This is a genomic window from Marinobacter sp. S0848L (assembly GCF_023016065.1).
Lineage (GTDB): Bacteria > Pseudomonadota > Gammaproteobacteria > Pseudomonadales > Oleiphilaceae > Marinobacter.
This window is the reverse complement of sequence record NZ_JALKAQ010000005.1, coordinates 1-114948: the sequence shown is the minus strand read 5'-3', so window position 1 is coordinate 114948 and position 114948 is coordinate 1. Positions and strand designations below refer to the sequence as shown.

At 53.7% G+C, this 114948-nt stretch carries 103 protein-coding genes, 6 tRNA genes, 1 pseudogene and 1 riboswitch; of the genes and pseudogenes, 75 read left to right on the top strand and 35 right to left on the bottom strand.

The annotated features are described in order from the left end of the window. Positions 1 to 68: 68 nt before the first annotated feature. Positions 69 to 1082, bottom strand: coding sequence for a Fe(3+) ABC transporter substrate-binding protein (locus tag MWU64_RS08405; protein ID WP_247063442.1), 1014 nt, complete (start codon positions 1080 to 1082; stop codon positions 69 to 71). A gap of 187 nt (positions 1083 to 1269) precedes the next feature. Between MWU64_RS08405 and MWU64_RS08400 the strand changes: the two genes are divergently transcribed. The 3 genes from MWU64_RS08400 (at position 1270) to MWU64_RS08390 (ending at position 3681) form a co-directional block, all read left to right on the top strand. Continuing rightward, positions 1270 to 1548 carry a PilZ domain-containing protein gene (locus MWU64_RS08400; protein WP_247063441.1) on the top strand — a complete coding sequence of 93 codons (279 nt, stop codon included), beginning with the start codon at positions 1270 to 1272 and terminating at the stop codon, positions 1546 to 1548. Between the two features lie 60 nt (positions 1549 to 1608). Then, positions 1609 to 2202: a hypothetical protein gene (locus MWU64_RS08395; protein ID WP_247063440.1), complete on the top strand. Its 594-nt coding sequence runs from the start codon at positions 1609 to 1611 to the stop codon at positions 2200 to 2202. A gap of 174 nt (positions 2203 to 2376) precedes the next feature. Beyond that, positions 2377 to 3681 (top strand): HD domain-containing phosphohydrolase, encoded by a 1305-nt coding sequence (locus tag MWU64_RS08390; RefSeq protein ID WP_348645552.1) that lies wholly within the window; start codon positions 2377 to 2379, stop codon positions 3679 to 3681. Here MWU64_RS08390 and MWU64_RS08385 read toward each other — a convergent pair. Next, the gene (locus tag MWU64_RS08385; RefSeq protein ID WP_247063437.1) at positions 3671 to 4795 is read right to left on the bottom strand and encodes an organic solvent ABC transporter permease; all 1125 of its coding nucleotides are present in this window, start codon (positions 4793 to 4795) and stop codon (positions 3671 to 3673) included. The genes MWU64_RS08390 and MWU64_RS08385 overlap by 11 nt on opposite strands. A gap of 247 nt (positions 4796 to 5042) precedes the next feature. Here MWU64_RS08385 and MWU64_RS08380 point away from each other — a divergent pair, with 247 nt between their 5' ends. The 3 genes from MWU64_RS08380 to queF are packed head-to-tail and all read left to right on the top strand — an operon-like array spanning position 5043 to position 7601. Next, a complete protein-coding gene (locus MWU64_RS08380; protein ID WP_247063435.1) occupies positions 5043 to 5993 on the top strand; it encodes an ABC transporter ATP-binding protein in 951 nt (316 codons plus the stop codon). Further along, positions 5990 to 6763 carry an ABC transporter permease gene (locus MWU64_RS08375; protein ID WP_247063433.1) on the top strand — a complete coding sequence of 258 codons (774 nt, stop codon included), beginning with the start codon at positions 5990 to 5992 and terminating at the stop codon, positions 6761 to 6763. The genes MWU64_RS08380 and MWU64_RS08375 overlap by 4 nt, the downstream gene beginning before the upstream one ends. Before the next feature lie 19 nt (positions 6764 to 6782). Next, positions 6783 to 7601, top strand: coding sequence for an NADPH-dependent 7-cyano-7-deazaguanine reductase QueF (queF, locus tag MWU64_RS08370; RefSeq protein WP_247063431.1), 819 nt, complete (start codon positions 6783 to 6785; stop codon positions 7599 to 7601). Positions 7602 to 7609: 8 nt separating this feature from the next. Here the strand turns inward: queF and MWU64_RS08365 are convergent, their stop codons facing one another. Next, positions 7610 to 9049: an adenylate/guanylate cyclase domain-containing protein gene (locus MWU64_RS08365; RefSeq protein ID WP_247063427.1), complete on the bottom strand. Its 1440-nt coding sequence runs from the start codon at positions 9047 to 9049 to the stop codon at positions 7610 to 7612. A 212-nt stretch (positions 9050 to 9261) separates the two neighbouring features. Between MWU64_RS08365 and MWU64_RS08360 the strand changes: the two genes are divergently transcribed. From MWU64_RS08360 to secF, 18 genes are all read left to right on the top strand, one after another. Continuing rightward, the gene (locus MWU64_RS08360; protein ID WP_247063426.1) at positions 9262 to 9843 is read left to right on the top strand and encodes a nitroreductase; all 582 of its coding nucleotides are present in this window, start codon (positions 9262 to 9264) and stop codon (positions 9841 to 9843) included. A 220-nt stretch (positions 9844 to 10063) separates the two neighbouring features. Continuing rightward, entirely contained in the window at positions 10064 to 10465 is a 402-nt protein-coding gene (gene flgB / locus MWU64_RS08355) for a flagellar basal body rod protein FlgB (protein WP_247063425.1), read from the top strand. A 32-nt stretch (positions 10466 to 10497) separates the two neighbouring features. Beyond that, the gene (gene flgC, locus MWU64_RS08350) at positions 10498 to 10947 is read left to right on the top strand and encodes a flagellar basal body rod protein FlgC (RefSeq protein ID WP_247063423.1); all 450 of its coding nucleotides are present in this window, start codon (positions 10498 to 10500) and stop codon (positions 10945 to 10947) included. Between the two features lie 18 nt (positions 10948 to 10965). Continuing rightward, positions 10966 to 11643: a flagellar hook assembly protein FlgD gene (locus tag MWU64_RS08345; protein ID WP_247063421.1), complete on the top strand. Its 678-nt coding sequence runs from the start codon at positions 10966 to 10968 to the stop codon at positions 11641 to 11643. A gap of 28 nt (positions 11644 to 11671) precedes the next feature. Further along, positions 11672 to 13681 (top strand): flagellar hook-basal body complex protein, encoded by a 2010-nt coding sequence (locus MWU64_RS08340; protein ID WP_247063419.1) that lies wholly within the window; start codon positions 11672 to 11674, stop codon positions 13679 to 13681. A gap of 73 nt (positions 13682 to 13754) precedes the next feature. Then, the gene (locus tag MWU64_RS08335) at positions 13755 to 14507 is read left to right on the top strand and encodes a flagellar basal body rod protein FlgF (protein WP_114335604.1); all 753 of its coding nucleotides are present in this window, start codon (positions 13755 to 13757) and stop codon (positions 14505 to 14507) included. 83 nt (positions 14508 to 14590) lie between these two features. Continuing rightward, a complete protein-coding gene (gene flgG, locus MWU64_RS08330; RefSeq protein WP_199007328.1) occupies positions 14591 to 15379 on the top strand; it encodes a flagellar basal-body rod protein FlgG in 789 nt (262 codons plus the stop codon). Between the two features lie 3 nt (positions 15380 to 15382). Further along, a complete protein-coding gene (flgH, locus tag MWU64_RS08325) occupies positions 15383 to 16084 on the top strand; it encodes a flagellar basal body L-ring protein FlgH (protein ID WP_247063417.1) in 702 nt (233 codons plus the stop codon). Next, positions 16081 to 17175, top strand: coding sequence for a flagellar basal body P-ring protein FlgI (locus MWU64_RS08320; RefSeq protein ID WP_247063415.1), 1095 nt, complete (start codon positions 16081 to 16083; stop codon positions 17173 to 17175). The genes flgH and MWU64_RS08320 overlap by 4 nt, the downstream gene beginning before the upstream one ends. Positions 17176 to 17183: 8 nt before the next feature. Further along, positions 17184 to 18176 carry a flagellar assembly peptidoglycan hydrolase FlgJ gene (gene flgJ, locus MWU64_RS08315; protein ID WP_247063413.1) on the top strand — a complete coding sequence of 331 codons (993 nt, stop codon included), beginning with the start codon at positions 17184 to 17186 and terminating at the stop codon, positions 18174 to 18176. 6 nt (positions 18177 to 18182) lie between these two features. After that, positions 18183 to 20261, top strand: coding sequence for a flagellar hook-associated protein FlgK (gene flgK / locus MWU64_RS08310; protein ID WP_247063411.1), 2079 nt, complete (start codon positions 18183 to 18185; stop codon positions 20259 to 20261). 16 nt (positions 20262 to 20277) lie between these two features. Then, positions 20278 to 21510 (top strand): flagellar hook-associated protein FlgL, encoded by a 1233-nt coding sequence (flgL, locus tag MWU64_RS08305; RefSeq protein WP_247063409.1) that lies wholly within the window; start codon positions 20278 to 20280, stop codon positions 21508 to 21510. Positions 21511 to 21592: 82 nt separating this feature from the next. After that, positions 21593 to 21679, top strand: a tRNA-Leu gene (locus MWU64_RS08300). A gap of 40 nt (positions 21680 to 21719) precedes the next feature. Further along, positions 21720 to 22820: a tRNA preQ1(34) S-adenosylmethionine ribosyltransferase-isomerase QueA gene (gene queA, locus MWU64_RS08295; RefSeq protein WP_247063408.1), complete on the top strand. Its 1101-nt coding sequence runs from the start codon at positions 21720 to 21722 to the stop codon at positions 22818 to 22820. 14 nt (positions 22821 to 22834) lie between these two features. Then, positions 22835 to 23956, top strand: a complete 1122-nt coding sequence (tgt, locus tag MWU64_RS08290) for a tRNA guanosine(34) transglycosylase Tgt (RefSeq protein WP_247063677.1) — start codon at positions 22835 to 22837, stop codon at positions 23954 to 23956. 99 nt (positions 23957 to 24055) lie between these two features. Further along, positions 24056 to 24361, top strand: coding sequence for a preprotein translocase subunit YajC (yajC, locus tag MWU64_RS08285; protein WP_227537705.1), 306 nt, complete (start codon positions 24056 to 24058; stop codon positions 24359 to 24361). 87 nt (positions 24362 to 24448) lie between these two features. Continuing rightward, positions 24449 to 26323: a protein translocase subunit SecD gene (secD, locus tag MWU64_RS08280; protein ID WP_247063406.1), complete on the top strand. Its 1875-nt coding sequence runs from the start codon at positions 24449 to 24451 to the stop codon at positions 26321 to 26323. Continuing rightward, entirely contained in the window at positions 26316 to 27269 is a 954-nt protein-coding gene (gene secF / locus MWU64_RS08275; protein WP_247063404.1) for a protein translocase subunit SecF, read from the top strand. The genes secD and secF overlap by 8 nt, the downstream gene beginning before the upstream one ends. 84 nt (positions 27270 to 27353) lie before the next feature. Here the strand turns inward: secF and MWU64_RS08270 are convergent, their stop codons facing one another. After that, positions 27354 to 28154 (bottom strand): inositol monophosphatase family protein, encoded by an 801-nt coding sequence (locus MWU64_RS08270; protein WP_247063402.1) that lies wholly within the window; start codon positions 28152 to 28154, stop codon positions 27354 to 27356. 193 nt (positions 28155 to 28347) lie between these two features. On the opposite strand from MWU64_RS08270, the gene trmJ reads away from it, so the two are divergent. The 13 genes from trmJ (at position 28348) to der (ending at position 41025) form a co-directional block, all read left to right on the top strand. Continuing rightward, on the top strand, positions 28348 to 29208 hold the full coding sequence (trmJ, locus tag MWU64_RS08265) for a tRNA (cytosine(32)/uridine(32)-2'-O)-methyltransferase TrmJ (RefSeq protein WP_247063400.1): 861 nt from the start codon (positions 28348 to 28350) through the stop codon (positions 29206 to 29208). Between the two features lie 4 nt (positions 29209 to 29212). Next, positions 29213 to 29998 (top strand): serine O-acetyltransferase, encoded by a 786-nt coding sequence (gene cysE / locus MWU64_RS08260; protein WP_247063398.1) that lies wholly within the window; start codon positions 29213 to 29215, stop codon positions 29996 to 29998. Positions 29999 to 30076: 78 nt separating this feature from the next. Next, complete coding sequence (gene iscR / locus MWU64_RS08255; protein ID WP_247063396.1) at positions 30077 to 30574, top strand: Fe-S cluster assembly transcriptional regulator IscR; 498 nt, start codon at positions 30077 to 30079, stop codon at positions 30572 to 30574. A 23-nt stretch (positions 30575 to 30597) separates the two neighbouring features. Beyond that, on the top strand, positions 30598 to 31746 hold the full coding sequence (locus MWU64_RS08250) for an IscS subfamily cysteine desulfurase (RefSeq protein ID WP_247063393.1): 1149 nt from the start codon (positions 30598 to 30600) through the stop codon (positions 31744 to 31746). A gap of 69 nt (positions 31747 to 31815) precedes the next feature. Beyond that, positions 31816 to 32244, top strand: coding sequence for a nucleoside-diphosphate kinase (gene ndk / locus MWU64_RS08245; RefSeq protein WP_247063391.1), 429 nt, complete (start codon positions 31816 to 31818; stop codon positions 32242 to 32244). Between the two features lie 65 nt (positions 32245 to 32309). Next, the gene (gene rlmN, locus MWU64_RS08240) at positions 32310 to 33419 is read left to right on the top strand and encodes a 23S rRNA (adenine(2503)-C(2))-methyltransferase RlmN (RefSeq protein ID WP_247063389.1); all 1110 of its coding nucleotides are present in this window, start codon (positions 32310 to 32312) and stop codon (positions 33417 to 33419) included. Positions 33420 to 33457: 38 nt separating this feature from the next. Beyond that, positions 33458 to 34261, top strand: a complete 804-nt coding sequence (gene pilW, locus MWU64_RS08235) for a type IV pilus biogenesis/stability protein PilW (protein ID WP_247063386.1) — start codon at positions 33458 to 33460, stop codon at positions 34259 to 34261. Further along, positions 34251 to 35204, top strand: a complete 954-nt coding sequence (locus MWU64_RS08230) for a RodZ domain-containing protein (RefSeq protein WP_247063383.1) — start codon at positions 34251 to 34253, stop codon at positions 35202 to 35204. Before pilW ends, MWU64_RS08230 begins: the two co-directional genes overlap by 11 nt. A gap of 28 nt (positions 35205 to 35232) precedes the next feature. After that, positions 35233 to 36357 carry a flavodoxin-dependent (E)-4-hydroxy-3-methylbut-2-enyl-diphosphate synthase gene (gene ispG / locus MWU64_RS08225; protein ID WP_247063674.1) on the top strand — a complete coding sequence of 375 codons (1125 nt, stop codon included), beginning with the start codon at positions 35233 to 35235 and terminating at the stop codon, positions 36355 to 36357. A 39-nt stretch (positions 36358 to 36396) separates the two neighbouring features. Continuing rightward, on the top strand, positions 36397 to 37671 hold the full coding sequence (hisS, locus tag MWU64_RS08220; protein ID WP_247063373.1) for a histidine--tRNA ligase: 1275 nt from the start codon (positions 36397 to 36399) through the stop codon (positions 37669 to 37671). Between the two features lie 49 nt (positions 37672 to 37720). Next, entirely contained in the window at positions 37721 to 38374 is a 654-nt protein-coding gene (locus MWU64_RS08215) for a tetratricopeptide repeat protein (protein ID WP_247063372.1), read from the top strand. After that, on the top strand, positions 38374 to 39543 hold the full coding sequence (bamB, locus tag MWU64_RS08210) for an outer membrane protein assembly factor BamB (RefSeq protein ID WP_247063371.1): 1170 nt from the start codon (positions 38374 to 38376) through the stop codon (positions 39541 to 39543). Before MWU64_RS08215 ends, bamB begins: the two co-directional genes overlap by 1 nt. A gap of 60 nt (positions 39544 to 39603) precedes the next feature. Then, positions 39604 to 41025, top strand: a complete 1422-nt coding sequence (gene der / locus MWU64_RS08205) for a ribosome biogenesis GTPase Der (RefSeq protein WP_247063369.1) — start codon at positions 39604 to 39606, stop codon at positions 41023 to 41025. 33 nt (positions 41026 to 41058) lie between these two features. On the opposite strand, the gene pta is transcribed toward der, so the two are convergent. Genes pta through MWU64_RS08190 form a run of 3 tightly spaced genes read right to left on the bottom strand, consistent with a single transcriptional unit; the run spans position 41059 to position 46863 of the window. Next, entirely contained in the window at positions 41059 to 43212 is a 2154-nt protein-coding gene (gene pta, locus MWU64_RS08200) for a phosphate acetyltransferase (RefSeq protein WP_247063364.1), read from the bottom strand. Positions 43213 to 43240: 28 nt separating this feature from the next. Continuing rightward, positions 43241 to 44425, bottom strand: coding sequence for an acetate kinase (locus MWU64_RS08195; RefSeq protein WP_247063363.1), 1185 nt, complete (start codon positions 44423 to 44425; stop codon positions 43241 to 43243). Between the two features lie 20 nt (positions 44426 to 44445). Further along, entirely contained in the window at positions 44446 to 46863 is a 2418-nt protein-coding gene (locus tag MWU64_RS08190) for an EAL domain-containing protein (protein ID WP_247063673.1), read from the bottom strand. A 287-nt stretch (positions 46864 to 47150) separates the two neighbouring features. On the opposite strand from MWU64_RS08190, the gene ccoM reads away from it, so the two are divergent. Beyond that, the gene (gene ccoM, locus MWU64_RS08185) at positions 47151 to 47306 is read left to right on the top strand and encodes a cytochrome c oxidase subunit CcoM (RefSeq protein WP_247063362.1); all 156 of its coding nucleotides are present in this window, start codon (positions 47151 to 47153) and stop codon (positions 47304 to 47306) included. 8 nt (positions 47307 to 47314) lie between these two features. On the opposite strand, the gene MWU64_RS08180 is transcribed toward ccoM, so the two are convergent. From MWU64_RS08180 to MWU64_RS08170, 3 genes are all read right to left on the bottom strand, one after another. Continuing rightward, positions 47315 to 47390: transfer RNA gene (locus tag MWU64_RS08180), tRNA-Glu, on the bottom strand. A 75-nt stretch (positions 47391 to 47465) separates the two neighbouring features. Continuing rightward, a complete protein-coding gene (locus MWU64_RS08175; RefSeq protein WP_247063361.1) occupies positions 47466 to 48380 on the bottom strand; it encodes a TIGR01777 family oxidoreductase in 915 nt (304 codons plus the stop codon). A 35-nt stretch (positions 48381 to 48415) separates the two neighbouring features. Further along, entirely contained in the window at positions 48416 to 48793 is a 378-nt protein-coding gene (locus tag MWU64_RS08170; protein WP_247063359.1) for a CbiX/SirB N-terminal domain-containing protein, read from the bottom strand. Between the two features lie 54 nt (positions 48794 to 48847). Between MWU64_RS08170 and MWU64_RS08165 the strand changes: the two genes are divergently transcribed. The 4 genes from MWU64_RS08165 to MWU64_RS08150 all read left to right on the top strand — a co-directional run bounded on the left by MWU64_RS08165 (position 48848) and on the right by MWU64_RS08150 (position 52513). Next, positions 48848 to 49450: a DUF924 family protein gene (locus MWU64_RS08165; RefSeq protein ID WP_247063351.1), complete on the top strand. Its 603-nt coding sequence runs from the start codon at positions 48848 to 48850 to the stop codon at positions 49448 to 49450. Between the two features lie 114 nt (positions 49451 to 49564). After that, positions 49565 to 49640 (top strand) — tRNA-Gly (locus MWU64_RS08160). A 138-nt stretch (positions 49641 to 49778) separates the two neighbouring features. After that, on the top strand, positions 49779 to 50576 hold the full coding sequence (locus MWU64_RS08155) for an MOSC N-terminal beta barrel domain-containing protein (RefSeq protein WP_247063349.1): 798 nt from the start codon (positions 49779 to 49781) through the stop codon (positions 50574 to 50576). A gap of 5 nt (positions 50577 to 50581) precedes the next feature. After that, positions 50582 to 52513 (top strand): ATP-binding cassette domain-containing protein, encoded by a 1932-nt coding sequence (locus MWU64_RS08150; protein WP_247063347.1) that lies wholly within the window; start codon positions 50582 to 50584, stop codon positions 52511 to 52513. A 34-nt stretch (positions 52514 to 52547) separates the two neighbouring features. Here MWU64_RS08150 and MWU64_RS08145 read toward each other — a convergent pair whose 3' ends face one another. Further along, positions 52548 to 52979, bottom strand: coding sequence for a universal stress protein (locus MWU64_RS08145; RefSeq protein ID WP_247063344.1), 432 nt, complete (start codon positions 52977 to 52979; stop codon positions 52548 to 52550). Positions 52980 to 53093: 114 nt separating this feature from the next. Beyond that, positions 53094 to 53912, bottom strand: coding sequence for a hypothetical protein (locus MWU64_RS08140; RefSeq protein WP_247063343.1), 819 nt, complete (start codon positions 53910 to 53912; stop codon positions 53094 to 53096). A 342-nt stretch (positions 53913 to 54254) separates the two neighbouring features. Here MWU64_RS08140 and fadB point away from each other — a divergent pair, with 342 nt between their 5' ends. The 3 genes from fadB (at position 54255) to topA (ending at position 60518) form a co-directional block, all read left to right on the top strand. After that, positions 54255 to 56402 (top strand): fatty acid oxidation complex subunit alpha FadB, encoded by a 2148-nt coding sequence (gene fadB, locus MWU64_RS08135; RefSeq protein WP_247063671.1) that lies wholly within the window; start codon positions 54255 to 54257, stop codon positions 56400 to 56402. Positions 56403 to 56435: 33 nt separating this feature from the next. After that, complete coding sequence (gene fadA / locus MWU64_RS08130) at positions 56436 to 57611, top strand: acetyl-CoA C-acyltransferase FadA (RefSeq protein ID WP_247063342.1); 1176 nt, start codon at positions 56436 to 56438, stop codon at positions 57609 to 57611. Positions 57612 to 57875: 264 nt separating this feature from the next. Continuing rightward, on the top strand, positions 57876 to 60518 hold the full coding sequence (topA, locus tag MWU64_RS08125) for a type I DNA topoisomerase (RefSeq protein ID WP_247063337.1): 2643 nt from the start codon (positions 57876 to 57878) through the stop codon (positions 60516 to 60518). A 77-nt stretch (positions 60519 to 60595) separates the two neighbouring features. Here topA and MWU64_RS08120 read toward each other — a convergent pair whose 3' ends face one another. Then, positions 60596 to 61468: an NAD(P)-dependent oxidoreductase gene (locus MWU64_RS08120; RefSeq protein ID WP_247063335.1), complete on the bottom strand. Its 873-nt coding sequence runs from the start codon at positions 61466 to 61468 to the stop codon at positions 60596 to 60598. An 81-nt stretch (positions 61469 to 61549) separates the two neighbouring features. Then, on the bottom strand, positions 61550 to 62824 hold the full coding sequence (gene gltA / locus MWU64_RS08115) for a citrate synthase (RefSeq protein ID WP_247063333.1): 1275 nt from the start codon (positions 62822 to 62824) through the stop codon (positions 61550 to 61552). 476 nt (positions 62825 to 63300) lie between these two features. Between gltA and sdhC the strand changes: the two genes are divergently transcribed. The 13 genes from sdhC to rluB all read left to right on the top strand — a co-directional run bounded on the left by sdhC (position 63301) and on the right by rluB (position 78585). Continuing rightward, positions 63301 to 63678, top strand: coding sequence for a succinate dehydrogenase, cytochrome b556 subunit (gene sdhC / locus MWU64_RS08110; RefSeq protein ID WP_114335565.1), 378 nt, complete (start codon positions 63301 to 63303; stop codon positions 63676 to 63678). Next, positions 63669 to 64016, top strand: coding sequence for a succinate dehydrogenase, hydrophobic membrane anchor protein (sdhD, locus tag MWU64_RS08105; RefSeq protein ID WP_247063331.1), 348 nt, complete (start codon positions 63669 to 63671; stop codon positions 64014 to 64016). The genes sdhC and sdhD overlap by 10 nt, the downstream gene beginning before the upstream one ends. Positions 64017 to 64019: 3 nt before the next feature. Next, positions 64020 to 65792 (top strand): succinate dehydrogenase flavoprotein subunit, encoded by a 1773-nt coding sequence (sdhA, locus tag MWU64_RS08100; RefSeq protein WP_247063329.1) that lies wholly within the window; start codon positions 64020 to 64022, stop codon positions 65790 to 65792. A gap of 15 nt (positions 65793 to 65807) precedes the next feature. Continuing rightward, positions 65808 to 66512: a succinate dehydrogenase iron-sulfur subunit gene (locus tag MWU64_RS08095; RefSeq protein WP_247063327.1), complete on the top strand. Its 705-nt coding sequence runs from the start codon at positions 65808 to 65810 to the stop codon at positions 66510 to 66512. A 316-nt stretch (positions 66513 to 66828) separates the two neighbouring features. Continuing rightward, positions 66829 to 69666 carry a 2-oxoglutarate dehydrogenase E1 component gene (locus tag MWU64_RS08090; protein WP_247063325.1) on the top strand — a complete coding sequence of 946 codons (2838 nt, stop codon included), beginning with the start codon at positions 66829 to 66831 and terminating at the stop codon, positions 69664 to 69666. A 25-nt stretch (positions 69667 to 69691) separates the two neighbouring features. Beyond that, complete coding sequence (gene odhB / locus MWU64_RS08085) at positions 69692 to 70924, top strand: 2-oxoglutarate dehydrogenase complex dihydrolipoyllysine-residue succinyltransferase (RefSeq protein WP_247063324.1); 1233 nt, start codon at positions 69692 to 69694, stop codon at positions 70922 to 70924. Between the two features lie 35 nt (positions 70925 to 70959). Then, positions 70960 to 72402: a dihydrolipoyl dehydrogenase gene (lpdA, locus tag MWU64_RS08080; RefSeq protein ID WP_247063323.1), complete on the top strand. Its 1443-nt coding sequence runs from the start codon at positions 70960 to 70962 to the stop codon at positions 72400 to 72402. A 196-nt stretch (positions 72403 to 72598) separates the two neighbouring features. Then, the gene (gene sucC / locus MWU64_RS08075) at positions 72599 to 73765 is read left to right on the top strand and encodes an ADP-forming succinate--CoA ligase subunit beta (RefSeq protein WP_247063321.1); all 1167 of its coding nucleotides are present in this window, start codon (positions 72599 to 72601) and stop codon (positions 73763 to 73765) included. After that, positions 73765 to 74637, top strand: a complete 873-nt coding sequence (sucD, locus tag MWU64_RS08070; protein ID WP_247063319.1) for a succinate--CoA ligase subunit alpha — start codon at positions 73765 to 73767, stop codon at positions 74635 to 74637. The genes sucC and sucD overlap by 1 nt, the downstream gene beginning before the upstream one ends. A 195-nt stretch (positions 74638 to 74832) precedes the next feature. Beyond that, positions 74833 to 76047: a tryptophan--tRNA ligase gene (locus MWU64_RS08065; protein ID WP_281496305.1), complete on the top strand. Its 1215-nt coding sequence runs from the start codon at positions 74833 to 74835 to the stop codon at positions 76045 to 76047. Between the two features lie 41 nt (positions 76048 to 76088). Further along, positions 76089 to 76916, top strand: coding sequence for a ScpA family protein (locus tag MWU64_RS08060; protein ID WP_247063317.1), 828 nt, complete (start codon positions 76089 to 76091; stop codon positions 76914 to 76916). A 16-nt stretch (positions 76917 to 76932) separates the two neighbouring features. After that, positions 76933 to 77538, top strand: a complete 606-nt coding sequence (gene scpB, locus MWU64_RS08055) for an SMC-Scp complex subunit ScpB (protein WP_247063315.1) — start codon at positions 76933 to 76935, stop codon at positions 77536 to 77538. 39 nt (positions 77539 to 77577) lie between these two features. After that, the gene (gene rluB / locus MWU64_RS08050; protein ID WP_247063312.1) at positions 77578 to 78585 is read left to right on the top strand and encodes a 23S rRNA pseudouridine(2605) synthase RluB; all 1008 of its coding nucleotides are present in this window, start codon (positions 77578 to 77580) and stop codon (positions 78583 to 78585) included. A gap of 11 nt (positions 78586 to 78596) precedes the next feature. Here rluB and MWU64_RS08045 read toward each other — a convergent pair whose 3' ends face one another. Next, a complete protein-coding gene (locus tag MWU64_RS08045; protein WP_247063666.1) occupies positions 78597 to 79523 on the bottom strand; it encodes a GGDEF domain-containing protein in 927 nt (308 codons plus the stop codon). Between the two features lie 264 nt (positions 79524 to 79787). Here MWU64_RS08045 and MWU64_RS08040 point away from each other — a divergent pair, with 264 nt between their 5' ends. The 5 genes from MWU64_RS08040 (at position 79788) to MWU64_RS08020 (ending at position 89943) form a co-directional block, all read left to right on the top strand. Then, positions 79788 to 80465 (top strand): GntR family transcriptional regulator, encoded by a 678-nt coding sequence (locus tag MWU64_RS08040; protein WP_247063308.1) that lies wholly within the window; start codon positions 79788 to 79790, stop codon positions 80463 to 80465. 1 nt (position 80466) lies between these two features. Continuing rightward, positions 80467 to 83961, top strand: coding sequence for a chromosome segregation protein SMC (gene smc, locus MWU64_RS08035; protein WP_247063306.1), 3495 nt, complete (start codon positions 80467 to 80469; stop codon positions 83959 to 83961). 120 nt (positions 83962 to 84081) lie between these two features. Beyond that, entirely contained in the window at positions 84082 to 85059 is a 978-nt protein-coding gene (gene zipA / locus MWU64_RS08030) for a cell division protein ZipA (RefSeq protein ID WP_247063304.1), read from the top strand. A gap of 23 nt (positions 85060 to 85082) precedes the next feature. Beyond that, the gene (gene ligA / locus MWU64_RS08025; protein ID WP_247063303.1) at positions 85083 to 87119 is read left to right on the top strand and encodes an NAD-dependent DNA ligase LigA; all 2037 of its coding nucleotides are present in this window, start codon (positions 85083 to 85085) and stop codon (positions 87117 to 87119) included. A 154-nt stretch (positions 87120 to 87273) separates the two neighbouring features. Further along, positions 87274 to 89943 (top strand): hypothetical protein, encoded by a 2670-nt coding sequence (locus MWU64_RS08020; RefSeq protein WP_247063302.1) that lies wholly within the window; start codon positions 87274 to 87276, stop codon positions 89941 to 89943. A gap of 19 nt (positions 89944 to 89962) precedes the next feature. Here MWU64_RS08020 and MWU64_RS08015 read toward each other — a convergent pair whose 3' ends face one another. From MWU64_RS08015 to MWU64_RS08005, 3 genes are all read right to left on the bottom strand, one after another. After that, positions 89963 to 90598, bottom strand: a complete 636-nt coding sequence (locus MWU64_RS08015; RefSeq protein WP_247063300.1) for a CBS domain-containing protein — start codon at positions 90596 to 90598, stop codon at positions 89963 to 89965. Between the two features lie 104 nt (positions 90599 to 90702). Continuing rightward, the gene (gene mnmC / locus MWU64_RS08010; protein WP_247063285.1) at positions 90703 to 92589 is read right to left on the bottom strand and encodes a bifunctional tRNA (5-methylaminomethyl-2-thiouridine)(34)-methyltransferase MnmD/FAD-dependent 5-carboxymethylaminomethyl-2-thiouridine(34) oxidoreductase MnmC; all 1887 of its coding nucleotides are present in this window, start codon (positions 92587 to 92589) and stop codon (positions 90703 to 90705) included. A gap of 5 nt (positions 92590 to 92594) precedes the next feature. Further along, positions 92595 to 93200, bottom strand: coding sequence for a peptidylprolyl isomerase (locus MWU64_RS08005; RefSeq protein WP_247063283.1), 606 nt, complete (start codon positions 93198 to 93200; stop codon positions 92595 to 92597). A 214-nt stretch (positions 93201 to 93414) separates the two neighbouring features. Here MWU64_RS08005 and MWU64_RS08000 point away from each other — a divergent pair, with 214 nt between their 5' ends. Then, the gene (locus MWU64_RS08000; protein ID WP_247063282.1) at positions 93415 to 94167 is read left to right on the top strand and encodes a pilus assembly protein PilB; all 753 of its coding nucleotides are present in this window, start codon (positions 93415 to 93417) and stop codon (positions 94165 to 94167) included. A 66-nt stretch (positions 94168 to 94233) separates the two neighbouring features. On the opposite strand, the gene MWU64_RS07995 is transcribed toward MWU64_RS08000, so the two are convergent. The 3 genes from MWU64_RS07995 to flgA form a co-directional block, all read right to left on the bottom strand. After that, the gene (locus MWU64_RS07995; RefSeq protein WP_247063281.1) at positions 94234 to 94704 is read right to left on the bottom strand and encodes a flagellar protein FlgN; all 471 of its coding nucleotides are present in this window, start codon (positions 94702 to 94704) and stop codon (positions 94234 to 94236) included. 7 nt (positions 94705 to 94711) lie between these two features. After that, complete coding sequence (gene flgM / locus MWU64_RS07990) at positions 94712 to 95032, bottom strand: flagellar biosynthesis anti-sigma factor FlgM (protein ID WP_247063280.1); 321 nt, start codon at positions 95030 to 95032, stop codon at positions 94712 to 94714. Between the two features lie 127 nt (positions 95033 to 95159). Then, entirely contained in the window at positions 95160 to 95864 is a 705-nt protein-coding gene (gene flgA / locus MWU64_RS07985) for a flagellar basal body P-ring formation chaperone FlgA (RefSeq protein ID WP_247063274.1), read from the bottom strand. A gap of 153 nt (positions 95865 to 96017) precedes the next feature. Here flgA and MWU64_RS07980 point away from each other — a divergent pair, with 153 nt between their 5' ends. Beyond that, positions 96018 to 96947, top strand: a complete 930-nt coding sequence (locus MWU64_RS07980) for a chemotaxis protein CheV (protein ID WP_247063272.1) — start codon at positions 96018 to 96020, stop codon at positions 96945 to 96947. 37 nt (positions 96948 to 96984) lie between these two features. After that, positions 96985 to 97812, top strand: a complete 828-nt coding sequence (locus MWU64_RS07975) for a protein-glutamate O-methyltransferase CheR (protein WP_247063270.1) — start codon at positions 96985 to 96987, stop codon at positions 97810 to 97812. A 30-nt stretch (positions 97813 to 97842) separates the two neighbouring features. On the opposite strand, the pseudogene MWU64_RS15470 reads toward MWU64_RS07975, so the two are convergent. Both MWU64_RS15470 and MWU64_RS07970 read right to left on the bottom strand, forming a co-directional pair. Next, positions 97843 to 97947: pseudogene (locus tag MWU64_RS15470) on the bottom strand (cupin); the annotation flags it as partial. A gap of 18 nt (positions 97948 to 97965) precedes the next feature. Then, positions 97966 to 98496, bottom strand: a complete 531-nt coding sequence (locus tag MWU64_RS07970; protein ID WP_247063268.1) for an isochorismatase family protein — start codon at positions 98494 to 98496, stop codon at positions 97966 to 97968. 190 nt (positions 98497 to 98686) lie between these two features. On the opposite strand from MWU64_RS07970, the gene MWU64_RS07965 reads away from it, so the two are divergent. After that, positions 98687 to 98777, top strand: a tRNA-Ser gene (locus MWU64_RS07965). 59 nt (positions 98778 to 98836) lie between these two features. Here the strand turns inward: MWU64_RS07965 and MWU64_RS07960 are convergent. Continuing rightward, positions 98837 to 99787, bottom strand: a complete 951-nt coding sequence (locus tag MWU64_RS07960) for an AEC family transporter (protein ID WP_281496303.1) — start codon at positions 99785 to 99787, stop codon at positions 98837 to 98839. An 86-nt stretch (positions 99788 to 99873) separates the two neighbouring features. On the opposite strand from MWU64_RS07960, the gene MWU64_RS07955 reads away from it, so the two are divergent. Further along, a complete protein-coding gene (locus MWU64_RS07955) occupies positions 99874 to 100272 on the top strand; it encodes a DUF1330 domain-containing protein (protein ID WP_114335537.1) in 399 nt (132 codons plus the stop codon). Here MWU64_RS07955 and MWU64_RS07950 read toward each other — a convergent pair whose 3' ends face one another. Together MWU64_RS07950 and MWU64_RS07945 are read right to left on the bottom strand one after the other, a co-directional pair. Next, the gene (locus MWU64_RS07950; protein WP_247063266.1) at positions 100273 to 100617 is read right to left on the bottom strand and encodes an AzlD domain-containing protein; all 345 of its coding nucleotides are present in this window, start codon (positions 100615 to 100617) and stop codon (positions 100273 to 100275) included. It abuts the gene before it with no gap. Beyond that, positions 100610 to 101314, bottom strand: coding sequence for an AzlC family ABC transporter permease (locus MWU64_RS07945; protein ID WP_247063265.1), 705 nt, complete (start codon positions 101312 to 101314; stop codon positions 100610 to 100612). The genes MWU64_RS07950 and MWU64_RS07945 overlap by 8 nt, the downstream gene beginning before the upstream one ends. 77 nt (positions 101315 to 101391) lie before the next feature. Between MWU64_RS07945 and MWU64_RS07940 the strand changes: the two genes are divergently transcribed. The 4 genes from MWU64_RS07940 to pgsA all read left to right on the top strand — a co-directional run bounded on the left by MWU64_RS07940 (position 101392) and on the right by pgsA (position 104860). Further along, positions 101392 to 101640: a hypothetical protein gene (locus MWU64_RS07940; RefSeq protein ID WP_247063264.1), complete on the top strand. Its 249-nt coding sequence runs from the start codon at positions 101392 to 101394 to the stop codon at positions 101638 to 101640. A 125-nt stretch (positions 101641 to 101765) separates the two neighbouring features. After that, positions 101766 to 102428, top strand: a complete 663-nt coding sequence (gene uvrY / locus MWU64_RS07935; protein ID WP_133005379.1) for a UvrY/SirA/GacA family response regulator transcription factor — start codon at positions 101766 to 101768, stop codon at positions 102426 to 102428. Continuing rightward, a complete protein-coding gene (uvrC, locus tag MWU64_RS07930) occupies positions 102412 to 104271 on the top strand; it encodes an excinuclease ABC subunit UvrC (RefSeq protein ID WP_247063263.1) in 1860 nt (619 codons plus the stop codon). The genes uvrY and uvrC overlap by 17 nt, the downstream gene beginning before the upstream one ends. Positions 104272 to 104278: 7 nt before the next feature. Then, positions 104279 to 104860, top strand: a complete 582-nt coding sequence (pgsA, locus tag MWU64_RS07925; RefSeq protein WP_247063262.1) for a CDP-diacylglycerol--glycerol-3-phosphate 3-phosphatidyltransferase — start codon at positions 104279 to 104281, stop codon at positions 104858 to 104860. A gap of 32 nt (positions 104861 to 104892) precedes the next feature. Here pgsA and MWU64_RS07920 read toward each other — a convergent pair whose 3' ends face one another. The 7 genes from MWU64_RS07920 to thiB all read right to left on the bottom strand — a co-directional run bounded on the left by MWU64_RS07920 (position 104893) and on the right by thiB (position 111738). Then, entirely contained in the window at positions 104893 to 105504 is a 612-nt protein-coding gene (locus tag MWU64_RS07920) for an ABC-type transport auxiliary lipoprotein family protein (protein WP_247063261.1), read from the bottom strand. Then, complete coding sequence (locus tag MWU64_RS07915) at positions 105501 to 106439, bottom strand: MlaD family protein (RefSeq protein ID WP_247063260.1); 939 nt, start codon at positions 106437 to 106439, stop codon at positions 105501 to 105503. Before MWU64_RS07915 ends, MWU64_RS07920 begins: the two co-directional genes overlap by 4 nt. Beyond that, complete coding sequence (locus tag MWU64_RS07910) at positions 106439 to 107260, bottom strand: ATP-binding cassette domain-containing protein (RefSeq protein WP_247063258.1); 822 nt, start codon at positions 107258 to 107260, stop codon at positions 106439 to 106441. Before MWU64_RS07910 ends, MWU64_RS07915 begins: the two co-directional genes overlap by 1 nt. Positions 107261 to 107263: 3 nt before the next feature. Continuing rightward, positions 107264 to 108346, bottom strand: coding sequence for an MlaE family lipid ABC transporter permease subunit (locus MWU64_RS07905; protein ID WP_247063662.1), 1083 nt, complete (start codon positions 108344 to 108346; stop codon positions 107264 to 107266). A gap of 105 nt (positions 108347 to 108451) precedes the next feature. Further along, on the bottom strand, positions 108452 to 109066 hold the full coding sequence (locus MWU64_RS07900) for an ATP-binding cassette domain-containing protein (RefSeq protein WP_247063255.1): 615 nt from the start codon (positions 109064 to 109066) through the stop codon (positions 108452 to 108454). Further along, the gene (thiP, locus tag MWU64_RS07895; RefSeq protein WP_247063251.1) at positions 109059 to 110729 is read right to left on the bottom strand and encodes a thiamine/thiamine pyrophosphate ABC transporter permease; all 1671 of its coding nucleotides are present in this window, start codon (positions 110727 to 110729) and stop codon (positions 109059 to 109061) included. Before thiP ends, MWU64_RS07900 begins: the two co-directional genes overlap by 8 nt. A gap of 4 nt (positions 110730 to 110733) precedes the next feature. After that, positions 110734 to 111738 carry a thiamine ABC transporter substrate binding subunit gene (gene thiB, locus MWU64_RS07890; protein ID WP_247063249.1) on the bottom strand — a complete coding sequence of 335 codons (1005 nt, stop codon included), beginning with the start codon at positions 111736 to 111738 and terminating at the stop codon, positions 110734 to 110736. 57 nt (positions 111739 to 111795) lie between these two features. Beyond that, positions 111796 to 111891: riboswitch (TPP riboswitch) on the bottom strand. A gap of 159 nt (positions 111892 to 112050) precedes the next feature. On the opposite strand from thiB, the gene MWU64_RS07885 reads away from it, so the two are divergent. Continuing rightward, positions 112051 to 112782, top strand: a complete 732-nt coding sequence (locus MWU64_RS07885) for a murein L,D-transpeptidase catalytic domain family protein (protein ID WP_247063247.1) — start codon at positions 112051 to 112053, stop codon at positions 112780 to 112782. Between the two features lie 14 nt (positions 112783 to 112796). Here the strand turns inward: MWU64_RS07885 and MWU64_RS07880 are convergent, their stop codons facing one another. Then, positions 112797 to 113501, bottom strand: coding sequence for an START domain-containing protein (locus MWU64_RS07880; RefSeq protein WP_247063245.1), 705 nt, complete (start codon positions 113499 to 113501; stop codon positions 112797 to 112799). Positions 113502 to 113740: 239 nt separating this feature from the next. Here MWU64_RS07880 and MWU64_RS07875 point away from each other — a divergent pair. Further along, positions 113741 to 113816, top strand: a tRNA-Gly gene (locus MWU64_RS07875). 50 nt (positions 113817 to 113866) lie between these two features. Then, positions 113867 to 113940 (top strand) — tRNA-Cys (locus MWU64_RS07870). 224 nt (positions 113941 to 114164) lie between these two features. On the opposite strand, the gene MWU64_RS07865 is transcribed toward MWU64_RS07870, so the two are convergent. Further along, positions 114165 to 114948 (bottom strand): IS3 family transposase (locus MWU64_RS07865; RefSeq protein WP_247063244.1); only part of this gene is annotated, 784 nt, incomplete at its 5' end.

The following is a 114948-nucleotide window of genomic DNA, read 5'->3' as shown; positions in this document are numbered from 1 at the left end:
GGTCAGTAACGCAAAAAAGGGTGCACTGGACGTGCACCCTTTTACATCATCTGAATGGACGACAATGTTTAGCTGTCGTAATCCACTCGATCGACCAGTTTTACCGCGGCGTTGCGGTGATCTGCAATTTCCTGCAGTGAAAGGTCGTCCGGGTTAATGTCGCCCCATTCTGCAACTATGCCTGTTGGCTTAACCTCCGGGTTGGCCGGGTATTCGGTGTTGGCTTCCGCGTAAATGCGCTGTGCTTCCGGTGATGACAAGAACTCCATCAGTTTGATGGCGTTTTCCTTGTTCGGCGCGCTCTTGGTCAGCGAGATGCCACTGATGTTCACGTGGGTGCCTCGGTCTTCTGCGTTCGGGAAGATCAGGTTGACTTGTTGGGCGATCGGGCGCTGGTTCTCATCTTTCAGCATGTTGCCGTAGTAGTAGCTGTTGCCGATGGACAGGTCACACTCGCCCTCTGCAATAGCTTTGATCTGATCGCGGTCGCCGCCCTGCGGTTTGCGAGCCAGATTGTTCTTAACGCCTTTCAGCCACTCTTCGGTTTCAGCTTCGCCGTGATGGGCGATCATGGAGGAAATCAAGGCGATGTTGTACGGGTGCTTGCCGCTGCGGGTACAGATGCGATCTTCCCACTTCGGATCAGCCAGCTCTTCGTAAGTCGTGATCTCACCGTCTTCTACGCGCTCTTTAGAGGCAAAGATCAGGCGGCCACGAGTGGTAAGCGCGTACCATTTGCCTTCGGGGTGACGCAGGTTCTCTGGGATGTTGTGAGACAGAGTGTCGGTTTCAACGCCGGCGACCAGATCACGCTCGACCAGCTCGTTAATACGGGAAATATCAACGGTCATGACCACGTCAGCCGGGCTGTTGCGTCCCTCACGTTCAAGGCGCTCTGCTAAGCCTTGCTTGGCAAATACAACGTTGGCTTCGATGCCGGTTTCGTCTGTAAACGCATTCAATAAAGGTTCTAACAGGTATGCTTGGCGATAGGAGTAGATGTTAACTTCGCCATCGGCTGAGGCGCTGAGAGGCATGGCTGCGAGTGCCATAGCGGCGGTTGCGGCTAATTTCATACGCATAGGTGCTTTCCTTTGATTTCGATGCTAGTGAATGCGTTCCGTGATTGGGTATCAACGGCATTTCAAAACGACAACCATTCTCATTCATGGGTGAGCCTGAGTCAATAACTCTCTTGGCATATTCATATAAAAATGATGGTATGCTTCTTAACACTATAAAAAGATGTAACTTCTTAGGAATCCCCGAATGTCCACAAGTGATCGCAGGGAACACAGTCGCACGGCCATGAATGCCCGAGTCAAGGTTATTCATGAGAAGCTGGGCGAGTATGTTTTTCCGACCCGTGATATTTCCGATGGCGGAATTTTCATTGCGCTGGAAGGGGTCTCGTTTGAGCCAACGTTAGGCGATCGGGTCGTCGTGCAAGTTCAGGGTTTGCCGGTACCCGCGCCGGTATTGAACATGGTTGTCGTGCGCAAAACCGATGAAGGGTATGGGCTTCAATTCGCGCTGGATGCTGACTAGCGCGTCAGCCCTTTGAAAGGTTGGTTATGGATTCATATATGCTTGGGAAGGCCCGCTTTTATGTTGTTGATTAACACCTGTCGCACAAAACTGGTCGGCCTCACTCTGCTTGTACTCGCTCTACCGGGGTGTGCCAGCTATTACACGCACTATGCGATGTTTCCCGGGGAAAATTCATCGGGTGACCCCCGCCAAATACGCGTTTCGTGGCAATCAGCTGACTATCCGGGCTGGTCTTTTATTCGCGATAAATCGACTACGATGAAAGTAGAAACCCAATGCAGTGACAGGGTTTGGCGGCTTTCAGACGACAGCCACAATCAAGCCGGTGATTGCGGGGCAGGGGTAAGAGCCTGTGGCCAGAAAAAACTGGACGAGAGTGTTTATAAAAGTGGTCCGGTCAATGAGGTTGCATGCTTGCAAGTGGTTGGCCCTGAATCCGTGGAGCGTATCGCTGACATCGGAGCAAAATTCCAGCTGTCGGTCGCTTGTCGGCCCTTGGCTCCGGAGGTTTCAAAAGGGGACGAGGTGGTGAGCATGGATTACCTTCGGGCATCAGCCGTTGCTTATACGGTCTATGCACGCAGAGTGCCACGAGGCTCGCTTGGCGCGCGCTTACCCGCGTTTGATGAATCGGTGTGCAAGGCAGATTGATCGGGGGGCTTCGAGGTGTGAACGGGTTTGCATCCGTACATTTGGTATCGAATTGATAAGGAGCGTTACTTTAGAGCCTGTTTTAGTGACGCTTCTCTACAAAACGGTAATGGCAGCTAGGCGCGGGCATGTCACACTTAGTACCCTGAGACTTTTATATCTGAGGGGAATGCGGTGGGGGTTCAGCAACGAAAGCTAGCGGTACATGATCTGGAGATCGGCATGTTTGTGTCGGATCTGGATCGACCGTGGCACCAGACCCCGTTCCCCATTCAAGGGTTCTACATTCGCTCGCAGAACGACGTTCGTGCGCTGGTATCTCACTGTAAATGGGTCATGGTTGATGAGCCGGAAACACGTGAGTCGGCCAGCGTTGAGTCCAATAGTGTGGTGGGCTTTCGCGCGCGTTCCAAGCAAAGAGCGAATGGTCGTGCAGAGGTGGCGCTTCCGCCTCTGAGCATTCGTGAGCCGGTTCATCACAAAGTTACCACCACCCTAAAGAAAGAAGTCAAAACCTCAAAGCGGTTGTTGGGCGATGCCGAGGTTGCGCTTGAGCGAATATTCGACTCAGTGCATTCGGAAGCAGGCCTGGATACCCGGTTGGTGGCGGGCGTCACGAAAAAGATGGTGAAAAGCGTCTGCCGGCAACCCAGCGCACTTTTGTGGTTGAGCAGAACCCGCCAATATGACGATTTCGTGTATCGCCATGCGTTGAATACGTCTGTCTGGGCACTGGTGGTTGGCCGCCAACTCGGCTTGAACGAAGGGCTTTTGAATCATCTTGGCGCTGGCTGCCTGTTGTCTCAAGTGGGGAAAACCACTCTGCCGGCGGAAATCGTTCAGCACGAACAGCAGTTGTCCGTCGAAGAGTTCGACATTTTCAGAACTTATGTTCAGCGTGGCGTTGAAATTCTTCAGCCATCTGGTATTTCCAAAGCGGTCCTGAGTGTTGTGCAGGGACATAGAGAGCGTCACAACGGGTCTGGCTTTCCGTCTGGCGTTGGTGGCGAGAGGATTCCCTTGTTGGCGAAAGTGGCGGGCATTGCGGAGTTTTTCGAATCTCTGATTGCGCCGCGTGAGGGGCACGAGCCGATGACACCGGCCAAAGCGGTGGGCTTGCTCTATGAAATGAGAAATATCGAGTTTCAAAAGGATTTGGTAGAGGCATTCATTCAGGCGGTTGGTGTTTATCCTGCGGGAACCTTGGTTGAGTTGTCCGACGGTTGTCGCGGTGTGGTGGTTTCGCACAGCCCGGAACGCCGGCTGTTCCCAAGCGTTATGATCATGCAGACGAGTGAGCGCAGCTCGCTAAAGAGCGGTAAAGTGGTTGATTTGGCTCGCTACAATGAGGGCAAAGCGCAGGGGGCAGTCCTTGCGGTTCGGGAGTGCTTGCCGCACGGTACCGATGGCCTCGATTTAAAGTCACTGGATGCAACCAACGAGCCGCGTTGGTCGCTCGGTAAGATTTTTACTCGGTAATCACTACTCGAAGTGATTTTCGAATCCAGCGGTAGTCATTTTCAGGTTTTAAATTGATCAGAATCTCAGCCTCTCCGCCGGCTTCCCCGCCCACGAAATAGTCAACATCGGCTTCTTGCCAGCTCCAGCTATGAACCGTAATGTCTTGGGGGCGAGTGCTGACGGCCTCAATGCCGTTCTTGGTTAAGGCTATATCTCCACCCACCTTTCTAATCGCGATGGTTTTTAAAGCGGTATCGCTTGCCGGATGTGAGGCGACATGGTCAGAAAGATAATATTGCCTACCGATGGCATTGGTGATGCCGGCCAGTTCTTTTATCAGGTATTCTTTGGCGCCTTGGGCATCGATGTCCTCCAGGCTTCGAACGGCCTGCAGGATGCGTTCTCTTAACGATTTAAGGTCTTGCTTGTAAGTTTCGTCCGGGTCGATGTCATCGTCGTTTTCGGGGCGCTCCGGTGCATTCTCGATTTCCTCCGGCGTTGGGGGCTCCCCGCACAGCTGGTCCCCTTTTTCATGGAAACAAATACTGGCCAGTAACTGGTTGGCGGCCGAGTCTTCGGCTTCGAACTCGGCGGAGGGTATTGAGAAATCGACGCTTACGGGAAGGGCAGGATCGTCGAGCGCGGCATTGAGTTGTTCAATCACTCGGGGGCGAATATCAATGCCCTCATCGTCTTGGATAACTTCGGTCCAATTAAGGGCCATGATGAATCGGGTGCGATTGAGCAGTTCTTGGTTATTCAACAGTGTGGATTCGGTCAACGCGTGGTCTTTGAGATTTTGGCTATCGACTTTTGAGGTTTCCAGAGCTTCGCGCAGTTCCGGTTGGAAGTCGAGAAAACTCACAAACTCTTTAGCCGGGACGCCGTCGGCTATCGGCAGGGTGCCGACTTTAAACGTTAACGTTTCACCGGGGTAATATCGGAACTTGCCCTGTGCATCCGTTGTGCTTTCGCGGGAATTGGTTCTGTAGGTTAGCCCACTTACGCCTTGGCTTTGGATTTGCCCGGTCAGAGTGTCGTCGGAGCTTGATCCCCCGCCGTCAAAGCATGCGGACAGCACAAGGGCGGTCGAAAGTGGCAGTAATAAACGGCGCAGATGAACGAGTTCCATAGTGTGTCGTACAATCCCTTCGCGATCACCTGATTTGCCAAAGGCAGTTACAGGCTTTGTAAGTTGTTGTAACGGCATTATAGGGAGGGTGGTTTGTCTATATCGGGAAACCTGTCGCAGTTTGGGTGTTTCGGGTGCAGCGGATGAATATCTGGCGCCGCCTTGAATTTTGACGAATTGCCTCAATCACATAGCGCACTACCTATTTGCCGTGAGTGCGGTGTATTCAATAACAGCGGTTCTACTTATGACCTATGCATTGGAAATTGAAGAACTTGAGAAACGCTATGGCGATGGTTTTTTCGCCCTGAAAGGAATTGATCTTCAGGTCGCTGAGGGTGATTTCTTTGCTTTGCTGGGCCCCAATGGTGCCGGTAAATCGACCACGCTGGGAATAGTGTCCTCGCTGGTGAATAAATCCGGCGGCAAGGTCCGGGTTTTTGGTAAGGACATCGATACCGAGCTTTCGGATGCCAAACTGAATCTTGGGGTGGTGCCTCAGGAGTTCAATTTCAATCAGTTTGAAAAAGTGTTCGACATCGTTACTACCCAAGCGGGTTACTACGGTATTCCTTTAAAAAAAGCCCGCCTGTCGGCTGAAAAGTATCTGAAAAAACTGGGTTTGTGGGATAAGCGCAACACCCCGGCCCGTATGCTGTCCGGGGGCATGAAGCGGCGACTTATGATTGCGCGGGCGTTGGTGCACGAGCCCCGGTTGCTGATTCTCGACGAGCCCACAGCCGGTGTGGATATAGAGTTGCGACGCTCGATGTGGCAGTTCCTGGAAGAGATTAACCGCCAGGGCACCACCATTATTCTTACGACTCATTATCTGGAAGAGGCGGAAGCCCTGTGCCGGAATATCGCCATCATTGATCATGGCGAGATCATCCGGCACACCAGTAAGCGGGAATTGCTCCAGCAACTAAGTGTCGAGGCGTTTATTCTTGATACCGAAAAATCGCTGAGCGCGGCACCCGAGCTGGAAGGCTTCAAGTGCCTGATCAACGGCGACGGTGCTTTGGAAGTTGAGGTGGCGAAAGGGCAGGGGTTGAACGCGCTGTTCAAAGAGCTGGAACGACAAAACATCAAGGTGAGTAGCATGCGCACCAAGGCAAATCGCCTTGAAGAGCTGTTTGTTCGGATGGTGGAAGAAAATGCCGCGGAAGCCGAAAGCGCGAAGGAGGGCACAGCATGACACCTCTGGCTCTTTGGACGGCGTTTCAAACCATTGTTCTGCGTGAGATTCGCCGGTTTACGCGGATTTGGCCGCAAACCTTGTTGCCACCTGCGGTCACTATGACCCTGTACTTCATTATTTTCGGTAACCTGATCGGCTCCCGCATTGGGGATATGGGCGGTTTCGACTACATGCAGTTCATTGTTCCCGGGTTGATCATGATGTCGGTCATTACGAGCTCCTACGCGAACGTGGTGTCGTCGTTCTTTTCGATGAAGTTTCAGCGCAGTATTGAAGAGTTGTTGGTGTCGCCGGTACCGAACTGGACCATTCTCGCTGGCTACGTGGTGGGCGGTATGTCCCGAGGCCTGATTATCGGGCTGATCGTTACCCTGTTATCGCTGGCCTTTACGCAACTGGCCATCCATAACTTGCCGATGGTGATCATTACGGTGTTTCTGACCTCCGCATTGTTTTCGTTGGGGGGATTTATCAATGCCATGCTGGCGACCAAGTTTGATGATATCTCCATCGTGCCAACGTTTGTGCTCACACCGTTGACCTATCTGGGTGGCGTGTTTTACAGCATCGATTTGTTGCCAGAGTTTTGGCAGAACGTGTCCTTAGCCAATCCCATTCTGTATATGGTGAACGGTTTCCGGTACGGCATACTGGGTGTTTCGGATGTTAATCCGTTCGTTTCGCTTGGTATGATTCTGGTCTTTATTGTTTTGCTTTCGGCCATTGCACTGCGCATGTTGGCGCGTGGCAAAGGCATTCGACACTAAAAGGGTTCCGGTAACTGATATGGCACTTGATAACGCACCGCTGGGCAAATCCAGCGATTACCCGGATCAGTACGATCCTTCGCTGTTGTTTCCGGTGGCCCGGGAAGAAAACCGACGTCGTATCGGACTTGAGGATGGGCGCTGGCCCTGGTTTGGGGAAGACATGTGGCAGGCGTGGGAGCTGTCTTGGTTACGTCCGGGCGGTGTCCCGGTGGTGGCTTGGGCGGAGATTCGCTTTCCTGCTGCATCTCCTTCAATTGTTGAAAGTAAATCGTTAAAACTGTACGTCAACTCGCTGAATCAACATGTTTTTTCGTCGGAAAAGCAAGTCGCCGAGACAATTACTCGAGACTTGTCTAAGGTATGTGGTGGTGCGGTTCACGTGCAGATGCGCAGTGTTGACGAAACCGCCGAAGCAGTGGGGCGGCCTGAAGGCTGCGAGCTGGTTGATAACGAAGCGGTGGACGAGGTTGTCTACGAGTACGCGCCGGATTCGTTGTCAGCCAATGGCCCTGAAGTGACGGAGGGGCTGTGCTCTCATTTGTTGAAGAGTAATTGCCCGGTAACGGGGCAACCGGATTGGGCAACAATCTTTATACGCTACACGGGCGCCGCGATTGATCGAGCCGGACTGCTTCGCTACATCATCAGTTTTAGGCAGAAGCAGGACTTCCATGAACACTGCGTAGAAACCGTTTTCACCGATTTGATGCAGCGGTGTAAACCTTCGGAGTTGATGGTGTGCGCGCGCTACACTCGCCGGGGCGGGTTGGATATCAACCCTTGGAGAAGTACCAGTCCACAAGATGGATTAGGGCCCAGATTGGTTCGGCAGTAAAGCGAGAGTTATTCTGTTTCGTCTTCCTGGCGAAGGCGATCAGCCGCATCTTCGAGCGCCGTGAGAATGGCAGTGCGCTCACGATCCGTGATTTTGTCTGAATCCAGATACATGGCAAAGCCACTGTGTTCGTGTTCCAGGAAGCTGCGGTTCGGCCCCATGTCACGGCGGAAATCGACCACTTCGTAAATAGGTACCGGTTTGCCGAAGCCTTTTACCGTGATTTCGCCTTTGTCCCGGCACATGATGCGGTCTTTGATTAGTGAAAACGTCTCATATGAAATCAGAATCTCGCCAGCTTCGGCCAAGGACTCGAGCCGGCTGGCCAGATTCACTTCTTTACCGATAATGGTGTAATCCATGCGATTCTCGGCACCGAAGTTACCCACCGTGGTGTAGCCAGTGCTGATGCCCATGCGAATTTCCAGAGGGGTTTTGATGCCCTGACTACGCCATTTTTGCCGCATGATTTTCATGTGTTTGCGCATGTCGATGGCCATAGATACACACGCAAACGCATCTTCGCGCTGGCCGCGACTGGTTGGGTCCCCGAAAAACACCATGATGGAATCGCCAACGAATTTGTCGATGGTGCCGCCGTAGCGCAGTGCCACTTGCGACATTTCGTTAAAGTAGTGATTCAGAAGTTCGGTAAGCGCCTCGGGCTCCATTTCTTCAGACAGTTCTGTGAAGCCTTTGATATCGGAAAAGAATACCGCCAGCTTCTTGCGCTGAGTTTCAAGCCGAACATCACGTTCGCCGGTAAAAATGGATTGCCAGACCTGCGGAGACAGGTATTTGGACAGTTTGTGGGACAGCGCAATGGATTGCTCCCGCTGGTTCTGGATCTGGGTTTTGGCGTAGAGCAGAGCTCTTGCCTGAACGTGAGAGTAGTAGGCTGTCACACAAATATATACACCGGTTGCCACTACGGCGATCACGCTTGTCAGAAGCGGGGCCTGCAGATTATCCGCGGTACCCAGAGCCGCAACGGTAGCGGCCAGCGAAGCGCCGGTCAGGGCGGTACCAATAAGCCATTGGCGTACGCCGCCGACAATCAGGCAACTGAACATCAGCATGAGAACTATCGCGGTGGTGGGAATAGCAACCAGGCCCATAGCCCCGATTAAAGAGCCGCCGGAAACGCAGTCCAGAAGTAGCATTTTCTGACGAATGCGCGGCGAGTTTTTCAGGAACGTGCGGCGCGAGATGTAGTGGGCAACGTGGGGCCAAACCATACCCGTAGCCACGAGCCATAAAAGCCAGTGCGCGAAACAGTCCTGAAAAACGCCTGTGGCGATTACAAGGGAGGTGGATGTGTAGGCCAGAATGCGCCCACTGTAGTCTGGCATCGGCGGAATGACGACCGTGTTATCGTAGGGGTCGTTTAACGAAACCTTGCCGGAATTGGCGGAAACGTTGCGAAGCTCAGCCGGAGCACTCATCATCTTACTGGTGCACCCATACGGCCACGCTGAACGTAGAAACGTCCTGTTTTTCAGCGCTGTAATTTAATTGAGTGTAGCTCATGGTGAGTGCCAAAAGTTTTTATTGATAGTATTTGCGACTAAAGGTTAACAGCATTAAGTATTAGTCACAATTAACCCAGGTCAACAGACAGAACGATTTTGCACATACTTGTATAAACAAGCGAGAAGATATGAGTTCTATTACCCAGTTTCTTATGGAGCGCTCGTCAGAGCCGCGGTTAGAAGCACCAGCTCCGCCCCGGGATGTGGTTGATCAGGCGCTCCAGTGCGCAGCACGAGCGCCTGATCATGCGCTACTGCGCCCGTGGCGATATCTCGTTATTGAGGGCGTCGCACTGGCGGCGCTTGGGGATCTGTTTGCGCAGTCTTGCGGAGTGGGTGCCACCGAAAAGGCCCGGGAAAACGCCAGAAAGGCACCGCTACGTGCACCCATGGTGATTGTGGGTATCGCGTCGCCAAAGCCCCATAAAAAGGTTCCGGATATCGAACAGGTCATGTCCGCAGCTTCGGGAATGTCTTTTTTGTCGCTGGCATTGTCAGATGCAGGTTACGGCATTATGTGGCGTTCGGGTGCGTTCGCCTACGACTCTTCCGTGCGTGAGGGGCTTGGTTTGGCGGAGGATGAGATTATAACCGGCTTTCTTTATACAGGCACAATTTCATCCCATAAGCCTCCGGTTCCAAGACCTTCGAGCAGCGAGTTCGTTGAGGAGTGGTTAGGGCCCGATCAGTCCCGCCCCTGGAACTTGTGACTATGGGGCGGCAGAGTGAGGAAACAGCTTGCCGCCTTTGGTTAACCTGAAACCGTATTGCCGGTTCAATCAGGCTCAAAACCACCTCTCAATACCTCATGAAGCCTTCATTTTTGCAGGCTTTTTTGGTTTTGGCATTCCGCTTGCTTTATCTCCTCCAGAACGCAAAACCGGCAATCACAGAGTGATCCAAAGCCGGAGCAGATTTCTGGAGGCAGTGATGGCAATTTCATTCGATAGCGCATTGGGTATTCATGAGCAGGCGCTTCAAGGCCGCGTCAAGCGTGCAGAAGTGTTGGCCAATAATCTGGCGAATGCCGATACCCCGGGCTACAAAGCGCGGGACATCGACTTCCGCGCCATGATGCAGAAAGCCCAGAATGAAATGAGCGGTGTACAGATGGCCACTACCCACAGCTCACACATAGACGCTTCCGGTACAGGCGGAGCCGACGGTGAGTTGCTGTACCGCAACCCTCACCAACCCTCGGTTGATGGTAATACCGTGGATGCGCAGCAGGAACAATCCCGTTTCATGCGTAATGCCATGGACTATCAAGCCAGCTTCCAGTTTCTCAGCAGCAAGTTTTCAGGACTCACCAAAGCCCTGAAAGGTGAATAAGCCGCAGCCATTTTTGATTGAAGGAGACAGTCATGTCACTGGGTAATATTTTCGACATTGCGGGTTCAGGCATGACCGCACAGTCCCTGCGGCTGAACACTACCGCCTCGAACATTGCCAATGCTGAAACTGCCAGTTCCAGCACGGAAGGCACCTATCGTGCGCGCAAACCGGTGTTCGCGGCGATTCAGCAATCCATGTTGAATCCCGATCAACAGACGTTTGGCACCGCCGCGCAAGACGGAGCAGGTGCTGGAGTGCGGGTTGAAGGAATTGTTGAGAGTGATGCTGAGTTGCAAATGCGCTACGAGCCCAACCACCCGGCAGCGAATGAAGACGGGTACGTTTTCTATCCAAACGTAAACGTGGTTGAAGAAATGGCCGACATGATGTCGTCATCGCGCAGCTTTCAGATGAACGTAGACGTGATGAACACCGCGAAATCCATGATGCAGCGTATCTTGACGCTGGGTCAGCAGTAACAGGGCGAGGAGAGAATGATGAGTGCAGTAAATTCAGCGTCTGCCGCCGATGTGCTGGGCCAGTATCGGGTACAGCAGGACAGTAAGGCTCAGGGTGGTAGCGAGCTTGGTAAAGATGCCTTCATGGAACTAATGCTGGCGCAGATGAAAAACCAGAACCCGCTGGAGCCGCAAGACAATGGTGACTTCATCTCCCAGTTGGCTCAGTTCAGCTCCTTGGAAGAGATGCAGAACCTCACCGGTACGGTGGATGAAGTGGCTGGCCAGTTCCGTTCAAGTCAGGCGTTGCAGGCCTCCGCGATGGTGGGAAAAACGGTTCTTGCACCTTCTAGCGTGGGCATTCTCGGCGCAGAGGGTGAAGTGACCGGCACTATCGACGTTCCAGCCTCTACCGGTGGCTTGCGATTGTCTGTAATGAATCAGTCGGGAGAGCTTGTACGACAGATCGATATGGGGGCCAGTCAGGCCGGCGTGGTGTCCTTCCGTTGGGACGGCCAAGACGGCAACGGCAATGCTTTGCCGCAAGGCCCTTACCAAATTGTTGCACAGGGTAGTTACCCATCCGGGCCGCAGCAGTTGGGTACCATGGTCAGCGCGAACGTAGACAGTGTGTCTCTGAACAACGGTGGCTCTATCACATTGAATCTCGCCGGCATGGGCTCCATTGCCCTGTCGGATGTAAAACAAATTAACTGAACCGGTGTCGGACCAGGAGGTATAAGTCATGGCATTTAATACAGGATTAAGTGGTCTGCGGGCCGCATCGGTGGATCTTGACGTAACCGGCAATAATATTGCAAACGCCAGTACTGTCGGCTTTAAAGGCAGCAAAGTGCAGTTCGGCGACTTGTACGCGAACGGCTTTTTGAGTGGCGGAACGAACCCGATTGGTGATGGTGTTCGGGTACAGGATGTTAAGCAGTCATTTGGCCAAGGCAATATCAGCTTTACCGATAGCGGGCTGGACATGGCCATCAGCGGCGATGGCTTTTTTATCCTGAGTAATAACGGTGAAACCCGTTACTCACGGGCTGGCCAGTTCGGAATTGATAAAGACGGATTCGTGGTTAATAACCAGAATATGAAGGTTCAGGGGTACACGGCGGATGGCGCTGGTAATATGTCAGGAATTCGTGGTGATTTGAAAATCGAGGCAGACAATCTTGCTCCTCGGCGGACGACCAATCTTAGAACGGACTTGAACCTAGATTCCCGACAGTCTGTTTTGGAGTCACGAGTGACTCAGCTTGGCGATGTCTCGATGAGCTCATTGATACCCGGCGGCGATACCTTTGTCGTTGTTTACGCCGATGGTCGGCCAAATCAGCCTGTCACCATTCCGGGGGAAGTGAGCGATGGAGCTGGTGGAACGCGCGACATAACCGCTCGTGAGGTTGCGGGGCTGCTAAACGACATTCCGGGTGTTTCATCTTCAGCAACGACTCCTTTTGCTTTCTCTACGGATGCTGTAGGAGTACCAGGGTCGCCTGCAGATAATATTGCGCAGCTTGAAGCAGCGTTGAATGGTGCGGATTTTCAATTTTCAATCGCGATAGATGGTCAAAACATACCAATAGCAACAGCGGGTGTGACAACCAAAGCCGGGCTTGTTGAAGCCATAAATTCATCAGGCACAACCTCTTTGTCTGCCGCCCTTGTTGACGCAGTGGATGGCAATGGCGACCCGATTCTTGATGCGGCTGGCAATGTGGTTCAGGACGTTCGGATTATTGAAAACCGAGGTTCAAACCTTACGGTTAGTTATGGGGACGGCGGCAAAACTGATTATTCAAAAGCGGGTGAGCTAAGCGTATCTACCGATCGGAGTGTGCAGAACGTTGCGACAACGGATCCAGCAGATCCAACTGTCACCAGCTTGCTCGTAGATGCGTTTGATGCCGGAGAACTCGACATTACGAATTCGTTTAATCCGCTAGATCAGCGTACTTATAACCACGCTACTTCGACAACGATTTACGATAGTCTGGGCAACTCCCATGAGCTTACCCAGTTTTTTGTGAAGAACCCTTCTCCGGGGAATGGAGTTGGGGTGAGCGAGTGGTCGATTTATTTGCAGATCGATGGCGAGATGGTCGCGAATACAGCTAACTCGCCTTTTACAGCGAGGTTCACGGAAGACGGTACATTGCAGTCAATAAACGGTGATCCGAATGGTGAAATTGTTGTTTCTGACTGGGTACCCAAAGACCCGAACGGTGATCCTAATGGTGCCGACGGCCCGCTCGGGCAAGGTCAGGCCGTTGTTACGCCGATCCCTGATCCCCCAACCTCCTCGGCATTCGTGATTGACTTGGGGAATACTACTCAGTACGGCGCATCTTTTGGTGTAAATGACCAACAGCAAAACGGCTACACAACCGGGCGTTTGTCAGGGCTGGACGTGTCCGGTGAAGGGGTTATCTTTGCCCGCTACACCAATGGCCAATCCAAAGCGCTGGGGCAGGTTGCGCTGGCAGCCTTTAACAATACCAACGGTTTGTCGCCGGTAGGCGATACCACCTGGGTTGAATCTTTTGAATCCGGACAGCCGGTGATCGGTGCGCCGGATACCGGAACCTTGGGGTCAATCAAGGCCAGTTCGGTTGAAGAATCCAACGTTGATCTTTCAGCCGAGCTCGTCAACCTGATCATTGCTCAGCGCAACTATCAGGCGAACGCCAAGACCATTGAAACCTCTGACGCGGTCACCCAAACCGTCATCAACCTCCGCTAACCCGTCTAAGTAAACATGGCATGACTCCTGCAGGAAGACTGGAAACAGTCAAAATTCCGGCAGGAGTTTGCCCATGGATAAAGCCCTCTACATTGGAATGTCTGGCGCCAAGCAGAACATGCTGGCCCAGCGTGCCCACGCTAATAACCTCGCCAACGTGAACACCACGGGGTTCAAGAAGGATTTTGCTCAGGCCCGCAGCATGCCGGTGTTTGGTGAGCATCATCCTACCCGCGCCTATGCCATGACGGAACGCCCGGGTACCGATCTTTCCGCTGGCGCTTTAATGGATACCGGCCGAAAACTCGACGTTGCGGTTGAAGGCGACGGTTGGTTGGCGGTTCAGAACAATCAAGGCGAAGAAGTGTTCACCCGCAGTGGCAGCCTTCAGGTGGATGTGAATGGGTTGGTTCGCATGCCCAGTGGCGAGTTGGTGCTGGGCAATGGTGGCCCAGTTGCTTTGCCACCGTTCGATGACCTGTTGATCGGGGCTGATGGCACGGTTTCCGTTGTTCCGGTGGGTGGCCCGCCGGATCAGTTAGTGGAAGTTGATCGTTTGAAATTGGTGAACCCACCCGCCGATGCTTTGGAAAAGGGTTTGGACGGGTTTATCCGCCGTAAGCCGGGGCAGGCGATTGGCGGGGTTGAGCCCGCGGACGCCAATATGCGCGTTGCGACCGGGTTTTTGGAGAGCTCCAACGTCAATGCCGTGGAAGAGATGATTTCCAATCTGCAGTTGTCTCGCCAATACGAGATGCAGGTGAAAGTTATGTCCACCGCCAACGAGAATTCCGAAGCAACGGCACGGCTGTTGCAGAACCTCTGATAACGCTGAATTAAGCATCACCGGCCGGCAGTAAGCGGCAAACAATGGCCGCCTCGGCAGCCGGCAAGGTAAGGAGTAGAAACATGCATCCAGCACTATGGGTCAGTAAAACCGGGTTAAGCGCACAGGATACCAACCTGTCCACCATCTCCAACAACCTGGCGAACGTGAACACCACCGGTTTCAAGCGGGATCGTGCGGTGTTTCAGGATCTGCTGTATCAGATCAACCGGCAGCCCGGTGGCATGAGCACCGAGAATACTGAACTGCCGTCCGGCCTGCAGCTGGGTACTGGTGTACGAGTGGTCGGTACGGCAAAACAGTTCAGCCAAGGCAATCTGCAGATTACCGAGCAACCCCTGGATATGGCGGTGAACGGTCGCGGTTTCTTCCAGATAGCCATGCCTGATGGCCAGATTGCTTACACCCGGGACGGCCAGTTCCAGTTGAATTCCGATGGCGATGTGGTAACGCCAGATGGTTATCCGCTGGAGCCAAACATCAACGTGCCGGAAGACACCACCAATGTAACTATCGGTCGTGATGGCACGGTTACCGCGGTGACGGACGACCAAGCCGCACCGGTCAATCTTGGTCAGATTACGTTGGTGAACTTTATCAACCCGCAAGGGTTGCAGGCGATTGGTAACAACCTGTTCAAGGAAACCAATGCCAGTGGCGATCCTCAGGAAGGGGAGCCTGGTTTAGCGGGAATTGGCACCATCGAACAGGGCACCGTTGAGTCGTCGAATGTGGAAGTGGTGGAAGAGTTGGTCAACATGATCACCACTCAGCGTGCTTACGAAATGAACTCTAAGGTGGTGTCCACCACAGACCAAATGCTTCAGTTCATTACCAACAATATCGGGTAAGTTATGAAACGCAATCATCAAACCTGGACAGCAAAGCGTGTGGCCACACTGGTATTGGTAGGAGGCCTGATGATCCTACAGGGCTGCACCGCCATGACCCGCCCTCGTGCTGTGCCCGACGATCCGGCCTATGCGCCGGTGCGCGCCCAGGCGATGATGCAGCGAGACCCGGATTCCGGCTCTATCTATCAGGTGTCCCGTAACTACAATATTTACGGGGATACCAAAGCCCTGAACGTTGGCGACGTGCTGACGGTCTTGTTGGAAGAGTCCACTCGTGCCAGCAAAAATGCCGAAACCAAGATCACTAAAGATCAGGAGCTAAGCCTGCCGGAGCCGAATCTCTTCGGTAAGAACAACATTGGCCTCAATGCTTCAGCCAATCTTGAGCGGGACTTCCAGGGCGCCGCCGAGGCGGATCAAAGCAATAGCTTGGCGGGCAGCATTACGGTGACGGTAACCGAAGTGTTGCCGAACGGCGTGCTGCGTATCCGCGGTGAAAAATGGCTCTCCCTGACTAATGGCGATGAATATATCCGCCTGACCGGCATGGTTCGTCCGCAGGATATTGCGCCGGACAACACGGTGGCATCCAATCGAATCGCCGATGCCCGGTTTGCTTACGGTGGCACCGGCGACTTTGATCAAGCCAATCAAATGGGCTGGCTGGCCCGCTTCTTTAACAGTGAGTGGTGGCCGCTATGATCCGCAAACTTTGTGTGCTTTTTACGATGCTGACGGTGATGGCGTCGCCGGTTGCCGCGGATCGTCTAAAAGATCTGGCGAAAGTGAAAGGGGTTCGAAACAACCAGCTGATTGGTTATGGCTTGGTGGTAGGGTTGGACGGTACGGGCGATAAAGCCCCGTTCACCAACCAGACTTTCCGGAACATGATGAATCAGTTCGGCATTACTCTGCCGGACGGCGTTAACCCAAAGCTTGCAAACGTTGCGGCCGTCACGGTGAGTGCGACCTTGCCTGCCTTCGCCAAGTCTGGTCAGGAATTGGATATCACCGTTTCGTCGATCGGGAATGCTGACAGCCTGCGTGGTGGCACCTTGTTAATGACGCCGCTCAAAGGCGCAGACGGTCAGGTGTATGCCATGGCTCAAGGCAGCTTGGTTGTGGGTGGCTTCGGTGCGCAGGGATTAGATGGTTCACGCATCACTGTGAACGTGCCCAGTGTGGGGCGCATTCCTAACGGAGCGACCATTGAGCGCGAAGTGGCGTCACCGTTTAACCGTGGAGATACCATCACTTTCAATTTGCTTCGCTCGGATTTCACAACCGCTCGCCGGGTTGTCGAGGCGATCAATAGCCGTTTGGGGCCGGATATGGCCTACGCGCACGACCCTACATCAATCTCGGTGAGAGCGCCTCGGGATCCTTCCCAGCGAGTGAGCTTTTTGTCGATCGTCGAAAATATCGAGGTTGAGCCTGCGGAGGAATCCGCCAAAGTGGTCATCAACAGCCGCACCGGCACGATTGTGGTCGGACAGAATGTGAAAGTAAGCCCGGCAGCAATTACTCATGGCAACTTAACCGTGACCATTCAGGAAAACCCGGAAGTTGTGCAGCCTGATCCCTTTGCTGGCGGCGATACAGAGGTACAGCCCAACACCCAAATTGCAATCACCGAAGACCCCGCCCGAATGTTCCAGTTTGGCCCTGCCACAACGCTGAACGAGATCGTTCAGGCGGTTAATCAGGTCGGTGCGGCGCCAGGCGATGTGATGGCGGTGCTGGAAGCTCTCAAACAGGCTGGCGCGTTGCGAGCCGAGCTGGTTGTGATCTAGGGGGCGTCATGCAGGATCATCGCGTTCAACAAGCTCAGGTATACACGGATTTCAGCGGCCTAAATGCACTGAAAACCCAGGCGCGCAGCGACAAAAAAGCAGCGCTCGAAGAGGTGGCCAAACAGTTTGAAAGCCTGTTCCTGTCGGAAATGCTGAAGTCCATGCGCAAAGCCGGCGAAGTGTTCGCTGAAGGCAATTACCTGAACAGTAATGAGAGCGAATTCTATCGGGATATGTTTGATAGCCAGATCAGTCTGAGCATGGCCAGCGGTTCAGGAACCGGTTTGGCGGAGGCGCTGGTTCGGCAGTTGGGTGAGAGCATTCCCGGTGTTGCGCCGAACGGCGAAAAACTGGCCGGACACAAGGCCACGCTGGCGGATTACGACCGTACTTTGCCTGCAATTTCTCCAGCCTTGCCGGAACGGATGAAAGCGGTAGAAGAGGTGGTGCGGACCTTGCCCGAGGATGTTGCTGAATTGAACCCTAATACTCAATTGCCGGCCACCTTTGAGAGCCCAGAGCATTTCGTCAGTGAATTGATGCCCTTTGCCCAGCGCATTGGCCGAGAGAGTGGTATTGACCCTCGCTTGATGGTTGCGCAAGCCGCGCTGGAAACAGGGTGGGGCAAGCACATGATTGAAGGTGATGGAAACGAACCGAGTTTCAACCTGTTCGGCATCAAAGCGGACAGCCGCTGGAATGGAGATGCCGTCACCATTACAACCACCGAGTTTCGTGGCGGTGTTGCGATGAAAGAGCGTGCCGACTTCCGGGCGTATCCGGATTACGAGGCCAGTTTCCGTGACTATGTGGCGTTCCTTCAAAGCAATCCTCGTTATAACGATGTGCTTTCTTCAGCAGGCGAGCCTGAAATCTTCGCAGAAAAACTGCAGCAAGCTGGTTACGCCACCGACCCGGAATACGGTTCCAAGATTCGCCGGATTATGAATCGTGATTCCCTGATGACGTTGTCCATGGGCAACGGCGGGATAAAGGAGTAAAAGGTCATGGCAGGATTAATCGGGATAGGCTTGTCGGGAGTACTCAGTCACCAGAGCGCCCTGAATACCACGGCCAATAACATCACCAACGCCAACACACCGGGCTATAGCCGCCAAGAGGTCCAGTTTGCGACTCAGGAAGGCAATCGCACGGGAGCGGGCACCGTTGGCACTGGCGTGTCGATCGAGAACATTCGCCGTCTGGCAAACGAATACCTCACGCAGCAGTTGCGCGAAGACAGCACGTTGTTTGGGGAGCAGAACGCCCTTAATGCCGAGCTTACCCAGCTGGACAACCTGCTTGGCGGTGAAAGCACCGGGCTGAGTAATGCGCTGAACAACTTCTTTGCGTCTCTGCAAAATGCCGCGGAAGACCCAACGTCTCTACCACAGCGCCAGCTAGTACTAAGCGAAGCCCAGCAAGTGGTAAACCGTTTCCAAGCGCTGAACGAGCAGTTCATCCAGCAGCGTGAGTCGGTGAAGACTCAAATGCAGCAGGGCGTAAAAGATGCTAACACGCTGATTAAAAATATTGCCGATCTGAACCTGGCAATTTCCGAATCACCGGGTATTGCTCAGGGCAAAATGCCGCTTGAGTTAATGGATAAACGTGACGAAAACCTTCGGGAGTTGTCGGCGCTAGTCGGTATCCGGGTGACCCATGCGGATGGCAGCCAAGTGAACGTGTCGTTGGCTAACGGTCAGTCGCTCGTGACTGGGTCCGATGCGGCGCAATTGGGCACGAGAACCAGTGCGCAAGACCCTGCCCAGTTGGAATTCACGCTTACCAGCGGTGGGCGTATGTTGCAGGTTGATGACCAGATTCAGGGTGGGTCATTGGGTGGCTTGCGCCGCTTCGAGCGAGAAGCTTTGCGCCCGGCGTTTGATGAGCTTGGGCGTTTGGCGATCGGGATTTCATCCGCTATTAACCACCAGCATGAAATCGGTATGGATCTGGAAGGTGATTTAGGCGGCAACTTCTTCACCGATATAAACAGCGTTGAGTTTCAGCGCAGCCGAGTGATTGCGAACGGCGGCAACGCAGAGCCTCAAAACGCCCAGCTGGCCGTCGAGATAACCGACAGCAGTTTGTTGGCGGCGGGTACCTGGTCATTGAAGTTTAGTGGTGACGGAAAGAGTTATCAGTTGGTCGATGCCTCAACAGGCGAAGTGGCACGCCAAGGGCGATTACCAGACCCGGTTCAGTCTGAAATCAGCATGCCGGGCTTCAATATTCGGATTGAAGGTGGCGATTTCAATCCGGGTGATGAGTACCTGATTCAGCCCAGCCGAAATGCGGCGGCAAATATTGCTTTGAACGTTCGTCGGGAAGAAGATCTTGCGTTTGCTAGTCCGATTCGTGCGAGTGCGGCGGAGGGGAATCTCGGAACGGCATCAATTTCTCAGGGCAAAATGCTGAATGTCCGAAACCCGAATACCAATGCGTTGTTGCCCGGCTTCCAGACACAAGGCGAACTGACTAATGGCCCACTTGCCGTTACGTTTACTGATTTCGATGCGAGTACTGGAACATACAAGTATGTAATTACTGATTCTTCAATTGCGACTCCTGTTGATCCTGCAGTTCCCTACGCTCCTGGCGATTCCGGCGTTGTAGAAATCGGCACGTATGATCCTAAAAAGCCAGAGCCTTTTTTAAGTAATGACCCAAGTGCGGGCTCCGCGTATCAGGGCTATCAGTTTGAAATGACGGGCGAGCCGGCTGTGGGCGATGAATTTGTCATCGACTTCAATAAAAACGGCGTTTCCGATAACCGCAACGCTGAATTTCTGGCGGCTTTAGGAACGGCCAACACCTTGAACGGTGGCAGCCAGAACTTTGCCGAAGGGTACGCCGGCTTGGTGGAAGACGTGGGCGTGAAAACCCGCCAGAGCCAACTTGATAAGGCGGCAGGGCAAACACTGCTGGAGCAGTCCAATAACCAGCGGGAATCGGTATCCGGGGTCAATCTGGATGAAGAGGCAGGTAAGCTGATCCAGTATCAGGCAGCTTACAACGCGTCGGCGCAAGTTATGTCGGTGGCGCAGGACTTGTTTAACACGTTGCTGCAAAGCTTCCGGTAAGGTGGGGTAAGGTAAAATGGTCCGTATTTCATCACAGCAAATCTTCTCCGGTGGTATCAACCGGATGCAGGATATCAATAGTGATCTGGTCAAAACCCAGCAGCAGATTTCCACGGGCAAGAAGGTCAACCAGCCCTCGGACGACCCGGTAGCGGCCGCGCGCATCCTTAAGCTTGATCAGAATCTGAGTCGCCTTGAAACCTATCAGCGTAACGCCGATCTGGCGAACAATCGGCTGAAGCAGGAAGAGAGTGCGCTGAGCAGTGCCATCGACATTATTCAGCGGGTAAGGGAGCTGACGGTACAAGCCGGTAACGGCTCGCTGTCTGCCAATGATCGCAAATCAATTTCGTCTGAACTTAAAGAGCGGCTAGGGCAGTTAGCTGATGTCGCCAACACGCGTGATGCTTCGGGTGAGTATATTTTTAGTGGGTTCCAGGGTGGATCGCCGGCTTTCGTTAAAGAAGATGGTGCCTGGACTTATAACGGAGATGAAGGGCAGCGGGTTCTTGAAATAGATGATGGCGTGACAGTGCCGATCAGTGATCACGGGAAGGCGGTTTTTGGCGACGTTCCCGCCACAGTTTCGGTGAAGGAACCGAAACCTGCCAACGGATTTATTTCCGGCCTGTCGCTGCAGAATGAAGGTGCGCTTCAGGCCGAGTTTGATTCGGCCACGCCGAACGTACCCAATGACCTAACCGTCACGGTTGCTCTTGACCTTAATACGAATGAGTTGGTGGTAGGGGTAACCCGTAGTGATGGTACGACGTTGCAAACAACACCCGCCGCACCCGGATTGGGTGACTCCTTTCAGGTGGCCGGGATCGAAATGACCGTCAATGATGCAGTTGCGGGAGATGAGTTCACCATCGGCATCAACGACAAACAGTCCATTTTCGGCACCATCGAAAATCTCATAGCGGGTCTGGATAACATCTCGAAGGATTCGCCAAAGGGCAATGCTGAATACGACGCCCTCATATCAGAATCCTTAGCCAATCTGGATAATGGTCAGGAGTCTATCCTTCAGAAACAAACTGAATTGGGGGGGCGGATGAATGCAGTGGAATCAACCAGTGCGTTTTTGGAAGATTCCGCCCTCTACACCAAAGAGATTCGGTCGCAGCTCCAAGATGTTGATTATGCCGAGGCAATCAGTAATCTGAGCTTCCAAAGCTTTGTGTTGCAGGCCGCTCAGCAATCGTTTGCACAGATCTCTCAGCTGTCATTATTTGATCGATTGTAATTGTTTGAGGCAGTGGGAAATTTTTTTACTTTGCGTGTTGCTTTCAGTCTCAGGCTCAGTATAATTCCCACCACTTCCTGATGGCGGCGTGGTGAAATTGGTAGACACGACGGATTCAAAATCCGTTTCCTTAACGGGAGTGGCGGTTCGAGTCCGCCCGCCGCTACCACTTATTGGCCGTATCCTACGGCATCTCAAATAGCCGGCCCATGAACGTCTCCGATTTTCATTTTGACTTGCCGGACGAGTTGATTGCTCGTTATCCGCTCAAACAACGCAGTGCCTCTCGTTTGCTGACCCTTGATGGGGGTTCCGGCCACACGCAGCATCTCCAGTTTACGAATCTTCCGGATTTACTCGAACCCGGTGACCTTCTCGTTTTCAACAACACCCGTGTTATTCCAGCGCGCCTGTTCGGTCAAAAAGAAACCGGTGGTCGTGTTGAGGTTCTTGTTGAGCGATTGTTGGGCGAGCGTGAGATTCTTGCTCATGCCCGAGCCTCCAAGGCGCTGAAAGAAGGGCAGAAGGTTATCCTGGAAGACGGCTCTTCGTTGACCATGATGGGTCGGGACGATGCGTTGTTCCGCTTTGTGAACGAAGGCGATGAGCCCATTCTCGATCTGCTTGAACGCATCGGTCACATGCCGCTTCCTCCGTATATGGAGCGTGACGACGACCAGTCTGATCGCGAGCGTTATCAGACAGTGTACGCCCAAGAGGCTGGAGCGGTGGCTGCACCGACGGCGGGACTCCACTTTGACGACGCACTGCTCGAAACTCTGAAGGCCAAAGGCGTAGACTTCGCCTACGTAACCTTGCATGTGGGTGCAGGCACTTTCCAGCCCGTACGCGTCGATAAAATCGAAGAGCACGTCATGCACAGTGAGGTTGCGCATGTACCGGAAGAGACGGTTGAGGCGGTTCGCCAAACCCGGGAAAGGGGTGGGCGAGTGATTGCTGTAGGCACCACATCCGTGCGTTCGCTGGAATCGGCCAGCCAGTCCGGGCAATTAGGTGCTTTCCGGGGGGAGACGGATATATTCATATTCCCCGGTTATCGGTTTAATACCGTCGATGCCATGGTGACCAATTTTCACCTGCCCGAATCGACCTTGATTATGTTGGTCAGTGCATTTGCCGGGTACGACAACATTATGAAAGCCTACCGCGAAGCGGTAGAGCAGAAGTATCGTTTTTTTAGCTACGGCGACGCTATGTTCCTGACCGCCAAGGAACCGAGCCGTGGTAGGTTGGCAAGCTCAGGTGAAGTTGATGCAGCCAGCGACGATTCCAGTGGAGAAAGCTTGTGAGTGAATCCTGTTTTATGTCCTTTGAAAAGTTGGGTGAAGACGGCAAAGCCCGTCGTGGTCGCCTGACGTTTCCTCGTGGCACCGTTGAAACCCCGGCCTTCATGCCTGTAGGTACCTATGGCACTGTTAAAGGCATGTTGCCTCGCGATATCGAAGAGATTGGTGCAGAGATAATTCTTGGAAACACGTTTCACCTGATGCTGCGTCCCGGTACCGAGGTGGTCAAAGCCCATGGCGACCTGCACGATTTCACCCAATGGCATGGCCCGATTCTTACCGATTCCGGCGGTTTTCAGGTTTTCAGTCTGGGCGAAATGCGCAAGATCACCGAGCAAGGTGTGACCTTCCGCTCGCCCGTTGACGGAGCTAAAGTCGAACTCAACCCCGAAATCGCAATGCAGGTACAGCGAGATCTGGGTTCAGACATCGTGATGATCTTCGACGAGTGTACCCCGTACCCGGCTACTCAAAAGCAGGCCAAGGACTCCATGGAGTTGTCATTGCGCTGGGCGGCCCGCAGTAAAAAAGCCCACGAGGGCAATCCGTCCGCGTTGTTTGGTATTGTGCAGGGCGGTATGTATGAATCCCTGCGTGACCAGTCTCTAGAGGGTTTGACGAACATCGGGTTCGATGGCTACGCCATTGGAGGTTTGTCTGTTGGTGAGCCCAAAGAAGACATGATCCGGATTCTGGATCATCTGCCGCCAAAAATGCCGGAAGACAAACCTCGGTATTTGATGGGAGTGGGGCGTCCTGAAGACATCGTAGAAGCCGTTCGTCGTGGCGTCGATATGTTCGACTGCGTGATGCCAACCCGTAATGCTCGCAATGGGTATTTGTTTACCTCAACCGGCATCGTAAAAATTCGAAACGCAAAGAACCGCCATGATGCCGGTCCGCTGGATGAGCGCTGCGATTGTTATACCTGCAAAAACTTTTCGAAAAGCTATCTGCATCATTTGGATAAGTGCGGAGAAATGCTTGGCTCCCAGCTAAACACGATCCACAATCTGCGGTTCTATCAGAACCTGATGAGCGGATTGCGTGGTGCCATTGAAGCAGGTACATTGTCCGACTTTGTAAGCGAATTCTACGCCTTACGCGGTGAAACTGTGCCGCCGTTGGGTGATGAGTGATCAATTTTGACTAAAAGAACAGTCTTTAAACGGAGAAACTGAATGAAATCAATCAAACTGCTAATCGCTGGCCTGCTGTCTCTTCTGCCGACCCTGGCCATGGCTCAAGGTGCTGAAGGTCAGTCTATGGGTGTTATGGGTCAGGTCATCTTTTTCGCAGGCTTCATTCTGATTTTCTACTTCTTGATCTGGCGTCCGCAGTCCAAGCGCGCGAAAGAGCACAAGAACCTGATGTCCAGCCTGAACAAAGGCGACGAAGTGGTTACGTCTGGCGGTATGGTTGGCCGTATTACCAAGGTTTCTGACGATTTCATCGTGCTGGAAGTTGCTGACAACATCGAAATCAAGATTCAGAAAGTTGCTGTTGCCGGTGCTCTGCCCAAGGGCACGCTCAAGGATATCTGAGCCGATTCCCGGCCGGTGCGCAGCACCGGCCGAATCATTTTGGCTGAAACACCACGGCTGGCGGCTTAGCCAGCTCAAAGGGATCCCATGCTAAACAAGTATCCTCTCTGGAAAAATCTGGTGATCGTGTTCGCTCTGGTCATCGGATTCATATACGCCTTACCGAACTTCTTCCCCGACGATTACGCCATCCAAATTACTGGCTCCCGCGGCAGCACTGAGGTTGATCAGCGCATACTGGATCGTGCTTTAGGTGCCTTGGAAAGTCAGGGTATTGAAGTAAAGTCCAGTACCGTTGAAGAGCGCGATGCTCTGATTCGCCTGAACAGTTCAGACGCTCAGTTGCGTGCGCGCCCCGCGGTGCAAGCTGCATTGGGAAAAGATTATCTGGTGGCGCTGAACATGGCGCCCTCAACGCCGGACTGGCTGCGCAGTTTAGGGGCCGGCCCTATGAAGTTGGGGCTGGATCTGCGCGGTGGTGTTCACTTTCTGCTGGAAGTGGATATGGACACTGCTGTAACCCAACGGTTAGAAGCGTTGTCTGGTCAGATCAAGCAGGATATGCGTGAAGAGAGGATTCGCTACCGTGGTGGTGATATTCGAAACAGCCGAGACATCGTTCTGAGTTTCCGGGATTCCGAAACGAGGGCGGAAGCCTTCTCACTGGTTCGCGGCCAGTACAACGAGTTTCTGCTAGACGAAAGCACGGAAGGCGGCGAGTTTCTTCTGACACTGACTTTGTCCGATGCTGAAATTCAGGGCATCAAAGAGTACGCTCTCGAGCAAAACCTGACCACAATTCGAAATCGGGTGAACGAATTAGGCGTTGCCGAACCTTTGGTTCAACGTCAGGGTTCAGACCGCATTATTGTAGAACTGCCCGGTGTTCAGGATACGGCGCAAGCTAAGCGGGTTCTTGGCGCAACCGCAAATCTTGAGTTCCGTATGGAAGCCCGCCAGGACGCTTCGTCCTCGGAAACGGAGCAGTTCAGTTTCCGTGATAACCCGCAGCGTACAGCCCGTTTACAGCGTGATGTGATTGCTACGGGTAATAATGTTGCGAACGCGCAGCAGGCGTTTGATGAAAATGGCCAGCCTCAGGTCAATATCACCATGGACTCCGTGGGTGGTGATTTAATGAATCGGGCAACTCGAAACAATATCGGTCGCCGTATGGCGGTTTTGTTTATTGAGTTCCGCACAGAAACCGAAAGCCGAGAGGTTGACGGAGAGCTGCAGGAGGTTGAAAAGCGCGTTGTCGAAAAAGGTCTGATCAGCCTGGCAACGGTGCAGTCTGCGTTGGGTAGTAGCTTCCGTATCACCGGGCTGGATTCGATTCCCGAGGCGGCCGAGTTGGCGTTGCTGCTGCGTGCCGGTGCCTTGGCTGCGCCGATGTACTTCGTGCAAGAGCGCACTATCGGGCCTAGCCTGGGGCAGAAGAACATTGACGCAGGTGTCATGTCCGTTGCGTTGGGCTTTGGGTTAGTGCTGCTTTATATGTTGGCGTTCTACCGTGGCTTTGGTGTGATTGCCAATATTTCTCTGACCTTGAACCTGATGCTGCTTGTGGCCTGTATGTCGATACTGTCGGCTACACTCACATTGCCGGGTATCGCCGGTATCGTCCTGACGGTGGGTATGGCTGTTGATGCCAATGTGCTTATTTTTGAGCGAATTAAAGAAGAATTGAGGGCAGGGGTGCCGCCTCAAACGGCGATTAACGCCGGTTACGGGCGAGCGTTCGTGTCGATTTTCGATGCCAACATCACCACCTTGCTGGTTGCTATCATTTTGTTTGCGATGGGATCCGGGCCCGTTAAAGGTTTCGCGGTTACTTTATGTATTGGCATACTCACCTCTATGTTCAGTGGTTTGATGGTAAGCCGCGGCATCGTCAATCTCGTTTACGGCGGCCGAAGGGTCGAGAAACTGTCGATCGGGGGTAAGCTCGCCAATGTCTGATATGCAGAAAAAACCGTTTGATTTTATGGGGCTTCGAAAGGCCGCGTCAGTGTTGTCGCTGGTGTTGGTGATTGGCTCTATTGTGTTGCTCGGGGTTCGAGGCCTGAATTTAGGTATGGACTTTACCGGCGGCACCTCTGTCGAATTTGAGTACGCTGAGGCACCAAGCCTGGATGCTATTCGGAATCAGCTTACTGAAGCCGGATACGAGCAGTTCTCGGTGCAGAACTTTGGTGCCGATACCACCGTTCTGATTCGGATGGCTGAGGCCGGAAATGACGAGTTGGCGCGAGAAGTGACGGCAGCCCTCTCTGAGTCCGGAGAGAGTCTTGAGTTGGTCAGTTCGGAATTCGTCGGCTCTCAGGTTGGCGAGGAACTGAAAGAGGATAGTGGTCTGGGGCTGCTGATCGCGCTGGCGGTTGTATTGATCTACGTTGGTATGCGCTTTCAGTTTAAATTCGGTATCGCTTCGGTCATCCCGTTGGCCCACGATGTGCTGATCGTTCTGGGCATGTTCGCACTGTTTCAGTGGACTTTCGATCTTACTGTTCTCGCGGCGATTCTGGCGGTTATCGGTTACTCACTAAACGACACGATTGTTGTGGCAGACCGTATTCGTGAGAATTTCCGCAAGCTGCGCGTGGGTGAGCCCTGGGATGTGATTAACCAGTCCATCCATGAAACGATTTCTCGTACGATTAACACGTCAGGTACCACCTTGGTTGTTTTGATCGCCTTGTATTTCCTGGGCGGTGAAGCAATAAATAACTTCGCGTTGGCGCTGATCATTGGTGTGGTTGTGGGTACCTATTCCTCGATCTACGTGTCTGCCAACATGTTGATGGTGATGGGTGTGACCCGTGAAGATCTCATGGTGCCGGCTAAAGAAGGCGCTGGAGATGAAGCGGAAGAAGAGCAGCCGCCTGAGTGGTTGAACCGTATGTGATGGTGTCATGTGCTGGCGTAAGCCGGCACAAAAAAACCGCCAATCAGTGAACTGATGGCGGTTTTTTTGTGCCCGGAAGACCGGTTAGCGAGGCAGTCTGCCGCGGAACGGGTTCAGTACCTTGAGGATTTCCCGGAACAGCTTCGGGTTGGCGACAATCAGCTGGCGAGCTGAGCCGGCCGAAGGGTTGCCAGAGAAATCGCCGGTCAATGCGCCGGATTCCATGGCTAAAGTGACACCAAGATCCAGGTCAGCAGCGGATGGGCGGAAAACAACTGCGGCGTCCAGAAGACCGGCCGAGACGCGGGCGATGTCGAGTACCACGCAGCCAGATGTACGGAACATGGCTGTGTCGCGAGCCAGTGTTGCCGCCATTTCGCCCCAGATCATCGGGTCGTCACCTTGACGGCTTTGATCAAGAAGGTTGGTAGCAAGGGCTGACTTGGCTGGCATTTTCACGTCTGAAGCGCGCACCCGGCGACTATTCAGTGCGGCGCCGTGGCCACGGCTTGCAGAATATTCTTCGCCAGTAATCGGGTTCACAACCAGAAGGTTCTCGGTGCGATTATTCTTCTTCTGCGACAGAGCCAATGCGAACTCGGGAATGCCTCGGACGAAGTTCTCCCGGCCGAGAAGCGGAAAAATGTGCCAGCTTTTATCGCTGCCGTTGGCGTCGGCTTCACCCATTGGTGCAATGGTGTGATCCTTATACGCTTTCGCAAGCTGTTCTGTGAAATTGTCGTAGATAGACTGCTCTACCCGTTCCAGCTGCAGGTAACGCTCGGCTTCGTCTTTACCGTTGGGTTCCTGACGCTCGAAATGGGCCTTGAGATAGTCAGACCCGTGGCGGGCAACGCGCAGGGCCATTTTAATTGCTGGTTGCATCTGAGAATTCATTATCCGAATGTGTGAAGGGGCGCCATCATAGCAAAAACTCTAGGTGCTTGTATGCTTTTTGCCTCAGCAAATGCACGCATACCACCGGGTTTCGAGATATTCTGGGGCACCGTTCTTTTCGGGTTTCTGGTATGATTCGCCTCTTTTTTAAAATTACTGATGAGTAGCAGGCCCAGATACCATGCATGAAACCGCGCTGTCGCCGGAAAGTAATGACTCCTTCAATGACCAAATCCGCATTGTCCTGGTAGAAACGTCTCACTCCGGAAACATCGGGGCGGTAGCGCGAGCTATGAAAAATATGGGGCTTGGTAACCTGTGGTTGGTGAATCCTGCATCGTTTCCTGATGAGACATCCTACGCTCGGTCAGCGGGTGCCAGTGATGTACTTGACAGGGCGCACGTGGTTTCGTCCCTGGACGAGGCGGTCGCAGATTGCGTCATGGTGATGGGAACGAGTGCGCGAGGTCGCAAAGTGCCTTGGCCAGTGATACCACCGCCCGATGCGGCGGCAACCGCCGTGCAGCAAGCTGGTAGCGGGAAAGTGGCCTTGGTTTTTGGGCGTGAAAATCATGGCCTTTCTAATGACGAGTTGCAGCGGTGCCATTACCATATCCACATTCCTTCGAATCCGGATTACAGCTCTTTGAATCTGGCGATGGCGGTTCAGGTGATTTGTTATGAGCTAAGGATGTTTCATCTGAAAAGCCTTGAAGAGGGAGAGTCTGGCCCATACCTTCAGCCCATGGTTGCGCCAGGCGATGAAGGTTGGGATTCGCCGCCCGCCACTGCGGGGGAAGTCGAAGGCTTTTTCGGGCATTTCGAGCAAACGCTCGTGGACGTAAACTTCCACCGTCGAGACAATCCGCGTCATCTGATTGCGCGCATGCGACGGCTTTTCCAGCGAGCTCGCATGGATCAAATGGAGGTGAACATTCTTCGCGGCGTTCTATCTTCGATCCAGAAGGCAGCTGGCACTCAGAGTCGCAAAGAGCAGGGCGCCGAGAATGCCGCAGGCTCGCAACATAAAGGCCAGGAGTAAAGTTATGCTTGAGCGTTTGAGGGAAGACATAAATAGCGTATTTCATCGCGATCCGGCTGCGCGCAATACGTTTGAGGTGCTCACCAACTATCCGGGCTTGCATGCGCTGTTGTTACATCGTTTGGCGCACTGGATTTGGGGGTTGGGGCTGAAATGGTTGGCGCGCACCATTTCAACCCTGACACGTTGGTTTACCGGTATTGAAATTCATCCGGGAGCCACCATTGGTCGTCGCTTTTTTATCGACCACGGTATGGGCGTGGTGATCGGAGAAACCACGGTTATCGGTGATGATGTCACGCTTTATCAAGGCGTTACGCTCGGCGGGACCAGCTGGAATAAAGGCAAGAGACACCCCACGATCGGTGATGGTGTGGTTGTTGGCGCGGGCGCGAAGATTCTTGGGCCGTTCGAAGTTGGTGCTGGCGCTAAGGTTGGCTCGAATTCGGTGGTCACCAAGGCGGTACCTGCCGGGGCGACTGTAGTAGGCATTCCGGGGCGCATTATTGTTAAGCGCAAAGCTGACGAAGCCGAAAATCCTCGTCGCAAAGTGATGGAAGAGCGTATGGGCTTTGATGCCTACGGTGTGACAGAGGAGATGCCCGATCCGGTGGCTCGCTCAGTCCGCGCGTTGCTTGATCACATGCATGCTGTAGATGAGCGGTTGGAAGTCATGTGCAAGGCGCTTCGAAAGGTTAATAGTGAGTATCAGAACGGGGATTTGCCGCAATTGGATGAAGAGGATTTTGATTGTGTGCGCGATGAACCGGAGAGTGACGGCAAAGTCTGAATACTTGACTGTTTTAGTAGGTCAATTCATACTCGGCGATGGAAACCGATATTCAAACCCATCGTCGGGGCTGAGAATATGAAGCTCACCACAAAAGGTCGCTATGCCGTAACAGCAATGCTGGATCTGGCACTGCATAGCAGTGAACGGCCGGTGAGTCTTGCCGATATTTCCTCGCGCCAGGAAATTTCTTTATCCTATCTGGAACAGCTTTTTTCCCGTTTGCGTCGGCACCATCTCGTGGTCAGTGTCCGCGGGCCCGGTGGGGGTTACCGCTTGAGTCGGCACGCGGACGAAGTGTTTATTGCCGAGGTGGTGGATGCGGTTAGTGAGTCGCTGGATACCACTCGGTGCGGCAATAAAGGTGATTGTCAAAATGGCGAGAAGTGCCTGACACACCATCTATGGTCCGATTTAAGCGAACAGATTCACCAGTTTCTGAGTGATATCAGCCTTGGTGATCTGATGCGCAAGCGTGAAATTCAATTGGTTGCTGACCGGCAAAACCGTAAACAGTCAGAAACCAATGCGGATACAATTAATACCCGCCAACTGACAGACCAGGCTCCGGCCTGACAATAGCGTACTCCCGTTAAATTATGAAAAAGCCTGTATATCTGGACTATGCGGCGACGACGCCGGTTGACCCCGTTGTTGCTGAGTTAATGGCAAAACACCTCACGCTTGAGGGTGTTTTTGGAAACCCTGCCAGCCGATCCCACGGTTTCGGTTGGCAGGCCGAAGCGGCTGTCGAGAATGCTCGCCGCCAGGTGGCGAGTTTGATTCATGCTGATTCCAGAGAGATTGTCTGGACATCAGGTGCCACTGAGTCCGACAACCTCGCGATCAAAGGGTCGGTGGATATTCATGATCATCCGCATATTGTGACCTCGATTATCGAGCATAAGGCCGTGGTTGATACCTGCAAATGGCTTGAGCAACAGGGCGTTGATGTTACCTGGCTACAGCCTCAGGAGGACGGTCGTGTTTCCCCTGAATCGGTTGAGCAGGCCTTAAAAGACAATACCGTTCTCGTAAGCCTGATGCTGGTGAATAACGAGCTGGGCTGTATTACCGATATCGCCGCGATTGGCCGACTGTTGAGGGCGCGAGGCATCCGTTTTCATGTTGATGCAGCTCAGGCGGCAGGGAAGATCCCGGTTGATGTAAACGAGCTGAATGTCGATTTGCTGTCTCTCTCGGCCCACAAAGTCTATGGACCAAAAGGCATCGGCGCGTTGTATGTTCGCCGCTCCCCGGACGTCCGTGTCGAGGCGCAGATGCATGGTGGCGGCCATGAGCGGAACATGCGCTCCGGCACACTGGCCACCCATCAAATCGTAGGAATGGGAAAAGCCTTTGAAATGGCAGGGCAGGGTCTGGAAGACGAAATGGCGCGCTTGGAAACCCTGCGCCAGCGCTTCTTGTCAGGTCTGCAGTCGCTAGAGGGTGTGCATTTTAACGGCAGCGCGGAATACCGCGTGCCGGGCATTGTAAACCTGTCGTTTGAAGGCGTTGAAGCAGAGTCGCTCATGCTTGGTTTGCGCAATATGGCGGTGTCTTCTGGATCTGCGTGTGCCTCTGCCTCTGTTGAGCCCTCTTTTGTTTTGCGCGGCATCGGTCTGAGTGACGAGCTTGCGCATCGGGCATTGAGGTTTTCGTTGGGACGTTACACAACGAACGACGAAATTGAATGCGCGAGCAAACAAATTGTTGATGTGGTTACCCGACTTCGCACGGTGCGGTAGGCAGTGGCCCATTGACTGCGTATAATCTACGCCCTGATTTTTACCCCCTAACCAGACTGGAGAAATAACATGGCAAACGAGCGCACGCTCTCTATCATCAAGCCCGACGCGGTAGCCAAGAATGTAATCGGCGAAATCTACAGCCGTTTCGAGAAAGCTGGCCTGAAAATCGTTGCAGCCAAGATGATGCACCTGACTCAGGAGCAAGCTGAAGGTTTTTACGCTGAGCACAAAGAGCGTCCTTTCTTCAACGACCTGGTTGCGTTCATGACTTCTGGCCCTGTTGTTGTTCAGGCTCTGGAAGGCGAAGGCGCTATCCTGAAGAACCGCGAACTGATGGGTGCTACCAACCCGAAAGAAGCTGAAGCCGGCACTATCCGCGCCGATTTTGCTTCTTCTATCGATGCCAACGCCGTTCACGGCTCCGATTCTGCAGCTTCTGCAGAGCGCGAAGTGGCATACTTCTTTAACGACAACGAAATCTGCCCGCGCGGCTAATTAAGTTGTCTGTTCGGGGGTGACAACTGTCGCCCCTGAATTGGTTATTTGATCGAGGTTATGCCATGACTGCCCCTGCTGAAAAAACCAATCTTCTCGGACTGCCAAAAGCAAAACTGGAGGCTTTTTTCGAGACGCTGGGCGAAAAGAAATTTCGTGCGCAGCAGGTCTTGCAGTGGATCCATCAGCGTGGCGTTGATGACTTCGATCAAATGACCAATATGAGCGTAGCGCTGCGTGAAAAGCTCAAGGAAATCGCTGAAGTGCGCGGGCCAGAGGTGGTTTACGATGAAACCTCGAAAGACGGCACACGCAAGTGGGTCATGCGCATGGACAACGGTAACAACGTTGAAACCGTATTGATTCCCGACGGTGAGCGCGGCACCTTGTGTGTCTCGTCTCAGATCGGCTGCAGCCTTGACTGCACCTTCTGTTCAACCGGTAAACGTGGTTTTAATCGTAATCTTACCGCCGCAGAAATCATCGGCCAGGTTTGGGTCGCTCGCAAGGCATTCATGCCGTATGAGCCCAGCAGTCGGCCGATTACAAACGTTGTCATGATGGGTATGGGCGAGCCTTTGCTCAATTTCGACAACGTTGTCGATGCCATGAACCTCATGATGGAAGATCTTGCGTACGGCATTTCCAAGCGTCGCGTCACGCTGAGCACTTCGGGTGTTGTCCCGGCATTGGATCGCCTGGGTGAGGTTACCGATGTTTCACTGGCCATCTCCCTTCATGCGCCTAATGATGAGTTGCGTAACCAATTGGTGCCGCTCAATAAAAAGTATCCGATTTCTGAGTTGTTGGCTGCCACGCGTCGCTACCTCTCAAGATTGCCGGATAAGCGCAAGGCGACCATTGAGTATACGGTGATCCAAGGCGTCAACGATAAGCTCGAACATGCCAGAGAGCTAGCGGTGGTGTTGAACGGGTTGCCTTGTAAAATCAACCTGATACCGTTTAATCCGTTCCCGGAAAGTGATTTCGAACGTCCGAGTATGAACGCGACCCGGCGCTTCCAGAATGCGCTGACAGAGGCGGGTTATGTGACAACAGTCCGTACCCCTCGCGGTGACGATATCGATGCAGCGTGCGGCCAGTTGGTAGGCCGGGTTGAAGACCGGACTAAGCGCAGTCAGCGCTATATTGCCGTGCAACAAGTGAACCCCTGATCTGGAGGGAGTTCAGTTACAACAGAAGGTGTTTGTAGATGGTTAAGAATACGGCCGCAAAACTGGCTACTCTTTCCTTATTGGTTTTGGGCTTGCTTGTTTCAGGTTGCGTAACCACTACAGACAGCCGGTTTACTCGCGAAGCCGATCGCGAAAAGGCGCTCGAAAACTACGTTAAGCTTGCGTCCCGATACATTGCCCAAGGCAACCTGGGCCGTGCTCGACACCATCTTGATCGCGCGCTGGAAATTGAAGATGATTACGCACCGGCTTTAGCGGCTATGGGTTTGGTCTATAGCGCTGAAGGCGATGAGCGGCTTTCCGAGCAGAGTTTCAAAAATGCGGTTTCTGCAGATGGCAGTTATACCCGTGGCAGAGTGTATTTCGGAGCCTTCCTATACAGTCAGGGCGATTACGACAAAGCCCGGGCGCAGTTTGCAAAAGCATCTGAAGATACCGCCTACAAAGATCGTAGCGGCGTTTTTTACAATCTCGGTTTAACCCATGAAAAACTGGGTAATCTTGAGCAGGCCGAGCAAGCCTACCGCCGGGCGGTTGAGTTGAGCCGTGGCGAAGCACGTACCCTGCTTTCACTGGCCCGGGTTTTGGTAGAACAGGGCGACTATTCAGCCGCTTCCCGCTACTACTCCCGTCTTCAGGTCATGATTCAGAACACCCCTAGATTGGTGCATTCTGCTGAAAGTTTGTATACAGGTATCCGTATTGCGCGACATTTTCAGGACCGTGATCAGGAGGCCAGTTTGGCACTCTTGCTGAAAAATGAGTTCGCCGAATCTGAGGAATACCAACAATATAAGGTGCTGGTTTCGAATGGTCAGTGAAAAGCCGGAAAATTACACCCCTGCTGAGCCTGTTGGCCAACAGTTAAAGCGAGCACGGGAAGCGAAAGGCTTGTCCGTTTCTGCGGTTGCCGAGCAGCAGCACCTGCGCCCGTCCGTTGTTCAGGCTATAGAGGCGGGTGATTACGAAAAGATTGATACCGAGCTGTTTCTGAAAGGTTATGTCAGGGCCTACGCCCGGCAGGTCGGTTTGAATGCCGACACGGTGATCCGTGATCTCGACGTGGAACTGGCCCCTGCCCGCAAGCGACGCGAAGAGGCGTTGCAGGCCAATCCCCTGGTTGACATTGAGCGCCGTAAGAAACGTAAACAGCGAATCGCCAAAACCTTTCTTTGGCTGGTGTTGATTGGCGTGGTTGCGGCGATCGCCTTATATTTCGTCACCCAGAAACAATCGGAAAGCGAAGAGAGTGCTGCGCCAGCTTCGGAAAGTGTGAGGGAAGACGGAGGTGATGCGGGCGAAGCGGTGCCTGAGCCGGCTCTTCAGTCACCGGCCATTGCGCCTGTAGAAGGGTCTGATTCATCCGGTATGCCTAACAGTGCCGAACCTTCGGCGGAAGAAAGCAGCTCTGACAACGCAGATGTTCTTTCCGATACCCTAGAGCCGGCTGAAGAACCGGTAGCTTCGGTTGAGCCGCCTACAGCACCCGAAGCCAGCCAATCGGTTGCGGAATCATCGATTGGTCGCTTGGAAATAACATTTGACGGTGACTGCTGGATAAAGGTTACCGATGCCTCAGGTCAGCGCCTGGTTAGTGGGTTACGCCGACAGGGTGATAAATTAGATGTACGTGGCACGCCGCCATTAAACGTTGTTGTCGGCGCGATGAGTGCAGTGGAAGTTATCCGGTTTCAAGACGAAACGCTCGATAAGGATAGCTTTCGTGTCGTGAACAATCGGTCAGAGTTCACACTCGAACCCTGAATTAAACGTCCGGATATAGTGTTGGTTCCTGTCAATGAAACAAGATTCCCCGATCAAAAGACGTAAATCCCGGCAGATCATGGTTGGTGATGTACCCGTAGGTGGTGACGCCCCCATCGCGGTTCAAAGCATGACCAACACCAATACCTGTGATGTCGCCGCCACTGTAGGCCAGATCAATGCTATTCAGGAGGCCGGTGCCGATATCGTTCGGGTTTCAGTGCCTTCCATGGAGGCCGCCGAGGCGTTTGGTCAGATTCGCAAGCAAGTCTCCGTGCCGCTGGTTGCCGATATTCATTTCGATCATAAAATTGCGCTTCGGGTTGCAGAACTGGGTGTTGACTGTTTGCGCATCAACCCGGGCAATATCGGCCGGGATGATCGTGTTAGCGCCGTGATCAACGCAGCTAAAGACCGCAATATTCCCATTCGTATCGGTGTGAATGCCGGTTCGCTTGAAAAGGCTTTGCAGCGTAAATACGGTGAACCGACCCCCGAGGCTTTGGTTGAATCCGCCATGCGCCACATTGATATTCTGGATCGCCATGACTTTCAGGACTTCAAGGTTAGCCTTAAGGCTTCGGAAGTGTTTATGACGGTCGCGGCGTATCGTTTGATCGCTCAACAGATTGAACAGCCTTTGCACCTGGGCATCACCGAAGCCGGCGGGTTCCGTTCGGGCACCGTGAAGTCTTCTATCGGTCTCGGAATGTTGTTGATGGACGGTATCGGCGACACCATCCGCGTATCGTTGGCGGCTGACCCGGTACAAGAGATCAAAGTGGGCTTTGATATTCTGAAAAGCCTGCGTTTGCGTAGCCACGGCATTAACTTTATTGCCTGTCCGAGCTGCTCCCGACAGAACTTCGACGTTATTCAGACCATGAACGATCTGGAAGCACGGCTGGAAGACGTCAACCGTTCCTTGGACGTGGCGATCATCGGCTGCATTGTGAATGGTCCGGGTGAAGCGCGCGAGGCGGATATCGGTCTGACCGGCGGTTCGCCGAAGAATTTGTTCTATCTTCACGGAAAGCCAAACCAAAAGTTGGTCAATGAAACGCTGACGGATGATTTGGAGCGGTTGATTCGGGAAGAGGTTGCTCGTCGCGAAGAGCAGGACTCGTTATTGATCGCTAAGTCCGAAGACTGATCTCCAAACACATAATTAAGAAGCAATCAGGGTTTTACTTTGGCTAAAATTCAGGCAATCCGGGGGATGAATGACATTCTTCCGGACCAGACACCTGTCTGGCAGTACGTTGAAACAACGGTTCGCAAAGTACTTTCGCAATACGGCTATCAGGAAATTCGTATGCCGATTGTGGAGCAAACCGATCTTTTCAAGCGATCCATCGGCGAAGTCACCGACATTGTCGAAAAAGAAATGTATACCTTCGAGGATCGCAACGGTGACAGCCTGACCTTGCGTCCTGAAGGTACGGCTGGCTGTGTGCGTGCTGCCGAAGAGCATGGTTTGCTGTTCAATCAGACGCGTCGCTTGTGGTATACCGGCCCGATGTTCCGTCATGAACGGCCCCAGAAAGGCCGTTACCGCCAGTTCCATCAGATTGGCGTTGAGTGCTTCGGCATGGCCGGCCCGGACATCGATGCCGAGCTGCTGATGCTGACCGCACGCTTGTGGGATGAGTTCGGGTTGTCGGCCCATGCTCGTCTGGAAATTAACTCCATCGGTACCAGTGAAGCCCGGAAGGTTTATCGTGAAGCCCTAGTTAGCTATCTGGAGCAGTATCGGGATGAGCTGGATGATGACAGCAAGCGCCGTCTGACGACCAATCCGCTTCGGATTTTGGATAGCAAAGATCCAAACACCCGTAAGTTACTTGAGAACGCCCCAAGCCTGAGCGATTACCTTGACCAAGAATCCGTAGCGCACTTTGATCAGCTTAAAGCGTTGCTGGATGCTGCGGGAGTTGCGTACACCGTTAATCCGGCCTTGGTTCGTGGCCTTGATTATTACGGCAAGACGGTATTTGAATGGGTAACGGATAGCCTTGGAGCACAAGGGACGATTTGTGCCGGCGGCCGATACGACGGGCTGGTTCAACAACTTGGTGGCAAACCAACAGTGGCCGTTGGTTTCGCGATGGGTTTGGAGCGTCTGATTCTGCTTCTGGAAACATTGAATCTGGTTCCTGATGACGTTAACAATCAGGCTGATGTTTATGTGACCGCCATGGGTGAGCAAAGCGTGGCTACCGCTATGGCCATTGCGAATACGCTGAGAAACGAGTTGCCCGGCAAAGTCGTGATTACGCACTGCGGCGGTGGCAGTTTTAAAAGCCAGATGAAGAAAGCCGATCGCAGCGGTGCCCGCTATGCGGTCATCCTTGGCGAAAGCGAAGTGGCGAATGGCACAGTGGGATTGAAGCCGTTGAGAGACGATCAGCCTCAGCAGGAAGTCTCGCAGACAGAATTGGCGAAGGTTCTGGCGTCTTTGGTATAAAAGAATCGGCCGACTAACGGGCGACAACTAATAATTAACAGGAGTTTTCATGGCTGAGTTACGCACCGAGGAAGAACAGGTCCAGGCAATTAAGGACTGGTGGAAAAAGAACGGTAGCTCATTGCTCATCGGTATTGGCGCAGCCTTGGCGATTGTATTCGGATGGCAGGCTTGGCAAAACCATCAGGCCCAAGAGCGAGCCGAGGCCGCAAATCAGTTCACAACGCTACTGACAGCATTCTCCACGGGTGATGAAGATAGTAAGAATACCGTTGAATTTGTGGCTGAGACTTTGCGTGATGAGCACGCCGGAAGCGCTTACGCGATTTATGGAAACCTTGTACTCGCTCGACAGCAGATGATGGTCGAGAACGACCCTGAAGCTGCCGTTGCGTCACTGGAGTGGGCTCTGGAAAAAGCTGCTGACTACAAAGCCTTGTCGTTGGTTATTCGCAATCGTTTGGCTCAGGCCCATTTCGCCGCCGGTGAGCATGACGCCGCCTTGTCGACACTGGATGGCGCGAGCGATGCGAAAACCTTTGCGGCTGTCTTCTCCGAGTTGAGAGGCGATATCCTTTTTGCTAAAGGTGACACCGAAGCCGCGCGCGAAGCGTATCTGGCCGCCCGCGAGCAAAGTCCGGCACGAGGTGGAGATCTTCTCGAGCTTAAATTATCTGACCTTGGTGTCGGGGAGGGTGCTTGATGCCTTTTGGGCGTAACAAACCGTTCTCGCTGGTCGCAGTAAGCGCGGCTCTTGCCGTTTTGTTGGCAGGGTGTAGCACAACAGATACGTTTGAGCAGCCAGCGCCCGTGCCGGAGATTGAAACTTCTGTCGAATTTGAACGCGTATGGAGTATGTCTGTCGGTGACGGGCATGATGGCGAGTTTCTGCAGTTAGCCCCGCTATACGCAGGCGACGTTATCTATGCCGCGTCCGCGGATGGCGAAGTGGTTACCGTAGCGTCGGAAGACGGAAATGTGGTCTGGGAGAAAGAGCTCGACGAACGCATTTTCGCAGGCCCCGGTGCCGATGGCGGTCAGCTGTATTTGGTCACGCGGGACGCTGAGCTGGTTGCACTGTCCAGTGAAGATGGCAGTGAAAACTGGCGAGTTGATTTGCCGACGGAGGTGTTGGCCGCGCCACAATCGAACGGTTCTCTCGTGGTGGTTCAGACCACGGACGGTCGAGTCATCAGCTTTGATGCCGACAAAGGCGAGCAAATCTGGCAGTATGAATCGCAGGTGCCAGTACTTACCATGCGTACAGCGGCTGCGCCGCTGGTTGGCGCTGATATTGTCATCGCTTCGTTCGCCAATGGACGGGTGATTGCGCTTACGGCTGAAAATGGTCAGCCCGTTTGGCAATATCAGGTGGGCCAGGCCCAAGGGCGCACCGAGCTGGAACGACTGGTCGATATTGGCGGCCAGCCCCTGGTATTGGATTCCGCGATTATGGTGGTCGGTTATCAGGGCAAGCTCGCGTTGATTGACATCCGGTCCGGGCAAGAAATCTGGAGCCGCACCGCGTCCAGCTATTATTCGCCCGCCATTGGCAACGGCAATATATTCCTTGCGGCGGCAAACGGTGATGTTATCGCCTTGCGAGGCAACGACCGTCGTGAATTGTGGGTGCAGAGTGAATTGGCGTGGCGCCAAGTGACTCGTCCCGCTGTGGTGGGTGAACACTTAGTTGTCGGCGACTTCGAAGGTTATCTGCATGTGATGCAGATGAAAGATGGTCGTTTGGTTGGTCAAACGAAATTTGACAGTGACGGTATCCGCGTACCTGTCCAGGTGCTGAGTGATGGTAACCTGTTGGTTTATGGTAACGGTGGCAAAATGTCAGTTCTCAAGCTTGAGCAGGACGACTGAAGCCACGCTGAAATGACCCGGCTCAGGCCGGGTTTTTGTTTCTTTGTATAGCAGATTATTATGACCCCAGTAATTGCCCTTGTGGGACGCCCGAACGTAGGCAAGTCCACCTTGTTTAACCAAATGACCCGGACTCGGGATGCGTTGGTTGCGGATTTTCCGGGACTGACCCGGGACCGAAAGTACGGCGAAGGTTTCTACGAGGATCGAAAGTTTATTGTTATCGATACTGGTGGACTCACAGGCCAAGAGGCCGGTTTGGACTCGGAAATGGCCCAGCAGTCGTTGCAGGCGGTGGATGAGGCCGACATTGTATTGTTTCTGGTAGATGGCCGTGCGGGTTTGACCGCCGGTGATGAAGTTATTGCCGATCACCTGCGCCGTTCGGACAAACAAGCCCACCTGGTGGTGAATAAAACCGATGGGCAGGATCCTGACGTGGCGGCTGCCGACTTTTACAAGTTGGGTTTTCAATCGGTATTCATGATTGCAGCCTCTCACAACAGAGGCGTTCGGTCACTGCTCGAACACCTCCTTCCTGAGCCTGAAGAGCCTGCAGATCAAGACCGGGCAGACAAGTACCCGGGTATTCGTATCGGCGTGGTGGGGCGCCCGAACGTGGGCAAGTCCACGCTGGTTAACCGCATGCTCGGGGAAGATCGCGTTGTGGTTTACGATATGCCGGGTACCACGCGAGACAGCATTTATATACCGTATGAGCGACACGGGCATGAATATACCCTGATTGATACCGCGGGTGTACGCCGCCGCAAAAACGTCAAGGAAGTGGTCGAGAAGTTTTCGATCATCAAAACCTTGCAAGCGATTGATGATGCCCACGTTGTGATTTTGGTCATTGATGCCCGTGAAGGGCTGGTGGATCAGGATTTGCACTTGATCGGCTTTGTTTTGGATGCTGGCCGCTCCCTGGTTATTGCTATCAACAAATGGGATGGCATGAACTCGGAAGACCGGGCCAAGGTGAAAGAGCAGGTGGCACGCCGATTAGATTTCCTCGATTACGCCGATAAGTACTATATTTCGGCGCTACACGGGACTGGTGTTGGTACCATGTATGATTCGGTTCAGGCGAGTTACGAGTCGTCAATGGCCAAGTGGCCGACGAATCGCCTGACCGCTATTCTTGAGGACGCGATTGCGCAGCACCAGCCTCCGATGGTGCATGGTCGTCGCATCAAACTTCGGTATGCTCACCAGGGTGGGTCTAATCCGCCGGTTATTGTGGTACATGGTAATCAGGTAGGCTCCCTGCCGGGTGCCTATAAGCGTTACCTGGAAAACACTTTCCGTAAAGTGTTGAAAGTGGTTGGTTCGCCTATTCGCTTTGAGTTCCGCGGCGGTGAAAACCCGTTTGCGAACAAAGTGGACCGCCTCACGCCCCGACAGCGAGTGAAAAAAGACAACGATATGAAGAAGGGGCGTATTGTGAAGAGAGTCCGACAGAAAAGCACAAAACGCTAATCTGCCGGTTGGCTTTTCTGCTCAGGGAGCGGCTCAGGCCGCTCCCGCATCTTCTACCTGTTTAGCCTGAACACTTGTCAGCGCGATGGTGAAGACAATATCTTCCACTAAGGCGCCTCGCGACAAGTCATTCACGGGCTTTCGAAGCCCCTGCAGCATTGGCCCGACACTGACGACATTTGCGCTTCGTTGCACGGCTTTGTAGGTTGTATTGCCGGTGTTGAGATCCGGGAATACGAAAACCGTTGCCTTACCCGCCACTTTGCTATCCGGGGCTTTCGATCTGCCAACGCTTTCAATGACCGCTGCGTCGTATTGCAACGGCCCGTCGATCAGCAGGTCTGGCCGACGTTCACGGGCTATGCGCGTCGCTTCGCGTACCTTCTCCACATCTTGCCCGGTCCCGGACTCGCCCGTGCTGTAACTGATCATGGCCACAGCCGGCTCAATACCGAAAGCTTCTGCCGACTCGGCACTTTGTATGGCGATGTCTGCCAGCTCCTCGGCGTTAGGATCGGGATTGATGGCGCAGTCGCCGTATACCAGTACTTGTTGCGGTAGCAGCATGAAGAAGACAGACGACACCACTTTCGCGTTGTCGTGGGTCTTGATCAATTGCAGGGCAGGGCGCACGGTGTTGGCGGTGGTGTGAATCGCGCCGGAAACAAGGCCATCGGCTTCGTCCATAGCAACCATCATGGTGCCCAACACAACGTTGTCTTCCAGCAATGCTTCCGCCTGATCTGCTGTGAGGCCTTTGTGTTTACGCAACTCAACCATTGGTTCGATATAGCGTTCACGAACGGACTGAGGGTCGATGATTTCCATATCGTCCGGAATCTGAACCCCGAGTGAATCGGCAACGGACTGCACTTCTTGTGGCGCGGCAATTAATGCGCAGCGGGCAAGCCGGCGCTCGTGGCAGATGATTGCCGCTTGAACGGTTCTGGGTTCGCTGCCTTCGGGCAGAACAATGCGTTTGTCGGCGGCACGGGAGCGTTCAGACAGCTGGTAGCGAAAGGCTGGCGGCGAGAGACGACGTTGCCGGGTTACTTTAAGGTGTTCTTCAAGCCAGGCGGTGTCGATATTTTTAGCGACCGCCTCCATGGTTTGTTCTACCCGTTCGGTATCATCGATAGGGACTGACGGAGAAAGGCTTGCCAGCCGGTTGGCCGATTCATAGGTGTTGTTGTGGGATCCCAAAATTGGGAGCCCTGTATCAAGCGCACGCCGACAAAGCTCGATGATGTTGTCATCGGGCATCAGGCCGCCGGTCAGAACCAATCCCGCGAGGGGTACGCCGTTCAGGGCTGCAACTGCGGTCGTCACGATAATGTCATCACGGTCGCCCGGCGTGACCAAAAGGGTGCCTGGCTTCAGTATATCCGTCATGTTTCGAATGGTTCGGGCGCAAACGGAGACTTTTTGTACCCGACGTTGGTGCATTTGGCCTTCATACAACACCTTGATGCCCAGTTCTCGCGCGACATCTGAAACCCGGGGGGCAAGAAGCTGTGGATCCCAGGGGATTTGGCCCAACAAATGGAAGCGCCCGTCTGAGAACACCTTGCAGGAGTCCTGAAAATTAATGTCTGGGGCCTGGTCTTGGCGTTGCAGAGACAGGTCCGGGCGTGATTGACGGGGCTCGCCGACTTTATTGAGGATGACGGCAATCACTTCCGGGTCGGATGGGGCCGCGAACAGCCGTGCCGAGAAATCAAGTTCCTCATCCAGTTCCTTCGCTGAGCAGTCTTTCGGTGCACTGACCAAAATGACTTCGGAACCCAAATTGCGCGCCACTTCGACATTCAACCGTGCGATGTAGGTTTCGCCACTGTCCGGCACGAGGCCTTCGATAATAACCACATCGACTTCTTTGGCGACTTTCTGGTATTCACCAACCACGTTTTCGAGCAGCAGGTCGGCTTTCCCGCGATTTAATAGTTGCTGCGCTTCTTTGAGTGGAATTGGGTCGGGAACTGGCTGGTCGCCGTGCGCACGTACAAACTCGACAGACGAGTCCTTGCCGCCATTATGGATTGCCTCTCCCTGGTGGATAGACTGAGTGAAGGGCTTGTAGAAACCAACGCTAACCCCTTCTTGCTCCAAGGCTCTAAGTAGCCCCAGACACACCGAGGTCAAACCTGAATTCATTGAGGTTGGCGCTATAAATAGACTTTTTGCCATAACGTATCCAAATTACATTCGTGAGTTGTCAAAGACGTGCCAGTCGGCTGGCTTCCTGGGCGATCACCAATTCTTCATTGGTCGGAATGGTCAGAATCGGGAAGCGGGAATCGGCATGGCTAACGCGGTTTCCGGATTCTTTTCCGTGCTGTTGGTTAAGCTCGGGATCCATCATTAAGCCCAGCAAGCTAAGATGCTTTATTGTTTCGCGCCTTACCTCCGCACTGTTTTCTCCAATTCCGCCGGTGAAGACCACGGCATCCAGATGGCGAAGCGAGGCGGTCATGGCACCGATATAGCGCGCCAGCCGGAAACAAAATACGTCGATCGCTAAACGTGCGGGTTTGTCGCCTTTTTCAGCAAGTTCGCACAGCGTGCGCATATCGTTGGTATGGCCAGATAAACCCAGGAGTCCGCTTTCGTTGTTAAGCATCGCGTGAACGTCGCTGGCACTTACCCCCTGGCCAGCCAGATAATCGAATAGCCCAGGGTCAACGTCTCCGCTGCGAGTGCCCATGACAAGTCCTTCCAGCGGTGTTAGCCCCATGCTGGTGTCGATGCTTTTTCCGTCTTGTATGGCGGTAATGCTACAGCCATTCCCCAGGTGGGCGGAAATTATGGATGTTTTCTCTGCGGGTTTGCTTAGCAGTCGGGCTGCTTCCTGAACCATAAAGTAATGGCTTGTGCCATGGAATCCATAGCGGCGCACGCCCCAATCTTCGTAGCAGTGTTTGGGTAGCGCATATCGGTATGCTCTTTCAGGTAACGATTGGTGATAAGCCGTGTCAAACACAGCTACCTGTGGCACAGAAGGGAACAGCACCTGCATGGCCTCTATTCCAACCAGATTCACCGGATTGTGGAGCGGGGCAAGGCCCGAAACCTTTTTGATGGCGGCGATGGTGTCGATGTCGATCAGCGCGGCTTCGCGAAAGGTCTCGCCGCCGTGAACCACTCTGTGGCCGATCGCAAGCGGTTGGCCTTGAAGAAGCTCTTTCTGGGTAAAGGTTTCGATGAGTACCTGCAGGGCCTGTTGGTGATTGGCGTTCTCGGGAAGCGCTATCGGCTCAGGGCTGCCGGTTATTTGGGCTGTGGCATCTGTTTTGTTCAGTTTTTCGGCCAGCGCGGATGCTTTTTTTTGGTGGTGTTTATCGAAAAGCGCCAGCTTCACAGAGGAGCTGCCACTGTTTACAACCAATATCGAATCTTCCATGGGTAATGCCGTTTTGGTGCTTAGATATGAGCTCGGTGATTGTTCTCGAGCCAGTGAATAAATTCCTGCTCTGGCAGGGGGTGGCTATAGAAGTAGCCTTGGGAATAATCGCAATGTTCCAATTTCAAAAAATGCGTTTGTGCTTCCTCTTCGACACCTTCAGCGATGACGGTTAAGCCTAAGCTATGTGCCATGTTGATGATGGCCCGGACCAATGCCGAGTCGTCGGTATCGGTAAGCACGTCTTGAATGAACGACTTGTCAATTTTAAGCGTATCAAAGGGATACGTCTTGAGATAGCTCAATGCCGAGTAACCCGTACCGAAATCGTCAACAGAGAGTCGGACGCCGGCAGTATCCAGCTGCCGTAGAATGTCGGCGGTTTCGATCGTGTTATCCAGAATCAGCCGCTCGGTAATTTCAAGTTCAAGTAACTCGGGTTTGAGATGGCTGTCGGCCAGCGCCTGGAGTACAACGTCTGTGAACCCGGGGTCTCGGAACTGTCTGGGTGACACATTAATGGCAATCCCTATGTCGTATCCCGCAAGGGCTTGCCAGCACTGTGCGGCCTTACAAGCCTCCTGGATCACCCATTCACCAATGGGGATGATCAGCCCGGTTTCCTCGGCGAGGGGGATAAAGCGGTCGGGCATGACGGTACCGAGAGAGGGGTTATTCCAACGCAATAGCGCTTCGGCTGCCACCAGCTTGCCAGAGGACGTTTCAACAATCGGTTGAAATACAAGTTGAAACTCATTGAGTTCTAACGCCTTTCTCATGTGGGATTCCATGTGAAGGCGTTCGTGGGAAACCTCTGTCATCTCCGGTGTAAAGAGTGCGTAGGAACTCTTCCCTTGATGTTTGGCTTCGTACATAGCCGCGTCTGCGTGCTGGAGCAACGAACCACTGGTGTCGGCGTCGTTGGGGAAGACCGCAATGCCAATACTGGTCGTTACAAAGACTTCCTGAGCATGGAGCAAAAACGGTGACGAGAATGTCTGCAAGATGCGCTGAGCAACCTGGCGTGCGTCGTTAACATCGGTCAGCCCGGGAAGTATGACCAGGAACTCATCACCCCCAAGTCTTGCGACGGTGCTCGTGCCCCGAAGGCAGCTAGAAACCCGCCGGGCGGCTTCCACCAGCAAGGTATCACCCGCGTCATGACCGAGGGTGTCGTTAATGTGTTTGAAGTTGTCGAGGTCAAGAAACATGACACCAACCTGGGTGGTGTCTCTGCGGGCCTGTGCTATGGCCAGTTTCAGACGGTCGAGGGCAAGCATTCTGTTTGGAAGCCCGGTGAGAATATCGTAATTCGCTTGTCGGAGCAGTTGTTGTTCATAGCGCTTTCGAATGCTGATGTCTTCGCCGAGAATGAGGTAGCCGGTGGTTTCCCCATTCGTGCCTTTAATCGGGGTGATCACCAGTTGTTCCCAGTAGCGTTCGCCGTTAGAACGGGAGCTATTGACCTCGCCTTGCCATACGCCAACACGTTGCACCTGAAGGCGTACTGATTGCCAAAGTTGTTCAGCTTCCCGTTCCCCCATGCTTTGGCGAATTAAATGGGAAGGGTGCTGGTTTTTAATGTCTTCAGGTCGGTGCCCGGTAAGTTGCAGGAATTTCTTGTTGGCGTATTCGATGCGCCATTGCTTATCGCAAATTAAAACGGATGAGGGGCTTTGGTCGATGGCTTCCGAGAATTTCAGAATCTCGGCTGCATCGTGTTCCCGGCGTGCTATATCTTCATTAAGCCGTTCGCGCATCTGGTTGATCGCATCGGTTACCATGCCAAGCTCGTCCCGGAGATGGTTCTTGGGCTCCGGGCGGTCCAGTTGCAAAGGGCGGCTGAGGTCATCGAGTGAGAGATCCCGGGTGTACTCTGCCATTGCCGTTAAGTGGCGGGTAACCAGATGTCGAAAGATGGACAGGATCACAATCGAAACCACAAAGATCGTCAGGAACTGGGTAATGAGTGTGGCGCCAATCTTGGTTTTTAAATCGGTATATACGCGATCAAGGCTTGCCGTGACCGTCAGATGCCCGAGCCTGAACAGTTCACCTTCGTGATGATTTAGGGCGAAGCTGTGGCTGAGGGTGTTGGAATCATTGGGGAGTTTACCCATGACCAACTCTGAGTCGGGTTCGATGCGAAGGCGTAAATGCGCAATATCAGGTAAGCTTAAGATGCCTTCCATCTGAGTTTGCAACAGTTTTTGGTCCAGTGCCCACAAGCTTCGGGTAAGGCTTGAAGCATAGCCGGATTCAATCACTTCCATTCTGTCTTCTATATCTGCCAGATCTTTGCGGTAATCCGAGTATATCTGTACACCTGATGCCAGAAGAGTCAAAGCCGAGCTAAAGATGAGTATCCAGCTAAGAAGCCGGAACGAAAGGGGAGAGGTGCGTCGGAATCGTCTTAGACGACTGGAGATATCGGGCATGTTGTTCGTTTGGTCACCGCTTGAGGTACCGAGCTGAGTCGCCATCCTTGGCAATCCTAATTTAAATGTGTAAACGAAACAGTTAAAAACTGACTATAGCAGCAGTCTTTTTCAAATGCTTAGGATTTGCGTCTTTGGAAAGGCAAAAAGGAGGTGTGCTTCTCAGCTTTGGCTGGCAAGCCTGACACCGATCTGTACTTGATGCAGATCAATACAAAATTTTCGGTACCGCGTAACCTGAGCTTAATCAATTTACAGAAGCTAACGCAGCAGTGGTGGAGGTTTTTATGTTTATGGATGTGGTTGTTTTCGCGGGAATTGCAACTGTTCTTTTAATGATCAGCTTTTTCGTGGGTGTCGGGATCTTTGTGGTGAAAGATCAAGAGCGACATACCCAGAAGGAAAAAGGAAAGAATGGCCAGGGCCATGTAGGCGTATCGTAAAGAAAAATTGGCGTCCCCTAGGGGGTTCGAACCCCTGTTGCCGCCGTGAAAGGGCGGAGTCCTAGGCCACTAGACGAAGGGGACGCAACACTTCTTGACTTGCCTCGTCGAGATGGCGCGTATATTAAGTATCGACCGGCAGGCTGTCAACGATTATTTTCAAAAATTTTTATTTTTTATACTGTTGTTCAGCGCATTCTCTAAAGCGGGATAGCTGAACTTGAACCCTTCCGATTGTAATCTCGCAGGTACCGCCTTCTGGCCGGTCAAAAGCAGCTCTGACATTTCGCCCAATATCATTCGCAAAGCAGGTGCCGGGGCAGGGAGTAACGCCGGTCGTTTCAGCGCTTTTGCAAATGTCCGTGTAAACTCGGCGTTGGTGACGGGGTTGGGGCTTACCATGTTGTACGCCCCTTGGGCTAAATGGTTCTCCATCATCCAGATCAGGCCGGCTACGACATCTTGTCGATGCACCCACGGCATGTATTGCGTGCCGCTGCCAAGTTTGCCTCCGAGTCCTAGCTTGAAAGGGAGCGTCATGCGCTCAAGAAAACCGCCGTCCTTGCCCACGACAAGTCCTGTGCGTGACAGGCACACTCTGACGGAATCTGTTTGCAGAGACAGTGCAGCGTCTTCCCATTCTGCACAGAGTCGGTGGGTGAACCCAGGAGTCGGTGTGGTGTCTTCCGTAACGAGGTGCGGGCCTTGATCACCGTAGAATCCGACGGCTGAGCCTGAAATGACCGTCATCGGAGGTTGGTCCCAGGACCTGATTACCTCTACCAGGGTGAGTGTGAGAGCGACTCGACTGTCTAATAAGGTGGCTTTCCGTTCGGCGGACCAGCGCTTATCGGCAATGCCTTCCCCTGCCAGGTTGAACACCACATCGAATCCCGGGTGCGATTTCAGAAGGTTGAGCTCTGAGACCGGCTCAACCTTGCCGCAAATGGCTTTGACGGTTGCCGGTTTTTGTCGGCTCAATACGGTGAGGTTGTGGCCGGCTTTTAGCAACTGTTTGCACAATTCCCGGCCGATGAAGCCGGTACCACCAGTTATAAGGACTTTCTTAGGCATGACGGCCTCCCGGTTCGTGTTGATTGTCGGTGTAATTAGCAGACTGGCTTTGCCAGTTCCTCCTGCACCACATCTCTGATGGCTAATCCGAGATGGGGGTTGTAGCCGATAGGGTCTGCCAGGCGCATCGAAACGTTGTGCTGCTTCTCGATCTCGTCAATCATCGCGGGTACGTCTTTGCGCAAATGTCGGCCAGCAGCAAGAAACAGAGGGACGACAGTGAACTCCTTGGCTCCCTGGGATTTTGCTTGAGCCACGATCGTTTCCATCGATGGCTCAGCGAGTTCCATATAGGCAATCGTGGCGTTGTCGATCGAGTTAAGAGTCGGTTCTGCGAGTTTCTCGAAGGTTTCGCACCAGCGTTTGTCGCTGCTGCCGTGGGCAAGCAAAATGATATGGTGCGTACTGGTCATAACATCTCCGATTAGATTTGCGAGTATTAGGTTAATGTATCAGGGAGTTGGGTAATGTTCGATTGGAAAGAGCTTTTGGATTTCTGGTTTGGAGAGTTGGATCCCCAGGGGCTTCCGGATAGGCTTCATCGAAACCGCTGGTTTCGCTCTGATCGTGGGTTTGATCGGGAAATAAGGCGGCGGTTTATGTCGTTGGTTGTTTTCGCATCTGAGCAAGGGTTAGAAAACTGGCGCACGGAGGCCGGCGGTGCGTTGGCTGAAATTCTTTTATTGGATCAGTTTATTCGTAATATTTACCGGGGCACCTCGTTGGCGTTCGAGCATGACCGCCTTGCGCGCGAACGTTGCAGAGCAGCAATGAACAAAGGCTATGATGTGGCTTTGCCTTCGGTGATGCGTGCGTTCGTTTATATGCCGTTACAACACTCGGAACGGCAGGATGATCAGGAACTGTCGGTACAGTGCTACCGTCAACTTGCAGCGCTGGAAAGCGGGTTGTTGGGTGAGTTCCTTGAGAGCTTCGTGGAGTCTGCGGAAGATCATCGTGAGGTTGTTCGGAGGTTCGGGCGGTTTCCGCATCGAAATAAGGCGTTAGGGCGCATATCTACCGAAGACGAGGAAGCCTATCTAAAAAATGGCGCCCGCTATGGGCAATAGGTTGTTATTTGACCGATCCTTTTAATTTGAAAAAAATTATAGAAAACAGTTGACGGCCGGGCCGGGATCAGTAGAATACGCAGCCGTTGAGAGGCAATGCCTCACAGCCGAAAAGCGGGAATAGCTCAGTTGGTAGAGCACAACCTTGCCAAGGTTGGGGTCGCGAGTTCGAATCTCGTTTCCCGCTCCAGAATTCAGAAAAACCCGACCTTTGTGTCGGGTTTTTTGCTATTTGTTCCCGGCCTATTAATCCCTTTCTGCGTTAGCTACCTGCCTCGGTTATACTCTGTTGCTTCATTGATGTAATCGCGTGCCCGAAGAGTTCTCTATGAACGTACAGTCTCTGTTTATATACCCGGTAAAATCGCTTGCCGGTATTCCTGTGTCGCATCTGGCGTTGGATGACTTTGGTCCTTCCGGGGATCGTCGCTGGATGATCGTTGATGCGAACGGGAAATTCGCAACCCAAAGGCGCTTGCCGCGCCTGGCATTAATCGGGGTTGCTCTGGACGGTGAAGCCGTGAACATCCAAATCCCCGGGCAAGGCGAATTTGCGCTTACGCCAGACAATAAGCAAGAGCAAGTCACGGTATGGCGTGATCAGGTTCTTGCCAGCGCAGCACAGCAGATGGCCAATGAGGCGCTCAGCCGTTTCTGCGGCGAGCCATTGCGCTTGGTTTATATGCCGGAGACTACGTTTCGTAGAGTGGATCCGGAGCGAGTCGCGGATGAGCGCCGAGTAGGTTTCGCCGATGGTTTCCCGTTCCTTGTTGCGAATTCGGCATCTTTAGCGGAGCTGAATGGCCGTTTGGCACAGCCCGTCGATATGCGCCGTTTCCGGCCTAATATTGTCATTTCCGGTGCCGAACCTTGGGCTGAAGACAACTGGCGTGTACTACATGTCGGTGACGTAGGCTTGCGAGTGGTTAAGCCGTGTTCCCGTTGTGTTCTGACAACCGTTAATCCGGATACGGGCGTGAAAGATCCAGGCACCGAGCCGCTTAAGACCCTGTCTGGTTATCGCAGAACCGGGGACGGTGTGATCTTTGGTCAAAACGCCGTGCACGACGGGCGTGGAAGAATTGTGGTCGGAGATTCCGTTTCTATTATCGAGCAGGAGTGTTGAGTACAGTGCCTTTGTTAACCCTGGATAAAATATCCCTGTCATTTGGTATGCACCCTTTATTAGACGGTGCGTCTTTGAATATCGAGCCGGGAGAGCGGGTGTGTTTGCTTGGCCGCAATGGCGAGGGCAAATCGACGCTGCTCAAAATTGTCAAGGGTGAAATTACGCCAGAAAATGGCGTGGTCCGACTGGAGGAGGGCGCTGCGCTGTCGGTTTTACCGCAGAACCTGCCATCGGAAGATTCGCGCACAGCCTATGAAGTGGTGGCATCGGCTTTTCCTGAAACCGGTGAGCTGCTTGCTCAGTTTCACCACTTGTCTCAGCAAACCGATGAGGCCAGCCTGAATAAAATGATGGCGGTTCAGGAGCGATTGGAAACGCTTGACGGTTGGCGTCTTGACCAGAAGGTAACCACAATTCTGGCGCAGTACGGTGTGGAACCGGATCGGGCCCTGAATACCCTGTCTGGTGGTTGGCAGCGTCGGGTTTTGTTAGCCAAGGCTCTGGTGGTTGAGCCGGATGTATTGCTTTTGGATGAGCCGACCAACCATCTTGATGTGCCGGCTATCGCTTGGCTGGAAGAGGCGCTTTCCCAGTTCCGTGGGGCGATGCTGTTCGTCAGTCACGACCGGGCGTTCATACGCCGTATGGCAACACGTGTCGTTGAGCTGGATCGTGGGCAGCTTGTCAGTTTCTCTGCAACTTACGACAAATACCTTGAGCTGAAAGAAAAAGCGCTTGAAGAGGAAGAGCGGCAGAACGCGCTTTTCGACAAGAGATTAAAGCAGGAAGAGGCTTGGATTCGGCAGGGAATCAAGGCGCGAAGAACCCGAAATATGGGGCGAGTGCGTCATTTGAAAGCCATGCGGGAAGAGCACCGGCAGAGGCGGGTGCGTGGAGGTACTGCCAGCTTTGCGGTTGAAGAAGCGGCGCGCTCAGGAAAGTTGGTCGCTGAAGCAAGGCATGCGGATTTTGCCTATCCCGGGCAGTCTCCGGTCATCAAGGATTTGGAGCTGACGGTTCTGCGGGGTGACAAGATTGGCCTGGTCGGCGAAAACGGCACCGGTAAAACAACCTTAGTCAGGTTGCTGTTGGGTGAGTTGGCGCCAAGCTCGGGTAGCATCCGGTTGGGTACAAATCTGAAAGTGGCGTATTTTGATCAGCTTCGTGGAGAGCTGGATCTAGAAAAGAATGCGCTGGATAACCTCTCCGAAGGCCGGGAGTTTATAGAAATTAATGGGCAGAGTAAGCATGTTCTTGGCTATCTGCAGGAGTTTCTGTTTACGCCGGAGCGGGCACGCTCACCCGTCAGTGTGTTTTCCGGCGGCGAAAGGGCGCGGTTGTTGTTGGCGAAACTGTTCAGTAAGCCGGCCAATATTCTGGTTCTGGATGAGCCCACCAACGATCTGGACGTAGAGACGCTAGAGTTGCTCGAAGAGCAGGTGTCGGAGTTCAAGGGAACGGTGCTTGTCATCAGTCACGACCGGGAATTCCTCGACAACGTCGTCACCGACGTGATCTTTCTGGATGGCACTGGAACAGCGCGGGAGTATGTAGGTGGGTACAGCGACTGGCGACGACAAGGGGGAGTTTTCCCGTCTGAAGCTACTGGTAACCGTCCCGACAAGCAAGATAAGCGCGGCAAAGAAGCGGCCGCAGTCGATAAGTCTGAGGAAGCGCCTGCCAAACAGCCGGCGAAGCCTAAGGCCGTCAAGCTTAGTTATAAACTCAAGCTTGAGCTCGAACAGTTGCCGGGTAAAATCGAGCAGCTCGAGGCTCGTGTGGCTAATTTGCAGGAAGAGATCTCCGGGCCGGATTTCTACTCGGGGGCGCCCGACGAGGTCGCGGCTACGTTGGATGCCTTAAGTTCGGCTGAAGCGGAGCTGGAGGGTGTCATTGAACGCTGGATGGAGCTGGAAGAGCAAGCTGGCCAATGAACTAAAGGGGGCAGGTTGCCCCCTTTTCGACGGCTTAGCGAATTCTGATCGCCATTACATCGCACTCGGTTCCGTGCAATACCCCATTTGCCGTTGAGCCAAGCAGCAGCTGAATACCTTTTCGGCCATGGCTGCCGACAATGGTCAGGTCGATATCGTGTTCGGCCACCAATCGATGAATTTCAGATTCCGGCCGGCCAACCGTCACAATTTGATCTTCCTTACTGATCCCGTACTGCTCGCCGTATTTTCCAAGCTGTTCTCGCGCTGCCTTATCCAGCTGGTCCTGCAGCTCCGACAGGTCCATCGGAATATCTCCGCCATAGGCATAACCAACCGGCTCTACTACGTGTGCAAGGATCAGCTTGGCGCCGTGCGCTTCAGAAATGGCTTTTGCTTTGTCCAACACTTGCGGGGCTTCTTCCGTTAAATCGATCGCCACCAGCATTTGTTTGTACGTCGGCATGCGTTCACTCCTTCGTGATTGATAAGGCATGAATCAAGCATAGTACCGTTGATCGTTGGATGGAAGAGGGGTAGGGCAAGGGCAGGCTGATGGGCTGCCCTGCTAGAATTCGACTCAGCTGTTGCTGCCCATCAGTTCAATGGCGGAAGCCAAGCCGTTGATGATGCCTTTGGAGTAACGATCAATAATAAACGACACGTTGTTGTCGTTGTAATTGACGTATGAGCTGCGGATAAACTGCCATTTTGACGAAATATCGCTAAGGGTCGCTTTCAGTTCGCCAGAGGGCGAGCCCGAGCTCACGTTTTTCAGGTATTGGTCGAAGGTTTCGGCTTGTTCGTCCAGCGGGATTTCGCTGGTCGCACCTTGGAAGGTCTGGGATACCGATGAGTGGGTGCGAGCGGCGTAACGGGCCATCATCTGAGCCATAAGAACGGATGCGGACCGGGCGGATTCTATGCGATCATCGGCCTTCGCGCCGCTATTCTCTTGGGCAACGCTGTACAGCTCGGTTGCCGTTGCGTTCATTGTCAGGGCTGTGTCTGCCATATCGGCCATCAGGCGGAGGTCGGGGTAGCCACGATCACGTACCTCATTGATGTTGTTGCGCATGAGATCTTTGAACTTGTCGAACGACTGGTTAAGCCCCTCGATTTGTTCCGTGGACAGCACACCGCTGGTGCTGGCAATAACTGAGTTCATGGCATCATTTGCTTTGTTGATGGCCACAACAATTCGGTTTAGGGTTTCGGTGTCGCCGGTCGCGCTAAAGCTGTAGAAGGCGTCCACGGCAAAATAATTATTAATGCGAAAGTCATGCAGGTCGGCCAGAAATTCGCCGCCTGTTTCCTGGGCTCGAGCGCCAAACGCTGCCAATGAAAGGAAAAAAATTGCCGAGATAATCGAGGTAAAGCGCGTACGACTGGCGGTCATCGGAATAAGTCTCCGTAATGCGGTTTTATTATTTTGGACTATTATCGTTCAGCGAAGTTAAAGTAACTCCACCGGCTTATCAAGTAGTTTCCGGCGTTTGCGGAGGGTTCCGTGAGCTAGTTCCGCTCAAGGCGCCGGGGGTTTTATGTTGGCTTCCGAAAGAAACAAATTGACAAACGCTCCGTTTTTTTTCATCGTGTGCCCTCACGATTCAAACAAGTGTATGAATTTTTGGATCGGAAAGATCGGGCAGTGACCGAAATCTCGCTGCACAAACAGCCGGTGAGTCGCATCGCGTCCGCTGGTTGTCAGCAGTTCCAAACACAGACTGGAGATCAGTTGATGATTTACGAAGGTAAAGCCATCACGGTTAAAGAGATCGACGGTGGGATCGCTCAGTTGGACTTTGACTTGCAAGGCGAGTCAGTCAATAAGTTCAACCGTCTCACTATCGAAGAGCTAGGCGCCGCAGCTGAAGCACTCAAATCCCAGAACAACCTGAAGGGCTTGGTTGTAACCAGCTCGAAAGACAGCTTTATCGTTGGTGCAGACATCACCGAGTTTACCGAGCTGTTCGCGGGTTCTGAGGAAGAGCTTGTCGCCAATAACTTGAAGGCGAACGAAGTATTCAACGCCATCGAAGACCTGCCGTTCCCGACGGTTACCGCTATCAACGGTATCGCACTGGGTGGCGGTTTCGAAATGTGTCTGGCTACGGACTACCGTGTAATGGCGCCAAAGGCCAAGGTAGGACTGCCGGAAACCAAGCTGGGTATCTTCCCGGGCTTTGGTGGCACCGTACGTTTGTCTCGTCTTGTTGGTGTAGATAACGCGGTTGAGTGGATCGCTGGTGGTACTGAGAATCGTGCTGACGCCGCTCTTAAAATTGGCGCTGTTGACGCTGTCGTTGCTCCGGATCAGCTGGTTGCTGCTGCTGTTGCGATTATCGAGCAGTGCAACGAAGGCAAACTGGACAACCAGGCGCGTCGTGAAGAGAAAAAGGGCAAGATCAAGCTGAACGCCATGGAAAGCATGATGGCGTTTGAAATCTCCAAAGCGTTCGTAGCGGGTAAAGCGGGTAAGAACTACCCGGCACCGGTTGAAGCGATCAAGACCATGCAGAAGCATGCTGGCATGACTCGCGACAAGGCTCTTGAAGTGGAAGCGAAAGGCTTCGCCAAGATGGCCAAGACCAACGTTGCTGCTTGCTTGGTTGGACTGTTCCTGAACGACCAGGCGCTGAAGAAGAAAGCCAGCGCGTGGGAAAAAGAAGCTTCTGATGTCAATCTGGCCGCTGTATTGGGTGCCGGCATCATGGGTGGTGGTGTTGCTTACCAGTCTGCACTGAAAGGCACGCCAATCATCATGAAGGACATCAACCAGGACGGCATCGCGCTGGGCCTGAAAGAAGCCAAGAAGCTTCTGTCCAAGCGTGTTGATAAGGGTCGTATGGACGCTGGCAAGATGGCCGACGTTCTGAACAGCATCACGCCAACCCTGAACTACGGTGATTTCAAGAACGTAGATCTGGTTGTTGAAGCGGTAGTTGAAAACCCGAAAGTTAAAGATGCGGTGTTGCGTGAAACCGAAGATGCGGTTCGCGAAGACGCTATCCTGACTTCTAACACGTCCACAATTTCTATCAACCTTCTGGCTAAAAACCTGAAGCGTCCGGAAAACTTCTGTGGCATGCACTTCTTCAACCCGGTACACATGATGCCGCTGGTTGAGGTTATCCGTGGCGAGAAGACCAGTGACCGCGCTATCGCGACCACGGTTGCTTACGCCAAGGCCATGGGCAAGACTCCGATCGTTGTTAACGATTGCCCGGGCTTCCTGGTTAACCGTGTACTGTTCCCGTACTTCGGTGGCTTCGTAGGTCTGGTCCGTGACGGCGCCGACTTCCAGAAAGTCGACAAGGTTATGGAAAAGTTCGGTTGGCCGATGGGTCCTGCGTACCTGCTGGACGTTGTTGGCATGGATACCGGCAAGCACGCTGGTGAAGTGATGGCCGACGGCTTCCCGGATCGTATGAAGCACGCAGAAACCACCGCTATTGACGTAATGTTTGAAAACAACCGTTACGGTCAGAAGAACGATGTTGGTTTCTACAAGTACGAGCTGGACCGCAAGGGCAAGCAAAAGAAGGTTGTAGACGAAGAAACCTACAAACTGCTTGAGCCAGTAGTACAAGCCAAGAACGAATTCAGCGACGAAGACATCATCGCTCGTATGATGATCCCACTGTGTCTGGAAACTGTACGCTGCCTGGAAGACGGCATCGTAGAAGATCCGGCTGACGCGGATATGGGCCTCATCTTCGGTATCGGCTTCCCGCCGTTCCGTGGCGGTGCGCTGCGCTACATCGATGATATGGGTGTAGACAAGTTCGTTGAACTGGCAGACAAGTTTGCAGATCTGGGTCCTTTGTATCACCCGACCGAGAAACTGCGTGAAATGGCCAAGACTGGCGAAAAATTCTTTGGCTAACCCTGAAAGAGATTTCCGAACGGAGAAAGATCAATGAGCCTTAATCCGAGAGACGTTGTCGTCGTCGATTGCGTACGGACTCCGATGGGTCGTGCCAAAAACGGTTGCTTCCGTAACGTACGTGCGGAAACCCTGTCGGCTACGCTGATCGACGCACTGTTCGAGCGCAACCCGAAGCTCGACCCGAAAGAAGTTGAAGATGTGATCTGGGGCTGTGTAAACCAGACTAAAGAGCAGGGCTTTAACGTGGCTCGGCAGATTTCTCTGCTGACCCGTATCCCGCACGAGTCTGCAGCACAAACCGTAAACCGTCTGTGTGGTTCCGCGATGAGCGCTATCCACACTGCAGCCCAGGCCATCATGACTGGTAACGGTGATGTATTCATGGTTGGTGGTGTTGAGCACATGGGTCACGTACCTATGACTGCTGGCTTCGACCACAACCCGGCTGCATCCAAGTACTCTGCGAAAGCGTCCAACATGATGGGCCTGACCGCAGAAATGCTGGCTAAAATGCACGGTATCACCCGTGAGCAGCAGGACGAATTTGGTGCGCGCTCTCACCGCTTGGCTCACGAAGCCACCGTTGAAGGCCGCTTCAAGAACGAAATCGTTCCTGTTCAAGGTCACGACGAGAACGGCTTTGTGAAGCTGATCGAAGAAGACGAAACCATTCGTCCGGAAACCACTGCGGAATCCTTGGGCCAGCTGAAGCCGGCTTTTGATCCGAAGAACGGTACCGTGACTGCAGGTACTTCTTCACAGTTGACTGACGGTGCCGCTGCCATGGTGCTGATGTCTGCAGAGCGTGCTGAAGCGCTTGGTCTGGAGCCAATTGCGAAGATCCGCAGCATGGCAGTAGCCGGTTGTGATCCCGCGATCATGGGTTACGGCCCGGTTCCGGCGACCAAGAAGGCGCTGAAGCGTGCAGGCCTGAAAGTCGAAGATATCGACTTCTGGGAGCTGAACGAAGCGTTTGCTGGTCAGTCTCTGCCAGTACTGAAAGACCTGAAGCTTCTGGGTGTAATGGAAGAGAAGGTTAACCTGAACGGCGGCGCGATTGCTCTTGGGCATCCGCTGGGCTGCTCTGGTGCCCGTATCTCTACTACCCTGCTGAACGTTATGCAGGCCAAAGGCGGTAAGCTTGGTGTTTCCACCATGTGTATCGGTTTGGGCCAGGGCATTGCGACGGTCTGGGAGCGTCTCTGATCGAGTAATCAAGATCAGTAACGCTTGCTCAGGAGGCCCGGCTTATGCCGGGCCTTCCTGTTTGTGGTGCTCTTGTTTGGTGCCAAAAATCAGAAAAAGACTGTCTCAGGCCAAAGAATGGGTTGTCTTGCTATTCTTGACCCTGTAAAACAGTGTGCCTATACATAATGGCAACCCTTACGTTTCCAGTTGCCTGATTTTTATGCGAGTTTGCGGTTTGTTTAGTTATTAACCGATTCGCCGCCAAGGATATAGATCTCCGATATGGGTAAAAGTCTCGTTATTGTCGAGTCTCCAGCGAAAGCGAAGACCATCAACAAGTATCTGGGCTCGGACTTCATTGTTAAGTCGAGTGTTGGCCACATTCGTGACCTGCCTGTCAGTGGCAGTGGTAGTCAGTCTGACCCGAAAGAACGGGCTAAGCAGGCGGCTGCGACACGTAAGTTGAGTCCCGAGGAAAAGGCCGAACACAAAAAGCGTAAAGCCAGAGAGCAATTGGTTGCACGCATGGGTGTGGATCCTGATCGTGACTGGAGTGCGCGATACGAAATCCTGCCGGGCAAAGAGAAAGTGGTCAGTGAGCTGAAGCGTTTAGCCAAAAACGCAGACCATATTTATCTCGCAACGGATTTGGATAGAGAGGGGGAGGCCATTGCCTGGCATCTCCAGGAAACCATTGGTGGCGAGCCGGATAAGTACCGCCGGGTGGTGTTTAACGAAATCACGAAACGCGCCATTCAGGAAGCGTTTGAGGACCCGGGTAATCTCGATACGGATCGCGTAAACGCGCAGCAAGCGCGCCGTTTTCTGGATCGGGTTGTGGGCTACATGGTTTCGCCGCTGTTGTGGAGCAAGATTGCCCGAGGTTTGTCGGCAGGGCGCGTACAGTCTGTTGCGGTGCGCCTGATTGTCGAACGCGAGCGCGAGATACGTAAATTTGTTCCGGAAGAGTTCTGGCAGCTGCACGCGGAGCTGAGCCCGAATAATGCCAAGCAGCCGGTGCGCTTTGAAGTGACCCGGTATGACGGAAAGCCGTACCGTCCGGCCAACGAGGTTCAGAGCAACGAGCACGTGGCTCGCCTCAAAGACGGCAGCTTCAAGGTAGCCAAGCGGGAAGATAAGCCAACCCGTTCAAAACCGTCGGCTCCGTTCATTACCTCGACCTTGCAGCAAGCGGCCAGTAACCGGATGGGCTTCAGTGTCAAGAAGACCATGATGTTGGCGCAACGCTTGTACGAGGCGGGTTACATCACCTATATGCGTACCGACTCTACCAACCTCAGCAAAGATGCGGTTGAGAGCTGTCGAGCGTTTGTTCAAAAGCAGTTTGGTGATCGCTATTTGCCAGACTCCCCGCGCTTATATGGCAGTAAAGAGGGCGCTCAGGAGGCGCACGAGGCTATTCGGCCTTCCGATGTGACCCGCAGGCCTTCTGATATTTCCGGCCTTGAGAAAGATGCTGAGAAGCTCTATGACCTTATCTGGCGTCAGTTCATTGCTTGTCAGATGGCCGACGCAGAATTTCTGAGCACATCGATTGTGGTGGCGAATGGCGACTATGAGCTACGCACCCGTGGGCGCATCGTTAAGTTTGACGGCTTCTTGAAAGCCGCACCGCAATCGTCCAAGAAAGACGAAGACGTGGCGCTGCCGGACATCAAGGTGAATGAAGCCCTCGATCTGAATAAGCTGGACCCCACGCAGCACTTCACCAAACCGTCTCCGCGCTATACGGAAGCGAGCCTGGTTAAAGAGCTGGAGAAACAGGGAATCGGACGGCCGTCTACTTACGCATCAATCATTTCCACCATCCAGGATCGTGGTTACGTGCGCTTGCAGAATCGCCGTTTCTACGCCGAGAAAATGGGCGAGATCGTCACTGAGCGGTTGGCAGAGTCCTTCCCGAACCTGATGGACTATGACTTCACCGCGCGCCTTGAAGACGAGCTTGACCACATTGCCGGTGGCGATGTGAACTGGAAGAAGGTGTTGAATGATTTCTACGCCAAGTTCCGCAAGCAGCTTGATAGCGCCAGCCAGGCAGATGGCGGTATGCGCGCGAATACGCCGACCGAAACCGATATACCGTGCCCCAGTTGTGGTCGCAATATGCAGATCCGTGTCGCGAGTACCGGGGTTTTTCTTGGGTGCTCGGGCTATGCTCTGCCGCCAAAGGAGCGCTGCAAGACCACGATCAATCTTGTCTCTGGCGATGAGGTTGTGAGCGCTGACGAAGACGTAGAAGGTGAAGGCGAAACCCGGCTTCTGCGCATGAAGCGTCGTTGTGAAAAATGTGGCACAGCCATGGACAGCTATCTGGTGGATGAAACCCGTAAGCTGCATGTGTGTGGCAACAACCCTGACTGTTCCGGCTATGAAGTGGAGCAGGGTACCTTCCGGATCAAGGGTTATGACGGCCCAACGCTTGAATGCGACAAGTGCGGATCGGAAATGCAGCTGAAGACCGGGCGCTTTGGCAAATACTTTGGTTGCACGAGCGACGACTGCAAGAATACCCGGAAGCTGCTGAAGAGCGGAGAGCCTGCGCCGCCCAAGATGGATCCGGTTCCGATGCCTGAGTTGCAGTGCCAGAAGGTTGATGACACATACGTTCTGCGGGACGGTGCGTCGGGGCTGTTTCTGGCTGCGAGCAAATTCCCGAAGAACCGGGAGACTCGTCCGCCATTGGTTATGGAAATCAAGCCGCACCGGAAGGAAATTGATCCGAAGCACGACTATCTGATGGATGCGCCGGAGAAAGACCCTGAAGGCAATCCAACTGTTATTCGTTACAGTCGGAAAACCAAAGAGCAGTACGTTATGTCGGAAAAAGACGGCAAAGCGACGGGTTGGTCTGCCTGGTATGAAAACGGCCGCTGGGTGCCAAGGGACAAGAAGAAAAAGTAACGCCTGGTGTCGAGCTCTACGGGAGCGCCAAAGGAAGAGGCGCTGCCCGTAGCGTGTTCCGGAAATAGCGGTTTGGGTTACGTCTTGCGAAGCCGCTGTATAAGCGAAGACGTATCCCAGCGATTTCCGCCCATCTTTTGCACATCTCCGTAGAATTGGTCCACTAACGCTGTGACCGGCAAAGACGCACCATTTCGATTGGCTTCCTGCAAGCAGATCCCCAGGTCCTTGCGCATCCAGTCCACTGCAAAACCGTAGTCGAACTTACCGTCGGCCATGGTCGCAGAGCGGTTCTCCATCTGCCAGGATTGGGCTGCGCCTTTAGAAATTACCTCCACGACTTTTTGAATATCCAGGTCGGCTTGTTCGGCGAAGTGGAGTGCTTCCGAAAGCCCCTGAATCAAGCCTGCAATGGCAATCTGGTTAACCATTTTTGTTTTCTGACCACTGCCAGCAGGGCCCATCAGATTCAGTGCCCGGGCGTAATGTTCCATGATCGGCGCCGCTTTTTCATAATCGGCCTGATCGCCGCCGCACATAACGGTGAGCTGTCCGTTTTCGGCGCCTTGCTGGCCGCCCGAAACCGGCGCATCAATAAAGCCGAGTCCGGCTTTGGAGGCGGCGGTAAAAAGGTGCTCGGCAATGCCGGCTGATGCGGTTGTGTGATCTATCAGGGTTGCGCCTTTCGGGGCGTTTTCGAGAATGCCTTCAGGGCCTTCGTATACGGCCAGAAGATCTTTGTCGGCACCCACGCAGGTCATGATGAAATCGGCATTCTGAACGGCTTCCGAGATTGTGTTGCAGGCTGTTCCTGAATACTCGGAGGCCCACTTCTCAGCTTTTCCTGTCGACCGGTTCCATGCTTGTACTGAAATGCCTGCGTTCGCCAGATGGCCTGCCATGGGGAAGCCCATTACGCCTAAACCAATAAATGCAGCGGTTGTTGTCATTGTTGATCTCCTTCTTGATCACAAACACAAAGGCCGCTGAAATCAGCGGCCTTTGTGTGTTTTCCGGTGTACCCTGAGCAATTACTTGCTTGGATAATCGCGCTTCGGCGAGCCGGTGTAAAGCTGGCGCGGACGGCCAATACGGTTGGCACCGCTGACCATTTCGTTCCAGTGTGAGAACCAGCCAATAGTCCGGGACATTGCGAAAATAACGGTAAACATAGAGGTTGGGATACCGATCGCTTTCAGAATGATGCCGGAGTAGAAGTCGACGTTCGGGTAAAGCTGGCGCTTCACGAAGTATTCGTCTTCCAGGGCGATTTTCTCGAGACGCTGGGCGATTTTCAGCAGAGGATCGTTTTCCAGGCCAAGTTCGCTCAATACTTCGTGAGCAGTTTGAGCCATAACTTTGGCGCGCGGGTCGAAGTTCTTGTAAACCCGGTGGCCGAAGCCCATCAAGCGGAATGGATCATCTTTGTCTTTCGCTTTCGCGATGAATTTTTCAATGTTGGACTCGTCGCCGATTTCGGCCAGCATATCCAGTACGGCTTCGTTGGCGCCGCCGTGAGCGGGTCCCCAAAGTGCTGCAATGCCGGAGGCGATACAGGCGTATGGGTTGGCTCCGGTGGAGCCTGCCAGACGAACGGTGGACGTTGAGGCATTCTGCTCATGATCGGCGTGCAGAATGAAAATCTTGTCCATTGCGTTCGCAAGCACCGGGTTTGGTTTGTACTCTTCGCACGGCGTGCCGAACATCATTTGCAGGAAGTTTTCTGCGTAGGACATGTCGTTGCGCGGGTACATGAACGGCTGACCTACAGAATACTTGTAGCACCATGCGGCGATGGTGGGCATTTTCGCGATCAGGCGGTGAGCGGTGATCTCGCGCTGCTTCGGATCGCCGACATCCATCTGGTCGTGGTAGAACGCAGACAGGGCGCCAACAACACCGCACATAATGGCCATCGGATGCGCGTCACGGCGGAAGCCGTTGAAGAAATTGCGCATCTGATCGTGCAGCATGGTGTGGTTTTTAATGGTGGTGTGAAAGCGCTTGTTCTCTTCTTCGCTCGGCAGTTCGCCGTTCAGGAGGAGGTAGCACACTTCGAGAAAGTCAGATTGTTCGGCCAGCTGGTCGATCGGGTAACCCCGATGCAGCAGCACGCCGTTAGCGCCATCGATATAAGTGATAGCGGATTCGCAGGCTGCGGTAGAAACAAAGCCTGGATCGTAAGTGAAAACGCCTTCCTGGACTAGCCCGCGTACGTCAATAACGTCAGGGCCGACGGTGCCGGAATAAACCGGAAGCTCAATGGACTTATCTCCCACCGAGAGCGTGGCTTTCCTGTCGGTCATGGTGCTCTCCTGTTCAATTAGCTTTAACAGCTCTTTGCATTTATAGATGCGCGAGAAGGCGCGTATTATCGCAAAACTGGCGGCAAAATATAGGGCGTTAGCTTTTTTTGTCAATCTATAGATGATGAAAACACGGATTTACAAAAGCGAAATGGGGCTCCGAGGCGCCGGATTACGGTGCTTTTCTGTTTTTGATTATTTTGTCAATAAGCTGAATGGGTGAAGCCGGTGTGCGGCTGGCAAGGCTTTCGGGCTTGTTGCAGGTTTGTAATTACCGAGGCGTCTCCTTATAATCCGTAGCCCGGAATCGGGGATGCGCCTGCTTGTCGGCTATCGCATAGCAAGCTATCGGGTTGTCATCCGCCCTCCTGAACCAATCGGTTATCGGTTTCGTATCGATTCTCCGGTCCCAACATACTAACCATCCGCTGCCGGAATATCGGTTTTGCGGAACCAAAAGAGAGTGTGAGAGCGCTGTGAATAGCAAACGACCAGTAAATCTCGATCTCGGCAAGTTCCATTTTCCGCTGCCAGCCATTACTTCGATCCTGCATCGCATCAGCGGCATCATCATCTTTGTGGGTGTTGCTTTTCTGATGTACGGCCTGGATCTCTCCCTGTCCGGAGAAGATGGCTTTAATCGCGTAAATGAACTGCTGGACAGCTTCCTGGCAAAGCTGATTACCTGGGGCATCCTGTCTGCTCTGCTGTACCACCTCGTTGCAGGTATCAAGCACCTGTTGATGGACGCTGGTATCGGCGAAGAGCTTGAGAGCGGTCGCCTTGCCGCGAAAATCACGCTAGTGGTTTCCATTGTTCTGATTATTCTGGCAGGAGTCTGGGTATGGGCATGAACAGTGTAACGAATATCGGTCGTAACGGGATTCAGGATTGGATCATTCAGCGTGCCTCAGCTTATGTGCTGGCTCTTTACACGTTGTTCCTGTTGGGTTTCTTTATCACGACTGACGTTGACTATCAGGCTTGGGCTGCGCTGTTCAATCAGGGTTGGTTCAAGATTTTCAGCCTGCTGGCGTTGCTTTCTATCGCCGGGCACGCGTGGGTTGGTTTGTGGACGGTGTCTACGGACTACATCCAGTCGGCGCTTCCGCGCTTTTTGCTACAGGCAGCTTGCATCCTTGTGATGTTTGTTTATGTCGTGTGGGGCATTCAGATCCTTTGGGGGCTTTAATCGATGGCTAACATCAAAACCATGTCTTACGACGCGATTGTTATCGGTGGTGGTGGAGCTGGTATGCGAGCCGCCCTCCAGCTGACTGAGTCTGGCCTTAACACCGCGTGTATCACGAAAGTATTTCCAACCCGTTCGCACACTGTTTCCGCTCAAGGCGGTATTACCTGTGCGATCGCAAGTGCCGATCCCAACGATGACTGGCGCTGGCACATGTACGACACCGTTAAAGGTTCTGACTACATCGGTGACCAAGACGCGATCGAGTACATGTGTTCTGTAGGTCCCCAGGCTGTCTTTGAGCTTGAGCATATGGGGCTTCCGTTCTCGCGTACTGAGCAAGGTCGTATTTATCAGCGTCCTTTCGGTGGTCAGTCCAAAGGTCCTGACAACCCGACTCAGGCGGCTCGTACTTGTGCTGCAGCTGACCGTACGGGTCACGCGCTCCTGCATACTCTGTACCAGGCAAACCTGAAAGGTGGCACCAGCTTCCTGAATGAATGGTATGCCGTAGATCTGGTCAAAAACTCCAAGAACGAAGTTGTTGGTGTTGTGGCCATCGAAATTGAAACCGGCGAAGTTGCCTACATCAAAGCCAAGGCAACCGTTCTGGCCACTGGTGGTGCTGGTCGTATTTATGCGTCTACCACCAACGCACTGATCAATACTGGTGACGGTATTGGTATGGCGCTGCGTGCCGGCTTCCCGGTTCAGGATATGGAAATGTGGCAGTTCCACCCGACTGGCATCTACGGTGCTGGTACGTTGGTAACCGAGGGTTGCCGGGGTGAGGGCGGTTATCTGATCAACTCCGAAGGCGAGCGTTTTATGGAGCGTTATGCTCCGAACGCGAAAGACCTTGCGGGTCGTGACGTTGTTGCGCGCTCCATGGTTCTGGAAATCCTGGAAGGGCGTGGTTGCGGCCCTGAAAAGGATCACGTACTGCTGAAGCTGGATCACCTGGGTGAAGAAACGCTGAATCTGCGTCTGCCGGGTATTTGTGAGCTTTCACGTACGTTCGCTCACGTGGATCCTGTTAAGGAGCCGGTGCCGGTTGTTCCGACCTGTCACTACATGATGGGTGGTATCCCCACTAATGTTGGCGGTCAGGCCCTGACTCAGGACGAAAGCGGCAACGATCAGCCTATCCCGGGTCTGTTTGCTTGTGGTGAAGCGGCTTGTGTGTCGGTTCACGGTGCCAACCGTCTGGGTGGTAACTCGCTGCTCGACTTGGTGGTCTTCGGTCGTGCGGCTGGTCTGCACATTGAAGAGCAGATTCGTGGTGGCTTCGACGTTGATGGTGCCAGCGATGAAGATATCAAGCGTGCGATGGCGCGTTTGGATCGACTGAACAGTGCATCTGAAGGTGAGGATGTTGCAACGGTTCGTAAAGATCTGCAGAACTGCATGCAGTTGTATTTCGGCGTATTCCGTGACGGCAAGAGCATGGAAGAAGGGCTGAAGAAACTGGAAGCGATCGGTGAGCGGGTCCGTAAGACCAAGCTTGCTGATTCCAGTCAGGCCTTTAACACCGCGCGTATCGAAGCGCTTGAGCTTGATAACCTGTACGAGGTTGCTTTGGCGACCGCTATTTCGGCTCATGAGCGTAAAGAAAGCCGTGGAGCGCACGCCCGTAACGACTTTACCGAGCGCGATGACGAGAACTGGCTGAAGCACTCCATGTACTTCCCGCTCGAAAAACGTGTGGGCAAGCGCGACGTGAACTTTGCGCCGAAGACTGTTCCGACCTTCGAGCCGAAAGTCCGGACCTACTAAGGGGAGATTCTGAATATGTTGGTAAGTCTGTATCGCTACAATCCAGAAGCTGATAACGCCCCTTACATGCAGGACGTTGAAGTCGAGATCCCTGCAGGCAAAGACCTTATGGTTCTGGACGTGCTGAACCTCGTGAAGGAAAAAGATCCTTCAATGAGTTATCGCCGTTCGTGCCGTGAAGGTGTATGCGGCTCTGATGGTATGAATATGAACGGCAAGAATGGCTTGGCTTGCATTACGCCGGTTTCCGACGTGGTCAAGAACAACAAGTTGGTTCTGCGCCCGCTGCCGGGTCTTCCAGTCATTCGTGATCTGGTCGTCGATATGGGTCTTTTCTACAAGCAGTACGAAAAGGTTATGCCATATTTGGTGAACGACAAGCCGGCGCCAGCTATTGAGCGCCTGCAGTCGCCCGAAGAGCGTGAGAAGCTGGACGGTCTGTACGAGTGTATTCTTTGTGCGTGCTGTTCAACGTCGTGCCCATCGTTCTGGTGGAACCCCGATAAGTTCATTGGTCCGGCAGGTTTGTTACAAGCCTATCGCTTCCTTGCTGACAGCCGTGATACGGCTCAGGCAGAGCGTCTGGCCGAGCTTGACGACCCGTTCAGTGTGTTCCGCTGCAGGGGTATCATGAACTGCGTAAGCGTGTGCCCGAAAGGCCTGAATCCGACTAAGGCGATTGGCCACATTCGGAATTTGTTGCTGCAAAGGGCCACCTGACCGGCAAAACTTGAAGAAATAGCTATACTGGTTACCCGATGCCAGTTAGCACTCCTGAAGGCCTCGCTTATGCGGGGCCTTCAACCAAAGGCTTATAGTCAAAAGTCTTACCGGGATGCAAACTGACTCCGCTGCCTGGTTTGCCTTCCTATGGTTTCCTTGCAGTGTCGCTGAGCACAAAAAAATCACAGGGGACGGAATCTTCCGTAATGGTTGTGGTTTCCGGTTGTCATGACGTAATAACCCGTATTGACTGGAAAATACCACTGGCCGACCATACCCGCTCCCCCGCACCAGCCAAGGTGAGCTATTCAAAATGCACGAAAGCATCATGGAGCAGTTATGGCAGACTTCCCACTTGCAGGGTGGAAATCTAGCCTATGTTGAACAGCTTTTTGAAACCTACCTGACAGACCCCAATGCTATTCCTGAAGAGTGGCGGAGCTACTTTGATAAGCTCCCGAGTGTCGATGGCCATCAAGGTCGTGACGTTATCCACTCGACAATCCGTGAACAGTTTGAACACATCTCGCGAAACCAGCGCTTTTTGGCCAGTGGCGGCGTTCCGGCCAGCGCCACATCCGATGCTGACAAAAAGCAGATTCGTGTTCTTCAGCTGATTAACGCGTACCGTTTCCGCGGACATCAGGAATCCAAGCTTGACCCTCTGGGTGTCTGGCAGCGTGAACCTGTCGAAGATCTTGATCCGGCGTTTCATGATCTGCATGAATCCGATCTCGATCTCGAGTTTCAGACCGGCTCTTTGAGCTTTGGTTCCGAAACAATGAAGCTCAGAGACATTGTCGACGGGCTTCGCCAAACCTATTGCCAAAGTATCGGCGCAGAGTACATGCACGTGGTGGACACCCGCATCAAGCGGTGGTTCCAGCAGCGCATGGAGCCGGTACGTTCCCGTCCGCAGTATGAGCCTGAAACCCGCAAGCACCTTCTGGAGCGCCTGACCGCTGCTGAAGGGCTTGAGAAATATCTGGGCTCACGCTATCCGGGCGTTAAGCGCTTCGGCCTTGAAGGCGGCGAGAGTCTTATTCCTTGTCTCGACGAATTGATTCAGCGTGCCGGCTCATATGGCGCGAAAGAAATCGTCCTGGGTATGGCGCACCGTGGCCGTCTGAACGTGTTGGTTAACACGCTCGGCAAGAACCCGAAAGAATTGTTTGACGAGTTCGAAGGTAAGAAGCTGGCGGATTCCGGCTCTGGTGACGTGAAGTATCACCAAGGCTTCTCTTCCAACGTCATGACACCGGGCGGTGAAGTTCATCTGGCGATGGCGTTTAACCCGTCGCACCTGGAAATTGTTGCACCGGTTGTTGTTGGTTCGGTTCGAGCGCGCCAGGATCGCCGTAACGATACAGACGGCAGCAAAGTGTTGCCGATCGTGATGCACGGTGATGCGGCATTTGCCGGGCAGGGCGTGGTGATGGAAACCTTCCAGATGTCCCAGACCCGGGGCTTTGGAGTGGGTGGCACCATCCACATCGTGATCAACAACCAGGTTGGCTTTACGACAAGCCGTCAGGAAGATGCACGCTCCACAGAGTACTGCACCGACGTGGCGAAGATGGTGCAAGCGCCCATTCTTCACGTGAATGCAGATGACCCTGAAGCGGTGATGTTCGCGACGCATTTGGCCGTTGATTACCGCAACGAGTTCAAGCGTGATGTCGTGATTGATCTGGTTTGCTACCGCCGTCGTGGCCACAACGAGGCCGACGAGCCAGCGGCTACTCAGCCGTTGATGTACGAAAAAATTCGCAAGCTGAAAACCACACGTAACATCTACGCCGACCAGTTGATGCAGGACGGCATCCTCAATGAGGATGAAGCCAAGCAGATGGAAACTGAATACCGGGATGCGCTCGACAATGGCGAGCATGTGGTTAAATCGTTGGTTAAAGAGCCAAACAAAGGTCTCTATGTTGATTGGACTCCCTACTTGGGCCACGAGTGGACGGCCAAGTGTAAAACCAGCGTAGCGGCTAAAACGATCAAAAAGTTGGGTACGAAGTTGACGCAGGTCCCGGAAGGATTCAGCGTGCAGCGCCAGGTATCCAAGATCGTTAACGATCGCGAGAAGATGACCGCCGGCGCGTTGCCTCTGAACTGGGGCTACGGTGAGATGATGTCTTACGCGACGCTGCTCAATGAAGGCCATCAGATCCGTCTGACTGGTCAGGACGTAGGTCGTGGTACCTTCTCTCACCGCCACGCGGTACTGCACAACCAGAAGGATGGTTCTGCTTACATCTCTCTGCAGGCTCTGTCAGACGACCAACCGAACTTCGATATCTACGACTCGTTGTTGTCAGAAGAAGCGGTTATGGCCTTCGAGTATGGCTATGCGACAACTCAGCCAGACGCGTTGATCATTTGGGAAGCGCAGTTTGGTGATTTCGCTAACGGTGCGCAGGTGGTTATTGACCAGTTCCTGACCAGTGGTGAGCATAAGTGGGGCCGTTTGTGTGGCCTGACGCTGCTGTTGCCGCACGGCTACGAAGGCCAGGGGCCAGAGCACAGTTCAGCCCGTCTGGAACGCTTCCTGCAGCTTTGTGCGCAGCACAATATTCAGGTGTGTGTACCGACAACGCCGTCGCAGATATTCCATATGTTGCGCCGTCAGGTTAAGCGCCCCTTGCGCAAGCCTTTGATTGCCATTACGCCTAAGAGCTTGTTGCGTCACAAAGAGGCTATATCTAGCCTGGACGATCTGACGTCTGGAACCTTCCAGACCGTGTTACCTGAAAAGGAACTGCCGGATCCGAAGAAGGTGACTCGCCTGATCATGTGCAGCGGCAAGGTGTATTACGATCTGCTGGATAAAAAGAAGGCAGATGAGCGTGATGACGTAGCTTTGGTTCGTATCGAGCAGCTGTACCCATTCCCGGCTGACGATCTGGATGAAATTCTGGGTCAGTATCCTAAGCTGAAAAACGTGGTTTGGTGTCAGGAAGAACCAATGAACCAGGGTGCTTGGTACCCGAGTCAGCACCATATGCGTAATGCGCTTCAGCGCCTGAACCCCAAACTCTACCTTCAGTATGCCGGTCGTGAGCCTTCTGCTGCTCCTGCGTGCGGACACATGTCTGTACACATCGAAGAGCAGAAGAAGTTGGTTAACGACGCGTTCGAAATCTGACGAGCTACCGAGCTAAGGAATTGTAATGACAACAGAGATTAAAGCCCCAGTTTTCCCTGAGTCGGTCGCCGAAGGCACCGTCGCGACCTGGCACAAGCAGCCAGGCGAAGCCTGTTCACGAGACGAGCTGATTGTTGATATTGAAACCGATAAAGTCGTGCTCGAGGTTGTTGCTCCGGCTGACGGTGTGATTGAAGAAATCGTCAAAGCCGAAGGCGATACCTGCGAAAGTGGCGAAGTGATCGGTAAATTTAAAGAAGGTGCTGCCGGCGAGTCCAAGCCTGCAGAGAGTAAGTCGGATAGCAGTAAGGAAGAAAAGGAAGAAGAGAAATCCGATAAGAGCGAAGACGCTCCTGCATCCGGCGACGCGATTTTGAGCCCCGCAGCTCGTAAGCTTGCCGAAGAAAACGACGTTGATCCGGCTGCTGTGAAAGGCACTGGCAAAGACGGTCGCGTTACCAAAGAAGACGTTCAGAACCACATCGATAGCAAGAAATCGTCAGGTTCGTCTGCGTCCAAGCCTGCCGCTGCGCCGGAAGCGAACGTTGCACCGGGTGAGCGTCCAGAGAAACGTGTTCCGATGACCCGTCTGCGTGCCAGCATCGCCAAGCGTTTGGTTGAAGCTCAGCAGACCGCTGCTATGTTGACGACGTTTAACGAAGTGAACATGGCACCGATCATGGAACTGCGTAAGCAGTATCAGGAAAGCTTTGTTAAGCGTCACGACATCAAACTCGGTTTCATGTCGTTCTTCGCCAAAGCAGCAACTGAAGCCTTGAAGCGTTTCCCGGCTGTCAACGCATCAATCGATGGCAATGACATGGTGTACCACGGTTACCAGGATATTGGTGTTGCGGTATCCACCGAGCGTGGTCTGGTCGTACCGGTGATTCGCGATGTTGACGCCTTGGGTCTGGCGGACATCGAGAAAAAGATTGTTGAATACGGTACCAAGGCCAAAGGTGGCAAACTGGGCATTGAAGACATGACCGGCGGTACCTTTACCATCACCAACGGTGGTATTTTCGGTTCGTTGATTTCTACGCCAATTCTGAACCCGCCTCAAACGGCTATTCTGGGTATGCACAAAATCCAGGAACGCCCGATGGCGGTGAACGGTAAGGTTGAGATCTTGCCGATGATGTACCTGGCGCTGTCATACGATCACCGTATGATCGACGGCAAAGATGCCGTTCAGTTCCTGGTAGCCATCAAGGAAATGCTAGAAGACCCGGCGCGCATCCTGCTGGACGTGTAAGCTGACACTCAACGAATCTGGGAACAGGAATCATTATGTCCGATAAGTACGATGTCATTGTCATTGGTGCCGGCCCCGGCGGTTACGTGGCGGCTATCAAGGCTGCCCAGCTGGGCCTGAAAACTGCTTGTGTAGAATCCTGGACGTCCGAAGACGGTAAGAGCCAGGTGTTGGGTGGAACCTGCCTTAACGTAGGTTGTATCCCGTCTAAAGCCTTGCTGGAAGTGACTCACAAGTACGAGGAAACCAGCCACGATTACGAGTCCATGGGTATTTTGGCCAAGAGCGTCGATATCGACGTGGCTAAAATGATGGAACGTAAGGCGGGTATCGTTAAGCAGCTGACCGGCGGCATCGCGGGTCTGTTCAAGGCTAACGGCGTAACGTCGATTCACGGTCACGGTAAATTGCTGAACGGTCGTAAGGTAGAAGTGACCGATAAAGACGGCAAAACCAAGACTTACGAAGCTGAAAACGTCATCTTGGCAAGCGGTTCCAAGCCGGTTGAAATTCCACCTGCACCGTTCGACGGTGAGCACATTGTGGATTCTGAAGGCGCACTGGAATTCACCGAAGTGCCTAAGCGCTTGGGTGTGATCGGTGCCGGCGTTATCGGTTTGGAATTGGGTAGCGTCTGGGCACGTTTGGGCTCAGAAGTCACCATTCTGGAAGCGCAAGATAACTTCCTGCCAGTGGTTGATCAGCAAATTGCCAAAGACGCACTGAAGCAGTTCAAGAAGCAGGGTCTGAACATCATCACTGGTGCCCGGATGACCGGTGCTGAAGTGAAGCGCAAGTTGGTTAATGTCAGCTACGAAGATTCCAAAGGCAAGCAGGAAGCGAAGTTCGACAAGCTGATCGTGGCTGTTGGTCGTCGTCCTTACACCGATGGCCTGTTGGCAGAAGACTCCGGCGTGAAACTGGACGAGCGTGGTTTCATTTTTGTTGATGACCAGTGTAAAACCGAAGCGCCGGGTGTTTGGGCGGTAGGTGATATCGTTCGTGGCCCGATGCTGGCGCACAAGGCTTCTGAAGAAGGTGTCATGGTTGCTGAGCGTATTGCCGGACACAAACCGCAAGTGAATTACGATTGCATTCCGAACGTCATTTATACGTCTCCGGAAGTTGCCTGGGTTGGTAAAACGGAAGAGCAGCTGAAAGCGGAAGGCGAAGACTACAATGTGGGCTCATTCCCGTTCGCAGCTAACGGCCGGGCGATGGCTGCCAACGCCACCGGCGGTATGGTCAAGATCATCGCAGATGCGAAGACTGACCGTATTCTTGGCTTCCACGTTGTTGGGCCGCAGGCTTCGGAAATCGTTGCCCAAGGCGTGATTGCGATGGAGTTCGGCTCTACCGCTGAAGATTTGGCCCTGACCTGCTTTGCGCACCCGACTCTGTCCGAGTCTGTGCACGAAGCCGCTCTGGCCGTTGCGGGTGGGGCGATTCACGTCGCCAACCGTCGCAAAAAGAAGTAACGCAGACCAGAAGCGAAGGGGCGCCCGAAAGAGCGCCCCTTCGCTATAACAAGAACCGATTTCTGGTTGCGGACATGGTGAGCTGAGGTGATCCCCTGCTCATCAAACCGAATTCGCGTTTAAGGCTTCCCAAGAGGGGAGCAGCGGGTTCTTCTCCGTACGTGGTTATCCTCCATCAAATAGCGGGACATTAACTATGAATTTGCATGAATATCAGGGCAAACAGCTATTCGCTGAATATGGCCTGCCTGTCTCACAAGGCATCGCCTGTGACACCCCGGAAGAAGCAGTTGCAGCGGCCGAAAAAATTGGCGGCAACAGCTGGGTTGTAAAAGCGCAGGTTCACGCGGGTGGCCGTGGTAAGGCTGGCGGCGTAAAGCTGGTTAAAAACACTGACGACATCCGTGCATTTGCCGAACAGTGGCTGGGCAAGAATCTGGTAACTTTCCAGACCGACGAAAACGGTCAGCCAGTTAGCAAGATTCTTGTCGAGTCATTGACTGACATTGATCAGGAACTGTACCTGGGTGCTGTTGTAGATCGTGGCACTCGCCGCATCGTATTCATGGCGTCCACTGAAGGCGGTGTTGAGATCGAAACGGTTGCTGAAGAAACACCGGAAAAGATCCTGCGTGCAGAAATTGATCCGCTGGTTGGTCCTCAGCCATACCAGGGTCGTGATCTGGCGTTCCAGCTGGGCCTGGAAGGCAAACAAATTGGTCAATTCACCAAGATCTTCATGGGTCTGGCGAAATTGTTCGAAGACTACGATCTGGCGCTGATGGAAATCAACCCGCTGGTTATCACTCCGGCTGGTGACCTGCACTGCCTGGACGCCAAGATTGGCGCCGACGGCAACGCCCTGTACCGTCAGAAGAAACTGCAGGAAATGCGCGACCCTTCACAGGAAGATGCCCGTGAAGCAGAAGCAGCAGCTTGGGAACTGAACTACGTTGCGCTTGAAGGCAACATCGGCTGCATGGTTAACGGCGCTGGTCTGGCCATGGGTACCATGGACATCATCAAGCTGTCTGGCGGCAAGCCGGCTAACTTCCTGGACGTTGGCGGCGGCGCGACCAAAGAGCGCGTATCCGAAGCGTTCAAAATCATCCTGTCTGATGACGCTGTGCAGGCCGTTCTGGTGAACATCTTCGGCGGCATCGTTCGTTGCGACATGATTGCAGAAGGCATCATCGGTGCAGTGAAAGAAGTTGGCGTTAAAGTTCCCGTGGTTGTTCGCCTTGAAGGTAACAACGCTGAGCTGGGTTCCAAGGTTCTGGCTGAAAGTGGCTTGAACATCATCGCCGCTAGCAGCCTTTCTGACGCTGCTGAGCAAGTCGTTAAAGCCGCAGGGGGTAAATAATGAGCATCCTGATTAATAAAGACACCAAGGTTATCTGCCAGGGCTTTACCGGCGCACAGGGTACTTTCCACTCTGAGCAGGCTATCGAGTACGGCACCAAGATGGTGGGTGGCGTAAGCCCGGGTAAAGGCGGAACCGAGCACTTGGGTCTGCCGGTGTTCAACACCGTACGTGAAGCTGTCGAAAAGACCGGTGCACAGGCTACCGTTATCTACGTGCCAGCTCCGTTCTGTAAAGATGCCATCATCGAAGCGGCAGATGCCGGCCTCGAACTGATCGTGTGCATCACCGAAGGCATCCCGACCATCGATATGCTGTACGCCAAAGAATACGTAGATCGTAAAGGTGTACGCATGATCGGGCCAAACTGCCCAGGCGTAATCACACCGGGCGAAAGCAAGATCGGTATCATGCCGGGTCACATCCACAAGCCAGGTAAGGTCGGTATCGTATCGCGTTCCGGCACTCTGACTTACGAAGCGGTCAAGCAGACCACAGACTTTGGCTATGGCCAGTCTACTTGCGTCGGTATCGGTGGCGACCCGATCCCGGGTTCTAACTTCATCGACATTCTCAAGCTTCTGGAAGAAGATCCTCAGACTGAAGCTATTGTGATGATCGGTGAAATCGGTGGTACTGCCGAAGAAGAAGCGGCAGCCTTCATCAAAGACAACGTCACCAAGCCTGTTGTTTCCTACATTGCCGGCGTTACTGCGCCTCCTGGCAAGCGTATGGGGCACGCAGGTGCCATCATTTCAGGTGGTAAGGGCACAGCGGATGAGAAATTCGCCGCTCTGAACGACGCCGGCGTTAAAACCGTGCGCAGCCTGGCTGAAATCGGCAAGGCTCTGCAGGAAGTGACTGGCTGGTAAGCCTTTTCACAACCTGAGAAAAACCCCCGGATTCGAAAGAATACCGGGGGTTTTTCGTTTCAGGGCGATTGTTTTAATCCAGTTTGTTTAACGCAGGCGGGTGTTAAGACTATAATGCCCGGTCAGCCTGATAACTAACCCCGTGACCTCACGTTCCGTCAGGCGCTCTATAAATAGAAAGAAGGAGTTTGTGCTTTGAGTTCCGTCGATTCCCAGCAAAGAATTTTGTCCGGCATGCGTCCGACCGGCAAGCTTCACCTCGGCCACTACCACGGTGTGCTGAAAAACTGGGTTAAGCTCCAGCACGAATTTGAGTGCTTCTTCTTCGTTGCCGATTGGCATGCGTTAACTACGCAATACGACGATCCCTCCGGCATTGAACAAAGTGTCTGGGACATGGTTGTGGATTGGTTGGCCGCAGGGGTAAACCCGGGCTCGTCCACGATGTTTATCCAGTCTCAGGTTCCGGAGCATGCAGAGTTGCATTTGCTGCTTTCCATGATTACCCCGCTGGGCTGGCTCGAAAGAATCCCAACCTATAAAGATCAGCAGGAAAAGCTGCGTGAAAAAGACCTCGCGACCTATGGCTTCCTTGGTTATCCCTTGCTGCAAACCGCCGATATTTTAATGTATCGCGCAGGTAAGGTGCCCGTGGGTGCCGATCAGGTCTCGCACGTGGAAATCACCCGCGAAATCGCTCGCCGCTTTAACCACATCTATGGCCGCGAGCCCGGGTTTGAAGAGAATGCAGAGGCGGCCATTGTCAAAATGGGTAAGAAGAACGCCAAGCTGTATCGTTCACTGAAGAAACGCTATCAGGAAGAGGGCAGCACCGAGGCACTGGAAATCGCCCGTGCGCTGTTGAAAGAACAACAGAATATTTCGTTGGGTGACCGCGAGCGTCTGTACGGCTATATCGAAGGTGGCGGTAAAGTGATTCTGCCGGAGCCGCAGCCGTTGCTAACGCCCGAGTCAAAAATGCCAGGGCTCGACGGGCAGAAAATGTCTAAGTCGTACAACAACTACATTGGCTTGCGGGAAGACCCGGATAGCGTTGCTCAGAAGATCCGTACTATGCAGACTGACCCGCAACGCGTGCGTCGCACCGATCCGGGCGAGCCTGAGAAGTGTCCGGTTTGGGGCATGCACAAAGTCTATTCCGACGAAGCAACCTGTGCCTGGGTTCAGGAAGGTTGTCGTAGCGCGGGTATTGGTTGCCTGGAGTGCAAGACGCCGCTGATCGAAGCGATCGTAGAAGAGCAGAAACCACTGCACGAACGAGCCAAAGAATACGAAGACAACCCGGATTTGGTGTATTCAATTCTTCAGGAAGGAAGAGAGCACGCAAGGGATGCAGCGAGAGATACCCTTGAGGAAGTTCGGGAAGCCATGGGCCTCAGTTATCGCTGAGTCGAGCTTGTTGGCTATTCGTTGACAGAGACGACGATGGTATGACGGACGAGATCAAAGAACCAATCGACGCTTCCTCTAACGAAATGGAGCAGGTGCCCCTCGCTCTGGTGTCGGGCAAACCCTTGGTCGATGTTCCCAAGGATCTCTACATACCGCCCGATGCCTTGGCAGTCTTTCTTGAGGCCTTCGAGGGGCCTCTGGATTTGTTGCTCTATCTAATTCGGCGCCAGAATATGAACATTCTGGATATCGATGTCAGTGAGATTACCCGACAGTACATGGAGTACATCGGAGCGGTGGAGTCAATGCGCTTTGAACTGGCGGCTGAATATCTGGTGATGGCGGCTACTCTGGCCGAGATCAAATCCCGGATGCTGCTGCCGCGCCAGGAAACTGACGATGACGACGAGCTGGACCCCAGAGCGGAACTGATTCGTCGGTTACAGCAGTACGAACGCTTCAAAAAAGCCGCTGAAGATATCGATCAAATGCCGCGAGTGGAGCGTGACACCTTTATCGGCTCGGCCGCTTTGCCCAAATTACCGTCAAGCCAGCCGCATCCTGATGTGGACATGCGCGAGTTGATTCTGGCGCTTCAGGGCGTTTTGAAACGCGCAGACTTATTCACCAGTCATCATGTTGAAAAAGAACGGCTGTCCACGCGAGAGCGTATGTCCCATATCCTTTCGATGCTTCAGGGTGATCGCTTTGTGACCTTCGAAAGCTTGTTTTCGGTTGAAGAAGGGCGACTGGGGGTCGTGGTGAGCTTTCTGGCGACGCTTGAACTGGTAAAAGAACAATTGATCGAGTTGGTGCAAGCCGAAGTGCTTGGACCGATTCATGTCAGAGCACGAGCCGCTAGTTGAAGGGTAATCTACGACCATGAACGAAGACGAACTTGTCAGAATTCAGGCGATCGCGGAGGCCGCGTTGCTGGCCGCAGGCAAACCCCTGTCGATCGAACAGCTTCGAGAGCTATTTCTGGAAAGCGAGCGGCCAACCCGGCAGTTGATGGAACAGGCTATGGTACAGCTGGAAAGCGCCTGCGAGGGCCGGGGTTTTGAGGTAAAAAGAGTTGCTAGTGGTTACCGGTTGCAGGTCCGGGAAGAGTTTGCGCCGTGGGTCGGCAGACTGTTTGAAGAGAAGCCGCAGCGTTACTCCCGAGCGCTCTTGGAAACGCTGGCGTTGATCGCCTACCGGCAACCGATCACACGCGGCGAGATTGAAGAGATTCGAGGTGTTACGGTAAGCAGCAATATCATTCGAACCTTGCTTGAGCGAGAGTGGGTTCGCGTTGTGGGGCATCGTGATGTGCCGGGTAGGCCGGCCATGTACGCCACCACCAAACAGTTTTTGGATTACTTCAATCTGGCCGGTCTTGACGAGTTGCCCGCGTTGTCAGAAGTTCGGGATTTGGAAGAGATCGGCCGTGAGATTGAAAAGAATATGCAGGGTGACGAGCCGCCCTCAGAACAGACACTTCACTGACCGCCACAAGGCGTCAGATACTCAGTAAGGAAAGAATGCATGGCGGCATCTAGCCCCGGAAAACCACGTGCAGGCAAGAAGGCCGCACAAGGTGATAAATCATTGACTGAAGGCCCTGAGCGCATTCAGAAACTTTTGGCGCGCGCCGGTGTGGGTTCACGCCGGGAGATAGAAGGCTGGATGGACTCCGGCCGTTTGTTGGTTAATGGTCAGCCTTCCGTGCCGGGCCAGAAAGCAACGATTGAAGATACCTTTGAGCTGGATGGCAAAAAACTGGATGTCTCGTCCGCGGGTCAGGTTGTTCGCCGGGTTCTGATCTACAACAAGCCGGAAGGTGAAGTAACCACCCGTAAAGACCCGGAAGGCCGTCCCACCGTCTTCGACCGTTTGCCGCGCCTGAAAGATCAACGCTGGATCTCGATCGGGCGTCTGGATTTAAACACCACCGGTTTGGTGTTGTTTACCACCGACGGTGAATTGGCAAACCGTCTGATGCATCCTTCCCGTCAAATCGACCGAGAATACGCAGTGCGGGTCTTTGGTGAAGTGGATGAAGCCATGATTCAGCGTTTGCTGGATGGTGTATTACTGGAAGATGGCATGGCCCAGTTCTCTGACATTTCGGAAGCGGGTGGCAGTGGCATGAACAAATGGTTTCATGTCACCTTGTTGGAAGGCCGTAATCGCGAAGTGCGTCGGCTTTGGGAATCTCAGGGCGTGCGCGTAAGCAGGCTGAAGCGGGTTCGCTATGGCCCCATCTTCTTGCCAAGTCGCTTGTCCCTGGGTAAATGGGAAGAGTTGGATCAGAAAGCGGTCGATTTGCTCAGTCGTACCGTGGAGCTGCAGTCGGTTCCGGTACCGCAGAAAACGCCGGGCGAGCAAGCTGAACATGATCGAAAAATGCGCAAGAGCCCCGGTCGATCTGTGCAAAAATCCAAGCGTGGCAGTTGGCAGGTTAGCGACGCGGGCCAGCCAAAAGCCAAGCGGGATACGAGAAAGAAAAGCGCTGGCGCATCACGCCCGGCGCGAAACAACCGGGGTAACTGACGCCGGTAGTATCAGGGAATAGAGGCAAACACGCGGCTGCAATTGCGGCCGCCGGCTTTTGCCTGATACAACGCTTCATCGGCCCGTATCAGCCATTGTTCCGGTTGTTCGTTAGCAATATGAGCCGCGATACCGCAACTTCCAGTCACTGTGATTGGGATTTCTCCGCCGTCCACCCGGATGCTTTCCAGCGCCACGCGAATCCTTTCAGCAACTGTTTTCGCTTCCTGTATGTCTGTGTGCGGCAGTAGCACAGCAAACTCCTCGCCACCGAAACGATACGCAGAATCTGAGTTGCGTATTGCTCGTTCTATCTTTTCAGCCGCTTTTGCCAGTATGTGATCACCCACCACATGGCCATGGTTATCATTAATACGTTTGAAATGATCCAGGTCGCACAGGATTAACGTGCAGGGTGCATTGAGACGGTCTGAAAGCGAGCTGGCGCGGATGAGCTCTTCCTGCAGCGCGCGCTTGTTGCCAATGCCGGTCAGTGAATCCGTCAGTGCTGCCTGCTCAATTGCAATCAATTTGCAAGCGTTGCGCAAGGGGCAGATGATGGCCGACAGCATCATCTCGAATCCGGACAGCTCCTCTTCGCTAAATTTATGACGGCGATGAAAGGTGAGCCAGCCGTAATGGCTGCCCTCCAAAGACAGCCGGTACTCGCAGCGGTGCGGGCCGCCAACACCGGTAGAAAATACGAAATCCTGGCGGGCAATCCGGTGCCGGTATTGCATTGAATCGAAGGGAATCGAGGCCGAAATTTCCTCGCCGATAATCTCCAGCTGGTGCTCCAGCGACAAAGTGGTCGATAGTCTTTTTGTCAGTCGTGCCAGAGGGTCTGGTTCTTGGCTCCATGCCTGAAATGCCTGTCTCAGCGCTGCCAGCTTGGCAGGTTTGGATTTTGACGACTGAATGGATGTCAGGTTTTTCACGGCGGCTCGCTCGTTCCGGAACATAAAGTTATTCAGATATAGCATTTTTAGTGCCACATTAAATTAGTGCATAAATTCCAGACAGATACAGGTGTCTTTTGCCGTAATGACGGGGTGGGGCGATGATGGCGTCAATGTTTCGGCAGGATCTTGCCGATTACAACGCTGTGTAAATCAAAATGTCCGACAAGGGTGTAGGCCGTTTGAGCGCCTGTGATAAACTGCCGCGCTTGAACGCAAACGTTACAGGTGAGCAGTTTTAGCATGAGATTCGAGGCCCCAGAGAGTCTGTCTGAGCAAATAGCCCAGCACATCGGTCAGCGCATTGTCGTCCGCAGCCTTAAGCCGGGTGAGCGCATTCAGGAGCTTAAAGTGGCCGGAGAGCTGAATGTTAGCCGCGGCTCTGTGCGTGAAGCCTTGCTGATTCTCGAACGACGGCATTTAGTAGAGATTTATCCGCGACGCGGCGCCGTGGTCTCGGAGCTGACCGTCAGCTCTGTCAACGCGCTCTACGATATCTATATTGATCTTTTATGCATGCTCGGGCGCAAAGTGCTTGAGCGCTGGGCCGGGCATGAACTCAATGGGCTGGCGGCGCAGGTTCGCAATCATGGCTCGTTACTCGGTGAGTTAAGTCCATCGGGCAATGACCCTGAACGGGTTATCGAGGCGGGCTTCGACCTCGTCCGCAACGCTTGTGGAATGGTTGAAAACCCGTTCCTGCAGGAAACCCTCGAAAATTTCAGGCCCGCCATCAGCCGTACCTATTACATGGTGCTTGAGAGCCGGCCGGGTGAAGCCGCAGAAACCGGAGCGTTATTTCAGAAGCTCGCGGAGGCCGCCATGCAGTCAGATGCCGCTCAGCTTCAGCAAGTTATTCAGCAATACGGCGAACATCAACGAAAACAGATTTTGACGATTCTCACGGAGGAGAACGCCTGATATGAGGCTTAAGTCCATTAAACTGGCCGGCTTCAAATCGTTTGTCGATCCCACAACAGTACCGTTTCCGACCAATCTCACTGCGGTGGTTGGTCCCAACGGTTGTGGCAAATCGAACATTATTGATGCCGTGCGCTGGGTAATGGGCGAAAGCTCCGCCAAGTACTTGCGCGGAGAATCCATGTCAGACGTTATTTTCAACGGCTCGACCGCACGCAAGCCCGTGGGACAGGCATCCATCGAGCTTGTTTTCGATAACGACGCCGGAAAAGCCCCGGGCGAATTCGTTAAGTTCAATGAAATTTCGGTGAAACGGCGGGTTTCCCGCGAAGGCCAGTCGGAATATTTTCTTAACGGGTCTAAGTGCCGCCGCCGGGATATAACCGACCTGTTCCTTGGCACCGGCCTGGGCCCACGCAGCTATGCGATCATCGAACAAGGCATGATCTCCCGCCTGATTGAAGCTAAACCCGAAGAGTTGCGGGTTTACATCGAAGAAGCGGCGGGCATTTCTAAATACAAAGAGCGTCGTCGAGAAACCGAAAACCGTATTAAGCGAACTCAGGAAAACCTGGAGCGTCTGACGGATTTAAGGGAAGAGCTGGGCCGACAACTTCAGCATCTGGAACGGCAGGCGGCGGCGGCCGAAAAGTATAAGGCGTACAAGCTCGAAGAGCGGCAAAAGAAGGCCGAGTTAACGGTGCTTCGATGGAAGGCTCTCGATAACGATTTGCAGACCTGGCGAGGGAAAATCCGGGATACTGAGCTGGAGTTAGAGAAATTACTCACTGAACGGGTAAATCTGGAAACCTCGCTGGAATCCCTGCGTGAGGCTCATCATGAGCGCACCGAGCATTTCAACCGTGCACAGGCGAAGTATTACGAGGCCGGTGCCGACATTGCCCGCATTGAACAAAGCCTTGAGCATCATCGCGACCGCAGCCGTCAGGCCGCTATAGAGCTGGACCAGGCGGTTTCCAATCAGCGCGAGATACAGCGCGAACTCGAGCAGGACGAAGACAAGCTCGCGACCATTCTTGAAGAGCTCGGCATGATTGAGCCCGAGCAAGAAGCGCTGGCTATGCGTTCGGAAGAGTCGAGTGAGAAGCTGCAACTGGCTGAGGAAGCCATGGCGGATTGGCAGCATCGCTGGGATGAGTTCAGTACGCGCTCTTCCGATGCGCGCCGTCAGGCAGAGCTCGCGCAATCGCGGATTCGTTCGCTGGATGAAGCCATTGCACAACTAAAGAGCCGCCATCAACGACTGAAAGACGAACAAGCCTTGCTGGAGGGCCAGCTGGACCGGTCCGAGCTCGAAGAGCTGCTTGAGCAGCAGGAAACCTTGGAGCTTCAACGGGAAGAGGCAACTGAACAAATTGAGGTGCTGCAAGACGATGTCTATCAGGCCCGCCAACGCCTGAAAGAGGCCGAAGCAGAGGTGTCGAGCCAACGTCAGCAAGTGCAAAGTCTTCGGGCATCGCTTGAGTCCCAGCAAGCACTTCTGGATGAACAGTTGGGCGGGCAGGACGATGCCTTGCAAGCCTGGCTGGCCGAACACGATTTGACGAACGCACCTCGCGTAGCCGCTCAGCTCAGCATAGAGAGTGGCTGGGAGTTCGCCGTAGAACAGGTGATTGGCCGCTTTACTCAAGGCTTGGCCTTACCGAGGCTTGAGGATCTTGGTGATGTCATTGTCCGGGCTCCTAAAGGGGTTGCGGTTGTGGCTGAAAGCGGGGAAGGCAGTGGCGCTAAATCGGGGCTCGCCGCAAAAGTCAGCGGCCTGGCCGCCATAGAAACGCTCATGGGCCATATCGAGACGGCGGCCTCGACCGAAGAAGCGTTGGCCCGCCGTTCCAGTCTGGGCGCAAACAACAGTGTCATTACGCCCGAAGGCGTCTGGGTTGGCCGTGATTGGGTACTGATGCCCGATTCCGATGCTGGCCAGATGGGAGTGATAGAGCGGCAGAAAAAAGTTGAAGCGTTGCAATGTCAATTAGTCGACGCTGAAGCTAACTTAGAGAAGGCCTCAGCGCAGTTAGATCAACTGCAAGAACAGGGTGAGCGCGCCGAAACCGCTCGTGAAGACGCGCAAGGCCGTTTGAGTGAGGTTCAGCGCGAGTTGTCGGGGCTTTCCTCACAGGTGAGCGGTTTAAAAGCGAGAGCCGAACAGATTGATGCCCGCATTGCCCGCATTCACGATGATATTGAAGAGGTAAGCGGCAATTTGGAAGAGCAGCAGATTCAGCTGCAAGAAGCCAAAGAAGAGTGGGATATGGCGCTGGCTTCGAGTGAAGACAGCGACGAAGAGAAAGAGCGCTTGCTTGAACAGCGCGATACGCTTCGTGAGAACCTTGATCGCTTGCGCCAGGACGCGCGCCACGATCGCGACCACGCACATCAGTTGCAGCTTCAGCTGCAAACACTGCAGAGTCAGCGTGATGCTCTGAAACAAACCATTGATCGGATGCAGCTGCAAAAAGAACGCCTTGAGGAGCGCCTTGCGGTATTGCGGGAAACCCGCGAAAGCTCTGAAGAGCCCATTGAAGATCTCAAACTGCAGCTGGAAGGGTTGCTGGAGCGGCGCTTGGCGGAAGAAGAAAAGCTAAGCGCGGCCAGAGATGCCCTGGAAGATATCGACAAAGAAGTCCGCGACCGCGAGCAAGGCCGCAGTCGCACCGATCATGTGGTTCAGGATGTACGGGCGAATCTTGAAAAGCTTAAGATGGAATCACAGGCGCTCGAGATTCGTTCGGGCAACCATATTGAGCAGCTTACAGAGTTGGGTGTGAAACTTCAGGAGGTGCTTAGTCAGCTACCGGAAGACGCTGAAGAGAAGGTTTGGGCGGAAGAGCTTACAAAAATTGGTAACCGTATTCAGCGCTTGGGCGCGATTAATCTTGCCGCCATCGAGGAATATCAGGTTCAGAGCGAACGTAAAACCTATCTGGACGAACAGAACGACGATCTGATGGAGGCGTTGGAAACACTGGATAACGCCATTCGCAAGATTGATCGGGAAACCCGCCAACGATTCAGGGAAACCTTTGACCAGGTCAACGGTGGCTTGCAGGCGCTGTTCCCGAAGGTGTTTGGCGGTGGTAGTGCCTATCTGGAGTTGACCAGTGACGATCTTTTGGAAACCGGTGTGGCCATCATGGCACGGCCGCCCGGCAAGAAGAACAGCACAATTCATTTGCTGTCGGGTGGTGAAAAAGCGCTGACCGCGATTGCGCTGGTGTTTTCAATCTTCCAGTTGAACCCTGCACCCTTTTGTATGCTCGATGAAGTTGATGCGCCTTTGGACGATGCCAACGTAGGACGTTACGCAAATCTGGTGAAAGAAATGTCCAAACAGGTACAATTTATCTACATTACGCATAACAAGATTGCCATGGAAATGGCGGACCAGCTCATGGGGGTTACCATGCATGAGCCGGGTTGTTCCCGATTGGTCACTGTGGATGTAGACGAGGCGGCCGCTCTGGCGGAAGCTTAGAGTTAGTGGTAAAACCACCAACCATGACAATACCGCCATCTGGGCCCGGTGTGCGTTGTATTCGATACGGGCTTTTTTTAGAGTAACAATGTTGCAAACTGCGAACAGGACAGCAGAATTATGTCACTTAGGGAATGGTTAATTGCCATAGGTACCCTGGTTATCATCGGAATCGTCGTTGACGGCATCCGGAGAATGCACCGCGCTCGTAAAGAGTCCATCGCGATATCGTCAGGAATGGGTGTGGACGAATTGGATGACTCGCCCCTTGACTCGGAATTCAATCCCGAGCTGCCGAATGGCGGGGCTCGAATTGTTTCCCGAGGTGCCTTGGAAAAGCAGGGCTATCTAAAATCGGATCATTCGGAGCCTTTAAGCAGTCTGGACGACGACCAGGATATTTCCCCGGAGTCCGGATGGGGAGCAGAGCGGGACGAGCCATACACCCCGGATGAACCGGAAGAAACCACACGCCTAAGCGACGCCGAGGCGGTTGATACTACCGACGTGCGCACAGAGGCCCCGGCCGAGGAGCCCGCTGCAGAGTCTGTGGCCAACCCTGAAAGTGTGGCCGATGTGGTGCATGATGTTCAGGAAGATACTGCAAACCGGCAAGTGGCCCGGCGCGATGCCAACCGGCCTTTAGCCGGCGCTAACCGCCCTGAAGCTAAGGAAGTGCTGGTCATTAATGTGCTGGCTCCCCAGGACAAACCGTTTGAAGGCATTGTGCTAAAAAAGCTGTTTGAAGCCTGTGGCCTGGAGTTCGGTGATCTGGATATCTATCACCGTCACGAAGGTAGTGATACCACAACGCCCGTGCAGTTCAGTGTTGCCAGCGCTGTCGAACCGGGCACGTTCCGGCCCGAAGAGATGCCTGAACTCAGCACGCCCGGCATCAGTTTTTTCATGAGTCTGCCCGGCCCGACCAATGCACTGCAAGCGTTCGAGTTTATGCTGGAAACCGCGCAGTGTGTTGTTCGCAACATGGGGGGCGAGCTGAAAGACGAGCGCCGAAGTGTGATGACACCGCAAACCATTGAGCATTGCCGCCAGCGCATCCGCGAATTTGAACGTAAACAGCGTTTCCACCGGGTGTAACGCTTAACCAGGACACCCACCTGATGACACAGATCCCTTCCGAAGTGCAGCAGCGCGTAGACGAACTGCGCGCTGCACTCCACGATCACAATTACCAGTATTACGTGCTGGACGATCCCAAAATCCCCGATGCGGAATACGATCGCTTGTTTCGGGAATTGCAGGCGTTAGAGGCTGAGTATCCGAAACTCGCCTCGGACGATTCACCCACGCGCAGAGTGGGCAGTGCCGCCGACACCAGTTTTGCCGAGGTAATCCACCGTGTGCCGATGCTTTCGCTCGACAACGCTTTCAGTGAGGAAGAGTTGCAGGAGTTCGATCGCCGGGTGCGCGACAGGCTCGGAACTGATGAGCCGATCGAATACGTGTGTGAGCCGAAACTTGACGGGCTGGCGGTAAGCCTGCATTACGAGAACGGCTTGCTTACCCGAGCGGCAACCCGTGGCGACGGTACGACCGGCGAGGACATTACCGCCAATATCCGAACCATTCCATCGGTGCCTCTGAAGTTACGCGGGAACGATTACCCAGACCTCGTAGAGGTCAGGGGCGAGGTTTATATGCCGAAAGCGGGTTTTGAGAAGCTCAACAAAGGGCTGGCGGATCAAGGCGAGAAAACCTTCGTAAACCCCCGAAACGCAGCCGCCGGTAGCTTGCGGCAGAAAAAATCAACCGTCACCGCGAAACGGCCTTTGGAAATGTGTGCCTACAGCATGGCGGTTTTGGATGAAGATGAGTTGCCAGCCACGCATTGGGATAGTTTGCAGCTGGTGAAAAACTGGGGCTTTCGGATCAACCCAGAGATGCGTGTGGCGACCGGAGCCAAAGCTTGCCTGGACGCATACAACGACTTGATGGACAAGCGCGCCAGCTTGCCCTATGAGATTGACGGCATTGTGTTCAAAGTGAACCGGTTGGATCTTCAGCAGCAGCTCGGGTTTGTGTCGCGTGCCCCCCGGTGGGCCATTGCTCAGAAATTCCCGGCTCAGGAAGAGTTGACCACCATTGAAGGTGTTGAGTTTCAAGTAGGCCGAACCGGTGCGGTAACTCCGGTCGCGCGTTTGAAGCCTGTGTTTGTGGGCGGCGTGACCGTCTCGAATGCCACCCTGCACAACATGGATGAAGTGCGCCGGCTGGATGTTCATATTGGTGACACAGTGTTTATCCGCAGGGCCGGCGATGTCATTCCGCAAGTGGTGAAAGTGGTGCCCGAGAAACGCCCCAACAACGCTCAAGGGGTGGTGATGCCGACACAGTGCCCGGTGTGTGATTCGGACGTCGTGCAGATTGAAGGCGAAGCCGTCGCTCGCTGTTCGGGCGGGCTTTATTGCCCGGCGCAGCGTAAAGAAGCCATTCGGCACTACGCTTCTCGTAAAGCGCTGGATATCGAAGGCTTGGGGGATCGGTTGATTGAAGTGCTGGTTGACGAGGGTATGGTCGCCACCGTTGCTGACCTTTATCGTTTAACCAAATTCCAGATATCCAGTTTAGAGCGCATGGGCGATAAATCGGCCAGCAACCTTATAGCCGCGATTGACCGTTCCCGGAACCCTGTATTGTGGAAATTTCTGTACGCACTCGGTATTCGGGAAGTTGGAGAGGCGACAGCCAAATCGTTAGCGGGGTACTTCGGAACGCTGGAGGCGATTTCGGAAGCGACTGAAGAGGCGCTGCAGCAGGTATCGGACGTTGGGCCGATAGTGGCGGGGCATATTCGCAGCTTCTTCGATCAGCCTCACAACCAGGAAACTCTGAGGGCTTTGCAAGAGGCCGGTGTCGTCTGGCAAGAGCAGCAGGTAACCTCCGCGGATGAACAGCCTTTGGCTGGTGAAACCTGGGTCCTGACGGGGACCTTGTCACAGCTGACGCGGGACCAGGCAAAAGCAAAGTTGGAGCGCCTGGGGGCAAAGGTGGCTGGCAGTGTCTCCAAAAAGACAGCATGCGTGGTAGCTGGTGAAGCCGCGGGTTCAAAGCTTGCGAAAGCGGAGCAGCTTGGAGTAAAAGTGCTCAATGAAGACGCGCTATTAGCATTTTTTAACGAACACGGCATTGAAATCTGACTTGGTGCCTGCCGGGTGATTCTGAGAACTCGCGCAGGTCCCGCAATAGGCAAATTGGCTACCATGACGTTGATCTGTAACGGTGTGTAAATGGGCTTCGCGCAAGCGAGCCCGGTCACCGTCCTAACAATAACGTCAAGAAACGGATTTTTGCATGCGTGCCGATTTGTCTTTCCGTACCTGTCTGGCTGGCCGCTTGGCCGGTGTTGCGTTCATCGCTTTGGTTGCTGCTGGCTGCAAAACCGAAAAAGATCCTGACCAGCCTACGCTGCTCGGTGCGCCGGCACCCACGGCCTATCTTGGTGTTGAGTATTATTATAACTGGGGCGCCTATGGCGGTGAGGATATCCTCGATTACTCGCTGGTGAATGCGCCCTCCTGGCTTGCTCTGGAAGACACCTCAAACAAAGCGCGGCAAGGCATCATAATGCGTGGCGTACCCGGTCTTTCCGGGGGCAATCGCGGTGAAGCGGACCTGGGTAAGAACACCAATATCGAAATCGTCACAACGGACGGCAAAATGGCCGGTTTTCAGCCATTCGATATTGAAGTAAAGCCGAACGTGATGTCGATTGAGGTTGATGAGTTCACAGAAGGAGAGGTGGGCGAGGTTGCACAGACAAGGTATGCCAATACCTGTGCCGTACCGGATCTTAGTGCATCAGGAACTCATTCTTTTGCGCTGAACGTTTACGAGGATGATGGAACGTTCAAGCAAACCGATCAAGTCAGCAGCACGACCTACCGTACCTACGCTAAAGTAACTCTCGAAAAGCCGTCCGTCACTCGCATCCGCGTTGCCTATCAGTTAGATAGCGATTTTGATCCGGAAAACTGCGATGCCGGTGTTAGCGCTCCGCACCAAAAATGCGAATACAGCACCTCAAACACTGGGCGGGCGATTGTCGGTCAGGACATTGTCGTGCTGGGCTCTGGGTCTGATGAAGCGGTAGACGACGAAGGTAATCCGTTATCCTATATCACCTACGAACGGAACGACGCCAATGTTTATGACCGCGGCGTACTCACGTTCGAGCCGGGTATCACCGAATGCTACATCCCGCTGGAAGTTGTGGACGATCGCATTCCGGAGCCCAGTGAGTTGGCGTTCATTCGTTTGACAGAAGTGCGCGACGGTATTGCTGCGTTAGGGATAAAGAATACGGGCACGCAAGCCGGTATTACCATTCTCGATAACGAGCCCGTCGTTTCTGTTCAAACGCTCAAGGGCGGAGCAAAGGACACGATTAACGCCGGTGATAACGCGGCTGCCACCACCTATAAGGCGATAGTGGCGGGTGAGCGGGATGGCCCGGTGATGGTTCGTTTTGCCGAGCAGGGTAAGAGCTCCGGCGCCAGAAAAGGCACTCATTATGAGATTGTCGATGACAATGGCTTACCACTTACGGAGCTTGTCTTTCCCGAAGATCAGGACGAGATCGAATTTGGTATTCGTGGCAAATCATACGCCTTGTCGGCAGATGACGGCTACGACGATCTGTTTTTGAATCTTTCCGTCGATGATCCCTATCAGGCTGGCCGTCAGGGCTATGCACGAGCAGATAGCGACAGCCTGCTACGGGTTAACCTGAACCGTTTGACCACCGCGCAAACCTTTACCGACTTCACGCCAACTGACATAGAGTTGGGGCATGCCAGTCGATTGTTTGTGGCAGGCTATACCGATACGGCTGCCGAAGTTCGCATCTACGATCAGGCTGGCACCGTGCTCGACACTGTGACGGTTGCATCCGGAGTGACGAACACGGAGGTGTACATCAGTGTTGCTGAGCGCGTTGATAGCACCGCAACCCCGAAGGTGACTTACCAGGAGTTTGCGGTGGGTTACTCGGCACCCGGAAATAACGGCGGTCAAGATGCATTTGCGCGCTTATTTCGCTTCGATGGTACCGACTACCTTCCGGTTTGGGCTTCAGCTTATGAGGCGGGCTCCAGCGCGGATGAGGTGGTACGTTGGGTGGGCTTAAGCGCAGATCGAGCGAACCCTCTTGTCGCTTTGGCGGGTGAGACCGCCGGTGGTTGGAGCGACCAGGCCAATACCGGTGGCAAGGACGTGTTTTTGATTGAAATCGAAGATGACACGGGCTCGCCTAAAGAAAAAGCATTGCGTTTCGTAGGCTCGAGTGCGGATGACCAGTTAATGGCTGGTGACTTAAGTGCTTCGTCGCCGGTTTTGTTTGGGCAGGCGCAAACAACACTCGACGGGACCAGCAAGACCGGGCCGTTTTTTGTCACCGGCCGAGCCAGCGCAAAGCTGAATGTGGTGCAGGTTGGTGAGGATGTTTCGGAAACGCTGCGACATGGCGTTTACGGGGCGGGATTGGCTTGGCTAGTAGGTGATTCCAGTGGGCTTACATACGCCATCACAGAAGTGGAAGGTGCCGACAACGAGCTGACACGCAGCCGCAGCCTAAACAGCCAAGCCGGGTTTGCCTGGGGCGTGGCGGGCAATGGTGAGCCGCGCTCCGTGTTTCAGGTTAATGATGCTGCTGATGCATCGAATGAAACGCTTACACACAGCCTGCTATTTGATGGTGATATTGTACTGGCGGGTAACACCGATGGGCAGCTGGATAACGATAGCACGGCGGCTACCGGGAACGATGGCATTCTCGCCCGCAGAAGTGCGCAGGAAGAATTGGCTTATCGTACCTGGAATACGCAAATCCCCAACGATATGTCGTTTCTGGACCTGGTGAATTACCGCGATGATGAAGTGATTTCTCTGGTAGATGCTGCCGGTGAACGCCAGCTGATTGTGTTTAGTCCAGAGGGCAAATTGCTGACACCTATCGCACCTTAGCTGGTGGGCCGGGTGGGGGCTAAAGGGCCCCCTCTTGCTGCCGGGAACTGGCATAGAGTTTTAAATAGTCGGTACTGGTCACAATGCCGGAAGGCTCACCACTGGAGCCTTCAATGATTAGCGCAGCATTCAGGCGGTGAGCCAGCATTAATCGGGCAAGTTGATGGGCATCGGTTTCAGGAAACGCGGTTAAAAATGCCGGTAGCTCCATGTTTAACAGGCTTTGGGTGTCGGCTTCGTTCGGGTTCTCGTGAATCCAGCTTAGCAGCCATCTGAAGTCGATAAGCCCCGCAACATTGTCCTCCGACATGACCACCAGATGGTGCACGGCGTTATCTTTCATCATCGCAAACGCTTCAGTCATGGTTGCTGTGGCCGAAACCAAATACTGCGCCGGCGACGCTATTTCTGATACAGGCAGATACACCCGTTCTTCCTTGCGCTCTCCTGCCGCGACTGTTCCGTATTGTTGCAGTGCACGATGCCGGCCGCTGTTTGCGGCCTGTTGAAATTCGGCATCTGTGGCTTCGTTGTGCGTATTTGAAAGTGCACTCGAGGCTTCTAACTCGGTAACGTCACCGACCGTTCGATTCCGAAAGACCTCCGGAAGGCGGGTACCGATAGGACGGCCGGGTTCACTGACATGAATCGACATAACTGCTACACCTTTAGTGACCGCTGCACCGTATCCTTGTGAGCTCTATTATACGTTTATCGGCATTTTCTCCGAAAACTTCAGTACTATCATCGTTTCACCTTCTAAAGCTCTCGTCTGGGATAGAGGCGAAGTGTATCAACGCGTCGGGCCAGATGACTTGGCAGGCAAACCGGTTGCCCCGTCAATGTGTCCGCGAGATATTCCGCAAGCAAAGGCCCCCAAACCAGCCCCTTGCTACCAAGCCCGGTGAACAGGTACGCCCCTTCTACTTTGTCGCCGGATTCCGTGCGCAGTTCCCCGGCGACCGGTTGATAGTCATGGGTGGTGCAGCGAAACGCGACGCGACCTTGCAGGGTTTCAACTGCTGGCGCTTGCGTTACCGGAAGGTCGGGCAGCATCCGTAAGAGTTCATCCAGATTCTCTTGATGGCCTTCTTCGGTAACCTTGGGATTGTCATTTCTGATGTCAAACGTAGCGCCTGTGGTTGCTTGCCCTTGAGAAACGGGATTTAAATACCTCGAGCCACAAATGACGGTCGCCGGCGGGTTAACGGATTCTTCGGGTAAATAGGTGACCTGGCCACGAATCGGTTTCAGCCGCAGTTTACCGGTCACTGGGGCAATCTCCGCGGTTTGGTGCCCACAAGCGATGACCAGTTTCGAAACCTTCAGGCTGAAATGATGTGCGCTCTGAAGTGACCAGCCTGTTTCGAGGCGCTCGATACACTGAACCTCAAAGTTAAATTGGGTGGTAATCAGCGGGTGCTCGGAAAGTTTCTTGCAGGCTTTGGCGGGCTCAAGCCACCCCGACTTTGGAAACCACAGCCCTGCAACCGAAATATCGATACCGGCGAGTTCCGAAGCTTGGGCTTGGCATACAGGCGTTAAAAAATCGTCAGGGTACTGATTCCGCTCGCAAAATTTGCGTTGGCGCGCCGCTTCGTTTGCCGTTGTAGCCAGTTGTAATAAGCCGGTGGGGTGCCAGAAGTCATCTTCCCAAGGGCGATAATACCGCTGACTGAAACTTAACGCTGTTGCCGCCAACTCAGCTTGTGCGTTGTACTCGATGCCGAGTTTTGCGTAGAGAGCACCCTGAGCGTTGCCTGATGCCGCAGCGCCAGCACAGGCGGCTTTATCGATTAATAGGACAGGAATACCGCGATCCGCAAGGTTCCGAGCTAAAAGCGTCCCAGCGATGCCTGCGCCGATAATGGCCACCGGTTCAGGAAGTGGAGTGGCTGGGCTTGAGGTTGAGTCTTCATATGCAAGGGTGCCAGCGATCATTTCGCGTTTGCGGCTGAATCCGGGGTGTTTAGTAATCTCAAACCCGGCGGCTTCAAGGGCGCGCCGGACCCGGCCAACTGCGGTAAACGTTGAGAAGGTTGTCCCCGGGCGGCTGTGGTTGCGAACAGCCTGAATTGCCTCATCGGTCCACATGTCCGGGTTATGTTCGGGGGCGAACCCATCGAGAAACCAGGCATCTGCACAGAACGGAAGCTGGTTCAGCCCGTCTTTGAGTTCACCAAAAAACAACGTGAGTCTGACCCGCCCACCGTTGAATACCAAGCGGTGAACGCCTTTCATCAGGGGCGGGTACTGGTCTACTAACTGTTCTGTAAACGGCCCGAGTTCGGGCCAGCGTGATAGCGCCCGTTTTAGGGCATCCTGAGTAAGCGGGTAGCGCTCAAACGAGACAAAGTGCAGGACCGAGTGTGCGTGGTTTGCGGTTAGCGTGTCCCATTCGGCCCAGGTGGCTAAAAAACTAAGGCCGGATCCGAACCCGGTTTCCCCAACCACAAAGTGGCCATAATTCGGCACACTCTCGAAACGCTCCCGGAGTTTGTTGGGCTCGATAAACACATACCGCGTTTCAGACAAACCATCGTCTCGGTTGAAGTACACATCACCGAAACGGGAGGATTCCGGGATGCCATCGTGCCAAATTAATTCCGCCGGCTCTGTGGCCGGCGGTTTGAGGGCTTCCGACATGGCCATTAGTCTTCAGCAGAAACCTTTGTCACACTTTTTATGGTGACGGGTGAGACGGGAACGTCGCCCATGCCTTGCTTGCGTCCGGTCTGAACCGAGGCAATTTTATCGACCACGCCCATGCCCTCGGTCACCTTCCCGAAAACCGCGTAGCCAGCGCCGCGCACGCCCGCGTTAAGAAAGTCGTTATCGATGACATTGATAAAGAACTGTGAGGTGGCGGAGTCCGGATTGTTGGTGCGGGCCATGGCAATGGTGCCGCGCAGGTTGGGGAGGGTTTGGCTGCCTTCGTTTACGATGGGAGCTTTCGTGGGTTTTCGGCTCATATCTGCGGTAAATCCGCCGCCCTGGATCATGAAGCCTGCAATCACGCGATGAAAAATGGTGTCGTCGTAGAATCCGTCTTCGACATAGCCGAGGAAGTTTTCGACTGTTTTTGGTGCAACGTCGGGGCGTAAAAGAAGTTCAAATGCACCTTCGGACGTGACGAAGCGTACTTTAGGCAAATCTTGGTTGGCATCGGCATGTGCAGCGCCGGAGAACACTAACGCCGACATAATTAACAATGCGGCATAAATCACAAGAAATTGTTGTTTTACGAAGTTTGTCATTTAAAGGCTGCCCTTTGTTTCAGTGAGTGTCGGAATAGCTGACATAATCATGTTTGCTACAAAGTAACTAACGATATTAACAGATCCTTACGCCGATAAGAGCAAAAGCAAACAGCAAGCCGGGCCGTCCTCGGCTACGCTTGCTAAAGGTTGCACTAAATCACAATGCCGGGCCTGGTTGTACGGTGTTCATGGCGAACACAGGAGAACACGAGTGAAAGTCCAAAAAGGATTTGAAGAAAAGTCACGGCTTGGTCGGTTGTTGATCAATCGAGGGTATTTAACGGAGGCAGAGCTCGAAGATGCCCTGATCCGTCAGCGTGCTTCGGGGGAGCGTCTGGGTGAGGTTTTAGTTGCCTCGGGCTGTATTACCGAAAAAGATCTGATTCGGGTGTTGAAACACCAGTCCCGTTACCGCAACACCGCTGCATTGGTCACAATGGTGGCACTGCCGTTTCAGCCGTTAGTATCGTTTGCCTCAACAACAGACAATGACGATGCAGGCGCTGTGGCCAGGGCCGGGCAGATGAACGAAGGGCACGGGTTTGCGGCTTTGACGGACGACGAAATGTCGTCGGTATCCGGGCAGCGCAACATTGGGTTGCTCGATCGTATTGAAAAAGTTGCGGCCATGCCCGGGAATGCTGCGGATGCAGAGGGCGGCAATGCCGATGAGGCTGGATTGGATGCGGTTGAGGGTGTGCGGCTGGCGGCGAACGTGTTCGTGCCGGTGTTAAGCTTCCTTGACTCCGATCTCACCATTTCGGGTGTCAAATACCGCGACGGAGAAGAGCGATATTCCATCCGCGATGATGGAGCGATTACCTTCGCACTGCCGGAGCGAATTGAAGAGATCCGAATGGACAATATCCGGGTCGCGGGCGGAAATAGTGCTTCGATGGGAAGTGTCAGTATTCAGGATATTCGTTTTCATCCCGCATCGAGCATGACCATCTACACACGCTAAAACCTGTTGGCGACCAAGACAAAAATGCCCGGTGGTTAGCCGGGCATTTTTGTGTGCAGGCAAGGCTCAGGCGCTTGCAAACACCGTACTGCTGGCAACATTGGTTTGCTGGCCTTGTGCGCCATAGAGCTTTTGTTGGCTGGATGCGCCGCGGAAAATATCGGTTACTCGTGCAAGGCGTTTCTGCAGGTGCCCGACCACTCGCCCGTTATTCTGGTTCAGCGACTGGCATTCCCGAAGCTTGTGGTCGGCGGTCTTCCAGAGTTGGTACAAATCGTCCATTCCGGCGGCTCGAATAAAGCGTGAGGGTTCGCCGGTGTCGGGGCGGAAGCCTATATCTACAAGCAAGTGAATCTTTTGACGAGCCCGATCACGGATTGCTCCAAGAATTCGATTCTTTTCTTCCGTGAGTTCCTGGAGTGGGGCAATGTCGGAAGAGGCCAGCGCCTCTTTCTCCCGAAGGAGAAGGTCCGCCAGGCTGTCTAGCTGGCGGATGTCTTCACTAAGAAGGGTCTTCAGATCATCGATAGCGGCCATACATTACTCACCCAAAAATGCTTTCATCCATCTCAAGCATTTTCTGGGCCAGTTTTTCTGCATCGATCTTGTAGGTGCCGTTATCCAGTGCGGAGCGGATTTCCGCAATGCGATCGTCGTCCATTTCCGGATAGTCGACAAGCTTTTCCTCAAGTTGCTTCAGGTTTTTTGCCTGACTGCTGAGGCTAACGTTTTCGCCTCGGGCAGCCGGTCCCTGTGCCTTGGCTTGGTCGGCAGCCGGAGTTGGTGCGTTGTTCGACGTTTTGTCGGCCTGGGTTCTGGTGGTGTTGACCTGGCCGGGGCCAATTCCATTTAAGTCAACTGACATAAAGTTACCTATTTGCCTTGGGCCACATATCGCAGTGGCGGAATCGGGTTTATATCCGGTTAACGGCAATTTGTTGCCGGACTTTAGTCTTTTCAGGAAAAAAGTTTCCGCCCGGCTAATTTTGGTGTTATTGCATCGGAATCTCGACGCGTCCCGGCGCGACCACCGTTGCTTTGACGGTTCTCGCAGACCGGAGGTTTTCTACCAACACTTGCTCTCCGATGCTGGCGTTGCCAAGAGCTTTACCGCGGGAGCTGACTGAAAAAGAGCCGGTTCGGGCCAGAATAATAACATGGTCGCCCCGTTCAATGGCATCTGGTGCTTCCAGCAAGTCTGGTGTCAGCACGGTGCCGGTTTTAACCGGGCGCCGAACCATCATGCCTTCAATGTTTGCCATATCGGTGAGCGTGCCGCGACGACTGGCGTTTAGCTGGACCTCGCTTGTGGTCAATGCTGCGCTGGACAGTCGTTCTCCCCGGGTCAACGGGCGTGCGGCAACAAGGGCAGGGCCGTAGGCCTGAACTGAGGCCGTTACATACATCCGCCAAGGTCGTTTGCCTTGGCAACTGATAAGAATCGAAGGGCTGGGGGTTCGTAGCGGGTCACTCACGAACTCCAGTTCCGGATCGCCCTCGCAGGGTGCCAGTTTCAGGCGCCGGTCCACGTTACCGATTTGGTACTCAATGCGTCGATTAAGATCCCTTTGATCTTCCGCCCACGTTTGTAAAAATCGCTCCGCCATGCTTCGAATATCAGCGGCCGTCGTGGCTTGCTCTGCGAAGGCAGGAAAACTGCACATCAGCGTCAGCGTAAATAAAATCAGGGTACGCATTTCAGGTGCTTTGTCCTATGCTGTCGTTAAGTCTGTCGCCCATAAAAAACTTAAGGATCTGGGCATATGGCCGTTATGCTATCTCTGAAATTATGGTCTTGGTGATATAAAGCAAAATCAGTGCCGTTTAGGGCACGTCAGGAGTAGAACGACATGACAGGGGTACTTCAAAGCGTTAATCAGCGCACCCAGCTGGTCGGCCAGAATCGGCTTGAACTATTGCTGTTTCGGCTCCGCGGTCGCCAGGTGTACGGTATTAACGTGTTCAAAGTGAAAGAAGTGCTGCAGTGCCCGAAGCTGTCCTCTATTCCCAACAGTCGCGCGGTTGTAAGGGGGGTGTCCCATATCCGGGGAGAAACCATTCCTATTGTTGATATGAGCATGGCAATCGGACTGCCCGGAGTGCCTCAGGAGGAGCTTGCGACAAGCTTCGTTATCATCACCGAATACAACCGAAAAACTCAGGGATTTTTGGTGTCCGGGGTCGAGCGGATTCTGAATATGAACTGGGAAGATATCATGCCGCCACCGAAAGGGGCGGGTAAGGATGTCTACCTGACTGCGGTAACAAAAGTTGATGAAAAGCTGGTAGAAATCATTGATGTAGAGAAGATTCTTTCCGAGGTTTCTCCGCTTAGGGAAGACGTCAATGACGAGATTGTGACAAGAAGTGCCGCCCAATCTAAGCGTCATCTTCCAGTCTTGGTGGTGGATGATTCTGCTGTTGCACGTCGCCAGATCAGCCGGTGCCTGACGGCGATCGGAATGGAAGTGATTACTCAAAACGATGGGAAGCAAGCGCTGGACTATCTGCGAAATATCACTCAGGACGGCTCAACCATTCGGGAGCATCTTTCGTTGATTATTTCCGATGTGGAAATGCCTGAGATGGACGGATACACGCTGGTCACTCGCATTAAAGAAGATCCGGCCCTGAAAGATATGTTTATTATGTTGCACACGTCGCTGAGCGGTGTTTTTAACATGGCCATGGTGAAGAAGGTGGGCGCTGACGATTTTATGGCAAAGTTCAGCCCAGACGAGCTGGCTGAGCGTGTCATGGAATTGATCGGCCAGGATTGATGGCTCAGTTAACCGTTTTACCCACGATAGAGATGCAATGAACGCGGAAATTACGCCCAAGGAATACGAAGAGTTCAAAACGTTCTTGCAGGACGCATGCGGTATCCTGTTGGGCGATAACAAGCAGTATCTGGTCAAAAGTCGGCTGCGCAAAATTCTGGAAGAGAATGGCTTGACTTCGCTTGGGGAGCTTTTGGAGAAATTGAAGCGCTCCGGTCGCATGGGGTTGCGTGAGGTCGTGATCGATGCGATGACCACCAACGAGACGCTTTGGTTCAGAGACAATCATCCGTTTCGTATTCTGCAGGATAAATTGTTGCCGGAATTCGCAGAGAGAAAGTCTTTGCAGCCGTTGCGAATCTGGTCGGCTGCATGCTCAACGGGACAAGAGCCATACTCCGTTTCGATGGTTCTGGACGAGTTTCGTCAGGCCCGCCCGGGTAAGCTTCGTGATGTTCGCATCACCGCGACGGATATCTCGAAGAGCGTTCTGGAAGTGGCGCGCAAAGGCGAGTATGAAATGATCGCGATTGGCCGGGGTTTGTCGCCCGAGCGCCAGAAACGCTACTTCAAACCGTCTGTAAACGGTGGCTGGCAGATTAATGACCAAATTAAACGGATGGTGGAGTTTAAAGAGCTGAACTTGCTTGAGCGCTATATGCTTGGGAAGTTCGACATCATTCTTTGCCGCAATGTGCTGATCTATTTCTCTGCGGAATCCAAGAAAGATATTCTGGTTCGCCTGCACGGTGCGCTGAATCCCGGTGGCTATTTGATTCTTGGCGCGTCGGAATCGCTAAACGGGTTGCCAGATCTGTACGAGATGGTTCAGTGCCAGCCCGGCATCGTTTACCGGAAAAAATAACCTCAGTGCAACAGCATGATCTGCCACTGATTCCCGAACTAAGGGTTTACGTTCTACGCCCGCTGCCGGGCTAGGTGCCCAGTCAACCTCGTGAGTGCGAATGACCACACGTTGGGAAAAGTCCATGTTTAGCATATAAGCGCTCGTTACTCGTTATTTGATCAGTTCTTGAATATCGCGGAAGTGGGGGTGCTTACAGTGTCCCATCCATTCAAAAGCGACCATTTCGGTGGTGACGATTCGGGCACCGCTTTGATGCAGGCGGTCGAGGGCGACGTCGCGATCCAGCTCACTTCGTGACCCTGTGGCATCGGCCACAACCCAGACTTTGTAGCCGGCATCCAACAGGCTTAATGCCGTTTGCAGCATGCACACGTGGGTTTCGCAGCCACCGACAATAATGTGCTGCCGGCCTTCGGGCAGTTCATCGATGAGGCCGTCCGGGCAGGCATCAAAATGGGTTTTGCTCACGGTGGTGTTACAGAGCTCTCGTATGGATTCGACATTCTCGCCCAGCTTTTCTGGCAATTGCTCAGTACCAATCACCGGTACTTCAAGAAGCCCCGCGATAATCGCCAGCGTTGTGCAGCGATCTATAACCTCCGCGCCCTGGCTGATCGCCGGCATCAGCTTTTCCTGTACGTCGATGAGTAGCAGGGTGGATTGCTCGGCTTTCATCATCATGGTGTTCTCTCCGGAAGTGGTGGGCGTTAACTGCTAAGCATAGCGAAAATACCAAGCGAATAGGGGGTGAGGGCGGTGCGGAAATAAATTTTCAGAGAAATTTGCAGATACGGTTGCCAAACGCCGTCAAAACAATTAAAGTTTGCGCCCTCAAATGAGCGGCGAGTTTGCTGATTTGAAACAGTTTATTGGAGAGGTGGCCGAGTGGCTGAAGGCGCACGCCTGGAAAGTGTGTATACGTTAATAGCGTATCGAGGGTTCGAATCCCTCCCTCTCCGCCAAATTAAACCCCAGCAGAAATGCTGGGGTTTTTTGTTTGTGTCTTCAAAACTGGGTTAGTTCAACCCAAGCCGGCTATTTGTAAAACGAACACGCCCATCGTTACCGTCACGCTCGCCAACAAAGTGGTCAAGGCGATGATGTTGGCCGCCATACGGTCGTTGCCTCCGAGCGCCTTCACCATGACAAAACTGGCCGCTGCGGTGGGGCTTGCAAAGAACAGGAACATCAGCCCCAACTCCCGGCCTTCGAATCCCAATAACCAGGCTGCGAATGTGCAGGCAACTGGCAGTGTCACCATCTTCCACATGGCCGCCCCTAGCGCAGGCCCGCTGTCATTGCGAATGGCTTTCAACGATACGGCGCCGCCAATGCAAAGCAAAGCGAGAGGCAAGGTGAGCGAGGCAAAGTAGTTACCGCTGGTCATGATCCAGTCCGGCAGCGTCACCTCTAATCCGGCGAAGGGGACGGCGACGACAACGGCGATGATCAATGGGTTTCGGACAATATCCCGTAGCGTGGTCGCCGCATTCATTTGTTTGCCCGGTTGGTAGGCGAGCAACACAACCACTGACAGAACGTTGTACGAAATGATAACCAGGCCGAGTAACAGGCCCCCGGCCGAGAGGCCGTAATCGCCGTATAGATTAGCCGCGAGCGCCAATCCGACAATGCCACAGTTGCCCCGAAACGCACCCTGAACGTAAACCCCGCGGTCGTCTCTGGGCACACGTTTAATGGCCCATAGCCAAGCGCCAAAAAAACTCCCGAGGGTGGCCGCCAAGTAGAACAAAATCATGTTGGCGTTCAGAGTAGCGCTTAGGTCGGCCTTAATGATGGCGAGAAAAACAAGCGTCGGTAGCGTAGCCTTGAACACCAGCGCCGATGCTGTTGCAATGAAATTTTGGTCAATCCAGCCGAGTCGGCGTAGCCCCATACCTAGAAAAACCATGGCAAAGACGGGCAGGGTGATTTCCAGTGTGTCGCTGAATGTGGCTAGTAATTCGCTCAAGGTGAAGTATTCTCAGAATGTCGTCGATGGATGAAAAGGTTTTACCCGACGTAGCTCCTCACAATAACGAATAAGAAGGATACGCAATGGCGGCCCCAACTCAGGAAGACTTGAAGAAAATCTTGCAAGAAACCCCGAAAGATCAACCTGTCGTTATGCTCAATTTACTGAGATTCCGTGACCGGGCGGAATATCAGGACGCGAGTGAAGCGTGTTCCGGGCGCGACGCCTATAAACGTTATATGAAAGAAGCCGCTGCCTGTGTCAAAGCGGTTGGCGCTGAAGTTATCTGGTCTGGCCGAAGCGTCGGCTCTCTTATTGCGCCTCCCGAAGAGACTTGGGACCAAGTGTTACTGGTTCGATATCCTTCAACCGATGCCTTCCTGACTATGATTGAAGACCCGGATTACAAAGGTGTCCTCAAACATAGGACCGCCGCATTGGAAGACTCCCGATTAGTCGCTAACGTCGAGAGTGGCGTGTAATCAGGCACCCGCCACCATCATTCCGGTTTGCTGAATGGCCATATAGGCAATAGTGCCAGTCGCGATGGACAGCAAGGCATTGCCTCGCCAAAGATGAACCGCCACCACCAGCAAACCGGGGATCAAGGCATCTAACCCGAATGTCCCGGCACCCCAATTGCCCGACCTTTGTAGAAAAACCGTCGCCAGCAAGGCCATGACCGCTGCAGGCAGAAAACGCCCCAAATGTTTAATAAGCGGGTGGTCGGTGTGGCGTTCGAAAAACAGAAAGGGCACCACGCGCGTGGCGAAGGTTGCTAACGCCGTGACGGCGATGAATGCCGCCAGATAATAGCCTTCACTCATGGGTGGCCTCCGGCTCAAGACCAGGCTCGCGCTGGTAACGGTATTGAATCAACAGCACTGCAGTAACAATGGCAATGGCGGCAATCAACTGATGGGTGGCTGGTATCAGTAACATGGCAATACCTGCCGCGAATGCACCGGCCCAGATGGGGAAGGCGTTGCCAAGCGCCTTGAACTGCTCGATGGTCAAAACAATGAACAAAGCGACCAAGGCAAATTCGATACCCGTGCTGTTAAACGCGACCCACTCTCCAAGCAACGCACCCAGGGCGCATCCGGCAATCCAGTAGAGTTGATTGAAGGCGGTAATGCGGAAATCGATTTCTTGCTCGCTGTGTGAATCGCCGGAACGTATTCGGCTGGTCAGCAGCGAATAGGTTTCGTCCGTAAGCCCGAAGATAAGGTAACCTTTGCGCCAGCCGGCACCGCGAAACTGGCCAAGGAGTGACAGGCCGTAAAACAGGTGACGGGCATTAAGAACCAGCATCGCCACCGCCACTTCGAGCAACCCGGCATTGGCTGCTAACAGGCTAACGGCCAAGATTTGCCCGGCACCGGCATAGATCACCAGGCCCATAAGCGGCGCTATCCACCACGCATAATCCAGTTGCGTGGAAAACAGCACGCCGAAAGCCATCCCTAGTGGCAGGTAGCCAAACAGGATAGGGAGTGTTAGCTTGAAAACATTCTGGTTCATTAGCATCCAAACTTTGTAAAAGGCACGATGATAATGAATTGCTAGTGGCTTTTGAAGATACAGTGAAAGGATTGGTGATGAGCGATTATGCTAATGGACCTGAGTCGGATCCCCGTCAGGAGAAGTTTGTGGTGGATGCCAGCCTGTTAACCGCAGACCAGCTTGAAGGGCTGGCGGATGAATACTGCACGCGTTATCACGGGCTGAACGATACCGAGAACCCGTTAGCCGAGCGCAGTCGAGTGCTTGCCGCTGTTCGGGCAGGCGAGTTGGTGGTGTGGTTTGATCCGGTTGAGAATACGGCAAGCTTAGGCGCTCCGGCCTGAAACTCTGAACCGAAACGTTACAGTGGGTGATGAAGGCCAAGGTTTTGAACGCGTTACCTATGCGGTGAGTCCGGTAATGGGTACAATTGCTGAGCGTTGTTTTTATTCTGTTGGTGAGGTGAGCTTTGATCAGGGTTCTGGTTGTTGATGACCACGAGTTGGTGCGCTCTGGTATTACCCGCATGTTGGCTGACAATCCTGACATTGATGTGATCGGTCAGGCGTCTTCTGGTGAAGATGCGATTGATTTCGTACGCAACGCTCGGCCGGATATCGTTCTCATGGATATTCGGATGCCGGGTATTGGCGGGCTCGAAGCCACGCGGCGAATTCTCCGGCTGGACGACTCCATTCGAATCATCGTGGTGACCGCCTGCGCAGACGATCCCTATCCGGCGCGGGTCATGCAAAGTGGCGCAGCGGCTTATATCACCAAGGGCGCAGACATTCAGGAAATGGTGCGGGCCATTCGCAAGGCCCATTCCGGTCAGCGTTACATTAGCCCCGAGATAGCTCAGAAGATGGCATTGAACTCACTGGGTGGCGGCGACCGGGATGAAGACGGCGAACTGTCGAAGTTCGAGCGCTTATCCGAGCGTGAAATGCAGATTGCCATGATGGTGGTGGAGTGCCAGAAAGTTCAGGATATTTCGGACAAGCTCTGTTTGAGTCCGAAAACCGTGAACAGCTATCGCTATCGGATTTTCGAGAAACTCGAGATTTCCAGTGATGTAGAACTGGCGCTGATGGCAGTACGGCTTGGGTTGCTGGATGCCGACACCGTTTGACCCTAACCATGTCCCCGGGGAGTTCGACAGCAAGAGCTTCCTGAAACAACTTTCTGAACGCGCCGGTGTCTATCGTATGTACGATAGTGCAGGGGAGATTCTGTACGTCGGGAAAGCGCGGAATCTCAAAAACCGGGTCAGCAGTTACTTCCGAACATCTGGCTTGGCGCCGAAAACCGAAGCCTTGGTCGCCAAGATTCACGCCATTGAAGTCACCATCACTGGCAGTGAAACCGAAGCGCTTCTGCTTGAACAAAACCTGATCAAGTCTCTGAGGCCGCCCTACAACATCCTGCTTCGGGATGATAAATCCTATCCCTATATTTACCTGTCGTCCCACGATGATTATCCGTCTCTGACCTTTCGTCGTGGTCGCACGAAAAAAGGCGGTGGCACTTGGTTCGGGCCTTTCCCTAGCTCCGGAGCAGTCAAGGAAAGTCTTAACATTCTACAAAAAGTATTCAAGATAAGATCTTGTAACGAAAGCTATTTCCGTAACCGGAATCGGCCCTGTCTGCAGTACCAGATTAACCGGTGCACCGCGCCCTGCGTAGAGTACATTACCCCCGAGGAGTATCAGCAGGATATTCGTCGCGCGACCATGTTTCTCGAGGGCAAGAACCCCGCGATCATCCGTGATCTGATGAATGCGATGGAGGAAGCGGCCTCGAAACTGGAGTTCGAGAAAGCCGCCGCGTATCGCGATCAGGTCAACCACTTGCGCCATGTTCAGGAGCAGCAGTCGGTTGATGGCGAGGGTGGCGATGCCGATGTGATTGCTATCGCCCAGGACGCCGGTGTGGTGTGTATCGTGGTGATCATTGTCCGGGGTGGTCGGGTGCTTGGTACCAAAGATTACTTCCCGAAATTCTCGCTAGAGCAGACGGAAGGCGAATTGCTGGCATCGTTCCTTGGTCAGTATTATTTCGGTGGTGACACTCGCCGGGAGATTCCACACGATATTCTGGTGCCGGTGAAAGTGGATGGGCAGGAACTTCTGGCCCAAGCGCTTACCGAGGCTGCCAACCGCGAAACCAGAATCCGGGGCAACGTGCGGGGTGAGCGTAAGCGTTGGCTTGAATTGGCCATGACCAACGCCCAGCAGACTTTGTTAACTCACCTTGCCAGTAAGGAAACCGTGTATCGTCGTTTGCTTGCGCTTCGGGACCTGCTGGAACTGGCGGAAACCCCCAGTCGCATGGAATGTTTTGATATCAGCCACAGTCACGGGGAAAATACCGTCGCATCCTGTGTGGTTTTCGACGAGAATGGCCCGCTGAAAAGCGATTACCGCCTGTATAATATCGAAGGCGTGACGGCCGGGGACGACTACGCGGCCATGCGCCAGGTATTAACGCGCCGGTACCGCCGATTAGTGAATGGCGAAGGCAAAAAGCCTGACTTAGTCTTCATCGATGGCGGTAAAGGCCAGCTAAACATTGCGCGGGAAGTGTTTGATGAGCTTGAGATTTCAGACATTCCATTAATTGGTGTGGCAAAGGGTGTTACTCGCCGGGCAGGCATGGAACAATTGATTGATGCTATGACCGATGCGGTGTTCCGAGTGCCGGCTGATTCTCCGGCGTTACATCTGATTCAGCACATACGGGACGAGTCGCACCGGTTTGCCATTACTGGCCACCGGGCGAGGCGAGATAAAAAACGCCGGCAGTCTACCCTTGAAGGCATTGAGGGTGTTGGACCAAAACGTCGGCGTGAGTTAATACGCTACTTCGGTGGCATACAGGGTATCCGAAAAGCCGGAGTGGATGAGATTGCCAAGGTCCAGGGCATCAGCAAGGCATTGGCCGAAACCATTTACGCAGCATTGCATAACGAATAGGAACACCATGAATTTACCGAACCTGATTACCCTGTCTCGCATCGTCATGATTCCGGTGTTCGTTGTGGTGTTCTATTTGCCCGCGAGCTGGAGTTACATGGCGAGCGCCGCGATTTTTGCGTTGGCAGGGATTACGGACTGGTTGGATGGGTACCTGGCGCGACGCCTGAACCAAAGCACGCCATTCGGTGCGTTTTTGGACCCGGTCGCAGACAAGTTGATGGTGGCTGTGGCACTGGCGGTTCTGATTGAAGAGTACTCCGCGGTTTTGCTGACCATTCCCGCAACCATCATTATTGGTCGTGAAATTGTCATTTCCGCGTTGCGAGAGTGGATGGCTGAAATCGGAAGCCGGGGCAGTGTGGCGGTTTCCTACATCGGTAAGATCAAAACCACGGCTCAGATTGCGGCCATCGTGGGTTTGCTGGCATTCCCGCCGGGGAATCTGCTGGCCGATATCGCGGTTGGGTTGCTGTACGTGGCAGCGGTACTGACTCTGTGGTCGATGTACTTGTATTTGCACGCCGCTTGGGACGACTTGTTTCCGAAAGCAGGGGATGCGGCTAACGAAAAGCGTCGCGAAGTTTAAGCACGTTACCTCCCCATCTCCCCGGGCCCGCTTCACTGCGCCCGTTGCACACAACTCCAAGCCCAATGGGTCAGTTCGCCCCCGAGGGTGTTGCTGGCTCGGGAAAAGGCTTCTACTGCCAACTCCAATTCTGAACCCACGGCGACTTCTTGAATGGACCAACTGCGGATACACAAGCTGTTCCCGCTCTGATCGTTCGTAATCTCCGCATGTAGGTTAACGACGACCTGATAGGTGTTCCCGTGTTGCTCCACCTGAAATGCCGAGAGTTCCGTAAGCAGGGAATGCTCGGTGTTAGCGGCACTGGTATCGATAACAACGTTTCTAAACCCCCGACTATTTCGAATATGCCCTGCCAGATGGTCACGAATGACGACGGGTGCGCTGTCCCGCCACCGAGCTTTTGGATAGGCCTGAAATTCGTAAGGCGTTGGCTTCAGGAGAATGGCAGAGCTGTCGATAGGGTCTGAAGCGAGTGGCGTATTGATGCGCAATCTGCTCGGCAAGGGCGCTTCGACGGTGGCCTGTGACCTTGATGTAGCCAAATCCATGACTCTGGGAGGCTCTGGTCTGGGGAGTACAGTGCAGCCGGACGCGAATATAGCCGTTAACAGAGCGGCGAGACGTGTGAGGCGTGTTTTCATTGCTCAAACTCCTTGATAGTCGATCCGCCCCACAGAGTCCCCGCCGGGTCGTGTTCAAGCCGACGGGTAAAGCTGTTCAGGTTACGTAACGTGGATTTCAGCTCCCGAAGCGCAGGCCCCAGTTGGGAAAGCCCCTGAAGCCCGGCATTTAAAGAGTGCTCGTTATTGGCCGTGATGGTGTCGACCCGCTCCAGAGAGGGCTGTAAGGTCGATATGGCCGCTTCCATGGCATTCAATACCGGTACGATCCGGTCGTTCAGCACCGTTCGGGTTCTATCCGATACGCCAGACACTTTAATGGCAGCTTCTTCTGCTCGCACTGCAGCGGCATTGAACTGATCCATCAGGGCAATGAGCGCTTCACGGTTCGCAAGCAGCGATTCACTGGCGTCACGTGCGTTTTGAATCAGGGCAGACACATTGTCGATGTTGTCGGTAGCCAGAAGCCGGTTCATATTGGTTAGCAGCTGTTCTGCCTGAGCGAGCATGGCTTCGCCATTGTTCATGAGGTTGTTCAGGGCAGACGGTTCCGCAACAATCAGTGGTGGGTTATCACGGTCGCCCTGAAGCTCGGGGCTTTGCGGTGTGCCACCGGTGAACTGAATGCTCATGCTGCCGGTAATGTTAGCCAGCACTAACCCGGCTTTGGTGTTTTCCCGGACGGGGATGTCTTGCTCAACGCGCACCAGAACCCGAACGTGGGCCGGATTGTCCGGTGCCAACTTCAGTTCCAAGACGTCACCCACCTGAATGCCACTGTAAAGCACAGGATTGCCTTTGGCCAAGCCACTTACGGGGTGATCAAATCCTATCTGGTAATAAGCCCACTCTCTATCCGCCGAAGATTTGCCCAGCCATAGCGCAAACAGCAGGGCGGCGGTCACCGCGGCCAGGGTGAAGCATCCAATAATAACGTGATGGGCCTTCGGCTCCATTAATGGAACTCCTCTTGAGTCGGTAACGTTCCTGCGGATTTGGCGGCACGGCCCCGGGGGCCATGAAAGTATTCCTGTATCCAAACGTCATTGGTACGGGCCACTTGGTCAAGCGTGTCTGCCACTAATACCTTACGTTGCGCCAGAACGGCAACCCGGTCGCAGGTTGAATACAGTGTGTCCAAATCATGGGTAACCAGAAAGACGGTAAGCCCCAGTGCCCGGCTCAGCGTAACGATCAGCTCATCGAAAGCTGCAGCGCCGATGGGATCGAGGCCCGCTGTGGGTTCATCCAGAAAAAGAATTTCGGGGTCCAGAGCCAGTGCGCGGGCGAGCGCCGCGCGCTTGACCATGCCACCGGAAAGTTCGGCTGGATATTTCAAGGCGGCTTCGGGTGGTAATCCGGTCAACGCGAGTTTCATGCGGGCTAACTCTTCCGCATCAGAGCGACTTAACCCCGCATGTTCGATGAGCGGTACCGAAATGTTTTGAATCAAATTCAGTGAGGTGAACAAAGCCCCCCCTTGAAACAGCACCCCGAAACGCTGTTCGTACTGTGAGCGTTCGCCGGCGGATAATGCCGTAAGATCGACATCGAATACTCGGATATGGCCTGCGTAGGGGGGATTCAAACCGACGATGGTTCTCAGCAATACCGATTTGCCCGTGCCTGAACCCCCGACTACGCCCAAAATTTCACCGGGATACAAATCCAGGTCCAGCCCGTCGTGAACAACGTGGTTGCCGAAACGTGTCGTTAACCCCCGAACCTGGATTACGGGGTCGCCCGGGGCTTGGCGTTGGCTGCGTGAGTCGGTCATGCGTTACCAGCCCATTTCCATAAAAAACAACGCGGCGATTGAGTCTAGCAAAATCACCATGAAGATCGACTGCACCACACTTGAGGTGGTGTGCTCACCGACCGATTGCGCACTGCCCGACACTTTGAAGCCTTCAAGGCAGCCGATGACGGCGATGAGAAAGGCGAAAACCGGCGCTTTCCCAATACCCACCAGAAAGTGCGTTAAGCCGATGTCCCGTTCAACGATCGCCATATATTGGCTTAGCGGAATCTCCAGGGTAATGGCGCAGACCACAGCACCACCAATCATGCCGGAAATCATGCCCACGAACGTGAGTACCGGTAAGGTCACCATCATGGCCAACACTCTGGGAACTACCAGCAGCTCCACCGGGTTCAGCCCCAAGGTGCGAATGGCGTCCAGCTCTTCGTTGACTTTCATTGCGCCAATGTGTGCCGTGAAAGAGCTGGCGGTGCGGCCCGCCAACAAAATAGCGGCGAGCAAAACGCCAAACTCACGAAGAAACGAAAAAGCGACGAGATTAACGGTGTAAATGGTGGCGCCAAAATCTTGCAAAACGGTCGCGCCCAAAAAGGCAACAACCGCCCCGACCAGGAACGTGAGCAACGCGACAATGGGCAGAGCGTTTAGCCCGGTGTCGTGAACGGCGGCGACAAAAGAGGTAACACGCCAACGGCGGGGCCTGGGCAGCACAAGAAACAGGGTTGTTAAGGTTTCACCAATGAAGCCCGCCAGAAGCCAGGCCAGATGAGCAATGTTGCTTACTTTCTCTCCTGTGCTCGCAACAAAAGCCAGTATCGGGTTGATCTTCGGAGTCGGTTGTTGCTCCGTTTTCATGGCAGAAGCAACCGTTGTAATTAACGCTCGTTGTTCACGTGCAAGATCGCTGTTTTCGACTGCCGCAATCAACTTGCCGGCACCCACGAGTTTTACTAATAAGGAAGCGCCAGCGGTATCAACCCGGCCAAGTTGAGAGACGTCCAGTTGATCGCTGTCGATATCTTTGCTTTTTGCAGCATCAACCAATCGGTTCAGCGCGCTGTAATGGGCCAGCGTCCAGTCGCCGCGAAACGTTAACGCCAACTTGCTCCGCTCAACGTGTCCGGGTGAAGGTTTCGACGCGCGTGATGATTGCCGGGAAGAAATTGCCACTAAGAAATAAGATCCTTGCTGCAGTTCATTGCAAGCTTAGAGATTCCAGTAGGAGTCTGCCAGTAACTTTCGGTCATCTTCATCGTGACTGGCGAGGACCAAGGCTACGCCTCGCGATTTCTCTTCCAGCAGCATTGCCCGCAGGGCGGTTTTGGCTTCGCTATCCAGCCCGGTGAGGGGTTCGTCGAGCAGCAGTAAAGGCTGCCGTCTCAGGATGGCGCGCACCAACGCCACACGCTGCCGCTGCCCGCCAGACAGGTCACCCGGCATCCTTGTGCCGAAGCCGGCAAGCCCGGTGCGTTCGAGCCCCTGATTGATACTCTTCTTTTGCTCAGAGGTCAGTTTCAGGCCCGGGTGCAACCCGAGGCCGATGTTCGTGGCCACGTCTAAGTGTTCAAACAGATTGTGTTCCTGGAACACGCTGGTCACTGGTCGGTTCCAGGGTTTCAGGTTCTGGATGGGCGTTCCGTTCCATTTTATTTGGCCGGAATCCGGCTCCAGAAAACCGGCAATCAGATTCAGCAGCGTGGTTTTGCCACTTCCGCTGGCACCGTGAATCGCCACGCAATGGCCGGGGGACAGCGAAAAGTGGTACTCCCAGCCCCTGGCTTGCTCCGGGTAGCGAAAACACAGGTGTTCGACATCAAGCATGCTTGGGCTCCAGAAGGGATTGCGGCGAACCGTTTTTTTGTTGGTGGGCGGGCGGCCGGCCAATGGCTGACAGCACACCGAAAATGCCCACCAACAGCATCAGCAACCATAAGCCGGTGCCTGCGGCTGCAGATACCTGATAACTGCCCAATTGCTGGTACAGCAGAACGGGCAATGTCGGTTGACCGGGGCTTCCGAATAAGGCGATGACCCCGAAATCTCCCATCGATAGGGCAATGCCATAGGCAAGCCCCAGTGCCATCGGGCGGCGTAACAGCGGCCAATAGATTCGACGCCAGCGGTACCAGCCCAAAATGCCGAGCTGGTCTGCTACGCGCAATGTGTGGCTATCGACGCTGGTGAGGGGCGCCCGCAACACCTGAATGACGAAGGGCAGGGCCATCAAACTGTTAATTAAAGCCACCAGCACCCAACCCTGGGCATGATTGCCCAGCCCCGGGCGAAGCAACAGGAAGAGCCCTGTGCCAAGCACGATGGGCGGTACGATCAACGGCAGGTAACCCGTGGTAGTCGGGATGGCTTTCAAAATCGGGTGCTTCGTTTTGTTGGCTGACGCCAGAATCAGTAACGATGCAGCAACGGCACCAAAGCCAGCGGGCAACGCAATCAGCAGGCTGCGCCCGGTAGCGGGTAAAAGTTGTTCGTAGATGGAGGTGCCGGTATCCATAGCCAGCAGCGCCGGCAAGCCACGCAAGCTGATAGCCAGTAAGGGCAGCAACAAGAAAAGGCTGAATATCAGCAGAAGAAAACCGGCCAGCACGGATTGTATGGGCCAGGGTTTCAGCGGAATACCGTGAGACAGCTGCCGGTTTGGCAAAAGGGAGGATTGCAGGCGCTGGCGGAATACCAGCCACCACAAACTGCCACAAATCAATAACTGGATGACCGCCAAAACCGCTGCCTGCGGGAAGTCGAATTCAAATCGCAGTGCCTGGTAAATCGCCACTTCCAGTGTCGTTGCCTTGGGCCCGCCACCGAGCGTCATGATGATGGCAAAACTGGTGAAGCATAAGGTAAAGACCAAAGCACTCAGCCCCGGCAACACCGGACGCAGAGCCGGCCACTCGACCGAGCGCCATAACCACCAGCCGCGAAGCCCTAGCTGGGATGCAATCCGAAGGCGTGATGGAGGCACCGCTTCCAGTGATTGCAGCATCACGCGGGCGGCAAGAGGCGCGTTAAAGAACACGTGGGCAAGCAGAATGCCGTTCAGCCCATAAAGATTCCAGCCATTGCCGGGGAACCATTCGTTCCATAAACCGGTGGCCCAGCCTTGCCGGCCATACACGCCAATAATGCCCGACACCGCGACGATGGTAGGTAGCACCAAACTGAGCTCCATTACCCGGAGCAGTGCCGACCGACCCGGGAAGCAACGGTACCTTGCCAAGGCGCGGGCGATGGGTAGTGCCAAAGCCAGGCTCAATAGAACCGAGAGCGTTGCTTGCCACACGGTGAACCACACCACCCCCCGCAAATACCGGCTGTTAAGTACCGTTGAAAGGTCCAGACCTCCGGCGGTTATCAGCATACTGCCAAGGCCAAGGGCGACCAGTATCAATAATGCCAGCCCAAGAAGTTGGCCCGGGATAAGCTGCCATCCGGGATGGCTTAAAGGCGCTTTCGTAGGTGTGGAGCGCATGGCGTTATCGAGTCATCGCATCCAGCCAGTCATTTACAAGCTGACGCCGTTTCTTGGCAACCTCCGCAGGGGGCAGGAAGAACGTAGGCTCGGGTGTAATCAGGCGGTCGAAAACGCGGGGTAGGTCGTCGCCCAGATCAATGGCAGGATACATCACGTTTTTGAGCGGGATGTGCTCTTGAAACTCAGGAGTCAGCATGAAATCGAGAAAACTGCGTGCCAGTGTTTTCTGCTTGGAAGACTCGACCAGCGCAGCTACCTCTACTTGAAGGTAATGGCCCTCTTCGAATTGAACGGCTTGGTAACGGTCGGTCTTGTCCACCGCCATGTGATAAGCGGGCGATGTGCTGTACGAAAGAATCATCGGCGCTTCGCCATTCATAAACAGAGAAAAATAGCCGTCACTCCAGCTTTGTGTAGTGGCCAGAATCTTGTTGTTTAGCTGTTCCCACTTAGCCGGTGCTTTGTCGCCATAGACGGAGTGCATCCACAGCAACAAGCCGAGCCCCGGAGTGCTGGTGCGGGGGTCCTGAATGATGATTTTTAGGTCATCGGGCGAGTTGATTAGTTCCTCAAAGCTGGATGGAGGCTCTGGCAGTTGCTGCGTGTCGTACACAAACGCAAAGTAACCCCAGTCGTAAGGAATGAAGTGGGCATCATCCCAGTCGATCGGCAAATCCAAAGGCTCCAGTGAGCGGCTGTGCTCGCCAATCAGGCCAGTCTGAAGTGCGGTTTCCATGGTCGCCGTATCGAGCCCGAGCACAACATCGGCCGGGGTTGATGCGCCTTCCAGCCGAAGTCTCTGCAGAATGTCGCCGCCGCTGTTCAGTACGGTGTAATTGAGAATGCATGCACACTGCTTCTCGAAAGCCTCTTTAACGCCGGGCCCCGGGCCCCATTCAGCCGCGAAAGATGGGTGGGTGTACACATTCAAAACAGGTTGATCGGCAGAGTGGGCGGCCAAAGGCAAGGTGAGGGCCAACAACAAAACAGAAAAGCGATAAAGCATGTGCGGCATCCTTATAAGAGAGGGGGGGGGCACACCATGCCGCGGTTCACACTGAGATATTCAGAGTGGCTCAATTCCTTCGTCGGCATTATCCGTGTCAGGTTCCGCGGGTGTGGTCTCAGCCCGTTATAAAGGGCACCCCGTTGAGTTATAGCAAGTCTACCATGGCGCTCTTTAAGGACAAATTCGAGGGGTTTGTAGGGTAAAGGTTAAAAAATGTACGGAAAGACGAAAGTCTAAAAGTTCGCTGTTAGAATGAGGCAAATTTTCAGGCAGCTACACCGCTATTTTTATCTTTGAGGTTATGTGCGTATGGCGTTGCACACCAAACGACAATCATCATTATTACTGTCGAGTCTGGCATTTCTCGTGTCGCTATCCGGGCAGGTTGACGCTTCATCCTTTGATGGGGAGCTGCTCGATAAATTATCCGGGTCTGCACCGTACTTGAATCCCGAGGTACTGGGTGCAGCTTACAAAGCAACACAGTGTGCGGTTAGCAACGGCGTTGCCATGCCCGAGCGGTTGGCAGTGATTGATTTCTCATTGCCGTCCAGTGAAGAGCGGATGTGGATCTTCGATCTGAGCAAGGGTGATCTGTTGCTGAGAGATTTGGTAGCTCATGGAAAGAACTCCGGAAACCTCGAAGCCAGTGCCTTCTCGAATATCGAAGGTAGCCATCAGTCCAGCATCGGCTTGTTTAAAGGCAACGAAAGCTACAGCGGAACCCACGGCTATGCATTGCGGCTAGATGGGTTGGAGCCCGGCGTTAACGATTTGGCACGCCAAAGAGCCATTGTGATTCATGGTGCCGATTACGTAAGCCCGGATTGGGTGGCCGATTATGGACGGATTGGCCGGAGCCACGGCTGCCCTGCGGTTGACCGGAAAGTGATTCGATCTGTGGTGGATAATTTGAAAGGTGGGCAGCTGGTGTTTACCTATTACCCGGATCAGGAATGGCTCCAGAGTTCCAGCTTTCTGAATTGCGACGCCCCCGCCCAAGTGGCGGAAGCCAGTCAGGCGAAGGGTAATAACTCGTAAGCCGACGAGTTCGTTTAAGAGCCCAGCGTTGAGAAGCGTAAATTGTGCTTCTCAACGAGTTCAGTGGGCACGTTTTCGTCGCTGTAGTGTTTGAACGGTTCCTTGTTCATCATCTTTTGAAGACCCTCCAACGTCCGAATTGGTGCATCGGTTGCGACCATGTTTGCAATCCATGCTGGCACCAAACCGCCCGGATCAACCTGCGTGGTAAATGTAATGCGCGTCCAGCCGTCTGCAAGTGGCTCGAGGTAGAAGCTGTTGTTCAACATCGGAATGCGAACGTAGTCCGACTGCTCCGGAGCGGCGTCTGGACGACCGGTAGATTGAACAGTGACCGGCCCGTCTACTTTTTCTTGTTTGAACGTAGACTTCATGACCAGATCGCGGTCTGAAGCGGGCCACACGCCATCAAACATCATCCAAAGAAACTTCTCGCCATCGGCTGTGTAGTGGTAACGCGCTTCCTGACAGTTGTAGATCCATTGCTGGCACAGTGAAATATCGTTTATAACGGACATGGCCGAAAATATGGAGTGCTGTGTCTCCACCACACCACGGAATTGCTTGATCGCAGAATGCTCTGCATCGCGAACGTAAGTGGTGATGTCGGAACGCTCTTCTCCTTGTTGTTTGACGACCCACTCAGAGGCAAGGGTAGGGCTCACGCTGAAGAGTGTCAGCGTTAGAAATGCCAGAGTCGAAAAGTTGAAATGCCGCATATCAATACAAACCTTTTTGGAAACGGAACACGTATAGGCCGGGATTTTCGGGGGTGCAGAAAGCTGAATCTATGGCGCGAATGACTCTAGCGGCCAAAAGAACGGCAAAGATGAGTGTTTTTGGCTAAAAAGTGTCCAAATAATGCGTAAAAACAAAAGGTTGAAAAAAGTTGTTGACGGCGGCGAAGTAATCCGTAGAATACGCATCCGTTGACGAGGCAAAGCCTCTTAAACGAAGAGCGGGAATAGCTCAGTTGGTAGAGCACAACCTTGCCAAGGTTGGGGTCGCGAGTTCGAATCTCGTTTCCCGCTCCAATTCCAAGTCTCTCACGCCCCCTGAGAGCAAGGCCGAAAAAGGCTTATCCGGCGCGGTGGCAGAGTGGTTATGCAGCGGACTGCAACTCCGTGTACGCCGGTTCGATTCCGACCCGCGCCTCCATTTTTTACCCTTTTATTTCAATCGCTTAGCCTTTTGCTGTCTTAACCGGCGTGTCGATGGCGACAAAATGGCGGCATCGATTTCATTTTTTCTCCGTGTCTCTCAGTGATCTTAACGTCGATTTAGAACGCTCTGGTGGGCGAATCAATCGGTAGTGTTTCCGCATGGATTCGGTCTCGTAACGGTAATCCCCCCCCATTTTTAGCGGGGTTCAAAAGTAGACCTCAGGCCATCATGGCCAACTTCTGTTGAGGAGTAATTCCTCCGAGTCCCATATTGGGTCGTTCGTGATTGTAGTGCCAGAGCCAGCGGGTGGCATAATCCTGGACCTCTTCGGTGCTGTCGAACAGATACTGTGCCAACGAATCATAACGAACCGTTCGGTTGTAGCGCTCGATATAAGCGTTCTGCTGGGGGTTGCCAGGCTGGATGAACGCCAGCGTGATCTCTCGTTTTTCAGCCCAGACTGAAAGCTTGCCGCTGGTATACTCAAGCCCGTTGTCACACCGGATAGAGCGCGGTTTACCCCGCCACTCAATGATCTGTTCCAGTGATCGAATTACCCGCTCTGCCGGAAGCGAGAAGTTCACTTCGATGCCAAGCCCCTCGCGGTTAAAGTCATCAATCACATTCAGCTGCTGGTAATTGCGCCCATCATTGAGCTGGTCGTGCATGAAGTCCATCGGCCAACTGTCATTGATTGTTTCCGGCACAGCCAATGGCTCTAGCTCCCGGTAAATCCGATAAACCCGTTTGTGATTCCAGCCAAATCCTTTGACGTTCCTCAGATGCAAAAAGCACAGGCCAAAACCCCAGTTCCGCTGGTTATGGGTCAACCGGATTAGCCAATCCGCGATCTCGGCATTCTCGCTACTGAGCTTTGCCCGGTAGCGGTCGCAGGTCCCGCTGATGTCGAACATCCAGCAAGCCAAGCGAATACTGACCTGTTTCTGGCTGACGGCTTTCTGCGCCATCTCACGGCGACGAGACGGCTTTACCACTTTTTTT

Coding starts and splice junctions, on each gene's coding strand:
- MWU64_RS07910 (WP_247063258.1), bottom strand. CDS start 107,260: ATGACCGACTCACGCAGCCAACGCCAAGCCCCGGGCGACCCCGTAATC.
- sdhA (WP_247063329.1), top strand. CDS start 64,020: ATGGCTAACATCAAAACCATGTCTTACGACGCGATTGTTATCGGTGGT.
- MWU64_RS08405 (WP_247063442.1), bottom strand. CDS start 1,082: ATGCGTATGAAATTAGCCGCAACCGCCGCTATGGCACTCGCAGCCATG.
- MWU64_RS08170 (WP_247063359.1), bottom strand. CDS start 48,793: ATGACCAGTACGCACCATATCATTTTGCTTGCCCACGGCAGCAGCGAC.
- ndk (WP_247063391.1), top strand. CDS start 31,816: ATGGCAAACGAGCGCACGCTCTCTATCATCAAGCCCGACGCGGTAGCC.
- MWU64_RS08230 (WP_247063383.1), top strand. CDS start 34,251: ATGGTCAGTGAAAAGCCGGAAAATTACACCCCTGCTGAGCCTGTTGGC.
- flgL (WP_247063409.1), top strand. CDS start 20,278: ATGGTCCGTATTTCATCACAGCAAATCTTCTCCGGTGGTATCAACCGG.
- uvrC (WP_247063263.1), top strand. CDS start 102,412: ATGCCGACACCGTTTGACCCTAACCATGTCCCCGGGGAGTTCGACAGC.
- cysE (WP_247063398.1), top strand. CDS start 29,213: ATGCTTGAGCGTTTGAGGGAAGACATAAATAGCGTATTTCATCGCGAT.
- smc (WP_247063306.1), top strand. CDS start 80,467: ATGAGGCTTAAGTCCATTAAACTGGCCGGCTTCAAATCGTTTGTCGAT.
- fadB (WP_247063671.1), top strand. CDS start 54,255: ATGATTTACGAAGGTAAAGCCATCACGGTTAAAGAGATCGACGGTGGG.
- MWU64_RS07920 (WP_247063261.1), bottom strand. CDS start 105,504: ATGAAAACACGCCTCACACGTCTCGCCGCTCTGTTAACGGCTATATTC.
- MWU64_RS08090 (WP_247063325.1), top strand. CDS start 66,829: ATGCACGAAAGCATCATGGAGCAGTTATGGCAGACTTCCCACTTGCAG.
- tgt (WP_247063677.1), top strand. CDS start 22,835: ATGTCCTTTGAAAAGTTGGGTGAAGACGGCAAAGCCCGTCGTGGTCGC.
- MWU64_RS08120 (WP_247063335.1), bottom strand. CDS start 61,468: ATGACAACAACCGCTGCATTTATTGGTTTAGGCGTAATGGGCTTCCCC.
- MWU64_RS08020 (WP_247063302.1), top strand. CDS start 87,274: ATGCGTGCCGATTTGTCTTTCCGTACCTGTCTGGCTGGCCGCTTGGCC.
- MWU64_RS08250 (WP_247063393.1), top strand. CDS start 30,598: ATGAAAAAGCCTGTATATCTGGACTATGCGGCGACGACGCCGGTTGAC.
- MWU64_RS07950 (WP_247063266.1), bottom strand. CDS start 100,617: ATGAGTGAAGGCTATTATCTGGCGGCATTCATCGCCGTCACGGCGTTA.
- topA (WP_247063337.1), top strand. CDS start 57,876: ATGGGTAAAAGTCTCGTTATTGTCGAGTCTCCAGCGAAAGCGAAGACC.
- MWU64_RS08375 (WP_247063433.1), top strand. CDS start 5,990: ATGACACCTCTGGCTCTTTGGACGGCGTTTCAAACCATTGTTCTGCGT.
- ccoM (WP_247063362.1), top strand. CDS start 47,151: ATGTTTATGGATGTGGTTGTTTTCGCGGGAATTGCAACTGTTCTTTTA.
- MWU64_RS07955 (WP_114335537.1), top strand. CDS start 99,874: ATGGCGGCCCCAACTCAGGAAGACTTGAAGAAAATCTTGCAAGAAACC.
- pilW (WP_247063386.1), top strand. CDS start 33,458: ATGGTTAAGAATACGGCCGCAAAACTGGCTACTCTTTCCTTATTGGTT.
- MWU64_RS07970 (WP_247063268.1), bottom strand. CDS start 98,496: ATGATGATGAAAGCCGAGCAATCCACCCTGCTACTCATCGACGTACAG.
- MWU64_RS08360 (WP_247063426.1), top strand. CDS start 9,262: ATGAGTTCTATTACCCAGTTTCTTATGGAGCGCTCGTCAGAGCCGCGG.
- MWU64_RS07980 (WP_247063272.1), top strand. CDS start 96,018: ATGACAGGGGTACTTCAAAGCGTTAATCAGCGCACCCAGCTGGTCGGC.
- iscR (WP_247063396.1), top strand. CDS start 30,077: ATGAAGCTCACCACAAAAGGTCGCTATGCCGTAACAGCAATGCTGGAT.
- MWU64_RS08165 (WP_247063351.1), top strand. CDS start 48,848: ATGTTCGATTGGAAAGAGCTTTTGGATTTCTGGTTTGGAGAGTTGGAT.
- yajC (WP_227537705.1), top strand. CDS start 24,056: ATGGCTCAAGGTGCTGAAGGTCAGTCTATGGGTGTTATGGGTCAGGTC.
- secD (WP_247063406.1), top strand. CDS start 24,449: ATGCTAAACAAGTATCCTCTCTGGAAAAATCTGGTGATCGTGTTCGCT.
- flgM (WP_247063280.1), bottom strand. CDS start 95,032: ATGTCAGTTGACTTAAATGGAATTGGCCCCGGCCAGGTCAACACCACC.
- rlmN (WP_247063389.1), top strand. CDS start 32,310: ATGACTGCCCCTGCTGAAAAAACCAATCTTCTCGGACTGCCAAAAGCA.
- fadA (WP_247063342.1), top strand. CDS start 56,436: ATGAGCCTTAATCCGAGAGACGTTGTCGTCGTCGATTGCGTACGGACT.
- MWU64_RS08380 (WP_247063435.1), top strand. CDS start 5,043: ATGACCTATGCATTGGAAATTGAAGAACTTGAGAAACGCTATGGCGAT.
- MWU64_RS08320 (WP_247063415.1), top strand. CDS start 16,081: ATGATCCGCAAACTTTGTGTGCTTTTTACGATGCTGACGGTGATGGCG.
- MWU64_RS08040 (WP_247063308.1), top strand. CDS start 79,788: ATGAGATTCGAGGCCCCAGAGAGTCTGTCTGAGCAAATAGCCCAGCAC.
- pgsA (WP_247063262.1), top strand. CDS start 104,279: ATGAATTTACCGAACCTGATTACCCTGTCTCGCATCGTCATGATTCCG.
- flgK (WP_247063411.1), top strand. CDS start 18,183: ATGGCAGGATTAATCGGGATAGGCTTGTCGGGAGTACTCAGTCACCAG.
- MWU64_RS08005 (WP_247063283.1), bottom strand. CDS start 93,200: ATGACAAACTTCGTAAAACAACAATTTCTTGTGATTTATGCCGCATTG.
- thiB (WP_247063249.1), bottom strand. CDS start 111,738: ATGCTTTATCGCTTTTCTGTTTTGTTGTTGGCCCTCACCTTGCCTTTG.
- flgG (WP_199007328.1), top strand. CDS start 14,591: ATGCATCCAGCACTATGGGTCAGTAAAACCGGGTTAAGCGCACAGGAT.
- flgH (WP_247063417.1), top strand. CDS start 15,383: ATGAAACGCAATCATCAAACCTGGACAGCAAAGCGTGTGGCCACACTG.
- MWU64_RS08060 (WP_247063317.1), top strand. CDS start 76,089: ATGACGGACGAGATCAAAGAACCAATCGACGCTTCCTCTAACGAAATG.
- MWU64_RS08340 (WP_247063419.1), top strand. CDS start 11,672: ATGGCATTTAATACAGGATTAAGTGGTCTGCGGGCCGCATCGGTGGAT.
- mnmC (WP_247063285.1), bottom strand. CDS start 92,589: ATGTCGGAAGCCCTCAAACCGCCGGCCACAGAGCCGGCGGAATTAATT.
- MWU64_RS07945 (WP_247063265.1), bottom strand. CDS start 101,314: ATGAACCAGAATGTTTTCAAGCTAACACTCCCTATCCTGTTTGGCTAC.
- odhB (WP_247063324.1), top strand. CDS start 69,692: ATGACAACAGAGATTAAAGCCCCAGTTTTCCCTGAGTCGGTCGCCGAA.
- MWU64_RS08190 (WP_247063673.1), bottom strand. CDS start 46,863: ATGCCCGATATCTCCAGTCGTCTAAGACGATTCCGACGCACCTCTCCC.
- MWU64_RS08400 (WP_247063441.1), top strand. CDS start 1,270: ATGTCCACAAGTGATCGCAGGGAACACAGTCGCACGGCCATGAATGCC.
- secF (WP_247063404.1), top strand. CDS start 26,316: ATGTCTGATATGCAGAAAAAACCGTTTGATTTTATGGGGCTTCGAAAG.
- bamB (WP_247063371.1), top strand. CDS start 38,374: ATGCCTTTTGGGCGTAACAAACCGTTCTCGCTGGTCGCAGTAAGCGCG.
- thiP (WP_247063251.1), bottom strand. CDS start 110,729: ATGCGCTCCACACCTACGAAAGCGCCTTTAAGCCATCCCGGATGGCAG.
- MWU64_RS08270 (WP_247063402.1), bottom strand. CDS start 28,154: ATGCAACCAGCAATTAAAATGGCCCTGCGCGTTGCCCGCCACGGGTCT.
- MWU64_RS08175 (WP_247063361.1), bottom strand. CDS start 48,380: ATGCCTAAGAAAGTCCTTATAACTGGTGGTACCGGCTTCATCGGCCGG.
- MWU64_RS07940 (WP_247063264.1), top strand. CDS start 101,392: ATGAGCGATTATGCTAATGGACCTGAGTCGGATCCCCGTCAGGAGAAG.
- MWU64_RS07880 (WP_247063245.1), bottom strand. CDS start 113,501: ATGCGGCATTTCAACTTTTCGACTCTGGCATTTCTAACGCTGACACTC.
- MWU64_RS08345 (WP_247063421.1), top strand. CDS start 10,966: ATGAGTGCAGTAAATTCAGCGTCTGCCGCCGATGTGCTGGGCCAGTAT.
- MWU64_RS07995 (WP_247063281.1), bottom strand. CDS start 94,704: ATGGCCGCTATCGATGATCTGAAGACCCTTCTTAGTGAAGACATCCGC.
- scpB (WP_247063315.1), top strand. CDS start 76,933: ATGAACGAAGACGAACTTGTCAGAATTCAGGCGATCGCGGAGGCCGCG.
- MWU64_RS07915 (WP_247063260.1), bottom strand. CDS start 106,439: ATGGAGCCGAAGGCCCATCACGTTATTATTGGATGCTTCACCCTGGCC.
- MWU64_RS08140 (WP_247063343.1), bottom strand. CDS start 53,912: ATGACCGCCAGTCGTACGCGCTTTACCTCGATTATCTCGGCAATTTTT.
- MWU64_RS07885 (WP_247063247.1), top strand. CDS start 112,051: ATGGCGTTGCACACCAAACGACAATCATCATTATTACTGTCGAGTCTG.
- der (WP_247063369.1), top strand. CDS start 39,604: ATGACCCCAGTAATTGCCCTTGTGGGACGCCCGAACGTAGGCAAGTCC.
- MWU64_RS08365 (WP_247063427.1), bottom strand. CDS start 9,049: ATGATGAGTGCTCCGGCTGAGCTTCGCAACGTTTCCGCCAATTCCGGC.
- MWU64_RS08155 (WP_247063349.1), top strand. CDS start 49,779: ATGAACGTACAGTCTCTGTTTATATACCCGGTAAAATCGCTTGCCGGT.
- ligA (WP_247063303.1), top strand. CDS start 85,083: ATGACACAGATCCCTTCCGAAGTGCAGCAGCGCGTAGACGAACTGCGC.
- sdhD (WP_247063331.1), top strand. CDS start 63,669: ATGGGCATGAACAGTGTAACGAATATCGGTCGTAACGGGATTCAGGAT.
- MWU64_RS08385 (WP_247063437.1), bottom strand. CDS start 4,795: ATGGAACTCGTTCATCTGCGCCGTTTATTACTGCCACTTTCGACCGCC.
- MWU64_RS08215 (WP_247063372.1), top strand. CDS start 37,721: ATGGCTGAGTTACGCACCGAGGAAGAACAGGTCCAGGCAATTAAGGAC.
- trmJ (WP_247063400.1), top strand. CDS start 28,348: ATGCATGAAACCGCGCTGTCGCCGGAAAGTAATGACTCCTTCAATGAC.
- gltA (WP_247063333.1), bottom strand. CDS start 62,824: ATGACCGACAGGAAAGCCACGCTCTCGGTGGGAGATAAGTCCATTGAG.
- queA (WP_247063408.1), top strand. CDS start 21,720: ATGAACGTCTCCGATTTTCATTTTGACTTGCCGGACGAGTTGATTGCT.
- rluB (WP_247063312.1), top strand. CDS start 77,578: ATGGCGGCATCTAGCCCCGGAAAACCACGTGCAGGCAAGAAGGCCGCA.
- MWU64_RS08195 (WP_247063363.1), bottom strand. CDS start 44,425: ATGGAAGATTCGATATTGGTTGTAAACAGTGGCAGCTCCTCTGTGAAG.
- flgB (WP_247063425.1), top strand. CDS start 10,064: ATGGCAATTTCATTCGATAGCGCATTGGGTATTCATGAGCAGGCGCTT.
- flgC (WP_247063423.1), top strand. CDS start 10,498: ATGTCACTGGGTAATATTTTCGACATTGCGGGTTCAGGCATGACCGCA.
- flgJ (WP_247063413.1), top strand. CDS start 17,184: ATGCAGGATCATCGCGTTCAACAAGCTCAGGTATACACGGATTTCAGC.
- pta (WP_247063364.1), bottom strand. CDS start 43,212: ATGGCAAAAAGTCTATTTATAGCGCCAACCTCAATGAATTCAGGTTTG.
- sucC (WP_247063321.1), top strand. CDS start 72,599: ATGAATTTGCATGAATATCAGGGCAAACAGCTATTCGCTGAATATGGC.
- lpdA (WP_247063323.1), top strand. CDS start 70,960: ATGTCCGATAAGTACGATGTCATTGTCATTGGTGCCGGCCCCGGCGGT.
- MWU64_RS07900 (WP_247063255.1), bottom strand. CDS start 109,066: ATGCTTGATGTCGAACACCTGTGTTTTCGCTACCCGGAGCAAGCCAGG.
- sucD (WP_247063319.1), top strand. CDS start 73,765: ATGAGCATCCTGATTAATAAAGACACCAAGGTTATCTGCCAGGGCTTT.
- MWU64_RS08015 (WP_247063300.1), bottom strand. CDS start 90,598: ATGTCGATTCATGTCAGTGAACCCGGCCGTCCTATCGGTACCCGCCTT.
- MWU64_RS08395 (WP_247063440.1), top strand. CDS start 1,609: ATGTTGTTGATTAACACCTGTCGCACAAAACTGGTCGGCCTCACTCTG.
- MWU64_RS08095 (WP_247063327.1), top strand. CDS start 65,808: ATGTTGGTAAGTCTGTATCGCTACAATCCAGAAGCTGATAACGCCCCT.
- zipA (WP_247063304.1), top strand. CDS start 84,082: ATGTCACTTAGGGAATGGTTAATTGCCATAGGTACCCTGGTTATCATC.
- MWU64_RS07975 (WP_247063270.1), top strand. CDS start 96,985: ATGAACGCGGAAATTACGCCCAAGGAATACGAAGAGTTCAAAACGTTC.
- queF (WP_247063431.1), top strand. CDS start 6,783: ATGGCACTTGATAACGCACCGCTGGGCAAATCCAGCGATTACCCGGAT.
- MWU64_RS08335 (WP_114335604.1), top strand. CDS start 13,755: ATGGATAAAGCCCTCTACATTGGAATGTCTGGCGCCAAGCAGAACATG.
- MWU64_RS08145 (WP_247063344.1), bottom strand. CDS start 52,979: ATGCCGACGTACAAACAAATGCTGGTGGCGATCGATTTAACGGAAGAA.
- flgA (WP_247063274.1), bottom strand. CDS start 95,864: ATGCGTACCCTGATTTTATTTACGCTGACGCTGATGTGCAGTTTTCCT.